At 71.3% G+C, this 111,455-nt stretch carries 105 protein-coding genes, 6 tRNA genes and 2 pseudogenes (2 of these 113 only partly in view); 39 read left to right on the plus strand and 74 right to left on the minus strand.

All coding sequences use genetic code 11. The features are described 5' to 3' along the window. The 7 genes from FHX80_RS01565 to FHX80_RS01595 all read right to left on the minus strand — a co-directional run. Positions 1 to 1,785 carry the 5' portion of an exo-rhamnogalacturonan lyase family protein gene (locus FHX80_RS01565; RefSeq protein ID WP_145762445.1) on the minus strand. It extends 957 nt beyond the left edge of the window, so 1,785 of the gene's 2,742 nt are visible here — the first part of the coding sequence; the start codon lies at positions 1,783 to 1,785; the stop codon falls past the left edge of the window. Positions 1,786 to 1,868: 83 nt separating this feature from the next. Then, positions 1,869 to 2,450 (minus strand): hypothetical protein, encoded by a 582-nt coding sequence (locus tag FHX80_RS01570; RefSeq protein WP_145762446.1) that lies wholly within the window; start codon positions 2,448 to 2,450, stop codon positions 1,869 to 1,871. A gap of 7 nt (positions 2,451 to 2,457) precedes the next feature. Further along, complete coding sequence (locus tag FHX80_RS01575) at positions 2,458 to 3,321, minus strand: carbohydrate ABC transporter permease (RefSeq protein WP_145762447.1); 864 nt, start codon at positions 3,319 to 3,321, stop codon at positions 2,458 to 2,460. Next, positions 3,318 to 4,307 (minus strand): carbohydrate ABC transporter permease, encoded by a 990-nt coding sequence (locus FHX80_RS01580; protein ID WP_411977554.1) that lies wholly within the window; start codon positions 4,305 to 4,307, stop codon positions 3,318 to 3,320. The genes FHX80_RS01575 and FHX80_RS01580 overlap by 4 nt, the downstream gene beginning before the upstream one ends. A gap of 11 nt (positions 4,308 to 4,318) precedes the next feature. Further along, positions 4,319 to 5,602, minus strand: a complete 1,284-nt coding sequence (locus tag FHX80_RS01585; RefSeq protein WP_145762448.1) for an ABC transporter substrate-binding protein — start codon at positions 5,600 to 5,602, stop codon at positions 4,319 to 4,321. A gap of 175 nt (positions 5,603 to 5,777) precedes the next feature. Next, a tRNA-Val gene (locus FHX80_RS01590) sits at positions 5,778 to 5,849 on the minus strand. A 54-nt stretch (positions 5,850 to 5,903) separates the two neighbouring features. Continuing rightward, positions 5,904 to 6,395 carry a TIGR02611 family protein gene (locus tag FHX80_RS01595; RefSeq protein ID WP_145762449.1) on the minus strand — a complete coding sequence of 164 codons (492 nt, stop codon included), beginning with the start codon at positions 6,393 to 6,395 and terminating at the stop codon, positions 5,904 to 5,906. A gap of 190 nt (positions 6,396 to 6,585) precedes the next feature. Here FHX80_RS01595 and FHX80_RS01600 point away from each other — a divergent pair, with 190 nt between their 5' ends. Continuing rightward, the gene (locus FHX80_RS01600) at positions 6,586 to 6,999 is read left to right on the plus strand and encodes an SsgA family sporulation/cell division regulator (RefSeq protein WP_003959770.1); all 414 of its coding nucleotides are present in this window, start codon (positions 6,586 to 6,588) and stop codon (positions 6,997 to 6,999) included. 333 nt (positions 7,000 to 7,332) lie between these two features. Continuing rightward, a complete protein-coding gene (locus tag FHX80_RS01605) occupies positions 7,333 to 7,908 on the plus strand; it encodes a CGNR zinc finger domain-containing protein (RefSeq protein WP_145762450.1) in 576 nt (191 codons plus the stop codon). Positions 7,909 to 7,912: 4 nt separating this feature from the next. Here the strand turns inward: FHX80_RS01605 and FHX80_RS34570 are convergent, their stop codons facing one another. The 4 genes from FHX80_RS34570 to FHX80_RS01620 form a co-directional block, all read right to left on the minus strand. Beyond that, positions 7,913 to 8,068, minus strand: a complete 156-nt coding sequence (locus FHX80_RS34570) for a hypothetical protein (RefSeq protein WP_167523345.1) — start codon at positions 8,066 to 8,068, stop codon at positions 7,913 to 7,915. 166 nt (positions 8,069 to 8,234) lie between these two features. Next, complete coding sequence (locus FHX80_RS01610) at positions 8,235 to 9,206, minus strand: acetylxylan esterase (protein WP_145762451.1); 972 nt, start codon at positions 9,204 to 9,206, stop codon at positions 8,235 to 8,237. Between the two features lie 63 nt (positions 9,207 to 9,269). Then, positions 9,270 to 10,289 (minus strand): LacI family DNA-binding transcriptional regulator, encoded by a 1,020-nt coding sequence (locus FHX80_RS01615; protein ID WP_145762452.1) that lies wholly within the window; start codon positions 10,287 to 10,289, stop codon positions 9,270 to 9,272. 214 nt (positions 10,290 to 10,503) lie between these two features. After that, positions 10,504 to 10,965 (minus strand): hypothetical protein, encoded by a 462-nt coding sequence (locus FHX80_RS01620; RefSeq protein WP_145762453.1) that lies wholly within the window; start codon positions 10,963 to 10,965, stop codon positions 10,504 to 10,506. Positions 10,966 to 11,135: 170 nt separating this feature from the next. Here FHX80_RS01620 and FHX80_RS01625 point away from each other — a divergent pair, with 170 nt between their 5' ends. Beyond that, the gene (locus tag FHX80_RS01625) at positions 11,136 to 11,651 is read left to right on the plus strand and encodes a DsbA family protein (RefSeq protein ID WP_145762454.1); all 516 of its coding nucleotides are present in this window, start codon (positions 11,136 to 11,138) and stop codon (positions 11,649 to 11,651) included. Positions 11,652 to 11,677: 26 nt separating this feature from the next. On the opposite strand, the gene FHX80_RS01630 is transcribed toward FHX80_RS01625, so the two are convergent. The 3 genes from FHX80_RS01630 to FHX80_RS01640 form a co-directional block, all read right to left on the minus strand. Further along, positions 11,678 to 12,514: a GNAT family N-acetyltransferase gene (locus FHX80_RS01630; protein WP_145762455.1), complete on the minus strand. Its 837-nt coding sequence runs from the start codon at positions 12,512 to 12,514 to the stop codon at positions 11,678 to 11,680. Between the two features lie 104 nt (positions 12,515 to 12,618). After that, positions 12,619 to 13,440, minus strand: a complete 822-nt coding sequence (locus tag FHX80_RS01635) for an aminotransferase class IV (RefSeq protein WP_145762456.1) — start codon at positions 13,438 to 13,440, stop codon at positions 12,619 to 12,621. After that, the gene (locus tag FHX80_RS01640) at positions 13,437 to 14,474 is read right to left on the minus strand and encodes a chorismate-binding protein (protein ID WP_145767021.1); all 1,038 of its coding nucleotides are present in this window, start codon (positions 14,472 to 14,474) and stop codon (positions 13,437 to 13,439) included. Before FHX80_RS01640 ends, FHX80_RS01635 begins: the two co-directional genes overlap by 4 nt. 163 nt (positions 14,475 to 14,637) lie before the next feature. Between FHX80_RS01640 and FHX80_RS01645 the strand changes: the two genes are divergently transcribed. The 5 genes from FHX80_RS01645 to FHX80_RS01665 all read left to right on the plus strand — a co-directional run bounded on the left by FHX80_RS01645 (position 14,638) and on the right by FHX80_RS01665 (position 15,080). Then, a tRNA-Gly gene (locus FHX80_RS01645) sits at positions 14,638 to 14,710 on the plus strand. Positions 14,711 to 14,747: 37 nt separating this feature from the next. Further along, positions 14,748 to 14,821, plus strand: a tRNA-Cys gene (locus tag FHX80_RS01650). A 1-nt stretch (position 14,822) separates the two neighbouring features. After that, positions 14,823 to 14,894 (plus strand) — tRNA-Val (locus tag FHX80_RS01655). Positions 14,895 to 14,913: 19 nt separating this feature from the next. Then, positions 14,914 to 14,985 (plus strand) — tRNA-Val (locus tag FHX80_RS01660). A gap of 23 nt (positions 14,986 to 15,008) precedes the next feature. After that, positions 15,009 to 15,080: transfer RNA gene (locus FHX80_RS01665), tRNA-Val, on the plus strand. 109 nt (positions 15,081 to 15,189) lie between these two features. On the opposite strand, the gene FHX80_RS01670 is transcribed toward FHX80_RS01665, so the two are convergent. The 4 genes from FHX80_RS01670 to FHX80_RS35370 all read right to left on the minus strand — a co-directional run bounded on the left by FHX80_RS01670 (position 15,190) and on the right by FHX80_RS35370 (position 17,584). Further along, positions 15,190 to 15,480, minus strand: a complete 291-nt coding sequence (locus FHX80_RS01670; protein WP_145762457.1) for a TFIIB-type zinc ribbon-containing protein — start codon at positions 15,478 to 15,480, stop codon at positions 15,190 to 15,192. Positions 15,481 to 15,548: 68 nt separating this feature from the next. Next, a complete protein-coding gene (locus FHX80_RS01675) occupies positions 15,549 to 16,679 on the minus strand; it encodes a phosphotransferase (protein ID WP_145762458.1) in 1,131 nt (376 codons plus the stop codon). Between the two features lie 224 nt (positions 16,680 to 16,903). Then, a complete protein-coding gene (locus FHX80_RS01680; RefSeq protein ID WP_145762459.1) occupies positions 16,904 to 17,113 on the minus strand; it encodes a hypothetical protein in 210 nt (69 codons plus the stop codon). Between the two features lie 186 nt (positions 17,114 to 17,299). Next, entirely contained in the window at positions 17,300 to 17,584 is a 285-nt protein-coding gene (locus tag FHX80_RS35370; RefSeq protein ID WP_145762460.1) for a hypothetical protein, read from the minus strand. Between the two features lie 232 nt (positions 17,585 to 17,816). On the opposite strand from FHX80_RS35370, the gene FHX80_RS01690 reads away from it, so the two are divergent. Next, a complete protein-coding gene (locus tag FHX80_RS01690; protein WP_145762461.1) occupies positions 17,817 to 19,109 on the plus strand; it encodes a serine/threonine-protein kinase in 1,293 nt (430 codons plus the stop codon). A 10-nt stretch (positions 19,110 to 19,119) separates the two neighbouring features. Here the strand turns inward: FHX80_RS01690 and FHX80_RS01695 are convergent, their stop codons facing one another. The 8 genes from FHX80_RS01695 to FHX80_RS01730 form a co-directional block, all read right to left on the minus strand. Further along, a complete protein-coding gene (locus FHX80_RS01695; protein ID WP_145762462.1) occupies positions 19,120 to 19,938 on the minus strand; it encodes a TrmH family RNA methyltransferase in 819 nt (272 codons plus the stop codon). A 64-nt stretch (positions 19,939 to 20,002) separates the two neighbouring features. Then, complete coding sequence (cobA, locus tag FHX80_RS01700) at positions 20,003 to 21,256, minus strand: uroporphyrinogen-III C-methyltransferase (protein ID WP_145762463.1); 1,254 nt, start codon at positions 21,254 to 21,256, stop codon at positions 20,003 to 20,005. Positions 21,257 to 21,559: 303 nt separating this feature from the next. After that, complete coding sequence (gene cobT, locus FHX80_RS01705) at positions 21,560 to 25,126, minus strand: nicotinate-nucleotide--dimethylbenzimidazole phosphoribosyltransferase (protein WP_145762464.1); 3,567 nt, start codon at positions 25,124 to 25,126, stop codon at positions 21,560 to 21,562. Positions 25,127 to 25,459: 333 nt separating this feature from the next. Beyond that, positions 25,460 to 26,698 (minus strand): precorrin-6y C5,15-methyltransferase (decarboxylating) subunit CbiE, encoded by a 1,239-nt coding sequence (cbiE, locus tag FHX80_RS01710; RefSeq protein ID WP_145762465.1) that lies wholly within the window; start codon positions 26,696 to 26,698, stop codon positions 25,460 to 25,462. A gap of 107 nt (positions 26,699 to 26,805) precedes the next feature. Continuing rightward, positions 26,806 to 27,483, minus strand: a complete 678-nt coding sequence (locus tag FHX80_RS01715) for a GNAT family N-acetyltransferase (protein WP_145762466.1) — start codon at positions 27,481 to 27,483, stop codon at positions 26,806 to 26,808. Positions 27,484 to 27,584: 101 nt separating this feature from the next. Beyond that, positions 27,585 to 28,451 carry a MetQ/NlpA family ABC transporter substrate-binding protein gene (locus FHX80_RS01720; RefSeq protein ID WP_145762467.1) on the minus strand — a complete coding sequence of 289 codons (867 nt, stop codon included), beginning with the start codon at positions 28,449 to 28,451 and terminating at the stop codon, positions 27,585 to 27,587. A 73-nt stretch (positions 28,452 to 28,524) separates the two neighbouring features. After that, positions 28,525 to 29,196: a methionine ABC transporter permease gene (locus FHX80_RS01725; RefSeq protein WP_145762468.1), complete on the minus strand. Its 672-nt coding sequence runs from the start codon at positions 29,194 to 29,196 to the stop codon at positions 28,525 to 28,527. After that, positions 29,193 to 30,254, minus strand: coding sequence for a methionine ABC transporter ATP-binding protein (locus FHX80_RS01730; protein ID WP_167523346.1), 1,062 nt, complete (start codon positions 30,252 to 30,254; stop codon positions 29,193 to 29,195). The genes FHX80_RS01725 and FHX80_RS01730 overlap by 4 nt, the downstream gene beginning before the upstream one ends. Positions 30,255 to 30,876: 622 nt before the next feature. On the opposite strand from FHX80_RS01730, the gene FHX80_RS01735 reads away from it, so the two are divergent. Both FHX80_RS01735 and FHX80_RS01740 read left to right on the plus strand, forming a co-directional pair. Beyond that, on the plus strand, positions 30,877 to 31,236 hold the full coding sequence (locus FHX80_RS01735; RefSeq protein ID WP_145762470.1) for a hypothetical protein: 360 nt from the start codon (positions 30,877 to 30,879) through the stop codon (positions 31,234 to 31,236). Between the two features lie 2 nt (positions 31,237 to 31,238). Then, on the plus strand, positions 31,239 to 31,676 hold the full coding sequence (locus FHX80_RS01740) for a hypothetical protein (protein WP_145762471.1): 438 nt from the start codon (positions 31,239 to 31,241) through the stop codon (positions 31,674 to 31,676). A gap of 29 nt (positions 31,677 to 31,705) precedes the next feature. On the opposite strand, the gene FHX80_RS01745 is transcribed toward FHX80_RS01740, so the two are convergent. From FHX80_RS01745 to FHX80_RS01755, 3 genes are all read right to left on the minus strand, one after another. Beyond that, positions 31,706 to 32,209: a GNAT family N-acetyltransferase gene (locus tag FHX80_RS01745; RefSeq protein ID WP_145762472.1), complete on the minus strand. Its 504-nt coding sequence runs from the start codon at positions 32,207 to 32,209 to the stop codon at positions 31,706 to 31,708. A 37-nt stretch (positions 32,210 to 32,246) separates the two neighbouring features. After that, entirely contained in the window at positions 32,247 to 32,813 is a 567-nt protein-coding gene (locus FHX80_RS01750) for a sigma-70 family RNA polymerase sigma factor (protein ID WP_145762473.1), read from the minus strand. Positions 32,814 to 32,933: 120 nt separating this feature from the next. Next, complete coding sequence (locus tag FHX80_RS01755) at positions 32,934 to 34,109, minus strand: glycerophosphodiester phosphodiesterase (RefSeq protein WP_145762474.1); 1,176 nt, start codon at positions 34,107 to 34,109, stop codon at positions 32,934 to 32,936. A 232-nt stretch (positions 34,110 to 34,341) separates the two neighbouring features. On the opposite strand from FHX80_RS01755, the gene FHX80_RS01760 reads away from it, so the two are divergent. Continuing rightward, entirely contained in the window at positions 34,342 to 35,013 is a 672-nt protein-coding gene (locus tag FHX80_RS01760; protein WP_145762475.1) for a lysophospholipid acyltransferase family protein, read from the plus strand. A 107-nt stretch (positions 35,014 to 35,120) separates the two neighbouring features. On the opposite strand, the gene FHX80_RS01765 is transcribed toward FHX80_RS01760, so the two are convergent. The 3 genes from FHX80_RS01765 to FHX80_RS01775 all read right to left on the minus strand — a co-directional run bounded on the left by FHX80_RS01765 (position 35,121) and on the right by FHX80_RS01775 (position 37,783). Beyond that, positions 35,121 to 35,588, minus strand: coding sequence for an SAM-dependent methyltransferase (locus tag FHX80_RS01765; protein ID WP_145762476.1), 468 nt, complete (start codon positions 35,586 to 35,588; stop codon positions 35,121 to 35,123). 102 nt (positions 35,589 to 35,690) lie between these two features. Then, a complete protein-coding gene (locus FHX80_RS01770; RefSeq protein ID WP_145762477.1) occupies positions 35,691 to 37,235 on the minus strand; it encodes an MFS transporter in 1,545 nt (514 codons plus the stop codon). Then, complete coding sequence (locus tag FHX80_RS01775) at positions 37,232 to 37,783, minus strand: TetR/AcrR family transcriptional regulator (protein ID WP_145762478.1); 552 nt, start codon at positions 37,781 to 37,783, stop codon at positions 37,232 to 37,234. Before FHX80_RS01775 ends, FHX80_RS01770 begins: the two co-directional genes overlap by 4 nt. 326 nt (positions 37,784 to 38,109) lie before the next feature. On the opposite strand from FHX80_RS01775, the gene FHX80_RS01780 reads away from it, so the two are divergent. Together FHX80_RS01780 and helR are read left to right on the plus strand one after the other, a co-directional pair. Next, the gene (locus FHX80_RS01780) at positions 38,110 to 38,328 is read left to right on the plus strand and encodes a hypothetical protein (protein WP_145762479.1); all 219 of its coding nucleotides are present in this window, start codon (positions 38,110 to 38,112) and stop codon (positions 38,326 to 38,328) included. 192 nt (positions 38,329 to 38,520) lie between these two features. Further along, positions 38,521 to 40,668, plus strand: a complete 2,148-nt coding sequence (gene helR / locus FHX80_RS01785; RefSeq protein ID WP_145762480.1) for an RNA polymerase recycling motor ATPase HelR — start codon at positions 38,521 to 38,523, stop codon at positions 40,666 to 40,668. Positions 40,669 to 40,797: 129 nt separating this feature from the next. On the opposite strand, the gene FHX80_RS01790 is transcribed toward helR, so the two are convergent. The 3 genes from FHX80_RS01790 to FHX80_RS01800 all read right to left on the minus strand — a co-directional run bounded on the left by FHX80_RS01790 (position 40,798) and on the right by FHX80_RS01800 (position 44,651). Next, positions 40,798 to 41,769 carry an aldo/keto reductase gene (locus tag FHX80_RS01790; RefSeq protein ID WP_145762481.1) on the minus strand — a complete coding sequence of 324 codons (972 nt, stop codon included), beginning with the start codon at positions 41,767 to 41,769 and terminating at the stop codon, positions 40,798 to 40,800. A 172-nt stretch (positions 41,770 to 41,941) separates the two neighbouring features. Then, a complete protein-coding gene (argH, locus tag FHX80_RS01795) occupies positions 41,942 to 43,369 on the minus strand; it encodes an argininosuccinate lyase (RefSeq protein WP_145762482.1) in 1,428 nt (475 codons plus the stop codon). A gap of 88 nt (positions 43,370 to 43,457) precedes the next feature. Continuing rightward, complete coding sequence (locus tag FHX80_RS01800; protein ID WP_145762483.1) at positions 43,458 to 44,651, minus strand: argininosuccinate synthase; 1,194 nt, start codon at positions 44,649 to 44,651, stop codon at positions 43,458 to 43,460. A gap of 234 nt (positions 44,652 to 44,885) precedes the next feature. Between FHX80_RS01800 and FHX80_RS01805 the strand changes: the two genes are divergently transcribed. Both FHX80_RS01805 and FHX80_RS01810 read left to right on the plus strand, forming a co-directional pair. Next, on the plus strand, positions 44,886 to 45,479 hold the full coding sequence (locus tag FHX80_RS01805; RefSeq protein ID WP_145762484.1) for a pyridoxamine 5'-phosphate oxidase family protein: 594 nt from the start codon (positions 44,886 to 44,888) through the stop codon (positions 45,477 to 45,479). A gap of 108 nt (positions 45,480 to 45,587) precedes the next feature. Next, positions 45,588 to 46,289 carry a L,D-transpeptidase family protein gene (locus FHX80_RS01810; protein ID WP_145762485.1) on the plus strand — a complete coding sequence of 234 codons (702 nt, stop codon included), beginning with the start codon at positions 45,588 to 45,590 and terminating at the stop codon, positions 46,287 to 46,289. Between the two features lie 3 nt (positions 46,290 to 46,292). Here the strand turns inward: FHX80_RS01810 and FHX80_RS01815 are convergent, their stop codons facing one another. Genes FHX80_RS01815 through argC form a run of 5 tightly spaced genes read right to left on the minus strand, consistent with a single transcriptional unit; the run spans position 46,293 to position 51,120 of the window. Continuing rightward, entirely contained in the window at positions 46,293 to 46,829 is a 537-nt protein-coding gene (locus FHX80_RS01815) for an arginine repressor (RefSeq protein WP_145762486.1), read from the minus strand. Between the two features lie 25 nt (positions 46,830 to 46,854). Beyond that, positions 46,855 to 48,045 (minus strand): acetylornithine transaminase, encoded by a 1,191-nt coding sequence (locus tag FHX80_RS01820; protein ID WP_145762487.1) that lies wholly within the window; start codon positions 48,043 to 48,045, stop codon positions 46,855 to 46,857. Beyond that, positions 48,042 to 48,944, minus strand: coding sequence for an acetylglutamate kinase (gene argB / locus FHX80_RS01825; RefSeq protein ID WP_145762488.1), 903 nt, complete (start codon positions 48,942 to 48,944; stop codon positions 48,042 to 48,044). The genes FHX80_RS01820 and argB overlap by 4 nt, the downstream gene beginning before the upstream one ends. After that, entirely contained in the window at positions 48,941 to 50,095 is a 1,155-nt protein-coding gene (argJ, locus tag FHX80_RS01830; protein ID WP_145762489.1) for a bifunctional glutamate N-acetyltransferase/amino-acid acetyltransferase ArgJ, read from the minus strand. The genes argB and argJ overlap by 4 nt, the downstream gene beginning before the upstream one ends. After that, positions 50,092 to 51,120 (minus strand): N-acetyl-gamma-glutamyl-phosphate reductase, encoded by a 1,029-nt coding sequence (gene argC / locus FHX80_RS01835; RefSeq protein ID WP_145762490.1) that lies wholly within the window; start codon positions 51,118 to 51,120, stop codon positions 50,092 to 50,094. Before argC ends, argJ begins: the two co-directional genes overlap by 4 nt. Before the next feature lie 215 nt (positions 51,121 to 51,335). Between argC and FHX80_RS01840 the strand changes: the two genes are divergently transcribed. Beyond that, positions 51,336 to 52,292 carry a GlxA family transcriptional regulator gene (locus FHX80_RS01840; RefSeq protein ID WP_145762491.1) on the plus strand — a complete coding sequence of 319 codons (957 nt, stop codon included), beginning with the start codon at positions 51,336 to 51,338 and terminating at the stop codon, positions 52,290 to 52,292. Positions 52,293 to 52,399: 107 nt separating this feature from the next. Further along, positions 52,400 to 53,398: a type I glyceraldehyde-3-phosphate dehydrogenase gene (gene gap / locus FHX80_RS01845; RefSeq protein ID WP_145762492.1), complete on the plus strand. Its 999-nt coding sequence runs from the start codon at positions 52,400 to 52,402 to the stop codon at positions 53,396 to 53,398. Between the two features lie 350 nt (positions 53,399 to 53,748). Here gap and FHX80_RS01850 read toward each other — a convergent pair whose 3' ends face one another. After that, entirely contained in the window at positions 53,749 to 54,153 is a 405-nt protein-coding gene (locus FHX80_RS01850; RefSeq protein WP_145762493.1) for a DUF5997 family protein, read from the minus strand. A gap of 58 nt (positions 54,154 to 54,211) precedes the next feature. Here FHX80_RS01850 and FHX80_RS01855 point away from each other — a divergent pair, with 58 nt between their 5' ends. The 4 genes from FHX80_RS01855 (at position 54,212) to FHX80_RS01870 (ending at position 57,109) form a co-directional block, all read left to right on the plus strand. Continuing rightward, complete coding sequence (locus FHX80_RS01855; RefSeq protein ID WP_145762494.1) at positions 54,212 to 55,012, plus strand: LysR family substrate-binding domain-containing protein; 801 nt, start codon at positions 54,212 to 54,214, stop codon at positions 55,010 to 55,012. Between the two features lie 39 nt (positions 55,013 to 55,051). Next, on the plus strand, positions 55,052 to 55,564 hold the full coding sequence (locus tag FHX80_RS01860; protein WP_145762495.1) for a DinB family protein: 513 nt from the start codon (positions 55,052 to 55,054) through the stop codon (positions 55,562 to 55,564). A 141-nt stretch (positions 55,565 to 55,705) separates the two neighbouring features. Next, on the plus strand, positions 55,706 to 56,203 hold the full coding sequence (locus FHX80_RS01865) for a peptidylprolyl isomerase (RefSeq protein WP_145762496.1): 498 nt from the start codon (positions 55,706 to 55,708) through the stop codon (positions 56,201 to 56,203). A gap of 162 nt (positions 56,204 to 56,365) precedes the next feature. Then, positions 56,366 to 57,109, plus strand: a complete 744-nt coding sequence (locus FHX80_RS01870) for a Clp protease N-terminal domain-containing protein (protein ID WP_145762497.1) — start codon at positions 56,366 to 56,368, stop codon at positions 57,107 to 57,109. Between the two features lie 168 nt (positions 57,110 to 57,277). Here FHX80_RS01870 and FHX80_RS01875 read toward each other — a convergent pair whose 3' ends face one another. The 3 genes and pseudogenes from FHX80_RS01875 to FHX80_RS01885 all read right to left on the minus strand — a co-directional run. Continuing rightward, a complete protein-coding gene (locus FHX80_RS01875) occupies positions 57,278 to 57,853 on the minus strand; it encodes a histidine phosphatase family protein (RefSeq protein WP_145762498.1) in 576 nt (191 codons plus the stop codon). A gap of 61 nt (positions 57,854 to 57,914) precedes the next feature. After that, the gene (locus tag FHX80_RS01880) at positions 57,915 to 58,346 is read right to left on the minus strand and encodes a GNAT family N-acetyltransferase (RefSeq protein ID WP_145762499.1); all 432 of its coding nucleotides are present in this window, start codon (positions 58,344 to 58,346) and stop codon (positions 57,915 to 57,917) included. After that, positions 58,343 to 59,122: pseudogene (locus tag FHX80_RS01885) on the minus strand (aminotransferase-like domain-containing protein); the annotation flags it as partial. The pseudogene FHX80_RS01885 and the gene FHX80_RS01880, both read right to left, overlap by 4 nt. A 194-nt stretch (positions 59,123 to 59,316) precedes the next feature. On the opposite strand from FHX80_RS01885, the gene FHX80_RS01895 reads away from it, so the two are divergent. Further along, a complete protein-coding gene (locus FHX80_RS01895) occupies positions 59,317 to 59,526 on the plus strand; it encodes a DUF1918 domain-containing protein (protein WP_145762500.1) in 210 nt (69 codons plus the stop codon). A gap of 39 nt (positions 59,527 to 59,565) precedes the next feature. Here the strand turns inward: FHX80_RS01895 and FHX80_RS01900 are convergent, their stop codons facing one another. Further along, complete coding sequence (locus FHX80_RS01900; RefSeq protein ID WP_145762501.1) at positions 59,566 to 60,876, minus strand: glycoside hydrolase family 10-like protein; 1,311 nt, start codon at positions 60,874 to 60,876, stop codon at positions 59,566 to 59,568. A gap of 187 nt (positions 60,877 to 61,063) precedes the next feature. Between FHX80_RS01900 and FHX80_RS01905 the strand changes: the two genes are divergently transcribed. Beyond that, positions 61,064 to 61,924 carry a 3-hydroxybutyryl-CoA dehydrogenase gene (locus FHX80_RS01905; protein ID WP_123468575.1) on the plus strand — a complete coding sequence of 287 codons (861 nt, stop codon included), beginning with the start codon at positions 61,064 to 61,066 and terminating at the stop codon, positions 61,922 to 61,924. Positions 61,925 to 61,984: 60 nt separating this feature from the next. Here the strand turns inward: FHX80_RS01905 and FHX80_RS01910 are convergent, their stop codons facing one another. From FHX80_RS01910 to infC, 9 genes are all read right to left on the minus strand, one after another. Next, a complete protein-coding gene (locus FHX80_RS01910; protein ID WP_145762502.1) occupies positions 61,985 to 62,515 on the minus strand; it encodes an NUDIX domain-containing protein in 531 nt (176 codons plus the stop codon). A 51-nt stretch (positions 62,516 to 62,566) separates the two neighbouring features. Continuing rightward, positions 62,567 to 63,907: an NsdA family TPR-like regulatory protein gene (locus FHX80_RS01915; RefSeq protein WP_145762503.1), complete on the minus strand. Its 1,341-nt coding sequence runs from the start codon at positions 63,905 to 63,907 to the stop codon at positions 62,567 to 62,569. 477 nt (positions 63,908 to 64,384) lie between these two features. Beyond that, entirely contained in the window at positions 64,385 to 66,895 is a 2,511-nt protein-coding gene (gene pheT / locus FHX80_RS01920) for a phenylalanine--tRNA ligase subunit beta (protein WP_145762504.1), read from the minus strand. Then, positions 66,895 to 68,022 (minus strand): phenylalanine--tRNA ligase subunit alpha, encoded by a 1,128-nt coding sequence (pheS, locus tag FHX80_RS01925; RefSeq protein ID WP_145762505.1) that lies wholly within the window; start codon positions 68,020 to 68,022, stop codon positions 66,895 to 66,897. Before pheS ends, pheT begins: the two co-directional genes overlap by 1 nt. A 147-nt stretch (positions 68,023 to 68,169) precedes the next feature. Next, the gene (locus tag FHX80_RS01930; RefSeq protein WP_145762506.1) at positions 68,170 to 69,321 is read right to left on the minus strand and encodes a sensor histidine kinase; all 1,152 of its coding nucleotides are present in this window, start codon (positions 69,319 to 69,321) and stop codon (positions 68,170 to 68,172) included. 122 nt (positions 69,322 to 69,443) lie between these two features. Next, positions 69,444 to 70,286, minus strand: coding sequence for a TrmH family RNA methyltransferase (locus tag FHX80_RS01935; RefSeq protein ID WP_145762507.1), 843 nt, complete (start codon positions 70,284 to 70,286; stop codon positions 69,444 to 69,446). Between the two features lie 141 nt (positions 70,287 to 70,427). Next, the gene (rplT, locus tag FHX80_RS01940; RefSeq protein ID WP_145762508.1) at positions 70,428 to 70,811 is read right to left on the minus strand and encodes a 50S ribosomal protein L20; all 384 of its coding nucleotides are present in this window, start codon (positions 70,809 to 70,811) and stop codon (positions 70,428 to 70,430) included. A gap of 107 nt (positions 70,812 to 70,918) precedes the next feature. Beyond that, the gene (gene rpmI, locus FHX80_RS01945) at positions 70,919 to 71,113 is read right to left on the minus strand and encodes a 50S ribosomal protein L35 (RefSeq protein WP_003970213.1); all 195 of its coding nucleotides are present in this window, start codon (positions 71,111 to 71,113) and stop codon (positions 70,919 to 70,921) included. A gap of 121 nt (positions 71,114 to 71,234) precedes the next feature. Further along, positions 71,235 to 71,945 carry a translation initiation factor IF-3 gene (infC, locus tag FHX80_RS01950; protein ID WP_244318110.1) on the minus strand — a complete coding sequence of 237 codons (711 nt, stop codon included), beginning with the start codon at positions 71,943 to 71,945 and terminating at the stop codon, positions 71,235 to 71,237. Positions 71,946 to 72,309: 364 nt separating this feature from the next. On the opposite strand from infC, the gene FHX80_RS01955 reads away from it, so the two are divergent. Beyond that, complete coding sequence (locus FHX80_RS01955; RefSeq protein ID WP_145762510.1) at positions 72,310 to 72,672, plus strand: DUF1844 domain-containing protein; 363 nt, start codon at positions 72,310 to 72,312, stop codon at positions 72,670 to 72,672. Positions 72,673 to 72,824: 152 nt separating this feature from the next. On the opposite strand, the gene FHX80_RS01960 is transcribed toward FHX80_RS01955, so the two are convergent. After that, positions 72,825 to 73,553 carry an SseB family protein gene (locus FHX80_RS01960; RefSeq protein WP_145762511.1) on the minus strand — a complete coding sequence of 243 codons (729 nt, stop codon included), beginning with the start codon at positions 73,551 to 73,553 and terminating at the stop codon, positions 72,825 to 72,827. 85 nt (positions 73,554 to 73,638) lie between these two features. On the opposite strand from FHX80_RS01960, the gene FHX80_RS01965 reads away from it, so the two are divergent. Continuing rightward, positions 73,639 to 74,550, plus strand: coding sequence for a serine hydrolase (locus FHX80_RS01965; RefSeq protein ID WP_145762512.1), 912 nt, complete (start codon positions 73,639 to 73,641; stop codon positions 74,548 to 74,550). A gap of 116 nt (positions 74,551 to 74,666) precedes the next feature. On the opposite strand, the gene mycP is transcribed toward FHX80_RS01965, so the two are convergent. Next, positions 74,667 to 75,890 (minus strand): type VII secretion-associated serine protease mycosin, encoded by a 1,224-nt coding sequence (gene mycP / locus FHX80_RS01970; RefSeq protein WP_145762513.1) that lies wholly within the window; start codon positions 75,888 to 75,890, stop codon positions 74,667 to 74,669. Positions 75,891 to 76,006: 116 nt separating this feature from the next. Then, positions 76,007 to 76,891, minus strand: coding sequence for a hypothetical protein (locus FHX80_RS01975; RefSeq protein ID WP_145767022.1), 885 nt, complete (start codon positions 76,889 to 76,891; stop codon positions 76,007 to 76,009). Positions 76,892 to 77,335: 444 nt separating this feature from the next. On the opposite strand from FHX80_RS01975, the gene FHX80_RS01980 reads away from it, so the two are divergent. Beyond that, positions 77,336 to 78,538, plus strand: a complete 1,203-nt coding sequence (locus FHX80_RS01980) for an amino acid deaminase/aldolase (RefSeq protein WP_145762514.1) — start codon at positions 77,336 to 77,338, stop codon at positions 78,536 to 78,538. 18 nt (positions 78,539 to 78,556) lie between these two features. Here FHX80_RS01980 and FHX80_RS01985 read toward each other — a convergent pair whose 3' ends face one another. From FHX80_RS01985 to FHX80_RS02000, 4 genes are read right to left on the minus strand one after another with little or no spacing between them, the layout of a single operon-like run. Further along, a complete protein-coding gene (locus FHX80_RS01985; RefSeq protein WP_145762515.1) occupies positions 78,557 to 79,492 on the minus strand; it encodes a DUF2510 domain-containing protein in 936 nt (311 codons plus the stop codon). A 41-nt stretch (positions 79,493 to 79,533) separates the two neighbouring features. Then, positions 79,534 to 80,322, minus strand: a complete 789-nt coding sequence (locus tag FHX80_RS01990) for a 3-oxoacyl-ACP reductase (RefSeq protein ID WP_145762516.1) — start codon at positions 80,320 to 80,322, stop codon at positions 79,534 to 79,536. Between the two features lie 6 nt (positions 80,323 to 80,328). Then, positions 80,329 to 81,693, minus strand: coding sequence for an aldehyde dehydrogenase family protein (locus FHX80_RS01995; protein ID WP_145762517.1), 1,365 nt, complete (start codon positions 81,691 to 81,693; stop codon positions 80,329 to 80,331). Positions 81,694 to 81,701: 8 nt separating this feature from the next. Further along, entirely contained in the window at positions 81,702 to 83,069 is a 1,368-nt protein-coding gene (locus FHX80_RS02000) for a glutamine synthetase family protein (RefSeq protein WP_145762518.1), read from the minus strand. 151 nt (positions 83,070 to 83,220) lie between these two features. Here FHX80_RS02000 and FHX80_RS02005 point away from each other — a divergent pair, with 151 nt between their 5' ends. Then, complete coding sequence (locus FHX80_RS02005) at positions 83,221 to 83,940, plus strand: gamma-glutamyl-gamma-aminobutyrate hydrolase family protein (RefSeq protein WP_145762519.1); 720 nt, start codon at positions 83,221 to 83,223, stop codon at positions 83,938 to 83,940. Here FHX80_RS02005 and FHX80_RS02010 read toward each other — a convergent pair. Together FHX80_RS02010 and FHX80_RS02015 are read right to left on the minus strand one after the other, a co-directional pair. Further along, the gene (locus tag FHX80_RS02010; RefSeq protein WP_145762520.1) at positions 83,908 to 84,864 is read right to left on the minus strand and encodes a phosphotransferase; all 957 of its coding nucleotides are present in this window, start codon (positions 84,862 to 84,864) and stop codon (positions 83,908 to 83,910) included. The genes FHX80_RS02005 and FHX80_RS02010 overlap by 33 nt on opposite strands. A 73-nt stretch (positions 84,865 to 84,937) precedes the next feature. Beyond that, positions 84,938 to 85,870, minus strand: a complete 933-nt coding sequence (locus FHX80_RS02015) for a LysR family transcriptional regulator (protein WP_145762521.1) — start codon at positions 85,868 to 85,870, stop codon at positions 84,938 to 84,940. Between the two features lie 70 nt (positions 85,871 to 85,940). Here FHX80_RS02015 and FHX80_RS02020 point away from each other — a divergent pair, with 70 nt between their 5' ends. Continuing rightward, positions 85,941 to 87,089 (plus strand): TDT family transporter, encoded by a 1,149-nt coding sequence (locus FHX80_RS02020; protein ID WP_145762522.1) that lies wholly within the window; start codon positions 85,941 to 85,943, stop codon positions 87,087 to 87,089. 90 nt (positions 87,090 to 87,179) lie between these two features. Here the strand turns inward: FHX80_RS02020 and FHX80_RS02025 are convergent, their stop codons facing one another. From FHX80_RS02025 to FHX80_RS02035, 3 genes are all read right to left on the minus strand, one after another. Continuing rightward, a complete protein-coding gene (locus FHX80_RS02025) occupies positions 87,180 to 87,728 on the minus strand; it encodes a helix-turn-helix transcriptional regulator (RefSeq protein WP_145762523.1) in 549 nt (182 codons plus the stop codon). 169 nt (positions 87,729 to 87,897) lie between these two features. Further along, complete coding sequence (locus tag FHX80_RS02030; RefSeq protein ID WP_145762524.1) at positions 87,898 to 90,534, minus strand: ABC transporter permease/substrate binding protein; 2,637 nt, start codon at positions 90,532 to 90,534, stop codon at positions 87,898 to 87,900. Then, on the minus strand, positions 90,527 to 91,591 hold the full coding sequence (locus FHX80_RS02035) for a quaternary amine ABC transporter ATP-binding protein (protein WP_145762525.1): 1,065 nt from the start codon (positions 91,589 to 91,591) through the stop codon (positions 90,527 to 90,529). Before FHX80_RS02035 ends, FHX80_RS02030 begins: the two co-directional genes overlap by 8 nt. 318 nt (positions 91,592 to 91,909) lie before the next feature. On the opposite strand from FHX80_RS02035, the gene FHX80_RS02040 reads away from it, so the two are divergent. From FHX80_RS02040 to FHX80_RS35375, 5 genes and pseudogenes are all read left to right on the plus strand, one after another. Next, positions 91,910 to 92,818 (plus strand): 5'-3' exonuclease, encoded by a 909-nt coding sequence (locus FHX80_RS02040; RefSeq protein WP_145767023.1) that lies wholly within the window; start codon positions 91,910 to 91,912, stop codon positions 92,816 to 92,818. 115 nt (positions 92,819 to 92,933) lie between these two features. Next, positions 92,934 to 93,776, plus strand: coding sequence for a siderophore-interacting protein (locus tag FHX80_RS02045; RefSeq protein WP_145762526.1), 843 nt, complete (start codon positions 92,934 to 92,936; stop codon positions 93,774 to 93,776). Between the two features lie 157 nt (positions 93,777 to 93,933). Next, on the plus strand, positions 93,934 to 94,518 hold the full coding sequence (locus tag FHX80_RS02050) for a sigma-70 family RNA polymerase sigma factor (RefSeq protein WP_145762527.1): 585 nt from the start codon (positions 93,934 to 93,936) through the stop codon (positions 94,516 to 94,518). Further along, a complete protein-coding gene (locus tag FHX80_RS02055) occupies positions 94,515 to 95,294 on the plus strand; it encodes an anti-sigma factor (RefSeq protein WP_145762528.1) in 780 nt (259 codons plus the stop codon). The genes FHX80_RS02050 and FHX80_RS02055 overlap by 4 nt, the downstream gene beginning before the upstream one ends. A 134-nt stretch (positions 95,295 to 95,428) precedes the next feature. Next, positions 95,429 to 95,578: pseudogene (locus tag FHX80_RS35375) on the plus strand (deoxyribodipyrimidine photo-lyase); the annotation flags it as partial. On the opposite strand, the gene FHX80_RS02065 reads toward FHX80_RS35375, so the two are convergent. The 5 genes from FHX80_RS02065 to FHX80_RS02085 are packed head-to-tail and all read right to left on the minus strand — an operon-like array spanning position 95,565 to position 101,008. Beyond that, positions 95,565 to 96,371 carry a DUF1295 domain-containing protein gene (locus FHX80_RS02065; protein ID WP_145762529.1) on the minus strand — a complete coding sequence of 269 codons (807 nt, stop codon included), beginning with the start codon at positions 96,369 to 96,371 and terminating at the stop codon, positions 95,565 to 95,567. The pseudogene FHX80_RS35375 and the gene FHX80_RS02065 sit on opposite strands and share 14 nt — an antisense overlap. After that, complete coding sequence (locus FHX80_RS02070; RefSeq protein WP_145762530.1) at positions 96,368 to 97,735, minus strand: SAM-dependent methyltransferase; 1,368 nt, start codon at positions 97,733 to 97,735, stop codon at positions 96,368 to 96,370. Before FHX80_RS02070 ends, FHX80_RS02065 begins: the two co-directional genes overlap by 4 nt. After that, positions 97,735 to 99,018 carry a class I SAM-dependent methyltransferase gene (locus tag FHX80_RS02075; protein ID WP_145762531.1) on the minus strand — a complete coding sequence of 428 codons (1,284 nt, stop codon included), beginning with the start codon at positions 99,016 to 99,018 and terminating at the stop codon, positions 97,735 to 97,737. The genes FHX80_RS02070 and FHX80_RS02075 overlap by 1 nt, the downstream gene beginning before the upstream one ends. Beyond that, complete coding sequence (locus tag FHX80_RS02080; protein ID WP_145767024.1) at positions 99,015 to 99,740, minus strand: DUF1365 domain-containing protein; 726 nt, start codon at positions 99,738 to 99,740, stop codon at positions 99,015 to 99,017. Before FHX80_RS02080 ends, FHX80_RS02075 begins: the two co-directional genes overlap by 4 nt. Next, complete coding sequence (locus FHX80_RS02085; RefSeq protein ID WP_145762532.1) at positions 99,734 to 101,008, minus strand: NAD(P)/FAD-dependent oxidoreductase; 1,275 nt, start codon at positions 101,006 to 101,008, stop codon at positions 99,734 to 99,736. Before FHX80_RS02085 ends, FHX80_RS02080 begins: the two co-directional genes overlap by 7 nt. 232 nt (positions 101,009 to 101,240) lie before the next feature. On the opposite strand from FHX80_RS02085, the gene FHX80_RS02090 reads away from it, so the two are divergent. The 5 genes from FHX80_RS02090 (at position 101,241) to FHX80_RS02110 (ending at position 107,064) form a co-directional block, all read left to right on the plus strand. Then, on the plus strand, positions 101,241 to 102,809 hold the full coding sequence (locus tag FHX80_RS02090) for a molybdopterin-dependent oxidoreductase (protein ID WP_145767025.1): 1,569 nt from the start codon (positions 101,241 to 101,243) through the stop codon (positions 102,807 to 102,809). 152 nt (positions 102,810 to 102,961) lie between these two features. Next, positions 102,962 to 103,600 carry a fasciclin domain-containing protein gene (locus FHX80_RS02095; protein WP_145762533.1) on the plus strand — a complete coding sequence of 213 codons (639 nt, stop codon included), beginning with the start codon at positions 102,962 to 102,964 and terminating at the stop codon, positions 103,598 to 103,600. A 190-nt stretch (positions 103,601 to 103,790) separates the two neighbouring features. Continuing rightward, positions 103,791 to 104,834: an ADP-ribosylglycohydrolase family protein gene (locus FHX80_RS02100; RefSeq protein WP_145762534.1), complete on the plus strand. Its 1,044-nt coding sequence runs from the start codon at positions 103,791 to 103,793 to the stop codon at positions 104,832 to 104,834. A 116-nt stretch (positions 104,835 to 104,950) separates the two neighbouring features. Beyond that, positions 104,951 to 105,394 (plus strand): SPW repeat protein, encoded by a 444-nt coding sequence (locus FHX80_RS02105; RefSeq protein WP_208764563.1) that lies wholly within the window; start codon positions 104,951 to 104,953, stop codon positions 105,392 to 105,394. A gap of 224 nt (positions 105,395 to 105,618) precedes the next feature. Beyond that, complete coding sequence (locus tag FHX80_RS02110; protein ID WP_145762535.1) at positions 105,619 to 107,064, plus strand: FG-GAP-like repeat-containing protein; 1,446 nt, start codon at positions 105,619 to 105,621, stop codon at positions 107,062 to 107,064. 204 nt (positions 107,065 to 107,268) lie between these two features. Here FHX80_RS02110 and FHX80_RS02115 read toward each other — a convergent pair whose 3' ends face one another. The 3 genes in view from FHX80_RS02115 to tatC are tightly spaced (at most 44 nt apart) and all read right to left on the minus strand, a layout consistent with a single transcriptional unit that may run on beyond the window. Beyond that, complete coding sequence (locus FHX80_RS02115) at positions 107,269 to 110,103, minus strand: DEAD/DEAH box helicase (RefSeq protein WP_145767027.1); 2,835 nt, start codon at positions 110,101 to 110,103, stop codon at positions 107,269 to 107,271. A gap of 44 nt (positions 110,104 to 110,147) precedes the next feature. Further along, positions 110,148 to 111,056: a diacylglycerol kinase gene (locus FHX80_RS02120; RefSeq protein WP_145762536.1), complete on the minus strand. Its 909-nt coding sequence runs from the start codon at positions 111,054 to 111,056 to the stop codon at positions 110,148 to 110,150. A gap of 18 nt (positions 111,057 to 111,074) precedes the next feature. Further along, positions 111,075 to 111,455 carry the 3' end of a twin-arginine translocase subunit TatC gene (gene tatC, locus FHX80_RS02125; protein WP_145762537.1) on the minus strand. Its footprint extends 585 nt past the window's final position, so the window shows 381 of its 966 coding nt (coding positions 586-966); the start codon falls outside the window, past its right edge — the gene reads right to left on this strand; it ends in the stop codon at positions 111,075 to 111,077.

Here is a 111,455-nt window from a genome sequence, read left to right on the forward strand (position 1 = left end):
GTACCAGAGCCAGAGGTCCGGTGAGAGTTCGGAGTTGTCCCAGGCGTAGCCGCCGATGTCGTAGCGCCACTGGTGGCGGGCGGGGTCGTAGGAGTGCATGACGTCGCCGTAGTCCCAGAAGCCGTACCAGCGGCGCATCTCGACCTGGTCCTTGTAGTACGTGAACAGGAAGTCCAGGTGGTCCTCGATCTTCGCCTTGGCGGGGGTGGAGCGGTCGACCGGGGAGAAGAGTCCGCCGAAGACGTTCGCGCCGATCAGCTGGGAGGGCGGCGCGACGAGCTGCGGGAGGGTCCGGACGGTGTGGGTCTGCTGGGCGAGGGCCTCGGCGCTGGGGGTGGACTCGTTGGCCCAGAAGACGAGTTCACTGGTGCGGGCGATGCCGTACGGGGTGCCGAAGCCGGGCTCGTAGTCCTCGTAGGTGATCTCGAGGCCGTCGAGCTGTTTGGTGTACGTGTCCTGGCCCATGCCGTCGTGGTAGAAGCGCAGGTCCATGGGTTCGGCCTCGGGCGACCAGAGCCAGAGGGTGACCTCGGCGGCCTTGGTGTCGGCGCCGCGGATGTCGAGCTGGGCGGGGAACTTCTCCCAGAAGTCGCGCAGTCCGAAGGAGAGTCCGCCGCTCGCGCCGCCCACGTAGCCGAAGCCGGAGGCGCGCCGGCCGCCGCCCGCGGCGATCCAGCCGTGGCCCTTCTTGGTCCGCTTGCGCAGCGCGAAGCCGTCGGCGGAGAGCTGGCTGAGGGTGTAGTCGCCCCAGGTGGGGATGAGCGGGAGCCGCGTGGTGACGCGCTGGTCCCAGGTCGCCGGATCGGGCAGCTTCGTCCCCTCGAACTGGGCGGCCTGGACGGCGGCGCCCGGGTCGCGGCGCAGCCCGGTGATGCCCTTGACGGCTTCGCGGAGCATTCCGGTGTCGTCGCCGCCGATACGGATGTGGCGGTCGTACATCTCGTCGCGCATCGGGACGGTGAAGCGGACGCCGAGACCGCGGATGAAGTCGCCGCTCGCGCGGCCGGGTTCCTGGGTGCCGTCGAAGGTGATGGTGTGCATCATGCGGAACGATTCGGCGCCCGCGTGGAAGTAGAGCCGCACCGAGAACGGGAGCCAGGAGCGGCTGCCGCGGCGGTGCTTGCCGTCGATGCGGACGACGGCGCGGACGGGTCCGCTCTGTTCGACCTCGGTCTTGCTGATGGCGCTCTCGAACCGTTCGTACTTCTGCTGTCCCTGGTCGCCGTCCTCGATCTCGCCCTGGCGGATCAGGACGAGCCGGCCGTCCTTCGCTATCTCGGTGGAGCCACGGGTGAGGGAGGTGATCAGCGAGGAGCCGGTCTTGCCGATCCTGGCGGTGATGGCTCCGGTGGAGACGGTGATCGAGCCGCCGCTGTTCCTGACGGTGACCTTGGCGGCGGGGGCGGCCGGTTCACCGGCGGTGAGGGCGAACTTCTTGGCCGCCCGGGCCTCGGGGCCCACCGCGTGGGCGGTCCACTTCAGGGAGCCGTCCGGCCATGTGGCGGTGGCCCAGGTCTGGACGGGGATGTCCTTGCCGTCGGCGGTGGCCAGGGCGAACTTCTGGTCCGCGGGGTGGCGGCCCCGCGCCCACGGGACGCCGAAGGTGGTGCCGGGTGCGGCGCCGAGCCCGGCGTCTTCCAGCCAGCTGATCTCCACGGGGCCCTCGGCGGCCTTCCCGGTGGCGGCGGCCTGCTGGGCGGTGTCGCTCAGCACCCAGGAGAAGGGGGTGGCCGCGCCCGCGACGGCGGCGGCCTTGAGAACGGTACGGCGGGGGATCGGGGACATCACGACTCCAGTTCGTTGCGAAACGGGCATGACTGATCGCACGCTGACGCGTGGTGGGGTGGGGTGCGGTAGGTGGGGGCGGGTCAGCGGCGGTCGGCGGCGACCGCCGCCGCGGCCAGGCAGCCCAGGGCGGGTGCGGCCAGCGGCGGCACCTGCCGGGCGGCGAGGGCCAGGGCCACGAATCCGCCGACGAGCAGCAGTGATCCGGCCGGGTCGGTCAGGGTCCTGCGGCCCGCGGCCCGTGCGGTCTGCGGCCAGGGTGTGCCGGGGCGCCAGGCGGCGGCCGTACGCAGTCCCCAGACGGCGACGGCCGGCAGCCCGAGCAGGCTCACGACGACGAGCGGGCGGCCGCCCGGCAGCAGGCCCGACCGGGCGACCTGCCAGTCGAAGGCAAGCAGCGCGAGCGCCGCCCACCACAGCAGGGAGACCCGCCAGCCACTGCGGAACGCCTCCCGTACGTCGGCGGTGAACTCCCGCACCCCGCCCGTCTCACCGGCCAGATAGCGGCGCAGATGGCGGGCCCCGGCGGCGAACGCCGCGGGGAAGGTGACCAGCGGCAGGGCGGCGACGGTGATCCACACGCCGGTGAGCAGGCACTCGGTGAACACGCTGAACCGCTCGCGGACGAAGGAGGTCCTGGGCGCGGTGCCGGATGTGTTGGCCACTGGCTGCTCAGCCCTTCAGGCCGGAGGTGGCCATGCCGTCGATGAGGTAGCGCTGGAAGGCCAGGAAGAAGGCCAGCACCGGAAGCAGGGCCACCAGTGACATCGCGATCATGCCGCCGTAGTCGGCGACGGCGTCCTGGTCGATGAACATCCTCAGCCCCATCGAGACCGTGTACTTGTCCGGTTCGTTGAGGTACAGCAGGGGGCCCATGAAGTCGTTCCAGGCCTGGATGAAGGTGAAGATGGCGCTGGTGATCAGTGCGGGCCGGCACAGCGGCATCACGATCGACCAGTAGATCCGCAGGTGCCCGCAGCCGTCGAGCCGGGCCGCCTCGTCGAGTTCCTTGGGCAGTCCGCGCATGAACTGCACCATCAGGAAGACGAAGAACGCGTCGGTGGCCAGGAACTTGCCGATCAGCAGCGGAGTGAAGGTGTTGATCAGCTCCAGCTTCTGGAAGATCACGTACTGCGGGATGATCAGTACGTGATACGGCAGCAGCAGCGTGCCGACCATGACGGTGAACATGATCTTGCGCCCGGCGAACCTGACCTTGGTGAAGGCGTACGCCGTGAGTGAGCAGGAGAACACCACCCCGATGACCGAACCGACCGATATGTAGGCCGAGTTCAGGAAGAACCTCCAGATCGGTATGTCGGCGATGCCGTCGGCGAGCCGTCGGTAGTTGGAGGTGATCGGGTCGGTCGGGAAGAGGTTCAGTGCGCCGACGATGTCCTCGCTCGGCTTGAAGGACGCGCCGATCGTCCAGACCACCGGGTAGAGGATCACCACGAGGATGGCGAGCGCCCCGAGGTGCCAGGCGAGTGAGCCGGGGAGCCGGCGTCGCGGGGCAGTGGCTTCCGTCCGGCTCATCGGCCGTCCTCCTCGTAGTGCACCCAGCGCTTCTGGGACCAGAACAGCACGGCGGTGACCAGGCCCACCGCGACGAGCAGCAGCCAGGCCATGGCGGAGGCGAAGCCCATCCGGCTGTTCGCGAAGCCCTGGTCGTACAGGTAACAGGTGTAGACGAGCGTCGCGTCGCCCGGACCGCAGGTGCCGTTGCTGACGATGTAGGCCGAGGCGAAGATCTGGAAGGAGTGGATGGTCTCCAGCAGTACGTTGAAGAACAGCACCGGCGAGATCATCGGCAGGGTGATGCTCCAGAATCTGCGCCAGGAGCCGGCCCCGTCCATCTCCGCCGCCTCGTACAGTTCCTTCGGGACCTGTTTGAGGCCGGCCAGGAAGATCACCATCGGGGCGCCGAACTGCCAGACCGTGAGGCCCACCAGCGCGTAGATGATCATCTCCGGGTCGCCGATCCAGCCGCCCGCGTCGATACCGAACAGCTGCTGCCCGCGGTCGACGACGGCGCCGTCCGAGAACAGCGCGCGCCAGACGATGGCCGCCGAGACGCTCGCGCCGATCAGCGACGGGGCGTAGAACGCGGCCCGGTAGAAGGACTGGCCCCACCGCTTCTGGGCGAGCAGCATGGCCACCGCGAGCGCGGCGGCCAGCTTGATCGGGGTACCGATCAGCACGTACCAGGAGGTCACCTTGACCGACTGGCGCCAGCGCGGGTCGGCGAACATGTCGGTGAAGTTCTGGAGTCCGACCCAGCGCGGCGCGTCGAACAGGTTGTAGTCGGTGAACGCGAGGTACAGCGAGAAGACCATGGGCCCGGCGATCAGGAACAGGAAGCCCGCGATCCAGGGCGACATGAAGAGATAGCCGGTCAGATTCTCGCGGTGGCCCCGCGGCTGCGGAGCGGCCCGGTTCTTGCGTCCCGGGCCGTTCCACTCCGCGGCGGCGGGGTCGCTCTTGAGGGCCGGGCCGCTCGCGGACGTCTGGATGTGAGTCACCGCGTTCCCTCTCAGTTCGAGGCGAGGGCGGTCTTCGCCTCGGAGAAGAACTGCTTCACCGAGTCCTGCGGCGAGGACTTGCCCAGGGACATGTCGCTGCCGATGCGCAGGAAGGCCGCCTCGACGACGTCGGCGCCGGCCGGGTGCGGCGTGATGGGCTCCAGCACTCCGGCGTCGGCGATCTCGGTCTCGTAGGCGCCGATGGCCTTGCTCGGGGCGTCGGCCGGCTGGAAGGCCTCGAACTGCGCGGTGGTCGCGGGCACTCCGCGGTCGTAGCCCATGATCCGGGCGACCGCGGGGTCGTGGGTCATGAAGCTGATGAAGGTGGCGACCTCGGCGGGATGCTTGGTGCGGGCCGTGCCGCTCAGCATCAGCGAGCCGAGGTACTGGCCGGTCTTCTTGCCGTCGGTGCTCGGGATGGGCGCGAGGCCGTAGCTGCTCTTGCCCTCCGCGCTGTAGCGGACGGAGAAGTTGTCCCAGGTGAACTCTCCGGCCGAGATGCCCTTGGCGAGCGCGGAGGCGGGCTTGATCTGCTCGACCTTCTTCTGGTCGGCGTAGATTCCCGCCTTGACCCGCGCGAGGGACTCCGTCCAGTACGGAAGCAGTTCGGCCTCGCCGAAGCCCATGCCGTCCTTGGTGAAGAACGCCTTGCCGTTCTGGCGGAGGATCAGGTCGTACAGGTACATGATGCCGTGCGGGCCGGAGTCGCCGGCCATGTGCGAGACCGACTTGATCTTCCGCAGCCCCGCGTACCAGTCGTCCCAGGTCCAGCCGAGGCTGTGGTCGATGCCCGCCTTCTCGTAGACCTTCTCGTCGATGACCAGGGCCATCGAGTTGCTGCCGACCGGTACGCCGAGCAGCTTGCCGTCTATCTCGGCGAACTTCTCCAGCCCCGAGCGGAAGCCGTCCAACTGGAGGTTGCCCTTCTTCGCCTGCGGATTGAGGTCCAGCAGGACGTTCTTCGCCTCGTACTTGCGCAGGAAGGTCACCGCGTTCTGGATCACGTCGGGCGGGTTGCCACCGGCCGCCTGGGTGTTGAACTTCTTCCAGAAGTCCGCGTACTGCTGGAAGTCCGTCTTCACCTTGATCTTCGGGTGCTTCTTCTCGAAGAGCCTGACGCACTCCTGGACCTTCTTCGCCCGGTCGTCGGCGCCCCACCAGGCATGCCGGATGGTGACCGCCCCGTTCGAGCCGCCGCCGGATCCGCAGCCCGCCGCCGTCAGCCCGACGCCGGCAGCCGAGAGGCCCGCGAGCCTCAGCAACTGCCGCCGGTCCATGCCTTCGTTCCGAGACATAGTTCGCCCCTACGCTTGATTGAATCGTTTTAGAAAGCGCTTGCCGGGTCAAGGTAAGGAGCGCCATCGACGGCGTCAACAGTTGGGACGAAAATCAGTCGAAGCGCTTGAATCGCGCACGCGAAAACGCCGATGGCCCGGAAGCTTGTTGAAGCTTCCGGGCCATCGGTCCGGGTGGGCGATACTGGGTTCGAACCAGTGACCTCTTCGGTGTGAACGAAGCGCTCTCCCACTGAGCTAATCGCCCGGGCGCAGGCCAAACATTACCCCATGTCAGTGGCGCCCCCCGACCAGCTCCGGATCACTCGTGGATCTTCCACGGCATGACGATTCCGAACTTCCACACATAGATCCCCACCAGCACCGCGACGATCACCAGACCGATCACCGTGAGCGCGATGTTGCGCCGCCGCACCTTGGGGTCGAGGGCGCGCCGGGCGGCCTCGGTGACCTTCCGCCGCGTCCAGCGCAGCACCAGCTGCGCCCAGACGAACTCGGTCGCCCAGATCGCCATGCCCCCGAAGATCACCAGCCAGCCGGGGCCGGGCAGCGGCAGCATGATGATGCCCGCCACCACCACGGCGAGGCCGACCATGAACACGCCGACCTGCCAGCTCAGGTGCAGCGCCCTGGACGCCTTGATGAACCCGGGCGCCCTGGAGCCGAGCTCGGGATCCACCTCCGCCACACCCGGCACGACGTCTTCCGTGGCGCCTTCCGTCACGCCCCCCGTCGCGGGCGCCGGATCCGCCGATGCGGCGGCCCCGTCCCGCTCGTCACTCTCCGCATTCATGGGGGTCAACCTACCGGAACGGCCTTCGTCACCGGAATGGCCGCATAACCCAAAGTTACACACCGCTATACGAGCTACCTCAAGAAGCACAAAACGGTCAGACGGGTTTACAACGCCACCGTAGGTGGCATGTCGATTTCGCCGACGTGCGAATCCCCGAGCGCACACTGAGCGAAAGGCCCTGGCGCTTATGAACACCACGGTCAGCTGCGAGCTGCACCTGCGCCTCGTTGTGTCGAGCGAGTCCTCACTGCCTGTACCCGCGGGCCTGCGGTATGACACGGCCGATCCGTATGCCGTGCACGCCACCTTCCACACCGGAGCGGAGGAAACGGTCGAGTGGGTTTTCGCCCGTGACCTCCTTGCCGAGGGGCTGCACAGGCCCACCGGCACCGGAGACGTCCGCGTCTGGCCATCCCGTAGTCACGGCCAGGGCGTCGTCTGTATCGCACTGAGCTCCCCGGAGGGCGAAGCCCTGCTCGAAGCCCCGGCAAGGGCCCTGGAGTCGTTCCTGAAGAGGACCGACGCCGCGGTTCCGCCCGGCACCGAGCATCGTCACTTCGATCTCGATACGGAGCTCTCACACATCCTGGCGGAAAGCTGAGCCAGGCCGAGAACTGCACGACGCCGTCCTACTCGGGGAGACGGCGTCGCGCGGACAACCTCATACGGATGCAGCCCGCGCCGTCACCACGGAATCCACCGTGGTGACGGCGCCGGTCCGCGTTCATCCGGTCCCCCGTCCCGCCCGGACGCCCCTGGCCGGCCCGCCGCAGCCCCGCCACGGACCCGCGCCCGTCGCCTCTCGGCCCGATGGCCGGTAAGTGCGCCCCAGGGGCCCCAGAGGCCGTCTCGGGCCCCTGGGCGCCGCGGCAGTACCAGTAGAGTCAGCCGGCATCGGCGGGCGCCCGCCCGCCGGAGGCCAGGGAGCGAAAGCGTGCTGATTCCCCACGACACCCGGATCGCCCTCGAAACGGTGGTCGAACTGGTGAACACCGCGCCCGAGAGCGCACAGCGGGAGGACGGGTCACCGGCCGACGCGCTCGCCGGAATCCCCGCGCTCTACGCGTTCGCCGAGCACCACCGCCTGAGCGGGGTGAGCGAGCTCGACGAGAAGGACCTACGGGCCGTGCACGACGTTCGGGCGCGGTTCGCGGCGGTCTTCGCGGCGTCCGACGCACAGGTCGCCGCCTCGCTCGTCAACTCCCTGGTGGCCGCCGCGGGCACCACGCCGCAGCTCAGCAATCACGACGGCTACGACTGGCACGTGCACTACTTCGCGCCGGACGCCTCCATCGCCGACCACCTGGCGGCCGACTGCGGCATGGCCCTCGCGTTCATCATCGTGGCGGGCGAGACGGAGCGGCTGAGGCGCTGCGAGGCGCCGGACTGCCGGCACGCCTTCGTCGACCTCTCCCGCAACCGCTCCCGCCGCTACTGTTCCAGCCGCACCTGCGGTAACCGCTTGCACGTCGCCGCGTACCGGGCGCGCCGCAGGGAAGCGGCCGGCTGACCGTTCACAGCACGAAGAGATCATGCAACGCGGCCATCAGCAGCAGGCTGCCGACCACCGCGAGGAAGATCATCAGAGGGGGCTGGGAAAGCGCGAAGAGGCAGCCACGCGGCTCTTCGGCGGGGGGTGCGGGGGCATCGCCCCGTGAGGTGTCCACCATCTCCGGACGATCATGACGCAGTCCGGACCCGTTGGCGATCAACGCTGCTCTTCACGAGGGGAGTTCACCCCTCACGTGGTGATCGAAATCGCCTGCGTGTCCGATCATCCGCCCCACGTTCGGGACCGTCGGGCGATCCCCCGCCGCTTTCCCGGCCCGTCGCCCGTCAGCCCAGGTCGCGCAGCATGCGCAACTGAACCCCGCGGTGGGTCGAGCCGCCGCCCTCGTGGTTGTTCCAGGGATAGACCACGATCTCCTTGGGGCCCGCCCAGTGGTTGTAGGCGGCGAAGACGGTGGACGGCGGGCAGACGGTGTCCATCAGGGCCACCGAGTAGAGCGCGGGCATCGTCGCCCGGGCGGCGAAGCTGAGGCCGTCGAAGTACGAGAGGGTCCGGAACACCTGGTCGGAGACACCATGTTGGGCGGACAGGAAGCGGACGATCTCCTGGTACGGGTCCTGGTCGGTGATCTCGACGGCGCGCCGGTAGTGCGTCAGGAACGGTACGTCGATGAGCGCGGCCTTGACGTGCGGGCTGAGCCCCGCCACCGCCTGCGCGATGCCGCCGCCCTGGCTGCCGCCGTGCACGACGATCCGGTCCGGGTCGACGGCCGGGTGGGTACGGGCCACCTCGACGGCGCGTACCGCGTCGGTGAACACCCGCCGGTAGTAGTACTCGTCGGGGTCGAGGATGCCGCGGGTCATGAAGCCGGGCGACTGCGGATTGCCGCCGCCGTGCGGGTCGGGCGTGGAGCCGGGCGAGTTGCTGTTGACGGCGCCCTGCCCCCGGGTGTCCACGAGCAGGGTGGCCCATCCGGCGGCGGCCCACACCAGGTGGTCGTGCGGCAGCCCGCGCCCACTGCCGTATCCCAGGTAGTGGACGACGGTGGGCAGCGGGCCCTCGGCACCGGCGGGCACGTTCAGCCAGGCGCGTATGCGGTGGCCGCCCCAGCCGGCGAACGACACGTCATGGGCAACGACATTGCTCAACGCGGCGTCGTGCACGGTGAATTCGGCGTCCAGCGGGTGTGCGGAGGCCTCTTCGAGGGTGCGCCCCCAGAAGGCGTCGAAGTCGTCCGGTTCAGCGGACTCGGGCCGGTAGGAGCGGAGTTGATCCAGGGGAAGGTCGAACAGGGACACGCGGTCTCCATTTCGGGCAGGCGGAAAGGAACGGCAGAAGGAACGAAGGGGCGGGCGACCGTCTCAGCGAGGCGTGGAGCTCGATGCGCGCACGACGAGTTCCGGCTGGAGCACCACACTGCGGTGCTCGTGGTGGCCCTCGTCGTCGTCCGCCTCCTCCAGCAGGAGTTCGGCGGCCAGCCGGCCCATCAGGACCGCCGGCTGGCGGACCGAGGTGAGCGGAACGGCAGCGGCGGCGGCGAATTCGATGTCGTCGTATCCGACGATGGCGATGTCCTGCGGCACCCGCACCCCGGCCGCGTACAGCGCCTGCAGGACGCCGAGGGCGAGCAGGTCGTTCGCGCAGAACACGGCGGTGGGGCGGGGCACGAGACCGAGCAGCCGGGCCCCGGCGTCGCGTCCGGCCGCCACGTCCAGCCGGTCGGAGGGGATCTCGACGAGTGCCTCGGGGGCCAGCCCCGCCTCGGCCAGGGCGGACAGCGCACCCGTGCGGCGGTCCCTGATCTGGTGCAGGTCGCCGGGTCCGCTGACGTACGCCACCGAGCGGTGCCCGGCCGAGACCAGGTGTCCGACGGCCAGAGCGCCGCCCCGCACGTCGTCGACGGAGACGGCGCAGGTCCCGGTGCCGGATGCGACGCGGTCCACCAGCACGTAGGGAATGCGGTGGCGGCTGAAGGACTCGAGGTTGCGGCCGGTCGCGTCGGCCGGTGTGACCAGCACTCCGCACACTCGCTGTTCCGCGAAGAGGCCGAGATACTCGGCCTCTTCCGCGGGGCTCTGGCCGCTGTTGCAGACCATGACACCGAGGCCCGCCTGGCGGGCGGCGCGCTCGGCGCCGCGGGCCACGTCGACGAAGAAGGGGTTTCCCATGTCCAGGACGAGCAGGGCCATGATCCGGCTGCGCCCGGCCCTGAGCTGACGGGCGGATTCACTGCGGACGTAGCCGAGCTCCTCGATGGCGGCCAGCACTCGCGCCCGGGTCTCGGGGAGTACGGCCTCCGGCCGGTTGATCACATTGGAGACCGTGCCCACGGAGACCCCGGCCTGCCGGGCCACATCCTTGATCCCTGCCACACGCGCCACTTGCCCTGCCCCACTGGTGCCCTCGGCCGCACTGGTCCAGCGGCGTCACCCCATCGTACGGACGGCGTGAGTGAATTGATTCAATCCGGTCGGGACGCTAGCCCCATCCCCGAACACCGTCAAGGATCATGCCTGAATCGATTCATTCCAGCTGTTGCCCTCACTCTCCCACTCCCCCGCAGCCGGGTACGTGATCGGGCGTACGGGCGGGCCGTCAGATGCCGTGCTTCTTCAAAATGGCCTCGATGTCGCTGAAGTCGTCGCCCGAGCCACGCGCGGCGGTCTGCTTCTCCGGCTTCTCCCGCTGCTGCGACCGGACTGCCGGAAGACCTGCCCCCAACGAGGGGGCCGAGGCGGCCGGAGCCACCGCGCCGTTCCTCGCGGCACGGGCGGCCTCCTTGCGTTCCTTGCGGGTGCCGCCCCCGCGCCGTTCGATCGCGCGGGTCATGATGAACAGCAGCCAGGCCACCCCCAGCAGGCCGAAGCCCAGCCAGACACTCGGCTTGAACGCGATGTCCGTCACCCACTGGACGACACCGGTCAGCACCAGGCCGATCGGGACCAGGGAGTAGGCCGCGATCCTCGTCGCGGCGAGGAAGCGCTTCCGGTACGCGGTGACGGCGGCGATGCCCAGGCCCGCCGCGGACGCCGCGGAACAAATGGTCTCGGCAAGCATCGGTGCCTCCAGGCGCAGGGGAAACGTCCCTTCCATCCTGCACCCGTCCACGGGCCCGCGGCCACGCCCGGAGCCCACATCAGGGACATATCAGGGCCGGGATCCTCCCCAGGTGCCGTGCGGGCCGGTGCCGGTCGGTACTCCCCGGTACACCCTGGGAGACTGGTCCCATGAGTGATTCCACCCCCGCAGCACCGGTCGTCCTCGACATCTGGTGCGAGCTCCAGTGCCCCGACTGCCACCACGCCCTCACCGATGTGCACGCCCTGCGGGCGCGGTACGGCGACCGGATCGAGGTGCGACTGCGGCACTTCCCGCTGGAGAAGCACAAGCACTCCTATGCCGCCGCTCAGGCCGTCGAGGAGGCCGCGGCGCAGGGCAAGGACTGGCCGTACATCGAGGCCGTACTCGCCCGCACCGATGACCTCGCCCGCGCCGGCGAGCCGATGCTGATCGAGGTGGCGGGGGAACTCGGTCTGGACGCCGAGGAGTTCGACACCGCCCTGATCGACGGCCGGCACATGCTGATCGTCGACGCCGACCAGGCCGAGGGCAAGGCGATCGGGGTCACAGGCACCCCGACCTATGTGATCGGCGGCGAGCGGCTGGACGGCGGCAAGAGCCAGGAAGGACTGCGCGAGCGCATCGAGGAGATCGCCGACCGGCTGCTCGCCGGACAGGGCTGAGAGGGCGGGCGAGAGGCCCTGGACGCCTACAGCGGCTTGGTCAGGTGGTACTGGCTCGGCTCGTAGCCCAGCGACTCGTACAGCCGGACCGCGGCCGTGTTGGCCGTGACCACGTGCAGGCCCAGCCGCTCGTCGCCCGCCGCGAGAGCGATCCGCTCCGCCTGGAGCATCAGTGCCCGCCCGTACCCCCGGCCACGGAACTCCTCATGCACCTCCACGTCGAACACGTAGCCGACGAGCAGACCGGGGTGGATCTCGAACCGGGCCACCCAGACGTGCCCCACGGCCTCGCCGTCGTGGATCAGGAGGTGCAGATGGGCGCCCTCGGTGGCCAGGCCGTCCGGCAGGTGCCGGGCGTGGGAGGTGCGGGCGGCCTCGAGGGCGGTCGCCTCCGAGGTGCCGCGGGTGACCAGGCTCTCCGCGTAGGCGGCGATGGCCCTCTCCTCCCATGCCGCGAACTCCCCGGGCGTCATCGGGCGTGCGGTCAGTCCTTCCGCCAGGGCCGGGGGGCCGGACGGCAGGGTCTTGATCATGTTCCGGCTGCGCTCGGTGTAGCCGAGTGCGGCGGCGAGCCGCCGCGCCGCGGTGTTGTCCGCGGCGACTTCCGTACGCACCTGGGTACAGCCCCAGCCGCGCAGCACCTCCTCGGCCGCCAGGGCCGCGATGGTCCCGCGGCCGCGCCTGCGGACGGGCTCGTCGATCCGCAGGGACCGCAGCAGGCCCGCGCCGCCGGCCGGCCCCGGCTCGGTGGCGATATCGACGGCGCCGACGGGCCGCCCGTTGTCACATACGTCGTAGGCGCGGTGCTGTGCGCCGTCGGCGCCTGACTGGATCGGCCCGGAAGGCCGGAGTGTCGTGGTCATCAGGGGATTTCTATCCCCCTTACGGGGAGCCGTCATCCGCTTTTCCGGCATCCCCCGTACTCGGCGGACGGCCCGGCGTACCGGCGTGACCCGGCGATCCGGCCCTACGGGTCCAGGTCGTCGCCGGCCCGCTCGTCGAAGACGCGCATGGCCTTGGCGGTCACCGGACCGGGGCCGCCGGGCAGTTCCCTGCCGTCGACCCGGTGGACGGCCTGGATGTCGCGGAGGGTGGAGGTCAGGAAGATCTCCTCGGCCCGCTCCAGGACGTCGAACGGCAAGTCGGTCTCCTGCGCCCCGGTCCACTCCACCGCCAGCGCGCGGGTGATCCCGGCCAGGCAGCCGGAGGCGACCGGCGGGGTGTGCAACTGCCCGTCGAGGACGACGAAGACATTGGACCCGGTGCCCTCGCAGAGCTGTCCGACGGTGTTCGCGAAGAGCGCCTCGGTGGCACCCCGCTCGTGGGCGCGGGCGAGCGCGACGACGTTCTCCGCGTACGAGGTCGTCTTGAGCCCCGCGAGCGCGCCGCGTTCGTTGCGCGTCCAGGGGACGGTGATGACCGCCGTGCTGTCCGGGCGGCGCTTCACCTCCCCGAGGGCGACGACCAGGCCGGGGCCGGCGTTGCCGCGGTCGGACCCGAGCGGTGAGATGCCTCCGGTGTAGGTGATCCGCAGCCGGCCGAGGGTGGCCGGGTTGGCCTCGATGACGGCGGCGCAGGCCCGGCGAACCTCGTCCCGGTCGGGCTCCGGCAGACCGAGGCCCCGGGCGGAGCGGGCAAGCCGGTCGAGATGCCGGGTGAGCGCGAAGGGCCTGCCGTCGGTGGTCCTGACCGTCTCGAAGATGCCGTCGCCGACGGTGAGCCCGTGGTCGAGCACGGACACCCGGGCGTCATCGGCGGCCCGCAGTTCGCCGTTGACCCAGATCCTCATGGTGCGGTCCTTCCGGTTGTTTCGTATGCGCCCGACGCTACCGCGAGCAGCCTGGACGCCTTGAGTTCGGTCTCGTCCCATTCGCGTTCCGGATCCGACCCCCAGGTGATGCCGGCGCCGGTGCCGAAGCGCAGGACGGGGGCGGGCCCGGCACGGTCGATCCAGAAGGTGCGGATACCCACGGCGAGCGAGGCGGTGGCCCGGTCGGCGTCCACCCAGCCGATGCCGCCGCAGTACGGGCCGCGCGGGGCGGTCTCCAGTTCCCCGATGATCCTCAGCGCGCTGGATTTCGGGGCGCCCGTGACCGAACCGGGCGGAAAGGCGGCGGCGAGGAGCTCCGGCCAGCCGGTCCCCTCGGCCAGCAGGCCGCGCACCGTGGAGACGAGGTGGACGAGGCCCGGGTGCTTCTCGACCACACAGAGATCGGGGACGCCGACCGATCCGGTGGCACAGACCCGTCCCAGGTCGTTGCGGACCAGGTCGACGATCATGACGTTCTCGGCGTGGTCCTTCTCCAGCAGATCGTCCTCGGTGCGGCCGGTGCCCTTGATCGGCCCGGACTCGATCGTGCGGCCGTCCCTGCGGAGGAACAGCTCGGGCGACGCGGTCGCGATCTCCACACCGTGCGCGGGCAGCCGAATCGTTCCTGCGTACGGGGCGGGATTGCCGCGCGCCAGCAGTGAGGTGAGGGCGTCCACGTCCGCGGCGGCCGGATCGGGCAGCCGGGCGGTCATCACCCGGCAGAGGTTGGCCTGGTAGACCTCGCCCGCCGCGATGTACTCACGGATGCGACGCACTCCCGCGGTGTAGGCGTCGCGGTCGAGGGACGAACTCCAGTCACCGGCGGCGGGCCCGCGCCAGGCACCCCGCACCGGGGCGGGCACGGCCGCGGTGCGCACGGTGGCGAAGCGGGCGCAGACGAGCCTGCCCTCGAAATCGGCACATACAGCCCAGAATCCGGACGAGTCGAGGGCCGCGGGATCACTGGTCACATCCTGCAGATCGGAGGCGACGAGGCCGCCGAAGCGGGCCATGGGAGCAAGGTCGTACACGCCGGTGAGTCTAGGACGGCCCACGGTGACCCGCGCCGGGGCGAGCGCACCTCAGCACGCTGCGCAAACGCGTTTTTGTACTGGCCCCGGAATCCGCTAGAGTTCATCACGTCGCCGGGACGCGCAAGTGAACCGGAACCGACAAGCGGACGTAGCTCAGTTGGTAGAGCGCAACCTTGCCAAGGTTGAGGTCGCCAGTTCGAACCTGGTCGTCCGCTCGCAGAAGGTGGGGGATCTTCCCGAACCCCCACCCCTGGTGGAGTGGCCGAGAGGCGAGGCAACGGCCTGCAAAGCCGTCTACACGGGTTCAAATCCCGTCTCCACCTCCAAGGACGATTAGCTCAGCGGGAGAGCACTTCCCTGACACGGAAGGGGTCACTGGTTCAATCCCAGTATCGTCCACCGGTCCGCAAGGACCCCCGCGCGATTAGCTCAGCGGGAGAGCGCTTCCCTGACACGGAAGAGGTCACTGGTTCAATCCCAGTATCGCGCACGCAGTACACGCAGGGTCACCCTGCGCGATTAGCTCAGCGGGAGAGCGCTTCCCTGACACGGAAGAGGTCACTGGTTCAATCCCAGTATCGCGCACAGTCCGAAGCCCCGGTCGTCTCGACGACCGGGGTTTCGTCGTTGCCGCACGCGTCCGTGCAGCGGACCGGGCATGTGCCGTCCGGTCCGCGGCGCGGGGCGAGCCGGGTCAGGACGAGAAGAGCATCCGGCCGAAGCTCTTCTGCCGGTAGTGGCCGTGGTGACCGCCGTGGTGCTGCTGCTGCGGGGCACCCCAGGCGGGTGCTTGGGCGGCCGGGTAGGCCTGCTGAGGGGCGGGCGGCGGAGGCGGGGCCTGCTGCGTCCACTGCGATTCGATGCGGGTCAGGGACTCCAGCTCGCCGTAGTCCAGGAATATCCCCCGGCAGCCGCTGCACTGCTCGATCTGAATGCCGTTGCGGTTGTACGTGTGCATCTGTGCGTGGCACTTGGGGCACTGCATGTTCGGGCTCACTCCTCGCCGTCGGTTGGCCGTCGCCGGAATGCGTGCCCGCCGACGGTCGGTTCACCCTACGACGCGTGCTCGGCGGCCAACTCGGTTGGGAGAGACGCGATTCGGGCGCAGGCCTCGATCATCATCTGTTCCACCTCATCCGGATTCCTCCCCTCCGCCGCGGACTTGGCGAGGGCCAGTGCCGCGGTCTGTACGGTCAGGGTGCGCGCGGCGACGTCCAACTCGGGCCAGGGGTCGCCCTCGGCGGGCAGCGCGGGGCCGCCGACGGCCCGGTAGGCGTCCACGAAGCGGAACCAGACGTCGGGGGGAAGCAGTCCGGCCGCGTACCAGGCCGCGGGCCGGGCCAGATCCCAGGCGGCGTCGCCGAGGCCCGCGTCGTCGATGTCGATCAGCAGCCAGCGGCCGTGCGGGGCGGGGTGCCGGACGAGCTGGCCCAGGTGCAGATCACCGTGGCAGAGGAAACGCGAGCGGTGCGCGGGTGCGGGGGCCGCGTCACGGGCCCAGGCGGGCAGCCGCTGCCAGGCCGCGAGGACGGGCTCGACGGACGGGTCCCCGGGGCGTGCCGTACACATCCGGTCCACGGCGATAGCCGCCTTCGCGGGCCCCCGCATCACCGGGAGCACGAGTGGTTGCCCGGCCGGGGACAGGAGCGGTTCCGCTGCCTGGGGCACGAGCGGTCGCCCGGCCGGGGACAGGAGCGGTTCCGCTGCCTGGGGCACGAGCGGTCCCGCGGCCGGGAGCGCGGCGGTCGGGAGTTCGGTGCGGTGGAGGCGCGCCAGGAGCACGGCGGCCTCCTCCCACGGGGCCGCGTCCGGGTCACCCGGATTCACGGGCTCCCCGTGGGGCCACAGCGTGACCGGGCGGCCATGGAGCTCGGTGAGGTACGGCGACGGGGCGACGAGGTGCGCGGGGGCCGTCACCGGGGCCGCCGGGGGCTGTACCGGCAACGGCTCGAGCAGGACGCCCGCCAGGTCGGGGCGGGCCGCCAGCCAGAGGCGTACGGCCAGGGCGTCGGTGTCCGTGCCGGGGGCGTGGGCCTTGGCGACGACGGAGCCGGAGCGGACCACGGTGCCGTCCGCCCGGTCCGCGAGCACGGCCGGCGGCGGGCAGTCGCAGCCGGCCGGGGCGGGCGCGTGGGCCGCTTCGTGGGCGAGGGCGCCCAGCGCGCGTACGACTGCGGTGGTCACGGTCTCCCCCGGTGGCGCAGGATCTGCGGGCCCGGCCGACGCCGCACCCGCCGAGGAGCGTACAAGGGCCGCCCGCCGGTCGCTCCGAGGACTCCGGAAAGCGCGATGTCCGGTCAGCTCCCCAGCTGACCGGACAAACGCTGCCGTCCGCCGCACCCCCGTCCCCACGGGGTTGTTGGCCGGATGTCCCGGTCCGAACCGCTCTTCCGGACCCGGGGCGCCGCTCAGCGCCCCAGCATCACGCCCACGGACGACGCCTGTGTGACCACTGCTTCCCAGCCGCCGAAGGCGACCACGAGCAGGGCCGCCAGAGGAAGAACCATGGCTGTCGCCACCAGCGGGTGGCGCTTGCCGGACGACGGGCGGCTGCCGAACGAGGCGTAGGCCTTGCGTCCCCGCGTGCGGATCATGGTCCGCGTTGCCGTGTCCGCCATGGTTCCTCTCCTGACCTGATGTGGAGCGGCGGGCGCTTGGCCTCGGGGGACGAGTGCGACGCCCGCCGCATGACTTCAACATTAGGGATGCGGGGGACGGGCGGCGTCATGCCCGCGTACCGAATGCCGGGCCTCCCGGAGGATGAGCCGTGGGTAGTCGGCGTACTCCCCTGGGTGGAGATGGGTCTACCGGACCTTGGGGTCATCCCCGAGTACACGCTCGGAGGCATCCTCCCTGGGTATTGGTTGTCCGACGAGCGCGAACACCCTGGTCGAGGCGATCACCCCGGCCGCCATGACCGGGTGGTGCTCACCCCTGATCCGAAGAGGGCACCTCCCCTGCCTTCGGGGCTGTGAGCGAAGGGTGACTTCACTCACTTCGGCCACCCCTCGGCGGACCGCTGTCTCCACCCGGCGGCCTGCTCCGGAGGCCACCACTTCGTAGACACGGGCCGCGTCCCCGACGACCATGACTTCCTCGGTTCGATCGCCCTTCGCTGATCCAATCCCCCTTCAGCGACGGACCATTGAGATCTCTCGCGGGCCGAGGAGTGCGGATGCGCGGCTCCCTGACCACTCCTCACGTTTCCCGCCCGGCACTGACAATCGATTCGCCGACGAGGGCGCGGCCTCTGAGCGCCCCGGGCGGCGGGTACGTAAGCTGTGCCTCGTAAGGCGGACCAGGCAGCGGGGATGGGCAGACATGGCGATGATGCGGCTCCGGCGCGAGGACCCGCGTGTCGTCGGTTCGTTCAGGCTGCACCGACGGCTCGGGGCGGGCGGCATGGGTGTCGTCTACCTGGGTTCGGACCGGCGTGGCCAGCGGGTGGCGCTGAAGGTGATCCGCCCGGACCTGGCGGAGGATCAGGAGTTCCGCTCGCGGTTCGCCCGTGAGGTGTCCGCCGCCCGGCGGATCCGCGGCGGCTGCACGGCCCGGCTGGTGGCCGCCGATCTGGACGCGGACCGCCCGTGGTTCGCCACGCAGTACGTACCGGGGCCCTCGCTGCACGACAAGGTGGCCGAGGAGGGTCCGCTGTCGGCCGCCGAGGTGGCCTCGATCGGGGCGGCGCTGTCCGAGGGTCTGGTGGCGGTGCACGAGGCGGGTGTCGTCCACCGTGATCTGAAGCCGTCGAACATCCTCCTCTCCCCCAAGGGCCCGCGGATCATCGACTTCGGGATCGCCTGGGCGACCGGCGCGTCCACCCTCACGCACGTCGGTACGGCGGTGGGTTCGCCGGGGTTCCTCGCACCCGAGCAGGTGCGGGGTGCGGCGGTGACGCCCGCGACGGACGTCTTCTCGCTCGGCGCCACGCTGGCGTACGCGGCGATGGCCGATTCGCCTTTCGGGCACGGCAGTTCCGAGGTGATGCTCTACCGCGTGGTGCACGAGGAGCCGCAGTTGCACGACGTGCACGACGCACTCGCTCCACTGGTGAGCGCCTGTCTGGCGAAGGACCCGGAGGAACGGCCGAGCACGCTGCAACTCTCCATGCGGCTCAAGGAGATCGCGGCGCGGGAGGCGCAGGGGCTGCACGAGAGCCGGCCGCCGGCCCAGCGCTCCGCGCACGAGGCGGACCGGCCGACCAGCCGTCTCGACGGCCCGTACACCGAGCAGCAGACCCGCCGTTCGGCCGGTCCCGCCCCGGTGTCACGTCCGCAGAACCGGCAGACCGCGCCGCCGCGTCCCGCTTCGCCCCGCACCGGGGGTTCGCGCCAGGAGAGGCAGCCGCGCAACACGACGCGTTCCGGGAGGCGGCCGCAGGGTACGAACGGGACGAACGGCAGGCCTCGTACCCGTCCCGGGCCGCGTACGACCTCGACCGGGCGGCGTCCCGCCAATCCCCGGCTGCTGCGGCAGCGGCTCGTCGTCTTCGTCGTGGTGACGCTGCTGGTGGCGCTGGGCATCGCGGCGGCCCAGGGCTGCCAGGGACCGGCACGCGGCCTCGGCGCGGGCCAGAGCCAAAGCCGGAGTCACAGCCCGAGCCAGCAGCAGTAGCCGCCGGGCCCTAGCTCTCCGGGCGGCCGGTGGCCACCGCGTAGAAGGCGACCGCCGCGGCCGCGCCCACGTTCAGCGAGTCGACGCCGTGGGCCATCGGGATGCGTACCCATTCGTCGGCGGCCACGAGCGCCTGGGTGGACAGTCCGTCGCCCTCGGCGCCGAGCATCAGGGCCACCTGGTCCATCCGGTGCGGCGCTGCCTCCTCGATGCTGCTGGCCTTCTCGTCGGGCGTCAGGGCGAGCAGCTTGAAGCCGGCTTCCCGTACGGTTTCGAGGGCCTTGGGCCAGGTGTCGAGGCGGGCGTAGGGGACGGAGAAGACCGCACCCATCGAGACCTTGACGGAGCGTCGGTAGAGCGGGTCGGCGCAGTCCGGGGAGAGCAGGACGGCGTCCATGCCGAGGGCGGCGGCGCTGCGGAAGATCGCCCCGATGTTCGTGTGGTCGTTGACGGCTTCCATGACGACCACGCGCCGTGTGGTGCGCAGCAGTTCGTCGGCGGTCGGCAGCGGTTTGCGCTGCATGGAGGCGAGGGCACCGCGGTGCACGTGGTAGCCGGTGACACGCTCGGCGAGCTCCGGGCTGACCGCGTACACGGGGGCCGGGACCTCGTCGATGACGTCGCGCATCAGGTCGACCCACTTCGCCGAGAGCAGCATGGACCGCATCTCGTACCCGGCCTGCCTGGCGCGTCTGATCACCTTCTCGCCCTCGGCGATGAAGAGGCCCTCGGCGGGCTCGCGTCTGCGTCGGAGCTCGACATCGGTCAGGCCGGTGTAGTCGCGCAGTCGGGGGTCGTCGGGGTCGTCGACGGTGATGAGATCAGCCACAGGTTGATACTGCCTTGTCCGGTGTGTGGTGCCAACGGTCTGGAGAAAGTTCCGTTACCGATGGTTACTCGGCGGAGTGTCCCTCGGTGGCCGGGCCGACCGCGACGACGTCACCGATGACGATGACCGCCGGCGGGCGCACCTCCTCGGCCACGGCGCGCTCGGCGACCGTCGCGAGCGTCGCGTCGACGCGGCGCTGGGCGGCCGTGGTCCCTTCCTGGACCAGCGCGACCGGGGTCTCGGGGGATCTGCCGTGGGCCATGAGCGTACGGGCGATGGCGCCGATCTTGTCGACGGCCATCAGGAGAACCAGGGTGCCGCGCAGCTGGGCGAGGGCCGCCCAGTCGACCAGCGAGCGCTCGTCATCGGGGGCGAGGTGGCCGCTGACCACGGTGAACTCGTGGGCGACTCCGCGGTGGGTGACCGGGATACCGGCCGCGCCCGGCACCGAGATGGAGCTGGAGATGCCGGGGACGACGGTGCAGGGGATGCCCTCGGCGGCGAGCGCCTGGGCCTCTTCCATGCCGCGCCCGAAGACGAACGGGTCGCCGCCCTTGAGTCGCACGACGGCCTTGCCGGCCTTCGCGTGCTCGATCAGCGCGTTGTTGATCGCTTCCTGGGCCATGTAGCGGCCGTACGGGATCTTGGCGGCGTCGATCACCTCGACGTGCGGCGGGAGTTCGTCCAGCAGGTCGCGCGGGCCGAGCCGGTCCGCGATGACGACGTCGGCCTCGGCGAGGAGGCGGCGGCCGCGGACGGTGATCAGGTCGGGGTCGCCGGGGCCGCCGCCGACCAGGGCGACACCGGGTGTCCGGGTGCGGTGGTGGGGCGCGGCGAGGGTGCCGTCGCGCAGGCCTTCGACGATGGCGTCGCGGACGGCGGCGGAGTGGCGCGGGTCGCGGCCGTGCGCGTCGGTGGTGAGCACGGCGACGGTGACGCCCTCGCTGCGGCCGGTGGCGGGGGTCCAGGCGGTGGCGGCGTCCGCGTTGTCGCTGCGGACGCACCAGGTGCGGGTGCGCTCGGCCTCGGCGGAGGCGGCGTCGTTGGCAGCGGTGTCGTCGGACGCGATGAGGGCGTACCAGGTGTCCGCCAGGTCCCCGTCGGCGTACGCCCGGCGCTCCCAGCGGATCTCGCCCGCGTTGGCCATCGCCTCGACGGAGGGGGTGGCGGACGGCGACACGAGAACGATGTCCGCACCGGCCGCGATGAGGGCGGGGAGGCGGCGCTGCGCGACCTGGCCGCCGCCGACGACGACTACGCGGCGCCCGCTCAGGCGCAGTCCGACGGGGTACGCGGGGTGAACGGCGTGCTCGGCCATGGCGGTGCGGGCTCCTCGTGCGGTGCGGGGTGCGGGCCGCTGCGGCGGTGGAGCGGCTGTGACGTGCGGGTATGCGGGGCGGGGCGGATGGGAGCCCACGATACGGGGTGCGGGGCGGGGTGGGCCCTGTGTGGAGGGGCGGGGTGTGGAGGGGCGGGGTGAGGCGCGACTGCGGCGGGCTTTGCCCCCTCCCCGCCTCTCCCTCGTAACCGGGGATCCGCCCCGGACCCCGCTCCTCGAATGCCGGTGAGGCGGGAGGAGGAGGGGTCCGGGGCGGAGCTCCCGGGCCCAGCGGCCCCTGTACTACTTCTCCGTGACGCCAGCCGAGTCGAACGTCGCCACCTCGTGCATCGCGCGGGCCGCGCTCTGCACGATCGGCAGGGCCAGCAGGGCGCCGGTGCCCTCGCCGAGGCGGAGGTCGAGGTCGACCAGCGGTCGCAGGCCCAGCTTGTTGAGCGCGGCGACGTGGCCGGGCTCGGCACTGCGGTGGCCCGCGATGCAGGCTGCCAGCGCTTCCGGTGCGATGGCGCGTGCGACCAGGGCCGCGGCGCCCGCGCTGACGCCGTCGAGGATGACCGGCGTACGGAGCGAGGCCCCGCCGAGGAGGAACCCGGCCATCGCGGCGTGCTCCAGGCCTCCGACGGCCGCGAGCACGCCGATCGGATCGGCCGGGTCCGGCTGGTGCAGGGCGAGCGCACGGCGGACCACGTCGACCTTGCGGGCGTGCATCTCGTCGTTGATGCCGGTACCACGGCCGGTCACCTCTGCCGCGTCCATCCCGGTGTACACACAGATCAGGGCGGCCGACGCGGTGGTGTTGGCGATGCCCATCTCACCGGTGAGCAGGCCCTTGTTGCCCGCCGCGACCAGATCGCGGGCCGTCTCGATGCCGACCTCGATCGCCGCGAGGACCTCCTCGCGGGTGAGGGCGGGGCCGGTCGTGAAGTCGGCCGTCCCGGCGCGCACCTTGCGGGGCAGCAGGCCGGCCGTCGCGGGCAGCTCCGAGGCCACACCGACGTCGACCACGCACACCTCGGCGCCGACCTGGGCCGCGAAGGCGTTGCAGACCGCGCCGCCGCCGAGGAAGTTGGCGACCATCTGGCCGGTCACCTCCTGGGGCCAGGCCGTGACGCCCTGGGCGTGCACCCCGTGGTCGCCCGCGAAGATCGCGACGGCCGCGGGCTCCGGGATCGGAGGCGGGCACATCCGGGAGAGCCCGGACAGCTGCGCCGAGATGATCTCCAGCATCCCGAGCGCACCGGCCGGCTTGGTCATCCTCTTCTGGCGTTCCCAGGCCTCGCCGAGCGCCTTGGCGTCCAGCGGCCGGATGCTGGAGATGGTCTCCTGCAGCAGGTCGTGCGGCTCCTCGCCGGGCAGGGCCCGGCGGCCGTACGTCTCCTCGTGGACGACCCACGACAGCGGCCGGCGCTTGGACCAGCCCGCCTGCATCAGCTCGGGCTCCTCCGGGAACTCGTCGACGTAACCGACGCAGAGGTACGCGACGACTTCGAGGTGCTCGGGCAGGCCGAGGGAACGGACCATCTCGCGCTCGTCGAAGAAGCTGACCCAGCCGACGCCGAGCCCCTCGGCCCGGGCGGCGAGCCACAGGTTCTCGACGGCGAGCGCCGAGGAGTACGGGGCCATCTGCGGCTGGGTGTGCCGGCCCAGGGTGTGGCGGCCGCCACGGGTGGGGTCGGCGGTGATGACGATGTTGACCGGGGTGTCGAGGATCGCCTCGATCTTCAGTTCCTTGAACTGCTTCGCCCGGGCCTTGGGGAGCGACTTGGCATACGCGTCGCGCTGGCGCTGCGCCAGTTCGTGCATGGAACGGCGGGTCTCCGCGGAACGGATGACGACGAAGTCCCAGGGCTGCGAGTGCCCGACACTGGGCGCGGTGTGGGCCGCTTCCAGAACGCGCAGCAGGACCTCGTGCGGGATCGGGTCGCTGCGGAAGCCGTTGCGGATGTCGCGGCGTTCCCGCATGACGCGCAGTACGGCTTCGCGCTCGACGTCGTCGTAACCGGGTGCGGGCGGCGAGGTGACGGGCGCCTCTTCGGACTCCGGCGCCTCGGCCGCGGGAGCTTCGGCCTCGGGAGCTTCGGCCTCGGCTTCGAGGCCTTCGAGGCCTTCGGAGGCTTCGGGGGCTTCGAGGCCTTCGAGGCCTTCGGAGGCTTCGAGCGTTTCAGGTGTTGCGACGGGGGTGTCCGCGGCCGGAGCGCCGTTCACGGCCTCCGGCTGTACGGGCGCCGGGGCGTCCTGCGGCACGACCGGCTCAGCCGGTTCGGCGGCCTGCTCGGCCTCCGGCGTCTGCGCCGGAGCGGTTTCGGTGCCGTGCGTGAGGTCCGGGGTCTCGATGACCTCAGGGCCCGTCTCCGGCTCCGGCTCAGCCACGGGCTCCGGAGCGGCCGCCGTGATGATCTCTGCCGCCTCTGCCGGCTCTGTCACCTCGACCGCCACGGGCTCCACGGGCTCCACGGGCTCCACGACGATCGCCTGGGCCACGGGCGCGGGCGCGGCCTCCACGACCGCCTCGGGCTGCACCGGCTGCTCGACGACGGGCGTCGGGGCCAGGTGCGGGGCGGTCGGCAGTGACCCCTGCACCGGCACGAACCGGCCCAGGGACGCGCCGTCCGGCACAGGCTCCACGGGCAGCGCGTCGACGGGGGCAGCGTCCACCGACGGCTCCGCGACGGGTGCCGCGTCCACCGGCGCCGCTTCAACGTCAACGGCGGCCTCAACCGGTGCCGATGTCTGTGCGGGTGCGGGCGCGGGCGCCGGTGCGGGCACCGAAGCCGTCTCCGACGGGGCGCCGGCCGGAAGCTCCGCCTGGACCTCGGTCGCCACCGGCACGGGAGCCGGCTCCTCGGCCACGACCGGTACGGGTTCGACGGGCTGCGCGACCACTGCGGGCTCTACGGGTTCTGCGGGCTCTACGGGTTCCGCGGGCTCTACGGGCTCTGCCGTTTGCGCCGCCGCCACGGGATCAGCGGCAGCCGCCTCAGGGACGACCGTTTCTGCTGACGGCACTTCCACCGCCGCCGGTTCCGGTTCCGGTTCCGCTTCCACGGCGACCGGCGCGGCGGCCTGCTGCGGCGCCTGGGCCGCCCACATGTTCACGTTCTGCGGCGGGATCCCACCGAGCTGCGGGCCCGGCAGCGCGGCCGATTCCTCGGCCGTCATCTCGAAGTACTCGGGTTCGGCGGTGACCGGTCCCGCGTGCCGTGCGGGGGCGGGCGCCGCGACAGGGGCCTGCACCCGGGTCTGGGCCTGCGGCACGCCCGCGGGCCCCCGGTCGGCGAGCGAGCGGACCACGCCACCGCCCGACGTACCGCCGTACGCCGGGCCCGAATCGGGCGAGGCGGGGCCGCGGTGCAGCGGCCTGCGCACGCTCGCCTGGGTCTGCGCCACCGGCACCTGGGCCTGCGCCGGGGCGGGGACGGGCGACGGGATGCGAACGCCGCTGAGGTCAACGGCGCCCGAGTCGCGGCCACCGGACTCATGGGTCCCCTGGCCGGTCCCCGGCAGCGGCTCCGAGGGGGCCTGCATGGCGTACTCCGGAACCTGGACCTGAACCTGGACCGGCTCCTGGAGCTGTACCGGGCCCTGAGTCTGCGGCCGGTTCTCGCCCTGCAGCCGGGCCTGGTGCTGCGCGGAGGGCCGTGGTTGGTACCCGCCCTGCTCGGGCAGGGCGACGTGCGGCTCGCTCCAGGCACCCTGGGGGCTGGGCATCAGCAGAAGGTCGTCGTCCTCGGACGCCTGCTCGGAGGGATCGAGGAAGGTGTAGGCATCCGGGGCGGGGATGCCCGGCTGCTCCACCATGCCTGCGTTCTCCGGCAGTCCCTCGCCCGGGACCTGGCCGGTGTCACTCATGCGTACCCCTCGCCCATCGTCAGTGCTCCTTCGGCCCTTCGCCCGGGACGCCCGAACACGGCACACAGGCGCTCGTCCAGTGGAACGAGCGGGCGCGCCGCGCGGCACGAAACGGTCGCGGACATACTGCATTCTCGCGGTCGTTCGCCGCCGCGGCAGCTCATTTCGCCACGGCTCGCTGTGGACTGCGCCACGTTGCGCGTCCCCCGGTCATGCCGTACCACAACGAGGACCAAAACGGTCCCCTTTTCCGGACATTGACGAACGAAGCGACGATGATCCGAGCGCGGTGCAACGATCGGCCAGCCTACCTCCCGCCGTATGCCGGCAGGGTCAGGGGGCGAGGTCCGAACGCAGTGCGGAAAGCAGAAAGACGACCGAGCGTTCGCGCTCCGACCATGCGGACGTGTCGAGTTCGACGGACTGCAGGAGCGAGCAGGCGACCGTGTATCCGTTCTCGGCGAGGGCGGCGCCCAGTGCCTCGGCCTCGTCGCGGGTCGAGGCATGGGTCACGATCCGCTCCGGCCTGCGGTCGGCGACGGCGGTGACGACGGGCACGCCACCGCCGCCGATCCGTACGACATCGGGCTCGGGCAGCCGTTCCAGTACATGCGGTGCGCGGCCCTCGACCACCTGGAGCTGGACCCCGAAGGCGCGGGCCGCCGCCGCGGTGCGGGCGCAGGCGTCCGGGTCGCTGTCCACGGCCAGGACCGCCGCGCCGAACCGGGCCGCCTCCACGGCCAGGGCGCCGCTGCCGGAGCCGATGTCCCAGACCAGGTCGCCGGTCCGGGGCCCGAGGTGGGCGAGTTGGGCGGCGCGCAGCCCCGGGGACTCGCCCTCGCCGCTCTCCGTCACGGGGTCCGGGCCGTCTCCCCGGTAGGCGGCGGCGGGCAGCGCCCAGCCGCGTACGCCCTGGGGGTAGGCGGGGTGGCGGCCCGCGATCCACGCTCCGGTGGCCTGTCGTTCGGGGCCGCCGCCGATGACGATGACGACGTTGGGGTCGCGCCAGACGTGGTCGGCGGCCCTCTCGGAGGTGACGACGGTGACCTGTTCGCGGGCGGTGCCCAGTTCCTCGCAGATGACGAACGTGCGGTGCACGCCCTCGAGCAGCAGGGCGAGTTCGGCGGGGCCGGCGCCCGGCGAGGTGAGGACGGCGACCTTGTGGTGGGCGCGGCAGACGTTCACCGCGCGGCGCAGGGTGCGGGGGTGGGCGACGACGGTCTGGGCGTCCTCCCACGGCATTCCGGCGCGGGCGAAGGCGGTGGCGACGGCGGAGACCGCGGGCACCACTTCGACTTCCAGGCCGTGTTCGGGGGCGCGCAGGCTGCGTACGACTCCGAAGAATCCCGGGTCGCCGTCGGCGAGGACCACGACGCTGCCGCGGTGGCCGGCGATCCGCCGGGCGGCCAGGTCGATGGAGCCGAGCCGGATGCGTTCCGCGTCGTGCGGTACTTCGGGCAGTGCGAGGTGGTGGGCGGCTCCGGCGACGAGCGTGGCGGCCGAGAGCGCGGCGGTGGCAGCTCTGGTCAGTGGTGAGCCGTCCCAGCCGATCACTGTGACCCGGTCGGCCATCTGTCGTCAGTCTCCTGGAGTCGTTGCAGGCGGGGCTGGTCGCCCGGGGGGGCGGGCAGGGCGGAATCACCTGGTCCGTGCCGGTGCGGCGGCGAGCCGGGAATGGGTCAGTTCCAGTCGTTGTACGTACCGTATCCACCGGCGTCGGCGAGCTGCTCGGCGACTCCCTCGAGGTCCTCGGGAAGCAGGCCCCAGACGATCAGATCGGTCCTGATGTCGGCCCAGCCTCCGTCCTCGGTCTGTGAGCGGGCTATGCGGGCGTTGCGCAGGATTCCCTCACTGATGCAGCCGAGTTTCTGGGCGACCTGCTGGGAGGAGGTGTTGTCTGCGGCGGTGCGCAGTTCTATCCGCTCGAAGCCCTGGTCGCGGAAGAGCCACTGGGCGAGGGCCAGCATGGACTCGGTGGCGTAACCCTCGCCGCGCGCCCAGGGCGCGGTGATGTAGGCGGCCTCGGTGGCCAGGGTGCGCCAGTCGGTGTTGTGCAGCCGGACCGAGCCGACGAGTCGCTGGGTGAGGAACTCGGTGACGGCGAAGACGATGCCGTCGCCCTTGGTGCGCTGTGCGGGAGCGATCCTGCGGACCCAGCGTTCCGCGTCGACCTGGGTGTAGGGGTGGGGTGCCTCGGTCCAGGCGGTGACGAGTTCGTCGTTCATCATCTCGATGTACGCGGGTACGTCCGCCATGTCGAAGGGGCGCAGCACCAACCGATCCGTGCTGATGGAGATGTCCGGAAAGGTGGAAGTCATGCGCAGCTCCATGCCGAAGACCGTGTAAAGGCACAGCATGCAGCATGGGGCGGGCCTTGTGCATGGGCGGGTCCGCACGACGGAGCCCCGCGCACCCGGGTGGGGTGTGCGGGGCTCGTCGGACAAGTGCCGCGCGGGGGTCAGGACTTGGCGGCGGAACCGAAGGCCGGAATGACCGAGCCCTGGTAGCTGTCCTCGATGAACTTCTTGACTTCGTCGGAGTGGAGGAGCTTCACGAGCTTCTGGACGCGGGCGTCCTGCTCGTTGCCCTTCTTCACGGCGAGGATGTTGGCGTACGGGTTGTCGTCGGCCTTTTCGAGCGCCAGGGCGTCCGTTGAGGGCTTGAGCTTGGCCTCGATGGCGTAGTTGCCGTTGATGACGGCGGCGTCGACGTCGTTCAGGGCGCGGGGGACGGTGGCCGCCTCCAGCTCCTTGAACTTCAGGCCCTTCTTGTCGGTGATGTCGCTCAGCTTGGCGCTGGTGCCGACGCCGTCCTTGAGGGTGATCAGGCCGTTCGCCGCGAGCAGCTGGAGTGCCCGGCCCTCGTTGGTGGTGTCGTTCGGTACGGCGATGGTCTGGCCGGACTTGATGTCGCCCAGGTCCTTGACCTTCTTGGAGTAGAGGCCGAGGGGCTCCAGGTGCACGGTGCCGACGGAGACCAGGTGGGTGTTTTTCTTCGTGTTGAAGTCGTCGAGGTAGGGCTGGTGCTGGAAGAAGTTGACGTCGACCTGGCCGGTCTCGGTGGCGGTGTTCGGCAGGACGTAGTCCGTGAACTCCTTGACCTCCAGCTTGAGGCCGGCCTTCTCCGCCAGGTTCTCCTTGACGAAGTTCAGGATGTCGGCGTGCGGCGTCGGGGACGCGGCGACGACGAGGGCCTTGGAGGTGTCGGCCTTGGCGCCGGTGTCGCTCTTGGACGCCGGGTCGGAGTCCGTACCGCAGGCGGTGAGGCCGAAGGCGAGAGCGGCGGTGGCGGCGGCAGCCGCGGTGATCTTGATGTTCTTGCGCACGAAGAGTGCCTCTTTCGGATGGTGATGGTGGTGCGCCCGGACAAGGAGTGCGGGCTCTTGGGGAGGAGAAGTCTCAGGAGGTGGTGCGGCCCCGGCGGGCCAGCAGGCGGACGGCTCCGTCGCCGATCAGCTGGATCACGGTCACGATGACGATCAGCAGCGCGACGGTGATGAGCATGAACTGGTTGTCGAAGCGCTGGAATCCGTAGGTGACGGCCTTGGAGCCGAGCCCTTCGCCGCCGACCGCGCCGGCCATCGCGGAGTAGCCGATGAGCACGATGACGGTGGTGGTGATGCCGGAGACGAGGGACGGCAGCGCCTGCGGCAACAGGACCTTGCGGACGATCGTCGGAACGGATCCGCCCATGGACTGGACGGCCTCGACGAGCCCGTGGTCGACCTCGCGGACAGCCGTCTCGACGAGCCGGGCGAAGAACGGGATGGCGCCTACGGCGAGCGGCACGATCATCGCGGTCGGGCCGATGAAGGTGCCGACGACCCAGGTGGTGAAGGGGATCAGGGCAATCAGCAGGATGATGAACGGCAGGGAGCGGCCGATGTTCACGATCACGCCGATGACCTTGTTCACCGGGGTGTTCTGCAGCAGCCCGCCCTTGTCGGTGAGGACGAGCAGGACACCGAGCGGCAGTCCGACCAGGACGGTGACGACCGCGGACCACAGCACCATGTAGAGGGTGTCGACGGTGCCCTGTGTCAGCAGCGGCTGCATTTCGGACCAGGTCACTTCGCCACCTCCTTGGTGAGCGGTGCGGCGACGGGGGCGGCGTCCGTGTCGTCCGCGTCCTCGACGAGTTCGGCCTGCAGGCCCTGCTCGCGCAGGAAGCCGATGGGCACGACGTTCTCCTCGAACCGGCCGGGCAGCTCGATGCGCATGCGGCCGATCTGTTTGCCGCCGACGGTGTCCATCGCGGCGCCGAGGATCGAGATGTCGATGTTGTACGTACGGGAGAGCTGCGAGATCACCGGCCGGCCGGCGGCCTCGCCGTGGAAGGTGACGTCGACGACCGTGCGGTCGGGGCCGGAGGCGGTGCCGCCGACCGGGAACAGTTCGTGGGCGAGTTCGGAGCCGGGGGTGGCGAGCAGTTCGCCCACGGTGCCGGACTCGACGATGCGGCCCTTGCGCATCAGCGCGGCGGAGTCGCAGACCGTTTTGACGACGTCCATCTCGTGCGTGATGAGCAGGACGGTGAGGCCGAGCTGCTGGTTGAGGTCGCGCAGCAGCTGGAGGATGGAGCGGGTGGTCTCGGGATCCAGCGCCGAGGTCGCCTCGTCGGAGAGCAGCACCTTGGGGTCGCCGGCGAGTGCGCGGGCGATTCCGACGCGCTGCTTCTGGCCGCCGGAGAGCTGGCCCGGGTACGCCTTGGCCTTGTCGGCGAGGCCGACCAGGTCGAGGAGTTCGAGGGCCTTGCGGGTCCGTTCGCGGCCGGCGACGCCGAGGATCTCCAGCGGGAGCTCGACGTTGTCCCGCACGGTGCGGGAGGCCAGCAGGTTGAAGTGCTGGAAGACCATGCCGATGCGGCTGCGCGCCTCGCGCAGTTCCCTGCCGGCCCGGCGGCCCCGGCCCGCGAGGGCCGTGAGGTCCTGGCCGGCCACGGTCACGGTGCCCGCGGTGGGGCGCTCCAGCAGGTTGACGCAGCGGATCAGGGACGACTTTCCGGCACCGCTCTGTCCGATGACGCCGTAAACCTCACCCTCGCGGACATGCAGGTCGACGCCGTCCAGAGCAGCGACATCACGGTCGCGCGACTGGTAGACCTTCGTGAGGCCCGTAGTGGTGATCACAGGGGTTTCCGTCACTGTCGAGTGCGCGGCGCGGTGTCCGCCGGGCACGGGGCATTCGTCCGGTGAGACTTTTCGGACGTCGATCGGACGTTTCGAGCGGGGTTCTGGGCACGGCCCGGCGCGGTGGTGACCGCGGGGCGGCGTGCCGGGGCAGGCTCGTTCCGCTGGGTGCGGACGGCTCGGGCTCGGTCTCGCTTCGGGGCGCGAGGCTCAGGCTGGGGCCCTCAGAAGGCGCGCATTCGACACATACAACGAGCACCGGGCGTCGTGATCGCCTCGGTCGCAAGGGTGCGGCTGCTCGTCGTGGTCATGGCCCAAGTAAAACAGACGTAACGTTCCGCTCGAACCGGTTGTCCGAATAGTGGACGGCCGTGGATGGTGTCCCGGCCTCGGCCCGCCAACCACGGAGATTTCCGGCCACACCGCTGTGACCTGCGGCGATATGGCGGGTTGGCGCTCGTCGGCGCCATCGGTCCCCGGCCCCGGCCGGTCCCGGGCTGTGGCCAAGGCCACGGTCACCGTGCGGCAGGGCGTCGGCGTGGGGCTTCCGGTTCACCGGTCGTCGGCACCTGGGTACGGGGGCGCACGCGGCGGGCCTCCCGGTCCGTAATACCCTCGGCTCATGCTTGACGCCCTGACGATCGCGGTCGGCGTGGCCGCCCTGGCCCTCGCCGCCTGGTGCGGATTCGCCGCCTACCGGGACCAGCCGACCAAGGACTGGCACTTCATCGGGATGGCCGTGGTCTCGGTGCTCGCGCTGGCCCAGCTGGTGGTGGGGATCGTGCAGATGGCCCGCGGCGAGCGGCCGGAGCAGGGCATGACCATCTTCATCGCGTATCTGATCGGGGCCTTCCTCGCCGTACCCGCGGCGGGCTTCCTGTCGCTGAGCGAGCGGACCCGGTGGGGTTCGGTGACGGTGGCGGCGGGCGCGGTGGTGCTGGCCGTACTCGAAGTGCGGCTCTACGACATCTGGGGAAACTGACCGTGACCGACACCGAGCGCACCCCTGCGGCGGCCACCGGCCGGAAGCAGCCGTTCGACCTCGGTACCGGTCCGGGCCGGGTACTGGTCTGGTTCTACGGCGTGTTCACCGTGGCGGCGGCCTCCCGTTCGATCGTGCAGATGATCCTGGACTTCGGCAAGGCCCCACTCGCCTATGTGCTGTCGGCCGTCGCCGCGCTCGTCTACGGCTTCATCACCTATTCGCTGGTGCGCGGCGGCGAGAGGGCGCGCAGGACCGCGCTGGTGTGCTGCGCCGCCGAGCTCGCCGGGGTGCTGATCGTGGGTACGTGGACGCTGGCCGACCCGTCGGCGTTCGCGGACGCCACCGTCTGGTCGGACTTCGGCAGGGACTACCTGTTCATCCCGGTGATCCTGCCGGTCACCGGGATGATCTGGCTGCGCCGCGCGAGGACCGCGTAGGCCCTGCGGACGTCTCCTCGTCACCTGCCCTACGCGCTCGTCACGTACGCGGCGGCGGAGGCCTCCTTCTCCAGCAGGATCATCCGGACGCCGTCCTGGCCGGTGGTGTTGCCCACGGGGGCGTAGCCCGCCCGGCGGTAGAGCCGCAGGTTGCTCTCACTGAGGTGTCCGGTGTGCAGCCGGAATCGGACGGCCGACCGCTGGTCGGCGAGTCCGGACTCCGCCGCCCGCAGCAGCCGGGCTCCGAGGCCGTGTCCCTGGAGCCTGGGGTGGACGCAGAGCCGCCCGATCTCCCCGGTGCCGTCCTGATCCGCCGATCCCCGTACCGAACCGACGACTTCCTCTCCGAGCCGCGCCACGAACACCAGGTTCGTGGCGATTTCGGCGCGCACGGAGTCGAGGGTCTGGACGAGCGGGTCGATCCGGTAGTTGCTGTACAGCTCCGCTTCGCTCTGAAAACAGAGGTACTGGAGTTTCAAGATCTGTTCGGCGTCCTGTGTGCCCGCCGCAGAGATGATCACGCTCATGCCCATCCGCGCATGCCTCCCGCTCACCTGATCCGCCGGTTGTCTACCGCTCCTTTCCCCGCAGTTCAGGAGCTACAACCTCCGCCGCCAGCATTCTGCGCAGACATCCAAGGCATCGGGAACGGATCGGACCCAAACTCCCCTGTGACATACCCAACTCCCCTGCGATCTCCCGGTAGGTGGGATCGCTCGGCGCGAGCATCGCGGTCAGCAGGCGTGCGCAGCGGGCGGGCAGCCGGTCCACCGCCGCGCGCAGCACCCGGCGTTCGTCGGCGCCGGCGAACGCCCGCTCCGGGCAGCCGGCCGGATCGGGGGCGGTCTCGTCGCGGTAGGGCCGTTCGTGCCGGGCGGTGCGGCGGGCCCGGCGGGCCTCGCCCCGTACGGTGTCGCGCACCCAGCGGGCGGCGTCCTTCGGCGGTCCGTGCTCCGGCAGCCGCTCCAGCAGACGTAGCCAGACGGCCTGTTCGAGATCGGCGGGGTCGACGGCGGCGCCGGTGGCCACGGCAGCCGCCTCGGCCCCGGCCTCGGCGCTGACCAGCGGATACAGGGCCCGGACGACGGCCGCGGGGGCCGGCAGGGGCAGTGCCGAGGAAAGATCGAGAAGCGTCATGGATCCACCCGACGCCCTTCGGTGGCAGCTGGTTGCCGAACCGGGCAAGCACCACCCGACCGGGGCACGCCCCGGCCGGGTGCTGACGGCCCGGCCCGCCCGTCGGCCGGGGCGGGCCCGCTACCTGCCCGTGAAGTCCGCCGCCGCGAGCAGCGCCGTGTCCGCGTTGTCGGAGAAGATCCCGTCGATGCCCGTCGCGAAGTACGCGGCGAAGGCGCCGAACGCGTCGCCGTACGCGTTGGGGTCGCTGCCGCGCCGGAAGTCGGCGGGCAGGAAGGTGTTCTCGTTGCGCATCGTGTACGGGTGCAGGATCAGCCCCTGGGCGTGCGCGTCGCGCACCAGGGTGGTGGGCGCGGTGAGCCTGCCGGAGCCGTCCTTGGGGATGATCAGGTCCAGGGTGGGGCCGATGCCCTGGGCGAAGGAGGCCATCCACTTCAGGCCCGCGGGCTTCACCAGATCGTCGGTGGTGCGGGTGTCTCCGGTCGCCGTGAAGTCCCAGGGCCGGGTGCCGGCGCCGGAGAGCAGGACGACGCGCGGGGTGGCGACGAGCTTCGACAGCCGCTGGATGCTGCTGGGTTCGAAGGACTGGAGGATGAGCGGCGACTGGGCGCGGTGGCGGTCGTAGCGGCGCAGCAGTGTGACGAGCCGCTCCTCCAGGCCGAGGCCGAGGCCGCGGAAGTAGGTGGGGTGCTTGGTCTCGACGTACAGCCAGACGGGCTTTCCGCGCCTGCGGCCCTCCCGGTCGGCCCAGCGCAGGACTTCCTCGAAGGTGGGGATCTCCCAGCGGCCGTCGTAGAGCGTGTTCCTCTGGCGGTTGCCCGGGATGCGCTCGGTGGCGCGCAGCGTCTTCAGTTCGGCGAGGGTGAAGTCCTCGGTGAACCAGCCGGTGAGGGGGACGCCGTCAACCGTCTTCGTGGTCCTGCGGCTTGCGAATTCGGGGTGGGCGGAGACATCGGTGGTGGCGGTGATGTCGTTCTCGTGACGGCAGACGAGGTGGCCGTCCCTGGTCGGCACCAGGTCCTGCTCGATGATGTGCGCGCCCATGTCGAGGGCCAGCTGGTACGAGCCGAGGGTGTGCTCGGGGCGGTAACCGCTGGTGCCCCGGTGTCCGATGACGGTCGGCACCGGCAGGTCGAGGCGGTGGCCGGGGCCGCCGCCTTGGCCACCGGACCGTTCCTCGGTGTTCCCGGCGGCCCGTGCCGTCCCGGAGAGGCCGATGGCCGCGGTACCGAGTACCGCGGCTCCCACGCCCATGACGGTCCGTCGTCCGGGAGTGGCCTGCGTGCGCTCTGTCATGAATGCTCCTCGCATGTGATGTCCGGCACCTGCCGAGCGAGGCCCGAGCGTAGGCAGCGCGGTGGTCCGGACGGCGGCACCTGGGGCAACATGACGCAAACACGTGTCAACACTGCGTATCCACCGGATGAACCCGATGTGCGATCATCCAGAACCCGCGAGTATCGTCCTCACCTGCATGTACCGCTCAATCCGTCGCTCGGCCGGCCCGGCCACTACACCGGAGGAACCGTTGTCCCGACTCGCACTCATCAAGGCAGTGCTCGGACCGATCCTGCGCCTGATGTTCCGGCCGCGGATGGAGGGCATCGAGAACATTCCGGGATCCGGGCCGGTGATCCTCGCGGGAAACCACCTCACGTTCATCGACTCGATGATCATGCCGATCTGCTGCGACCGTCCGGTGTTCTTCATCGGCAAGGACGAGTACGTCACGGGCAAGGGCCTCAAGGGCCGTCTGATGGCCTGGTTCTTCACGGGTGTCGGCATGATCCCGGTGGACCGGGACGGCGGCCGCGGTGGTGTCGCGGCGCTGATGACGGGCCGCCGGGTGCTGGAGCAGGGCAAGGCCTTCGCGATCTACCCGGAGGGCACCCGCTCCCCCGACGGCCGCCTCTACCGGGGCCGTACGGGCATCGCGCGGCTGACCCTGATGACCGGTGCGCCGGTCGTGCCGTTCGCGATGATCGGCACGGACAAGCTCCAGCCGGGCGGCTCGGGTGTGCCCCGGCCGGGGAAGGTCACGGTCCGCTTCGGTGAGCCGATGGAGTTCTCGCGCTACGAGGGCATGGACCGCGACCGCTATGTGCTGCGGGCGGTGACGGACTCCGTGATGGCCGAGGTGATGCGGCTGTCCGGTCAGGAGTATGTCGACATGTATGCGACGAAAGCCAAGGCCGCTTGAGCCGACGCGGGACTCCGCGTCGCGGACATGTGGAAGGGCCCGTACCCCGGTTGGGGGTACGGGCCCTTCCACATGTCAGTTCCACCCGTCCGGCTCAGAGGGACGGTTCACGGCCGGAAGTAATCCGACATCACGTCGCCGACCCATTCGGGCTGCTTGATGTCCACCGGGCGGAACTCCGCCATCGTCGGCTTCAGGTCAATGACCGGGGTGCCCGAGACCGCGTCGAGGCCCACCACCGTGAGTTCGCGTCCGTGGACGGACTCGATGGCGCAGCACGTCACCCCGATGCGGTTCGGCCTGCGGGGGCCACGGCCGGCGAAGACGCCGACGGGCGGGAGGTCGGAGCGGCCGCGGTAGGGGCGGGGCTCGCGGTGGTCGTCGTGTTCCGGGAACCGGTCGAAGACGAAGAGAACCTCCACGTGGGAGAAGCCCTCCAGGCCCTGCAGGCACATCTCGCCGAAACGCTCGTCGACGGTGATCGTGCTGCGGACGGCACCCCAGTTGTCCGTGTGCTGGACGTCGGTCCGGTCGTTGCGGACCGTGCCTATCGGTGTGATCTCGAAGCTCGGCATGGCAAGAGTTCTATCGCTTGGGTCGGTGTTGTGCCCAGACGCGAACGGCCGCGGGGTGCCGTTTCCGCGGCCGCGTGCCCGGCTCGGGTTACGGGACGGCCCTCATGCGTGCACGATGCCTTCCTCCAGTTCCTGGCCGCGCAGCAGGAACCAGGCAGCGACCGCGGTCGCCAGCAGGACGGCCGCGCCGACGCCCGCGGCGAGCCGCAGCCCCTCGAGGAACGCGTCCTGCGCCGCGGAGACCAGGGCGGTCCCCTGTTGCTCCGTGAGCGTCTTGGCCGCTTCGACGGCGCCGCCCAGTGATTCGTGGGCGGCCGACGAGGTGGGAGCCGGGACCCCCGGCGGGGTGGCGAAGTCCTGGTAGACCCCGGTGACGATGGAGCCGAGCAGGGCGATGCCGAGGGCGGCACCGAGCTCGTACGCCGTCTCGGAGACCGCGGACGCGGAGCCCGCGTGCTCCTTCGGGACGCTGGAGAGGATCACGTCGGAGGTCACCGTGAAGGCGAGACCCGCGCCCACGCCCACGACCAGGAGGAGCGCGCCGATCAGTGGATAGGCGGTGTCCTTGTGGATCGCGGCGACCGCGGCCAGCGCCAGGCCGATCGCCGCGAGGCCCCCGGTCACCACGGACCATACCGAGAAGCGGCGGGCGGCGGCTCCGGCCAGCAGACCCGCGGTGACCGCTCCGATGGCCGCGGGCAGTTCGGCGAGTCCCGCCTCCAGCGGTCCGCGTCCCTGGACCAGTTGCAGGAACTGGGAGAGGAAGAAGACCAGGCCGGACAGGCCGAGGATGGTCAGCAGATCGGCGAGCACGGCGCCGGAGAAACCCCGGTGGTGGAAGAGCCGCATGTCCAGCAGCGGCGCGGGGAGCCGGAACTGCCTGCGTACGAACCAGACGAGCGCGCCCACTCCCCCGACGCCCGCGAGGGCGACCGGCCAGCTGCCGCCGTTTGCCGCCAGCTCCTTGATGGCGTACACGACTCCGATCATGCCGACGAGCGAGAGCCCCACGCTGACCATGTCCCACGGTCCGGGCGCGGGGTTCTTCGACTCGGGGATCAGCTTGATGCCGACCACGACGAGCACGGCCATGACCGGCAGGTTGATCAGGAAGACCGAGCCCCACCAGAAGTGCTCCAGGAGGAATCCGCCGACGACGGGGCCGACCGCCGCACCGGCCGAGGCCATCGCCCCCCAGATGCCGATGGCGAGGCTCCGCTCGCGCGCGTCGTGGAAGAGGTTGCGGATCAGGGCGAGCGTGGACGGCATCAGAGTGGCGCCCGCGACACCGAGCAGGGCGCGCGCCAGGATCATCATCTCCGGCGACGACGCGTAGGCGTTGAGCACCGAGACCGCACCGAAGGCGGTGGCTCCGCAGAGCAGCAGCTTCTTGCGGCCGATGCGGTCACCGAGGCTGCCCATGGAGACGAGGAGTCCGGCGATGACGAAGGAGTAGACGTCACCGATCCAGAGCAGCTGGGTGCCGGTGGGCTCCAGGTCCTCGCTGAGGAACGGGGTCGCCAGGCCGAGCACGGTCGCGTCGACGGCGACCAGCAGCACCGCGAGTACGAGCACGGCCAGCGCGACCCACCGCCCGGGCCGGCGCAACTCGGTCGGAGGCTCCGGGTGCTGTTCCACGCTGCTCATTGCTCCACGCTCCGGCGTGCGCCGCCGAGCAGCAACTCGACGATCATGTACTGGAAGTCCTGTGCGGCCACCCGGCCCACCTGGACGGCCCACGCGCCGGAGCCGATGAGCCCGTAGAGGGCCTCGGTCAGCCAGGCCGGGGGCAGGTCGATGCGGAATTCGCCGCGCTCCTGGCCGCGCCGGAAGAAGGCGGCGACCCGGGCGTCCAGCCGGTCCCAGCCGTCGTTCAGGTCGTCGCCCTCGAAGAGTTGGTTCTCGGACACGAGGAAGGCGAGAAGCCCGGCGCTCGGTTCGACGGCGGCGACGAAGCGGCGCAACGCCTCCTGCGAGGTGCCCTGATCGAGCTCGGCGACGTCGAGCGCCGCTTCGAACTCCTGGATTCCCAGGTTCTCCAGCGCCCGGACCAGGGCGTCCCGCCCGGCGAAGTGCCGGTGCAGGGTGGCGCGGCCGATGCCCGCGGCCTTGGCGACCTCGTCCATGGTGGCGGTCGATTTACGGGTCAGCAGGGCGGCGGCGCTGCGCAGCACCTGCTCACGATCGAGAGTCATGAGACAAGATTAACCCATTTGAGACACCAACGTCTCACTCTCGCTGCCGATGAAGGTCTGATGCCAGGTTCTGGGTACACGGACGCCGTGCGGTGAGTGATCCGCTTGCCGGTCATCCGGCGGGCCATGAGGCCGGACGGGAGGGGGCCGACTGCAGGCCCCGTATCGTGGCGGTCAGCCCCGGTGCGCCGGGCTCCGGCCGGAGGGTCGGAACATCACGAACCCACTCCTTGCCACTTTTAACTTATAGCGCACGGGGGGGCTTGCGGCAAGACCCGGGTCATGGCGCAGAATCATCGGCCGAGGCCAGAATCTTGCGGAAATGGGTGAGTCACGAAGTGCGTGTGCTGTTGTCGGCCGATGGGCCGCGCGGAGACGGCGGACCGCTGCCGGCGCTCGCGGTGCGGTTGCGGGCCCTCGGCGCGGAGGTACGGGTGTGTGCGCCGCCGCCGTCCTCGCTGCCCCGGTACGCGGCCGCGCTGATCGCCGATCTGCTCGGGTGGCGTTCCTGGAGACCGCCGCGCCCCCGGCCCATGTCCGGGTGAACCGCACGGAACGACCGAGCCAGGACCCGGCGCAAGAGAACCTGTAAACCCTGGCGCCCAGGAACCGGCGACGGCCACGGAGTCCACCGCGACGGAGCGCTGCCCGTCCCACGGCCACCGAGTACGTCGCACCGGTTCAGGCGCCCTGCTGCGCGCATCGACTGCAAGCGGCCCCACATCGGAGCTGATGACGTGAACCCCCTGACCACCAGCGCGTTCGACCTTCCCGACCGCCTCTCCGCCAAGGCCGACCCAACACTGATCGCAGGCGACGAGCAGCACTTCGCCGCCATCGCGAAGTGCCTCGACGAGTCGATCGCCGAGCTGACCGCCCGCCTCGACGCCGAGCGCAGGACGCCGGGCGGCGCGGGCCGGCAGGCGATGGACCGGGACGTGGAGATCCACCGGCTGACCGCCCGGCTGCGCGCGCTGCGCCGCTTCGGCCTGGACCTGTGCCTCGGGCACATGGTCGCCGCCGACGACCCCGAACCCCTGTACATCGGGCGGCTCGGACTCACGGACAGCTCGGGCCGCCGGCTGCTCATCGACTGGCGCTCCCCCGCGGCCGAGCCGTTCTTCGGAGCCACCCACGCCAACCCGATGGGGCTGGCCAGCCGTCGCAGGTACCGCTGGACCCGCGGCAGGATCAGCGACTACTGGGACGAGGTGTTCACCTCGGAGGGGTTCGTCGGGCACGCCGCGCTCGACGACCAGTCCGCCTTCATCGCCAGTCTGGGCAGCAACCGGTCGGCACGGATGCGGGACGTGCTCGGCACCATCCAGGCCGACCAGGACGCCATCATCCGCGCGGGGTCCCGCGGCGCTCTCGTCGTCGACGGGGGCCCGGGCACCGGGAAGACCGTCGTCGCCCTGCACCGCTCCGCGTACCTCCTGTACTCCGACCCCCGTCTCGGTCACCGCCGGGGCGGCGTGCTGTTCGTCGGTCCGCACCAGCCCTACCTGGGCTACGTCGCCGACGTCCTCCCCAGCCTCGGGGAGGAGGGCGTGCAGACCTGTACCCTTCGGGACCTCGTCGCCGAGGGGGCCGCGGCAGGGGCCGAGGCCGACCCGGAGGTGGCCCGCCTGAAGTCCTCCAGGAACCTGGTCGCGGCGATCGACGCGGCCGCGAGGTTCTACGAGGAGCCGCCCACCAAGGGGATGACGGTCACGACCCACTGGTCCGACATCCAACTGACCGCCGATGACTGGGCCGTGGCGTTCGAGGCGGCGGAACCCGGCACTCCGCACAACGAGGCGCGCGACCAGGTCCGGGAGGAACTGCTCACGATCCTGGTGGACAAGCACGAGGGCGACGTCTCGGACGACATGCTCCGCAAGTCGCTGCTGAAGAACCGGGAGCTGCTCACGACCTTCGACCGCGCGTGGCCGCTGCTCGAAGCGGCCGACGTCGTGGGAGACCTGTGGTCGGTGCCCGCCTATCTGCGCAGGTGCGCTCCCTGGCTCAGCGCCGACGAGGTGTCGCGGCTGCAACGGGAGGACGCCCAGGCGTGGACGGTGTCCGACCTGCCGTTCCTGGACGCGGCACGACAGCGGCTGGGCGACCCGGAGGCGTCACGGCGCAGCCGTCGGCACCAGGCCGCCCTCGCCGCCGACCGCGAGCACATGGACAAGGTCATCGACACCCTGCTGCGGGCGGACGACGACGGTGAGGGTGCGGTGACGATGCTGCACGGAAAGGACCTTCAGGAGGCCTTGGTCGACAACAGCGCGGCGCCCGGCACCGAACCGGACCTGCTCGCCGGCCCGTTCGCGCACATCGTCGTGGACGAGGCCCAGGAACTGACCGACGCGGAGTGGCAGATGCTGCTGATCCGCTGCCCGTCCGGGAGCTTCACCATCGTCGGGGACCGCGCCCAGGCCAGGCACGGGTTCACCGAGTCGTGGCAGGAACGGCTCGAACGGATCGGGCTCGACCGGATCAACCTGGCCACCCTCAGCATCAACTACCGGACGCCGGAAGAGATCATGGCGGCGGCCGAGCCGGTCATCCGGGCCGCGCTCCCGGACGCCAACGTGCCGGCGTCCATCCGCAGCAGCGGCGTCCCCGTCGTCCATGGATCCGCCTCGGACCTGACGTCGGTCCTGGACACCTGGCTCGCCGCACATGCCGACGGGATCGCCTGCGTCATCGGCGATCCCACGTTCCGGCCGACGCCCCGCGTCCGGTCGCTGGCCCCGGAGCTGACCAAGGGGCTCGAATTCGACCTGGTCGTCCTCATCGACCCGGAGACGTTCGGCGAGGGCATCGAAGGAACGGTCGACCGCTATGTCGCGATGACCCGGGCGACCCAGCAACTCGTCGTCCTCACGAGCCCCTGATGCCGGCAGGACGTACCCCGGGCCGCGGTCGGGGGGCCGTCCGCGCCGCCTCGGTCGTTGAGGAGGCTCAGCCCGCGACCGGGTATCGCGGCCGGGTTATCGCGGCCGGGCCGTTGATGACGAACGGGCTCAGTTCCACGGCAGCGAAGCGCGGTGCCGCCAGTACGCCTCCGGCTCCTCCACCAGTTGGTCCAGCCGGGAACGCCGCTCCTCGTCGAGGCCGAGGACGGCCGCGTGGAGGTTGCCTCCGAGCTGGGTGACGGTCGCGGCGCCGGAGAGCACGACCCCGGCCCACGGCTGGTGCAGCACGAGCGCCAGCGCCACCGCGTCGCTCCCCAGCCCCTCCTCGATCGCGATCTCCCGCACCACGGCGGGAGCCTCCGTGCCCGCGAGCCGGCCGTTGGCCATGGCTTCCTTGACGATCACGGTGAGCCCGGCGGCGTGGGCCTCGGCCAGCGCCGGGCCGGCCGAGGTCTCCAGTGCGTTGTAGGTGGCCTGAACCGTACGGAAGAGCGGCTCGCCGTCGACCGTGACGGCGAGGGCGGCCCGGATGGCGTCGGCCTGCGCGGGCCCACTGGTGGAGAGGCCGACCGTGACCCCTTCGGCGGTGAGCGCGGCGAGGCGGGCGTGCAGCTCCTTGTCCGTCAGGGCCGGGCTGTCCGCGGTGACGGAGTGGATCTGGTAGAGGTCGAGCCGGTCGCCGAGCAGTGCGGCGGTCTCGGCGCGCTGGCGCTCGTACGTGGCGAGGCTGTGGTCCTTGACCTCGTGCGCCTCCGCTTCGACGTTCCAGTCGGCGGTGTAGGTGTAGCCCCACTTGCTCCCGATGACGACGTCACTCACCTCGGGCCGGGCCGTCAGCCAGTCGGCGAGGAACTCCTCGGAGCGGCCGTAGGAGCGGGCCGCGTCGAAGTAGCGGACGCCCTGTGCGTAGGCGGCGTCGAGCAGTTCGTGGGTGCGGGAGCGCAGGACGTCGGCGGTGCGCTCGTCGGGCAGGTCGCGGTCGCGGTGGAGATTGATGTAACCGGGCCTGCCGACCGCTGCCAGGCCGAGCCCGATGTGAGCGGTCGGGGTGGTGGTGCTGGCCAGTCGGGCGAAGGGCATCGCGGGCTCCTCGTGGTCGGTACGGAACGCAGCCGGGGTCCGTCCGGCCACGCTCCGCCGGACAGGCCGTGGTCCCTGTCCGGGCCCGACTCACCGGACAGGCAGTAGCGCCCGTCCGGATTCGGCCTGCCGGACAGGCCCTGCGACCAACGTAGCCCGCGATGCCGGTCGTCTACCTGCGGGCCGCGGCCCAGGCGTGCTGCGTCGCGAGGTCCGTCTTGACCTCGGCCAGCTGGATGGCGACCGCGGAGGGCGCGGTGCCGCCGCGGCCGTCGCGGGAGGCCAGCGCTCCGGCCACGTCGAGGACCGTGCGGACCTCGGGGGTGAGGTGCTCGGAGATCTTCGCGAACTGCTCGTCGGTGAGCTCGTCGAGCTCGATGCCGTGCCGCTCGCACTCCTTGACGCAACTGCCGGCGACCTCGTGGGCGACCCGGAACGGCACACCCTGCTTGACCAGCCACTCGGCGATGTCCGTGGCGAGCGAGAAACCGGCCGGGGCCAATTCCTCCATGCGCGCGCGGTTGACGGTGAGCGTGGCCATCATGCCGGTGAAGGCGGGCAGCAGGACTTCGAGCTGGTCACAGGAGTCGAAGACCGGCTCCTTGTCCTCCTGGAGGTCGCGGTTGTACGCGAGCGGCAGGGCCTTCAGCGTGGCCATCAGCCCGGTGAGGTTGCCGATGAGCCGTCCCGACTTGCCCCGTGCCAGTTCGGCGATGTCGGGGTTCTTCTTCTGCGGCATGATCGAGGAGCCGGTGGAGAACGCGTCGTGCAGGGTGACGAAGGAGAACTCCTTCGTGTTCCAGATGATGATCTCCTCGGCGATCCGGGAGAGGTTGACGCCGATCATCGCGGTGATGAACGCGAACTCCGCGGCGAAGTCCCGCGAGGCCGTGCCGTCGATGGAGTTGGCCACCGACCCGCGCTCGAAGCCGAGGTCGGCCGCGACCGCCTCCGGGTCGAGGCCGAGCGACGAACCCGCGAGCGCGCCCGAACCGTACGGCGAGACGGCCGTCCGCTCGTCCCACTGCCGCAGCCGCTCGGCGTCCCGGGACAGGGACTGCACATGGGCCAGGACGTGGTGGGCGAAGAGCACCGGCTGGGCGTGCTGGAGGTGCGTACGGCCGGGCATCGCCACGTCCGGGTGGGCCTCGGCGAGGCCGACCAGGGCGTCCTGCAGCTCGGCGACGAGGCCGCCGATGATCCGGGCGTGGTCGCGCAGGTACATCCGGAAGAGCGTGGCGATCTGGTCGTTGCGGGAGCGTCCGGCCCGCAGCTTGCCGCCGAGGTCGGGGCCGAGCCGCTCCAGCAGTCCGCGCTCAAGGGCGGTGTGGACGTCCTCGTCGGCGATGGTGCCGGTGAACGTACCGTCGGCGACATCCGCCGCCAGCTGGTCGAGGCCGGCGGTCATCCGCTTCAGCTCGTCCTCGGTGAGCAGACCCGCCTTGTTGAGGACACGCGCGTGGGCGCGGGATCCGGCGATGTCGTACGGCGCGAGGCGCCAGTCGAAGTGGACGGACGCGGACAGTCTGGCCAGCGCCTCGGCCGGACCGTCCGCGAACCGGGCGCCCCAGAGGCGTACGTCGCTGTTGTCGTTGCTCACTGCGTGCTCCTCGGAAGAACAAGGGGGTGGATGTGCGCCCGCCTCCCCGCGCGGGCGGCCGGGGAGGCGGTGACGTAACGGGGAGGGGTCAGCCCAGGTCACGCTTGGCGGCGATCTTCGACGAGAGGCCGAAGATCTCGATGAAGCCCTGCGCCTTGGACTGGTCGAAGGTGTCGCCGGAGTCGTAGGTGGCGAGGTTGAAGTCGTACAGCGACTCGCTGGACCGCCGGCCGGTGACGACGGCGCGGCCCGCGTGCAGGGTCATCCGGACGTCGCCGGTGACGTGCTGGTTGGCCTCGTTGATGAAGCCGTCCAGGGCGCGCTTGAGCGGGGAGAACCACAGGCCGTCGTAGACCATCTCGCCCCAGCGCTGCTCGACCTGCCGCTTGTAGCGGGCCAGTTCGCGCTCGACGGTGACGTTCTCCAGCTCCTGATGGGCGGTGATCAGCGCGATGGCGCCCGGCGCCTCGTACACCTCGCGGGACTTGATGCCCACGAGCCGGTCCTCGACCATGTCGATCCGGCCGATGCCCTGGCCGCCGGCCCGCTCGTTGAGCTGCTGGATGGCCTGGAGCACGGTGACGGGCTTGCCGTCGAGGGCGACCGGTACGCCTTCCTTGAAGGAGATGACGACCTCGTCGGCCTCGCGCGGGGTGGCGGGGTTCTGGGTGTACTCGTAGATGTCCTCGATCGGCGCGTTCCAGATGTCCTCCAGGAAGCCCGTCTCGACCGCGCGCCCGAAGACGTTCTGGTCGATGGAGTACGGGGACTTCTTGGTGGTCGCGATCGGAAGGTTCTCCGCCTCGCAGAAGGCGATCGCCTTGTCCCGGGTCATCGCATAGTCGCGGACCGGGGCGATGCACTTCAGGTCGGGGCCCAGCGCGGAGATACCGGCCTCGAAGCGGACCTGGTCGTTGCCCTTGCCGGTGCAGCCGTGGGCGACGACGCTCGCGCCGTGCTTGTCGGCGGCGGCGACCAGGTGCTTGACGATGGCCGGCCGGGAGAGTGCCGAGACGAGCGGGTAGCGGTCCATGTAGAGGGCGTTGGCCTTGATCGCCGGGAGGCAGTACTCCTCGGCGAACTCGTCCTTCGCGTCAGCGACTTCGGCCTCGACCGCACCGCAGGCGAGGGCGCGCTTGCGGATGACGTCCAGGTCCTCGCCGCCCTGGCCGACGTCCACCGCGACGGCGATGACCTCGGCACCCGTCTCCTCGGCGATCCAGCCGATGGCGACGGAGGTGTCCAGACCACCCGAGTATGCGAGTACGACGCGCTCGGTCACGGGTCTCTCCTTACGCTCCAACCACTGATAGGTATAACTATGCGTTCCACCGTATGGTTTGTCAAAAGTGCAGGTGGAGGCGCCTTGGAGATGCCCGTGCGCCGTTCCGGCCACACACCCCGCGGCCCACGCCGGGCCGGGCGGGTGCGCGGGTGCGCACGGACGCCGACACACCGCTTCCGCCGTTGGGCCAACCACTGCCCGCGGTCCGTCTCCACGCGGATAATCGAACTCATGGGAAAGACATACGAACGTATCGACGGGCGGCTGCGGACCTTCATCGAGGAACAGCACATCTTTTTCACGGCGACCGCGCCGCTGGCCGGCGACGGCACGATCAACCTCTCCCCCAAGGGCGTCAGTGGATCCTTCGTGGTGCTCGACGAGTTGCGGGTGGCGTACCTGGACTTCGCCGGGAGCACCGCGGAGACCGTGGCGCACCTCCGCGAGAACGGCCGCATCACCCTGATGTGGTGCGCTTTCCAGGGGCCGCCGAACATAGTCCGGGTGCACGGCCGCGGCGAGCCGGTCTTCCGTGACGACCCCCGCTTCGCCGATCTGCTCGGGCGGTTCGGCGGCGTCGATCACACCCGGCACGGGCTGCGCGCGGTCATCGTGGTGACGGCCGAACTGATCCGGGACTCCTGCGGATTCGCGGTCCCCTTCATGTCGTACGACGAGGACCGGCCGCTGCACGCCCAGCGCTTCGCCCGTGAGGACGACCACTCGCTCAGCGGCTACTTCGAGAAGAAGGAGCACATCGCCACCAGCATCGACGGGCTGCCGGGGCTGCCGCTCCCGCTGCCCGGCATGCCTCCCGTGCGGTAACGGCCTCGCCCACGACCGGCAGCGGCGTCGCGGGTGAGGCCGTGAGCGGTTGGGCCGTACGGAGCAGGTCCGCGGGTGGCGCCGTACGGACCGGTCTACGGTCCGGGCATGCGCAGATCTCTGGTGACCGGTTCGGTGCTGATCGCCCTCGCCGCCCTGACCGGGGCCCGGCCCCCGGCAGCCCCGCCGCTGCCGCAGCGGCTGGCCGACACGGGCGGCGGCTCCCAGCTGATCACGGCCGAGGCCGCCTCCACGGGGGCCACCACGGGGACGGTCACCTGGTGGAGCATGCGCTCCGGACGGTGGGTGGCGGCCGGGTCGGCGCCCGCCCGCTTCGGGGCGAACGGGCTGACCGAGGGTGCGTCGCGGGTACAGGGCACCGACACCACCCCCACCGGGCTGTACGACCTGCCGTACGCCTTCGGGGTGAAGGCGGCAGGGCCCGGCACCCGCTACCCCTACCGCCGGGTTCAGGAGGGGTCGTGGTGGTGCCAGGACAACGCGGCGCGGGCCTACAACCGATGGGTGGAGCCGCGCCCCGCCGACTGCCGGGCGTCCGAGGCCGAGCAGCTGATCACGTATCGGACGCAGTACGCCCGCGCGCTCGTCGTCGGCTTCAACTACCACCGTCCGGTGCGCGGGCGGGGCGCCGGAATCTTCCTGCACGTCAACGGGCCTGGCGCGACCGCCGGTTGCGTATCCGTACCGGCGGCCGCGATGGACCGGATCCTGGCCTGGGCCGATCCGGCCCGTCGTCCGCACCTCGCGATCGGGACCGGCACGGGCCCGACCGCGATCACGCGATACTGACCTTCAGCGGTCGTTCTGTGCGAGCCGCAGCAGGTGGTCTGCCAGCGCCTGGCCGCCCGCCGGGTCGCGGCTGATCAGCATCAGCGTGTCGTCACCGGCGATGGTGCCGAGGACGTCGTGCAGTTCGGCCTGGTCGATGGACGAGGCGAGGAACTGGGCGGCGCCCGGAGGCGTGCGCAGCACCACCAGGTTGGCCGAGGCCTCCGCCGAGATGAGCAGTTCGGCGGAGAGGCGCCGCATCCGCTCCTCCTTCGCGGAGCCGCCGAGCGGTGCGTGCGGGGTGCGGAAACCGCCCTCGCTCGGCACCGCGTAGATCAGCTCGCCACCGGTGTTGCGGATCTTCACCGCGCCCAGTTCGTCCAGGTCCCGGGAGAGCGTCGCCTGGGTGACGCTCAGCCCGTCGTCCGCGAGGAGCTTGGCCAGCTGGCTCTGCGAGCGCACCGGCAGCCGGTTCAGGATGTCCACGATCCGGCGGTGGCGGGCCGTGCGGGTCTGCGGCACGGACGGCCCGCCGTACTCGGATTCCTGCGCCTCGGTCATCGTCGTCGCCTCAATCTCCGGAACTTCATTCTCCGGATCGTCCGTGTGCCGCGTCGAGTGCGCCGGGCAGGGTCCGGAGGAACGCGTCCACCTCCGCGTCACCGATGATCAGCGGCGGCATCAGCCGTACGACATCGGGTGCGGGTGCGTTCACCAGGAGTCCGGCTCCCTGAGCGGCCTTCTGCACCTGGGGTGCGAGGGGCAGGGTGAGCACGATACCCAGCAGCAGGCCGGAGCCCCGGACGCGGGAGACCAGAGGGTGTCCCAGACCCTCCACGCCCTCCCGGATCCGCTCCCCGAGCCGCTTCACGTTGCCCAGCGCGCCGTCGGCGGCCAGGGTGTCCAGGACCGCGAGACCGGCGGCGCAGGCGATCGGGTTGCCGCCGAACGTCGTGCCGTGCTGGCCGGGTTCGAGCAGGTCGGCGGCCGCGCCGAACGCCACGGTGGCGCCGATCGGCAGTCCGCCGCCGAGTCCCTTGGCGAGGGTGACCAGGTCGGGCTCCACGCCCTGGTGCGCCTGGTGCTCGAACCAGGTGCCGCACCGGCCGATGCCGGTCTGCACCTCGTCGAGCACGAGGAGGGTGCCGGTGGCCCGGGTGATCTCCCGGGCCGCCTCCAGATAGCCCTTGGGCGGGACGACCACACCGTTCTCGCCCTGGATCGGCTCGATGACGAGCAGCGCGGTGTCGGTGGTCACCGCGGCCCGCAGCGCCTCCACGTCCCCGTACGGGACATGGGTGACGTCACCGGGCAGCGGGAGGAACGGCTCTCGCTTCTTCGGCTGGCCGGTGAGCGCGAGAGCGCCCATGGTGCGGCCGTGGAAGCCGCCGTCGGTGGCGACCATGTGGCCGCGCCCGGTCAGCCGGCCGATCTTGAACGCGGCCTCGTTGGCCTCGGCGCCCGAGTTGGAGAAGAAGACCTTGCCGGGGCGGCCGAAGAGCTGGAGCAGCCGTTCGGCGAGCGCGACGGGCGGTTCGGCGATGAAGAGGTTGGAGATGTGGCCGAGGGAGGCGATCTGGGTGGAGACCGCTTCGACGATCGCGGGGTGGGCGTGGCCCAGCGCGTTCACCGCGATGCCGCCGACGAAGTCGAGGTACCGGGTGCCGTCGGCGTCGTGGACGTACGCGCCCGATCCGCTGACGAGGGACAGCTCCGGGGTGCCGTAGTTGTCCATCAGCGCGGTCTTCCAGCGCTGCGAGAGCGCGGCGTTGGTCATGCTTCCCCCTGTGCGTCGGGCACGACCATCGTGCCGATTCCCTCATCGGTGAAGATCTCCAGCAGGATCGAGTGCTGGACCCGTCCGTCGATGACCCGGGCGGTCTCGACGCCGTTGCGCACGGCGTGCAGGCAGCCCTGCATCTTGGGCACCATTCCGCTGGAGAGGTCCGGCAGGAGCTTCTCCAGTTCGGTGGCGGTGAGGCGGCTGATCACGTCGTCGCTGTGGGGCCAGTCCTCGTACAGGCCCTCGACGTCGGTGAGGACCATCAGCGTCTCGGCGTTCAGCGCGGCGGCGAGCGCGGCGGCCGCGGTGTCCGCGTTGACGTTGTAGACGTGGTTGTCGTCGGCGGAGCGGGCGATGGAGGAGATGACCGGGATGCGGCCGTCGTCCAGCAGTGCCTGGATGGCTCCGGTGTCGATCGCGGTGATCTCGCCGACCCGGCCGATGTCGACGGCCTCACCGTCGATGACGGGCAGGTGCTGGGTGGCGGTGATGGTGTGGGCGTCCTCGCCGGTCATGCCGACGGCGAGCGGGCCGTGCTGGTTGAGCAGGCCGACGAGCTCGCGCTGGACCTGTCCGGCGAGCACCATCCGTACGACGTCCATCGCCTCGGGCGTGGTGACGCGCAGACCGGCCTTGAACTCGCTGACCAGGCCCTGCTTGTCGAGCTGGGCGCTGATCTGCGGGCCGCCGCCGTGCACGACGACGGGCTTGAGGCCCGCGTGGCGCAGGAAGACGACGTCCTGTGCGAAGGCCGCCTTCAGTTCCTCGTCGATCATGGCGTTGCCGCCGAACTTGATGACGACGGTCTTGCCGTTGTGCCGGGTCAGCCAGGGCAGCGCCTCGATGAGGATCTGCGCCTTCGGGAGTGCGGTGTGCTTCCGCGCGGGGGTCATGAGCTGTACGCGCTGTTCTCGTGGACGTAGTCCGCGGTGAGGTCGTTGGCCCAGATGACGGCGGACTCGGTGCCCGCGGCGAGGTCGGCGGTGATCTTGACCTCGCGGTAGCGCATGTCGACGAGGTCGCGGTCCTCGCCGACCCCGCCGTTCCTGCAGACCCAGACGCCGTTGATGGCGACGTTCAGCTCGTCCGGCTCGAAGGCCGCCTTCGTCGTGCCGATGGCGGACAGCACGCGGCCCCAGTTGGGGTCCTCGCCGTGGACGGCGCACTTGAGGAGGTTGTTACGGGCGATGGAGCGGCCCACCTCGACGGCGTCGTCCTCGGTCGCGGCGTTGATCACCTCGATCCGGATGTCCTTGGACGCGCCTTCCGCGTCACCGATCAGCTGCCGGGCCAGGTCGTCGCAGACGGCCCGTACGGCCTCGGCGAACTCCCCCTGCTCCGGGGTGATTCCGGAGGCCCCCGAGGCCAGCAGCAGCACGGTGTCGTTGGTGGACATGCAGCCGTCGGAGTCGACCCGGTCGAAGGTGGTGCGGGTCGCGTCACGCAGCGCGGTGTCGAGCCCGGCGGCGTCCACGTCGGCGTCGGTGGTGAGCACGACGAGCATGGTGGCCAGACCGGGAGCGAGCATGCCCGCGCCCTTGGCCATCCCGCCGACGGTCCAGCCCTCACCGCCGACGACGGCCGTCTTGTGCACGGTGTCGGTGGTCTTGATGGCGATGGCGGCCTTCTCGCCGCCGTGCTCGCTCAGGTTCGCCGCGGCCTTCTCGATGCCGGGCAGCAGCTTGTCCATGGGGAGCCGCAGACCGATGAGCCCGGTCGACGCGACGGCGATCTCACCGGCGCTGTGACCCGTGAGGACCTCGGCGGCCTTCTCGGCGGTGGCGTGCGTGTCCTGGAAGCCCTCCGGGCCCGTGCAGGCGTTGGCTCCACCGGAGTTGAGGACGACCGCGGTCACCTCGCCGCCCTTGAGGACCTGCTCCGACCAGCGGACGGGGGCGGCCTTGACACGGTTGGAGGTGAAGACGCCCGCGGCGGCGCGCCGCGGACCGTTGTTGACCACGAGGGCCAGGTCCGGGTTACCGCTCTCCTTGATTCCGGCGGCGATGCCCGCCGCCGAGAATCCCTGTGCTGCCGTGACGCTCACGGTGCGACTCCGATCGTGGAAAGACCTGTGTCCTCGGGAAGTCCGAGGGCGATGTTCATGCTCTGCAGGGCGCCGCCCGCGGTGCCCTTGGCGAGGTTGTCGATGGCGCTGATGACGACGATCCGGCCTGCCGCCTCGTCGTACGCGACCTGGATCTGGACGGCGTTGGAGCCGTACACGGCGGCGGTCGCGGGCCACTGCCCCTCGGGCAGCAGATCGACGAACGGCTCGTCCGCGAAGGCCTTCTCGTACGCGGTACGGAGCGCCTCGGCGTTCACGCCCGGCCTGGCCTTCGCGCTGCACGTGGCAAGGATGCCGCGGGGCATCGGCGCGAGGGTCGGCGTGAAGGACACCGTCACCGGCTCACCGGCCGCGGCGCTGAGGTTCTGGATCATCTCGGGCGTGTGCCGGTGGACACCGCCGACCCCGTACGGCGACATGCTGCCCATCACCTCGGAACCGAGCAGATGCGGCTTGGCCGCCTTGCCCGCGCCAGAGGTCCCGGAAGCGGCGACGATCACGGCCTCGGGCTCGGCGAGCTGAGCCGCGTACGCCGGGAAGAGCGCGAGCGACACGGCGGTGGGGTAGCAGCCGGGCACCGCGATACGCTTGCTCCCCGCCAGCGCGGCCCGCCCACCGGGCAGCTCGGGCAGGCCGTACGGCCAGGTTCCCGCGTGCGGCGAGGCGTAGAACTTCTCCCAGTCCGCGGCGTCCTTGAGCCGGAAGTCGGCCCCCATGTCCACCACGAGCACCTCGTCCCCGAGCTGCTCCGCAACGGCGGCGGACTGCCCGTGCGGCAGCGCGAGGAAGACCACGTCGTGCCCGGCGAGCACCTCGGGCGTGGTCGGCTGGAGCACCCGCCCGGCGAGCGGCCTCAGGTGCGGCTGCAACGCCCCGAGCGGCTGTCCCGCGTTGGAGTTCGCGGTGAGAGCCCCGATCTCGACCTCTCGGTGGACCAGCAGAAGGCGGAGCAGTTCCCCGCCGGCGTATCCGCTCGCCCCTGCCACTGCCGCACGTACCACCATCGAAAATCCTCCTCGTCGAAGGCATGACTATACGCAGTATCGCACTTTTATGCAAAGAATTGGATCGACGCGGCCGATCCCGAATGTGACCGAGCGACTGAGCCGAGTCGGCCCGTGAGCGGTTGAGCCGGCCCACAGGTGAACCGAGCCCCGGCGGACCCGCCCGGCCCCCGGAGCCAGCGATGCGCCCCGCACCCCCGCGTACTCTCTTCCCCGTGTCTGCCCCGTCGCCGCATCACGTCGCCGTCCTCGTGCTCGAGGGTGCGAAGCCTCTCGATGTCGGAATTCCCGCGCAGGTGTTCACGACGCGCGCGAGCATGCCGTACGAGGTGCGGGTGTGCGGAGCGGCCCCCGGCCTCGTGGCCGGCGGCGACGGCCTGTCGTACTACGTCGCCCACGGCCTGCACGCACTCGAGTGGGCCGACATCGTCTTCGTCCCCGGCTACCGGTTCCCGGACCGCGACGACCCGCCGCAGGCCGTCGTCGACGCGCTGATCGCCGCCCACGAGCGGGGCGCGCGGCTCGCCGCCATCTCGACGGGCGCCTTCGCGCTCGCCGCCACGGGCCTGCTCGACGGCAAGCGCGCCACGACGCACTGGCACTACACGCGGGCACTCGCGGCGAAGCGTCCGCTCGTCCAGGTCGACGAGAACGTTCTCTTCGTCGACGAGGGCAGCGTGCTGACGTCGGCCGGCGCCGCCTCGGGCATCGACCTGTGCCTGCACATCCTGCGCGGCGATCTCGGGGTGGCCGCGGCGAACCACGCGGCCAGGCGCCTGGTAGCGGCCCCCTACCGCAGCGGCGGTCAGGCGCAGTACGTGCCGCGCAGCGTGCCCGAGCCGCTCGGCGAGCGGTTCGCCGCCACCCGGGAGTGGGCGCTGCACCGGCTCGGTGAGGCACTCACCCTGGAAGTGCTCGCCCGGCAGGCGTCGGTGTCGCCGCGCACGTTCTCGCGACGCTTCGTCGAGGACACGGGATACACACCGATGCAGTGGGTCATGCGCGCCCGCATCGACGTGGCCCGCGAACTGCTCGAGCGTTCGCAGCGGAGCGTCGAGCAGATCGCCGCCGACGTCGGTCTGGGCACCGGTACGAATCTGCGGCTGCACTTCCATCGCATCCTCGGCACCACGCCGAGCGAGTACCGGCGCACCTTCGCCCAGGGCGAGTAGCCCGCCACCACCTCGTGGCACGATCCTTTCGGACCGTGGCGATCACGCCGCTGTCACCGGCGCACGCCACGCGCGAACCTGATGGTGAACCCGAAGGGACACCACTCATGACTCGCATCGCCATCAACGGATTCGGCCGCATCGGACGCAATGTGCTGCGCGCACTGCTCGAACGCGACAGCGACCTCGAGGTCGTCGCCGTCAACGACCTCACGGAGCCCGCCACCCTCGCGCGGCTGCTCGCCTTCGACACGACGGCGGGCCGGCTCGGCCGCCCGGTGAACGTCGACGGGGACACCCTCGTCGTCGACGGCCGTCGCATCACCGTGCTCGCCGAGCGTGAACCGGCGCGGCTGCCGTGGGCCGAGCTCGGAATCGACATCGTGCTTGAGGCGACCGGCCGCTTCACGTCGGCCACGGCCGCCCGCGCCCACATCGAAGCCGGTGCCAAGAGGGTGCTCGTCGGCGCGCCGTCGGACGGCGCGGACGTCACGCTCGCGTACGGCGTCAACAACGACGCGTACGACCCGGCCCTGCACACGGTCGTCTCGAACGCCTCGTGCACGACCAACGCGCTCGCGCCGCTGGCCGCGGTGCTCGACGAACTCGCGGGCATCGAGCACGCCTTCATGACGACGGTGCACGCCTACACCCAGGAGCAGAACCTCCAGGACGGCCCGCACCGTGATGCCCGCCGCGCCCGCGCCGCGGGGGTGAACATCGTGCCGACGACGACGGGCGCCGCCAAGGCGATCGGTCTCGTACTGCCGAATCTCGACGGCAAGCTGTCGGGCGACTCCATCCGCGTGCCGGTTCCGGTGGGCTCGATCGTCGAGCTCAACACCACGGTGGCCCGCGAGGTGACGCGCGAGGACGTGCTGGCGGCGTACCGGGCCGCGGCGGAGGGGCCGCTCGCCGGCGTCCTCGAGTACTCGGACGACCCGCTCGTGTCGTCCGACATCACGGGCAATCCGGCCTCGTCGATCTTCGACTCGGCCCTCACCCGCGTCGAAGGCCGCCACATCAAGGTGGTCGCCTGGTACGACAACGAGTGGGGCTTCTCGAACCGCGTGATCGATACGCTCGGGCTCCTCGCCAACGGCTGACCGGAAGCCGGGGCGGACCGGCGGGTTCGGGCGGGCCGGCTTGCCGGGGCCGGCGCCGCTCCCGCCGCTCCGCGACCGGCACCGGTCCTCGCCCCACGCCGAGCGTCGACCGGGCTTCCACGGCAAAGCCCTTTCCCCCGCAGCAGGGCGAGGCGCCTCAAGGCCGAGCACTCCAGGCGGCGAATGGGGCGAACTCGGGCGATCGGTCACACCCATGTGGCCGGCCCGACGTTCACGTGTCCGCGGCGTCGCGCGTTCCCGGTCCAGCGGAAACGACGTGTGGGTGACCTTCATCCCGTCGAACGGAACCGACGAGGAAGATCACCCACAACAGCGCTTTCGGGCCGGAGTCAGGAACGGGGCTCCTGCGACTGGCCGCTACGCTCCGCGTTCCGCTCCTTGATGCGCACCGTCTCCTTACGGACCTCGGCCTGCGTGGCGCGCTCCTTGCGCAGCCACTCGGGGTCGTCCTGCTTCAGCGCGTCGATCTGCTCCGTGGTGAGGGCGTCCGTGACGCCACCGCGCGCGAGGCCGGAGATGGAGACGCCGAGCTTGGCGGCGACCACCGGCCGGGGGTGCGGGCCGTTGCGTCGCAGTTCCTGCAGCCACTCGGGCGGATCGGACTGGAGTGCCGCCAGCTCGGTGCGCGAGACGACACCCTCCTGGAACTCGGTGGGGGTGGCCTCGAGGTACACACCCAATTTCTTCGCCGCGGTCGCGGGCTTCATGGTCTGGGTGGTCTGGTGCGACGTCATGGAGTCAAGAGTATCGAGCGTGTGCGCCACCGCTGACCACGACCGGTAACCTGGCGGGGTGACAGGCTCGGAAGCAACCCCTTCGTTCCGGCTCGCGTACGTCCCGGGGGTGACGCCCACCAAGTGGGTGCGGATCTGGAATGAGCGCCTGCCCGACGTCCCCCTCGCCCTCGTCGCGGTGCCCGCCGCCGAGGCGTCGGCCCTGCTGCTCGATGGCGGCGCCGACGCGGGCTTCGTACGGCTGCCGGTCGACCGGACGGATCTCAGCGCGATCCCCCTCTACACCGAGGCGACCGTGGTCGTGATCCCCAAGGACCACGTGGTCGCGGCCGTCGACGAGATCTCCGTCGAGGATCTGGCCGACGAGATCGTGCTGCATCCGCTGGACGACACCCTCGGCTGGGACGGCCTGCCCGGCCTGCCCGCGATCGAGCGCCCGGCCACCACGGCGGACGCCATCGAGCTGGTGGCGGCCGGGGTGGGCGTCCTCGCCGTCCCGCAGTCGCTCGCCCGTCTGCACCACCGCAAGGACCTGACGTACCGGCCGCTCACGGGCGCACCCGAGTCGCGCATCGCGTTGTCGTGGCCGCAGGACAAGACCACCGACCTGGTGGAGGACTTCATCGGGATCGTCCGGGGCCGGACGGTGAACAGCACCCGGGGCCGCAGTACGGCGCCCGCGGCCCAGCCGAAGCGCAAGGCCCCGGAGACCGGCGGTGCCCGGCGCAAGCCCGCGGCCGGCGCGGCCACGGGGAAGGGCGCCCGGAGCGGTTCCGGCGGCGCGAAGGGGACCAAGGGTTCCCGAGGTGCGAAGGGCGCTGCGGGCGCCAGGCGTGGAAAGCCCGGCCGTCGACCGTAACGGCGAGATTGTCAGACCCGGCAGGCAGGATCGGTGGTCATGACGCACATCGAACGCCCGATGCCGCCCCTGAACGCCGACGAGCGCACCAATCTGGAGAGCTGGCTCGACTTCTACCGGGCCACCGTGGCCGTGAAGTGTGACGGACTGGCCGACGAGCAGGTCCGCCGCGCTTCCGTGCCGCCGTCGTCGCTGACGCTGCTGGGCCTGGTCCAGCACCTGGCAGAGGTGGAGCGGAACTGGTTCCGCCGGGTGCTCGCCGCTGAGGACGCCCCGTCCATCCATGGCGCACCGGCCGGTCCGGGCGGCCAGGACGGGGGTTTCGAGATCTCCGCCGACGCCTCCTTCGCGCAAGCCCTCGCGACGTGGCAGGGCGAGATCACCGTGTCCCGTGCCAACTGTGCGGTGCGAACGCTGGAGGACACCGCCCCCTTCATGGGCGGCGAGGTGAGTCTGCGGTGGATCTACACGCACATGATCGGTGAGTACGCCCGCCACAGCGGCCACGCCGACCTGCTCCGCGAGCGGACCGACGGCAGCACCGGAGCATGACGGTACGGAGTGGGAGTGGGTGCGGGGCCGTTGTCGCGTTCGCCACACTCCTCCACCACATGCGCCCGGCCCGTCACCCGTGAGCGGTGTTTCGCCGCGCCCGGCCGTCGGAGCCGCGCGGCCGGATGTCAGGATGGTTCCATGACGAGCAAGGTTTACTTCGACATCACCATCAACGACGAGCCCGCCGGGCGGATCGTCTTCAATCTGTTCGACGACGTCGTTCCCAAGACCGCGGAGAACTTCCGCCAGCTGGCGACCGGCGAGCACGGCTACGGCTACAAGGGTTCGTCCTTCCACCGGGTCATCCCCGAGTTCATGCTCCAGGGCGGTGACTTCACCCGCGGTGACGGCACCGGCGGCAAGAGCATCTACGGTGCGAAGTTCGACGACGAGAACTTCAAGCTGGCGCACACCAAGCCCGGCCTGCTCTCCATGGCGAACAGCGGACCGAACTCCAACGGTTCGCAGTTCTTCATCACGACCATCGTGACCTCGTGGCTGGACGGCAAGCACGTGGTGTTCGGCGAGGTCGCCGACCAGGAGAGCCTTGACCTGGTCACGAAGATCGAGGGTCTCGGCTCGCAGAGCGGCCGGACCAAGGCGAAGGTCACCATCGCCGACTCCGGGGTGCTCTGATCCCGACCCGCTGACCGACCAGCTGACCGGACGCGCCGGCCGACGAACACCGTCGGCCGGCGCGTTCGTCGTCTGCCGCCGCTACCGCTACCGCCATCACCATCGCCACCGACTGTCAACGGAAGGTTGACAGCAGATCCACTGTCAACCTAAGGTTGACGCATGGTGAATCCAGTGAGTCCCACGAATCCGGTCCGTCTCGACGACCTCATCGCAGCCATCAAGAAGGTCCACCCCGACGCCCTCGACCAGCTCCAGGACGCCGTCATCGCCGCCGACAACCTCGGCGACGTGGCCGACCACCTGATCGGCCACTTCGTGGACCAGGCGCGGCGCTCCGGCGCCTCCTGGACCGAGATCGGGAAGAGCATGGGGGTGACCCGGCAGGCCGCGCAGAAGCGGTTCGTCGCCAAGGACCCCGGTGAGCCGTCCGACCTCGACCCCAGCCAGGGCTTCGGCCGCTTCACCCCGCGCGCGAAGAACGTCGTGATGGTCGCCCAGAACGAGGCACGCGCCGCGGGCAACAGCGAGACCGGCACCGAACACCTCGTGCTCGGGCTGCTCAGCGAGCCGGAAGGGCTCGCGGCGGCGTTCATCAAGGCACAGGGGGTGTCCTTGGACACCGTCCGCCAGGCCGCCACCGCGGCCCTGCCGGCGGCCTCCGACGAGGAACTGCCCGCACTGCTCCCCTACAACGCCGATGCCCGCAAAGTGCTGGAGCTCACCTTCCGCGAGGCGCTGCGGATGGGGCACAACTACGTCGGCACGGAGCACGTCCTGCTCGCCCTGCTGGAGCACGAGGACGGTTCGGGGCTGCTGACCGGTCTCGGCCTCGACAAGGCGACCGCGGAGGCGGCCATCACCGAGGCGCTCGCGCTCATCACCTCCGCACACGACGAGGACTGACCACACCCCGCACCCCGCGTCCGGGGCCCGAGGCGGAGTGCCCGGGGCGCGGCGCCGGACCCGCGGTACGGCTGGCACCTCGTACCGGCGGTGCGGATCCGGCGCCTGCCGGCGGTGCGGCGCAACGGCCGGACCGCCGCACGCGTCGCGGCCCCGGGTTCCGTACCTTCAGCGGGCCCCGGTTTCGAGGCGGAGGCTCCATCGGCGGGGCAGGCCGGTCAGCGTGACGGTGGAGAGCGGGCGGACGTCGACGTTCCAGTACGTCGACGGCGGGGCCCGCAGCGCGTAGACGAGGGCGGCCCGGACGACGGCCGGTTCGGCGACGGCGACGATCGACCCGTCGCAGGCGGGGCGGGTGTCCAGCCAGCCGCCTATCCGGGAGATGAACGCGAGCAGCGGTTCGCCGCCGTGCGGCGCGGAGCGCGGGTCCGAGAGCCAGACATCCACGGCCGCCGGTTCGCGTGCGGCGACATCGGCGAGGGTGCAGCCGCGCCACCGTCCCATGTCGCAGTCGCGCAGGGCGGGCTGGACCATCGGGGCGAAGCCGAGCGCGTCGCCGGTGGCGCGGCTGCGGGCGGTCGGTGAGCAGTAGCGCAGCTCGGCCGCGCCCAGCGGCACCAGGGCCGCGGCGGCGAACCGCACCTCGTGCCAGCCGGCCTCGTCGAGCGGCCGGTCGTCGTCGAAGCGCTCGCCGAGCAGGGAGGAGCTTCGCGCCGCGGCGACGAGTGAGACTCGAACACTCATGGCCGTGATCGTGGATCCGATCGTCCCGCAGGTCAAGAGTCCGGTCGGAAGCGCTTCCGGCTCAGTCGAACGTGAGGGACATCCACTTGGCCGGGCTGTCGAGCGGCTTGAAACCGACCTTCTCATACACACCGTGGGCGTCCTCCGTGGCGAGCACGAGCCTCCGGACGCCGGTCCGGGCGAGATGGTCGCGCGCCGCGGTGACGATCCTTCCGCCGAGGCCGTGGCCGCGGGCTGCGCGGTCGACGTACACATCGCAGAGCCAGGCGAAGGTGGCATGGTCGGTCACCACCCGGGCGTACGCGGCCTGTTCGCCCGACGCGAGGTCGTAGGCGCCGAAGTTGAGCGAGCCGGCGATGGCCAGATCCTGGTGCTCCCGGGTACGGCTGAGCGCCCAATAGGCGTCGGTAGAGAGCCAGTTGTGGATCCTGGACGCATCCAGCCGCGACGGGTCGGACGAGATCTCGTAACGCTGCTGGGGAGTTTCGGTCATGCCCGGAGATTAGCGGCCGGCTCACCCAGGGCGCCTCCCCAGGCCGTGTGCAGTCGTCGCACGCCCTCGGCGATCTCGGCCGTCCCGGCGACGGCGGCGTAGCTCAACCGGACGTGGGGCGCCGGGGGTTCGGCGCAGAAGTACGGCCGTCCCGGCGCGATGGCGACACCGGCGCGCAGGGCCGCGGAGACCATGGCGGACTCGTCCGTACCGGCTCCGGCATCGGGCAGGCCCACCCAGAGGCTGCCCCCGCCCGCCGGGATGTACGGGAGCGCGAGAGCGGGCAGGTCCCGGCGGAGCGCCACGGTCATCGCGGTGCGACGGGCCCGCAACTCGGCCGACAGGGAGCGCAGATGGCGGCCCCAGGCCGGTGTGCCGACGAGTTCGAGCGCGGCCCCCTGGAGCGGGCGGGGAACGAAGAAGCTGTCGACGACCTGGATGGCGCGCAGCCGTTCGAGTACCGGGCCACGCGCGGCGAGGGCGCCCACCCTGAGGCTGGGCGAGGTCACCTTGGTGAGGGAACAGACATGGACGACGACTCCGTCGGGGTCGTCGGCGGCCAGCGGTCGCGGCAGCGGGCCGGCGTCGTCGTGGACGAGCTGGCGGGCGAAGTCGTCCTCGATGACGAACGCCCCCGCCTCCCTGGCGATCCGGACGATCTCGGAGCGCCGGGCCGGGGCGAGGACCGCGCCGGTCGGGTTCTGGAACAGCGGCTGACAGACGAAGACCCGGGCGCCGGTGGCCCGGAAGGCCGCGGCGAGCAGCTCCGGCCGTACGCACCGGCGGCGCCGGGCGCGGCCGGTGACCGCACCGGGCGTACCGCCGGTCGCGGCCACTGCCACTGCCACTGCCCCTGCCACCGCCACCGCCACCGCCACCGCCACCGCCACCGCCACCGCCACCGGGCGAAACTGCCGGCCGGACATAGACTTGTCCATATGGACCGCGATGCGTGAGGAGGTCACTCCCGATGGAGGCACACGCGGGCGACCGGCTGGTGACGCACGGCAGGACCGTGGGGCAGCGGGACCGGGTCGCAGAGATCGTCGAGGTGCTCGGTGACGGGGGCACTCCCCCGTACCGCGTCCGCTTCGACGACGGACATGAACACCTTCTGGCACCCGGCCCCGACAGCGTCGTCCGGCACGACGCCGCGCAGGACCGGATTCCTGGACCGTAGGGCCCCGCCGCCGGACGGCGTCGCGCGGGACCCGGCCGCTCAGCCGGGCGGGCGCACGCGCGCCCGGTAGTGGTCGGCCACCACCCGCGACATCGCACCGATCCGGTCCGCGGTCACGCTCTTCCCCGAGAAGTAGACGTGGCCGCGGGCCTGGTCGTATCCGGCGGCGAAGTCGATGTGCCGGGAGAGTTCCGCCGGGTTCTGCCAGGCCTCGGGCTGGGCCGGATCGCCGGCTTTGTAGAGCGCCTCCCCGATGAAGAGATCGACGCCCGTGCCCCGTACGACGTCGTTCCACCAGGGCAGCAGCGCGGCGTAGTCGGCGGCGGCGAAGCCGATGTTCCAGTAGAGCTGCGGGCAGATGTAGTCGATCCAGCCCTTCTTGATCCAGCCTCGGGTGTCGGCGTACAGATCGTCGTAGGTCTGCACCCCGGCCGCGGTCCGTGAGCCGTCCGGGTCGGTGGAGGCGTTGCGCCACACTCCGAACGGGCTGATGCCGAACCGGACGGCGGGCTTGGCCGCCTTGATCCGATCGGCGGTCTCCTTCACCAGTTGGTCGATGTTGGCGCGCCGCCAGGCCGCCTTGTCGGCGAAGCCCGCACCGTACTTCTCGTAGGCGGCCCCGTCCGCGAAGGACTGCCCTGCGACCGGGTACGGATAGAAGTAGTCGTCCCAGTGGACGGCGTCGATGTCGTAGCGGCGGACCGCGTCGAGCATCGCGTCCTGGACGAAGCTCCGGACCTCGGGCAGGCCCGGGTTGTAGTAGAGCTTCCCGCCGTACGGCACGACCCAGTCGGGGTGCAGCCTGGCGGGGTGGGTGGCGGCCAGCCGGGAGGGGTCGGTGTGGTTCGCGACCCGGTACGGGTTGAACCAGGCGTGCAGCTCCAGACCGCGGCTGTGCGCCTCCTCCACGGCGGTGCCGAGCGGGTCCCAGCCGGGGTCCTTGCCCTGGACGCCGGTGAGGCACGCGGCCCACGGCTCGTGCGGCGAGGGCCACAGCGCGTCGGCGGCCGGGCGGACCTGGAGCATCACCGCGTTCAGCCGCCGGTCGACGGCCTCGTCGAGGTACGCGACCAGCTCGGCCCGCTGCGCGGAGGCGGACAGTCCCGGTTTCGAGGGCCAGTCGATGTTCTCGACGGTCGCCACCCACATGCCCCGGAGCTCGCGCCGCAGCGCGTCGCGGGATCTGCCCGCCGGGTCCGCGCGCCCGTCGTCGGGCAGGACCGCGGCGGTGGTCGTCTCACCGGCCACAACGCCCACGGCGGCCGACGCCGGTGAGGCCACCACCGCCGCCACCGTCCCGGCCGCACCCGCCGCACCGGCCACAAAGTTCCTTCTAGCGATTTGCCGCATTTCTCTGCACCTGCCGTTTCTATGCGTTCGTCCGAGCCCCGGATTTCGGGGCCGGGGCCGAGCATGCCCGCCCCGGCCCGCTATCTCCGGGAAGGCGCGGAGTAACGTCGTGGGGTCGAGGCGGAGCCCGGAACCGAACGGAAGCCGCCGCACGGAGAACAGTGAAAGGCACGAGGTGACGGACTCTATGGCGGACATTGCGCGCGTCGGAGTGGTGGGCTGCGGCCAGATGGGCGCAGGCATCGCGGAGGTGTGTGCCCGCAGCGGCCTCGATGTCAGAGTGGCCGAGACCACCGGCGAGGCGCTGGAGATCGGTCGCACCCGGCTCTACAACTCCCTCTCCAAGGCCGCCGAGCGCGGCAAGATCACTGAGGAGGAGCGCGACGAGACTCTTGGACGGCTCACCTTCACGACCGACCTGGGTGAGTTCGCCGACCGCGATCTCGTCATCGAGGCCGTCGTGGAGAACGAGCAGGTCAAGACCGAGATCTTCCAGGTGCTGGACCAGGTGGTGACCCGGCAGGACGCGATCCTCGCCTCCAACACCTCCTCGATCCCGCTGGTGAAGCTGGCCGTCGCGACCTCGCGCCCCGATCAGGTCATCGGCATCCACTTCTTCAACCCGGCCCCGGTGCAGAAGCTCGTCGAGCTGATCCCCGCGCTGACCACGTCGGACGAGACGGTCAAGCGTGCCGAGGCCGTGGTGCAGGACATACTCGGCAAGCACCCGATCCGCGCCCAGGACCGGTCGGGCTTCGTCGTCAACGCGCTGCTGATTCCGTATCTGCTCTCCGCGATCCGGATGTTCGAGTCGGGTATCGCCAGCCGCGAGGACATCGACAACGGCATGGAGATGGGCTGCGCCCACCCGATGGGTCCGCTCAAGCTCGCCGACCTGATCGGTCTGGACACCGTGGCCTCGGTCGCCGACTCGATGTACGCCGAGTACAAGGAGCCGCTGTACGCCGCTCCCCCGCTGCTCCAGCGCATGGTGGACGCGGGCCGGCTCGGCCGGAAGACGGGGTCGGGGTTCTACCCGTACGCCTGACACCGCTCACCCGAGCGGGTGCGAGCGGCCGGCCGACTGCTCGCACCCGCTCGGGCCGGTTCAGCCCAGCCGTAAGTGGTGCAGCATCATGAGCCCGGCCGCCATGCCCGCGGCCGGCACCTCACCGCGGGCGATCATGTCGGGCACCAGTTTGAGCGGTATCCACTCGCGGCGCGAGGACTCGAAGGCGTCGCAGGGGTGGCCGGTCCAGTCGGCCTCCTCGCCCCAGTAGAAGTGGTGCCGGGCGTCGGTGAGCCCGTTCGACGGTTCCACGGTGAGTAGCGGGCGCAGCGCCCCGGGCCGCCAGCCGGTCTCCTCCTCCATCTCCCGGGCGGCCGCCTCGGCGAGACCCTCACCGTCCTCGACCACGCCCGCGGCGAGTTCCCAGCCCCAGCTGTCGGTGATGAACCGGTGCCGCCAGAGCAGCAGGACCTCGTTCGCCTCGTTGACGACGGTGGCCGCGGCGACGGGGCGGAGCCGGATGACGTAGTGGTCGAGGTGGTCGCCGTCGGGAAGGACGACATCGGCCAGATTGACCCGGAACCAGCGATTCTCATACACAGTCTGTTCGTTCAGGTTCGTCCACTGCACAGTTCTGCCACCTTCTGACTAGTAGGTGGCCATATCGCAGCAGACCAGCACTCACAGCGGTACGCGCAGCGATCCGTCGATGAGCTCCGCGGCCCGTTCCGCCTCGGCGCTGCCGCTCGCGACCAGATGCTGGCGCACCGACCGCAGCCGGTCGCGCAGCCGCTGCGACTCCATGCCCCTGGCCCGTTCGGCCATCTCGACGGCCGTGACCGCCGCCCGGTCGGCCTCGCCCTGCCGCAGCTCGATCGTGGTCAGCATGGCCAGCCGGTGTACCCGGCCCCGGTCGTGCGCGGGGGTGCGCACCGCGGCCGCCGCGTGCTCCCTGGCCGAGGTCAGATCGCCGAGGCCGAGCAGCGCCTCCGCCACCTGGACGTTGACCAGGCCCGGCTGGACGTACCCCGTCTCGTCCGGCTCCTGGCCCGGCCGGATGCGCGCGGCCTCGGACTCGGCGCGACGGATGCACTTCAGGGCGCTGCCCCCGTCGCCGAGGTGGGCATACGCCTTGGCCTGCATCGCATGCAGATCGGCCGCCAGCGCCGGGGTGATGTCGCGTCCGGCGGCCCGCAGCGCCGCCTCGGCGAAGGCGACGGACTGCCGGTAGTCGGCCAGGAACAGCGACTGGTTGACCAGCAACGCGATCACATAGCCGCCGAGCCCCCGGTCCCCGCTCGCCTTGGCCAGCCGCAGCGCCTGGTGGAAGTAGCGCTGGGCGAGTCCGTGGGCGTCGGAGTCGTAGGCGCAGATTCCCGCGACGGCCACCAGCCCGCCCGTGGCCCGGTGCAGTTGACGCCCCATCGCATCGCTGTAGCCGCCGCGCAGCAGCGGCGCGGTCTCGGTGTTGAGGAAGCCGACGATGCGCGAACGCGTCGCCATGCCGCCCGCCCTGCGGTACATCAGTTCGTAGTGGGCACGGGCGGCGCGCAGTGTCGCTATGTCGGCCATGCTGACGCGGGTAGGGCCGGTACGGGACACATCGGTGTCCTCCGGCGGGTTCTCCCACTCCCACACCGGCATCACCGCGGTGGTTCCGGTGACGGCCGGGGCCGCGACGACGTGCGGGCGCTGCTGTTCGTCGGAGCGCCACAGCGCGGTGGCCCGTTCGACGAATCCGGTGAGCGAGCAGCCCTGCGCGGGCACGTGGCCGCCGTGACCGGCCATGCCGATGTCATCGAGCGAGACGGCCCTGCGCAGACGGTTGCCGAGCACTTCGCAGATCAGGTCGGGCACCTGGCCGCGCGGCCGCTGGCCCTTCAGCCAACGGGCCACGGCGGTGTGTTCGTACCGCAGGCACAGCCCCCTGCCGCGGCCGGCCTGGTTGACGTGCGCGGCGAGCCCGGCCCGGGAGAACCCGGCCTCGTCGATCAGAGCCTCTAGCAGAGTGTTGGGCTCCATTGCCCCCATTGCCCCCTCCGGTGGGTCGGCACGCCAGGACGTGTCGCCCCAGTGGAGCACGATTCACACGGGGTGTGAACGGAATGCCCGAACCGTCCCTCTGCGCACTCTGTCGCGCCGGTCGGCGGATCGCTTGACTGAGTCCCTCGCAAGAGGCGGCCGGGTCGTCTGCTCCCCCTCGTACAGCACGACGACCCGCACCCGCGCCGTTCGCTCTGCCGACCTGCCCGACGCTCCGCGGCAGCGCGGACGGCGCCGGACCGCGCAACCCACTGCCCACTGATCGGAGGGTGGCTGCGGGGTCGGCCGGGCACCGGGTTCCCCCGGACCCGGTCGGGGCCCGCGTGCGGTCCTCCGCCTCCGGCGAGCACACAGGAGGGGCGTATCCGGTGGCCGGATACGCCCCTCCTCTCTGTGCGTGGACCCGCGCGGACCCGTGTGGGGCCGTGTGGGGCCGTGTGGACCCGTGTGGCGCCGTCAAGCGCCGCGCAGCACCGCACCCGTGCGCTCGTTGGCCAGCGCCACCGCGGCGTCGCGGGCGGCGGTGGCCTCGTCGACGGTCAGCGTGCGGTCCGCGGCACGGAACCGCAGCGCGTACGCCAAGGACTTGCGGCCCCCGCCGATCTGCTCACCCGTGAAGACGTCGAACAGCCGCAGCGATTCGAGGAGTTCACCCGCGCCCTCGCGGAGCGCCTGCTCCACCTCGGCGGCGGGAACGTCCTCGGCGACGACCAGTGCGACGTCCTGGGTCGCCACCGGGAAGGTGGAGATCCGCGGTGCCTGCAGGGCGCCGTCGACGGCCTGCTCCAGTACGTCGAGCTCGACCTCCATCGCGCAGGTGCGCTCGGGCAGGTGGAGCTCCTTGATGACGCGCGGGTGCAGCTCACCGGCGTGTCCCAGGAGCGTCTCCTCGCCGTCGACCCTCACGTACAGCGCGGCGCAGCGGCCCGGGTGCCACGGTGCGTGCTGATCGGCGCGAACGGTGACGGCAACGCCCGCCTCACGGGCGATGGTACGGGCGGCCTCGACGGAGTCCGCCCAGTCGGCCGGGCGGCCCCCGCCCCACCAGCCGGCCTGCTCGCGGGCGCCCGCGAGGACGACGGCGGCTCGGCGCGGCTGACGCGGCAGCGCGGCGTCGAGCGAGGCGATCTCCTCGTCGGAGGGGCGCCGGTCCACGGGCAGCCGGACGGGCTTCGTCTCCTGGCCGGTCGGCCGGAAGACCAGACCGGTCTCGAAGAGCGCGAGGTCGTGGCTGCCGCGTCCGTCGTTGCGCCGCAGTGCGCCGAGGAGGCCCGGCAGCAGCGTGGTGCGCAGCGACGGCTCCTCGTCGGAGAGCGGGTTGACGAGGCGGACCGTACGGCGGCGGTCGTCGTCCGCGTCCAGGCCCAGCTGGTCGAGGACGGCCTCACCGGTGAACGGGTAGCTCAGCGCCTCGACGTAGCCGGCGCCGGCGAGCGCCCGGCCGATCCTGCGGTGCAGCCGCTGGCGGTCGGTGAGCCCGCGGCCGGACGGCGGGGTCGGGAGCGTGGACGGGAGGTTCTCGTAGCCCTCCAGCCGGATGACCTCTTCGGCCAGGTCGTTCGGCTCGTTGAGGTCGGGCCGCCAGGACGGTGCCGTGACGAGCAGTTCGTCCTGTCCGTAGACGGCGCAGCCGACCTCCTGGAGGCGGCGTACGACGGTCTCGCGTCCGTAGCCGACACCGGCCACCTTGTCGGGGTGGTCGGCCGGCATCGAGATGGTGCGCGGCCCGGACGGGGCCGTCACCTCGGTGACGCCCGCCTCGGCCGTGCCACCGGCGAGGAGCACCAGCAGGTCGACGGTGCGCTGTGCCGCCGCGGCCGCGGCCTGCGGGTCGACGCCGCGCTCGAAGCGCTTGGACGCCTCGGAGGACAGCTTGTGGCGGCGTGCGGTGCGGGCGATCGAGATCGCGTCGAAGTGCGCGGCCTCGATGACGACCTCGGTGGTACGGGCGCCTTCGGCGGCGTCCGCGATCTCCGTGTTGGCCCCGCCCATGACGCCGGCCAGACCGATCGGCCCGCGGTTGTCGGTGATGACGAGGTCGGCCGCGTCCAGGACGCGGACGGTGCCGTCGAGGGTGGTGAGCTTCTCGCCCTGCTCGGCGCGGCGCACCCCGATCGGACCGTCGATACGGGTCCGGTCGTAGGCGTGCAGCGGCTGGCCGAGTTCGAGCATCACGTAGTTGGTGACGTCGACCGCGAGCGAGATCGGCCGCATCCCGGCCTTCTGGAGCCGGCGCTGCATCCAGATCGGGGAGCGTGCCTCGGGCTGCAGACCGACCACGGTGCGCGCGGTGAAGCGGGAGCAGCCGATCGGGTCGGCGACCTGTACCGGGTAGCCGTACGCGTTCGGCGCGGGCACGTCCAGGAGCGCCGGGTCGCGCAGCGGCAGGCCGTAGGCGATGGCGGTCTCACGGGCGACACCGCGCATCGAGAGGCAGTAGCCGCGGTCGGGCGTGACGGCGATGTCGAGGACCTCGTCGACGAGCTGGAGCAGCTCGATCGCGTCGGTGGCGACCTCGTGCTCCGGCGGCAGCACGATGATGCCGTGGGTGCCGTCGTCGCCCATGCCGAGCTCGTCGGTGGAGCAGATCATGCCGTGCGAGGTCTTGCCGTACGTCTTGCGCGCGGCGATCGCGAAGTCACCGGGCAGCACGGCGCCGGGCAGGACCACGACGACCTTGTCGCCGACGGCGAAGTTACGGGCTCCGCAGACGATCTCCTGCGGCTCGCCGGTGCCGTTGGCCGTGCCGACGTCCACCGTGCAGAAGCGGATGGGCTTCTTGAAGCCCTCCAGCTCCTCGATGGTCAGCACCTGTCCGACGACCAGCGGGCCCTTGAGGCCGGCGCCGATCTGCTCGACCGTCTCGACCTCCAGGCCGACGGCGACGAGCTTGGCCTGTACGTCACGGCCGGTCTCGGTGGGCGGCAGGTCGACGTACTCCCGCAGCCAGGAAAGCGGGACGCGCATCAGATCTCCATCCCGAAGGGCCGGGTGAACCGGACGTCACCCTCGACCATGTCTCGCATGTCTTCAACGTTGTGGCGGAACATCAGCATTCGCTCGATACCGAAGCCGAAGGCGAATCCGCTGTACTTCTGGGGGTCTACGCCGCAGGCGATGAGCACCTTGGGGTTGACCATTCCGCAGCCGCCGAGCTCGATCCAGCCCTCGCTGCCGCAGGTGCGGCAGGGGCGGTCGGGGTTGCCGACGGACTCGCCGCGGCAGACGTAGCAGACCATGTCCATCTCGGCGGACGGCTCGGTGAACGGGAAGAAGTTCGGCCGCAGCCGGGTCTTCATGTCCGGGCCGAAGAGCGCCTGGACCATGTGGTCGAGGGTGCCCTTGAGGTCGGCCATGGTGAGGCCCTCGTCGACGGCGAGCAGCTCGATCTGATGGAAGACCGGGGTGTGCGTCGCGTCCAGCTCGTCGGTCCGGTAGACCCGGCCGGGGCAGACGACGTAGACGGGGGGCTCGCGGTCGAGCAGGGTGCGGGCCTGGACCGGCGAGGTGTGGGTGCGCAGGACGACACCGGACTCGTCGTTCTTCGCGCCGTCGGCGCCCTCGACGAAGAAGGTGTCCTGCATCTGCCGGGCCGGGTGGTCGGGCACGAAGTTCAGGGCGTCGAAGTTGAACCACTCGGCCTCGGCCTCGGGGCCCTCGGCGACCTCGTAGCCCATGGCCACGAAGACGTCGGCGACGCGCTCCATGATTGTCGTCAGCGGGTGGCGGGCGCCGGCCGGGGTGCGGTCGTACGGCAGCGTGACGTCCACCGCCTCCTCGACCAGGACCCGGGCGTCGCGCTCGGCCTCCAGCTCCGTCTGACGGGCGGCGAGCGCCCTGCCCACGGCGGCGCGGGCCTGGCCCACGCGCTTGCCCGCCTCGGCCTTGGCCTGCGGCGGCAGCGCGCCGATCTCGCGGTTGGCGAGCGACAGGGGCGAGGTACCTCCGGTGTGCGCGGTCTTCGCCTGGGCGAGCGCGTCGAGGTCGCCCGCGGCGGCGAAGGCGGCGAACGCCTCGTCCCGGATGCGCTCGATCTCTTCCGGTTTCAGTGCCTCGACCTCGACTGGGTCGTACGACTTGTTCGGTGCCGACATCTCTTCCCGTACTTCCGATTGGCTGATACTGCGCTTACCGGGGGGATGCCCCCGGATCCCCGTGGCCCCGCTCGACGACTGGAGGACGCAAAGGTGCCAATGGTCGAGTCTACGGGGCACGGGATGTGTGGGGCGCCCGTGGGCCGCTCACGCCAGGTAGGCGGGCGTGCTCACGGGCAGGATAAATCGGAACTCGGCGCCGCCGCCGGGGCCGCGGCCCACGGTGATCGTGCCGCCGTGCGCCTCGACGATGCCCTTGACGATGTAGAGGCCCAGGCCGGTGCCGCCGCGCTTGCTCCCCCGCCAGAAGCGGGTGAAGACACGGCCCATCGACTCCTCGGGGATGCCGGGACCTTCGTCGCTCACGGTGACGGCCGTTCCCTTCTCGTCGCTCTTCGCCGGTGCGGGTGCCACCTCGATGGTGACGGTTCCCTCGCCGTGGCGCACCGCGTTTTCCAGCAGGTTGCCGAGTACCTGGTCGACCTTGTCCGGGTCGGCCCACACCGCGGGCAGCGGCTGGCAGGTGCGGACGAGGAAGCGGTCGGGTTCCTGGCCGTTCGCGGTGAGCGCCTGGATGTGGCGCTCCACCGCGGCCGAGAGGTCGACGGGCTGGCGGCGCAGCTCCAGCCGTCCCGAGTCGATCCGGGAGATGTCGAGCAGTTCCGTGATGAGCCGGGTGACCCGGTTGGCATCGGCGTAGACGGTCTCCAGCATCAGCCGCTTCTGGTCGTCCGTGAACCGCTCCCACTTGGCCAGCAGCGTGGCCGTGAACCCCTTGACGGAGGTCAGCGGCGAGCGCAGTTCGTGGGCGACGGTGGCGATCAGCTCGGCGTGGCTGCGCTCGGTACGGCGGCGGGCCTCGGTGCCGCGCAGGCTGATCACCAGCCGGCGAACGGGCCCGGTCGGGCTCTCGCGTACGTAGCGTGCGGAGACGAGGACCTCGCGGCCGCCGGGCAGCAGCAGATTCCGTTCCGGCTGGCCGACCCGGGTGGCGAGGCCGCCGTAGGGGTCGGTCAGCTCCCACCAGCGGCGGCCCTTGAGGTCTTCCAGCGGCAGCGCGTGGGTGAGCGGGCGGCCGAGGGCGGCGGCCCTGGGCATGGCGGTGATCCGTGCGGCGGCGGCGTTGAAGCAGATGACCCGGCCGGTCTCGTCCGCGACGACGAGGCCGTCGGGAAGGTCGTCGGGATCCAGGGCCGGGCCACCGGGTCCGGTGTCCGGGACGGACCCGCCGTCCGGGTCCGCGGCGGCGCGCACGACGGCCGCGTGTGTCGCCTGCGGTCCGCTCATGCCGACAGCCATATTCCCGTACCCCACCTCTCGAACCGGTGCAGTGGGCCCCCGAGTTCGTCACCCTACTAGTCGTCGGTGACGGAGCGACACCCTGCGGTGCTCCCCGCCGGCGAGCGGCTGTCCGGGGCGGGTCAGCCGGTGCCGCGGCGCGGGCGCTGGGCGCGCGCGGAGGCGTACAGGCAGACAGCGGCGGCGGTGGCGAGGTTGAGGCTCTCCGCCTTGCCGTGGATCGGCACCCGTACGACGGCGTCGGCCAGGGCCCGGGTCTCCTCCGGCAGGCCCCAGGCCTCGTTGCCGAAGACCCAGGCGGTCGGGCCGCCCATGGTGCCGGCGTCGAGTTCGTCGTCGAGGTCGTCCTCGCCCGCGCCGTCGGCGGCGAGGATCCGCACACCCGCGTCCCGCAGTCCCTGCACGGCGTGCTCGACCGGTACGCCGACGGCGACCGGCAGGTGGAAGAGCGAACCGACGGACGCACGCACGGACTTGGGGTTGTAGAGGTCCACGGAGGCGTCGGTGAGGACGACCGCGTCGGCGCCCGCGGCATCGGCGCAACGCAGCACCGTGCCGGCGTTCCCGGGGTCGCGGACGTTCGCCAGGACGGCGACCAGTTTCGGCTGCGCGGCGAGGATCGACTCGAAGGGCGAATCGAGGAAGCGGCAGACGCCGATCAGCCCTTGCGGGGTGACGGTCTGCGACACGTCGGCGAGCACCTCGCTGTCGGCGAGGTGCACCCGGGCGCCCGCGGCGAGGGCGGCCTCGATGATGGACTCGTAGCGCTCGGCGGCCTCGACGGTGGCGAACAGCTCGACGAGGGTCGCCCCGCCGTCGCTGCCGCGGTGTCCCGCGGCCTCGCGCACGGCCTGCGGCCCCTCGGCGATGAACCTGCGCTCCTTGCCGCGGAAGTTGCGCCGGGCCAGCCGCCGGGCGGCGGCGACCCGTGGCGATCGCGGGGAGATCAGTTCGGGGGTGCCCATGGTCGGCGGCGAGCCTCTCTGCGTTACGAAGGTCCGGGTCGTGCGGCGCACCGGAGGAGGGTGCGGGTGGTGCAACGCACCGGACCCGCAGACGGCGAGCGCCTGCGGGTCCGGCTCAAAACCAGGAAGTGCGGCCCTGAATCAGGCGGCCTTCGGGGCGTTGACGTCGCTCGGGAGGGCCTTCTGGGCAACCTCGACGAGGGTCGCGAACGCGTTGGCGTCGTTGACCGCGAGCTCGGCCAGGATCTTGCGGTCCACCTCGATGTTGGCGGCCTTCAGACCCTGGATGAGGCGGTTGTACGTCATTCCGTTCTGGCGGGCAGCGGCGTTGATGCGCTGGATCCACAGCTGACGGAAGTCGCCCTTGCGCTTCTTGCGGTCGTTGTAGTTGTAGACCAGGGAGTGGGTGACCTGCTCCTTGGCCTTGCGGTACAGGCGCGAGCGCTGACCGCGGTAACCCTTGGCGGCCTCGAGAATTGCCCGGCGCTTCTTGTGGGCGTTGACTGCCCGCTTGACGCGTGCCACTTGTTAACTCCTTGTAGCGGGGCCGTGGTCGTACTCACACGGCCCGGAAACGAATTGGTCCCGGTCGGATCGAGGACGTGCCCCCGGGTTCACCGGGGACGACGGCCTCACTTGCCGAGAAGCTTCTTGATCTTCTTGGCGTCGGCCGGAGCCACGACGACCGTGCCGGTCAGCGAGCGGGTCTTCTTGGACGACTTGTGCTCGAGCAGGTGGCGCTTGCCGGCCCGCTCCCTGAGCACCTTGCCGGAGCCGGTGATCTTGAAGCGCTTGCTGGCACCGCTGTGCGTCTTGTTCTTCGGCATCGCGCCGTTCTCTCCTCGTCAGTGGCGCCCCTCTCGGTGCGGGGCACCGGACTGCAGGGGCGTCAGATCTTGGTGGGATTCCGGGGGGACCCGGGGGCGCCTGGATGGCTGCCCCCGGAGGTCACGCCTCGGAGGGTGTCTCGGCCGAAGCCTCGGAGGACGCTTCGGCCGGAGCCTCGGCAGCCTCGTCCGCATCCTCGGCGTCCGGGGTGTACCCCTGACGCTCCGCCTTGCGGGCGGCCTGGGCCTCGCGGGCCTCGGCCATGGCTTCGGTCTTCTTCTTGTGCGGGCCAAGAACCATGATCATGTTCCGGCCGTCCTGCTTCGGGTTGGACTCGATGAAGCCGAGTTCCTCCACGTCCGAAGCGAGACGCTGGAGCAGTCGGAAGCCCAGCTCGGGGCGGGACTGCTCACGACCACGGAACATGATCGTGATCTTGACCTTGTCGCCCTGCTTGAGGAACCGGACGACGTGACCCTTCTTGGTGTCATAGTCGTGCGGGTCGATCTTCGGCCGGAGCTTCATCTCCTTGATGACCGTGTGCGCCTGGTTCTTGCGCGCCTCACGGGCCTTCATGGCCGACTCGTACTTGAACTTCCCGTAGTCCATGAGCTTGCACACGGGCGGACGGGCGGTAGCCGCCACCTCGACCAGGTCGAGGTCGTACTCCTGTGCAAGTTCCAGGGCCTTGGCAAGCGGGACAATCCCGACCTGCTCGCCGCTGGGACCGACAAGTCGCACCTCGGGTACGCGAATCCGGTCGTTGATGCGGGGCTCGGCGCTGATGGATCCTCCTCGGTAGCACCACGCGGCCGCCTGGCGGACAGCCACGTAACGTCTGTTTCGACAGACCAACCGCGTGGAGGCAAGAAAAATGCCCCGGACGGGACACAGGCGGGGCTCCTGGAAAACCGGAACACCGCCGCGGTCAACCGCGGGGCGCATCGAGCGGCTCCATCGTCCGTACGGAACGATGGGCGCCACCTGACCGGTGACCCGCCGTCCAAGGGACAGTCGGGTGGGAGATCGGAGCCTCCACTTGTGGGCCGGGCACATAGATGCCCAGCCGGTCGTTACACAAGGTTAGCAGCTCCGCCGGGCTGGTGCGAACCTCGCGCGTGGAGCCGTGACTCCTGAGGTCAGGGGTGCGACTCCGGGGAAGGGGACACCGGGCCGTGGGCCTATCGTATGGGGCATGAGCGACACGACCCCCACCACTGATTCCCCCGGCTTCGACGAAATGGCCCGCGACATCGCGGAGGTGCCGGCGGTCGAGGTGATCGTGACGGTCGCGGTCAACCTGATGAGCGCCGCTGCCGTGAAGCTCGGGCTGACCGAGGACGGCGACGAGCACAAGGACCTCGACGAGGCCCGCAAGCTGGTCCATGCGCTGGCAGGCCTGCTGGACGCGAGCACCACCGAAATCAGTTCCTTCCACGCGGCTCCGCTGCGCGACGGCCTGAAGTCGCTGCAGCTGGCGTTCCGCGAGGCCTCGCTCGTACCGGACGAGCCGGGCCAGGGCCCGGGTGAGAAGTACACCGGCCCCGTCTTCGGCTGAGCCGCACCCCTTCCTCTCCCTACGGCTTCCTCTCTTACGACCGCTCTTACGACCGTGAGCCCCCGCCCTTCCGGGCGGGGGCTCACGGCATTCCGGGCGGGCACGACGGGTCGGTCTCGGTGCCGTCCTGGGGTGTCGGGCCGATGGAGTGGTCAGCGGGCGAACAGGGCGTCACCGGGTGCGTTCGCGTCGGCCGGGAGCAGTGCCAGGTCCAGGCCGCGGACCAGCCGGGCACGCAGCACGTCACTGGCCGCCAGGGATCGCGCGACCCGTCGAACCGCCTCGGCGGGGTCGGCGTCCGCCGTCAGCACCAGGGCGAGGGTGCCGTCGGCGCGGCCCGGACCGAGGTGGGCACGGAGCACCGCGGGTTCGGCGGCGACGGCGTCCCGTACCGCCGCGGTGACGGCGGGGTCGTCCAGCGGGTCGGCGCTCGTACGGCCCTCGGCGAGGGCCAGCAGGGTGGAGCCGGTCACCTCGAAGGCCACCGGCCCCGCGAGGTCGAGCACCACCGTGTCCGCCTTCTCGTGCACGGCGGCCTGCAGCGCCTGGTGCAGGGGTACGGCGACGGGGCGGGCCTGCGGGTCCCAGCGGGCCAGCGAGGCGGTGGACGTGAAGGCGGGCAGGGCCCGGCGGTCGCCGGCCTGGAGGGTGGGGACGGCCATGTCGCTCGTCTTCTCCCGGCGCAGCCCGTTCTCGTCCTCCTCCACCTCACCGAGCACGGCCACCACGGGAACCAGCAGACGGGCCCCCCGGAGCGCTTCGAGCACCGGGCCGACGGCCTTGCGGTTCTCGGCCCAGGCGGCCAGGGCCGCGGTCAGGGCGGGGTCGGCAGTGCCGTCGTCGTCGGAGTATCCGGGGTCCGGAATGTTCTTCTGCGCCACAGGGCGAGCGTAGTGCCTGGGCTTTCCCATCCGGCCGACAGGTCGGACTCAGCCAGTTCTCAGCTGCGGTTCCTAGGTTCGGAGCATGCCTCGACACAGAATCCGCAGGTCCGCCCTGTCCGCCTCCGTGACGGCAGCGGTCCTGCTCTCCGTGGGCGCGTACCCGCCCGGACGGTCGCCGGATCACGCGCCCGCCGCCACGGCTTCCGTATCGTCCGTGTCTCCGGCCGCGACCGCACCGGTCACGGCGCGAACGAGCGAGGAGCCGGTGGTGGATCTCGATGCGGAACTGGCCGGGGCCGTCGGGCCGCTGGTGGCCGCTGCGGGCGGGGCCGCCATGTCGGTGGCCGTGCTGGACAGCGGCAGCGGGGCCGGTGCTGTGTACGGGGGTGCGGACGCGACGTACGACACCGCGAGCATCGTCAAGGTCGACATCCTGGCGGCGCTGCTGCTCCGGGCCCAGGACGAGAAGCGTGAGCTGACCGCCGGTGAGCACGGCTACGCGGTGGCAATGATCGAGAAGAGCGACAACGACTCCGCCACCGCGCTGCTGGCGGCGGTCGGCGGGGCGGCGGGCCTCGACGCCGCCAATCAGCGGCTCGGCCTCACCGCGACGGCTGCCGCGCGGCCCTGGGGGCTGACCCGGACCACTGCGGCCGATCAACTGACGCTGCTGAAGGCCGTGTTCGGCACGGATGCCGGGGCGGTGCTGAGCGAGGCGTCCCGTACGTATCTGCGGGGTCTGATGGCGCGGGTCCAGGCCGACCAGCAGTGGGGGGTGTCGGCAGCGGGCAGCAGTTGGGCGCTCAAGAACGGCTGGATGCCGCGTACCGCCACCGGCCTGTGGAACATCAACAGCATCGGTCGGGTGACGGCCGGCGGGCACACGTATCTGGTGGCGGTGCTCTCCGGTGGCCAGCGGACCAAGGAGTCGGGGATCGCGCTCGTCGAGTCGGCGGCGAAGGCGGCGGTCGGGGTACTGAGGGCCGCGGGCTGAGCGCTGCGGGCCGAGGCGGGGCGCGCACCTCCTCCGACGACCGGCGATGGGGTCCACCCGTCTGGCGCGTACGCCCGTCCCGTACGGCTGTTCCGTACGCCCTTCCCGTACGGCTGTCAGCGGCGCGGGAACACCGGCCGGCCGTTCCGGCCGCGCCACAGCACCACTGCCAGGGCGAGCAGTACCGCGCCGAGGCCGCCCGCCGCCGGGGCGAGCCAGCCCGCGGGGCCGTCGTCCTTGCGGGGCGGGGTGGGGCCGGGTCCGAAGTACTGCTTGCGGTAGCCGGCCGGGGCGGAGTCCGAGCGCAGGCCTGCGGGGCTGAGCGCGCCGCCCGCCTTGATGGCCGCGGCCGGGTCGACGATGCCGTGGCCCCGGGCGTCGTCCCGGCCGCCGGACGGGGAGCTGCGCGCGGTGTCCGTGAGGAGCTTCTTGATCTGCGCGGGCCCGAGACCGGGGTGCGCGGCACGGACCAGCGCGACCGCGCCGGAGACGAACGCGGAGGCTGCCGAGGTGCCCCACTCCACGTAGTACTGCCGGTCGGGGGCGGGAACGACGATGTCGACTCCGGGGGCGCTCACGGCGGCGTACCAGCGGCGGGTGGAGAACGAGGCGTGCGTGCCGTAACGGTCGACGGCGGCGACCGCGATCACTCCGGGATAGGCGGCGGGGTAGGAGATGTGGTCGCCCTTCTCGCCCCCGTTGCCGGACGACGCGACGACGACCGCGCCCTTCTTCAGCGCGTACTGGACGGCGGCGTCCTCACCGGGCTCCGGATGCGCGGACTCGCTGTCGTCGCCCAGGGAGAGGTTGATGACGTCGGCGCCGTGGTCGGCGGCCCAGCGGATGCCGTCGGCGAGGGCCGTGCCCCGGGACTTGCGGGCCTTGGCCCGGGACGGGTCGGTCGCCTCCAGGATGACCCGGACCGGGAGGATCTTCGCCTCCGGTGCGATGCCGAGCACCCCGTCTGCGTCTCCGTCCCCGTGGCCCCGGCCGGCGATGATCCCGGCCATCGCGGTGCCGTGCCGTGCCCACGACCGGTCGCCGCGTCCGGCGCCGAAGCCGATCATGTCCTTGCCGCGCAGTACCTGGCCCGCCAGGTCGGGCAGGCTGCCGTCTACCCCGGTGTCGACGACCGCGACGACGATGCCCTTGCCCCGGGTGGTCTGCCAGGCCCGATCGGTGTGGAGCGCGTCCAGGCCCCACTGCTGGGCCCGGATGGTGTCCGCCCGCGCCGGTGACGCGGGCAGCAGTGCGAACGCGGTGGCGGCGCAGACCGCGCCGATGGTGCGGCGGTGACGGGCGTGGCGGGTTCGGCGCGTGGGGCGGGTCGCTCCGGCCATTCGGCGTACTCCGGTCACTCCAGTCGCTCCAGTCACCTCAGCCGCTCCAGCCACTCTCGTCACCCCAGCCGCTCTAGCCACCCCGGTCACTCCACCAGTCACCCCGGTCACTCCGGTCACTCCGGCTTCCCCGTGTGGTCGGTGACGGTCCTGCGCAGGCCGCGCTCGACCCGGTCGGCCAGTCCCTTGGCCTCGTGGCCGAGCCCGGCCTGGGCGGCGGCCGTGGTGGCGTTCGCGGCCATGGCCTTGGCGGCGGGCTGCGGCGCGGTGACCGTCCGCCCGTCGGCGAAGCCGGAGACCGCGAACACCACGACGGGCACCTCGGCCAGGACGTGCACGGTCCAGCTGGCGCGCTGCCTGTCGCCGAATCCGGCGGCCGGGGTGTTCTCGACGGGATACGCGCGGGGCATCAGGTCGGCGCGTCCGTCGAGGTGCTGATCGGTGAACCGGGTGCTCAGGGCCCGCATGGCGTCGGTGTCGCCCTCGGTGAAGAGCAGTCCGACCGTGGTGACGCTGCTGGACGTCGCGTCCGTGTAGGTGGCGCGCAGCAGGCGTGCGCAGCCGGCCGGGCGGAGCGCCTTGAGGAGCAGCGGGTCGAGGGCGGTGGTGCAGCCGCTGTCCGGGGCGACGGCGAGCCTGGTCCAGACCCGGTCGGAGCCGCCGGGTCCCGCGCCGTCCCCCTTGATGGTGCGCGGGAAGAGGGTGTCCACGGGCACGCTGTGCCACGCGGCACGGCCCACGGTGTAGGCGCTGTGGGCCGCCGGGTCGGCCGAGGAGTCGCTGATGAGCCAGCTGCCGGTGGCCGCCCCGCCGATCAGCCCGAGCCCGAGCACCACGCACACGGCGGCGGCCGCGGTCCTGAAGGGGTGACGGGGCCGCACGGGGCGGAGCCTGGTGGTGGTCTCGGCCGGCGTCTCGGCCGGGGGGTGGAGGTACGGGGGCCGGTGGGCGTACGGATCGGCGGGGCCGCCGGGCCACGAGGGCGGTGCGCCGAGGTCCACGGCGCCCACCGGGCGACGCCGGGTGGCCGCGGGCGGCGGCGTCCCCGGGTGCGGCGGGAAGGCCGGGGCGGCGGGGGTCGGTGCCGGGTGCGACGGGGCCGGTGGCACGGGGCGGAGCCGGGCGGCGGCCTCCGCGTCGGTCGGCGCGACCGGCGGCTCGGGGGAACGGGGCGGGGCGGCGGCCGGAGGCGGGGATGCCTGGCCGTCCGGCGGCTGGGTGGGGCGTGGCGGGACAGGAGCGCGCTGCGCCTCGGTACTCATCCGCCCCCCTGGTCCGTTCCGTACCGCACACGGATCGCCGCCGCACGCAGGCCCGTTGCTCGCCGCGTGACCGTCACTCTACGGGCTGGGGTGCCTCTGATGGGAGCGGGCCGCCGGGCCCTGGACCGATCTGCGCAGATCATCCCCCTACCCAGCGGTAGAGGTGTCTGGCAAGCTGCGGCCATGACTGCCCGTGCCGCTGACCGGACCCGCTACAACCGGGCCACCGCCCATCTCGATGCCCCGATCGCCGTCGTCGATCTGGAGGCGTTCGACGCCAACGCCGATGACCTGGTACGCCGTGCGGCCGGGAAGCCGATCCGGGTGGCGAGCAAATCGGTGCGCTGCCGTGCCCTGCTGGAGCGGGTGCTCGCACGGCCCGGTTTCGCCGGGATCATGTCGTTCACGCTGGCGGAGTCGCTGTGGCTGGCGCGGGCCGGGTTCGAGGACGTGCTGCTGGCCTATCCGTCGGCCGACCGGTCGGCCTTCGCTGAACTCGCCGCGGACCCGAAGCTGGCCGGCGCCGTGACGGTGATGGTGGACGACCACGCGCAGCTGGAGCTGATCGACGCGGCGCGCGCCGGGGGCACCGAGGAGATCCGGGTCTGTCTGGAGCTGGACACCTCGCTGCGGATGCTCGGCGGCCGGGTGCGGATCGGGGCCCTGCGTTCGCCGCTGCACTCCCCCTCCCAACTGGCCGATCTGGCACGGTCGGTGGCCCGCAGGCCCGGTTTCCGGCTGGTGGGACTGATGGCGTACGAGGGCCACATCGCCGGGGTCGGCGACTCGGTCGCGGGGCGGCCGCTGCGCTCCCGGGCGATCCGGCTGATGCAGGCCGCGGGCCGCAGGGAACTGGCGGCCCGGCGGGCCGAGGTGGTGCGGGCGGTACGGGCCGTGGCGCCGGACCTGGAGTTCGTGAACGGCGGCGGCACCGGCAGTGTGCAGCACACCGCCGCGGAGCACGCGGTGACGGAGATCGCGGCCGGTTCGGGGCTCTACGTGCCGCGGCTGTTCGACAACTACACCTCGTTCACGGCCCGTCCGGCCGCCCTGTTCGCCCAGCCGGTGGTGCGCCGGCCCGGGGTGGGCGTGGTGACGGTGCTCGGTGGCGGCTACCCGGCGTCCGGTGCGGCCGGTCCGGACCGGCTGCCGGTCCCGTACCTGCCGGAGGGGCTGCGCTACGACCCGCAGGAGGGACCCGGAGAGGTGCAGACGCCGTTGCTCGGCGCCCCGGCCGACGATCTGCTGATCGGCGACAAGGTGTGGTTCCGGCACGCGAAGGCCGGCGAACTGTGCGAGAGGTTCGACGAGTTGCAGCTGATCGAGGGGGACCGGGTGACGGCGACCGTACCGACGTACCGGGGCGAGGGCCGCACCTTCCTCTGACCTCTGGGCGCCCCGGCGTCAGGGAGCGACGGAGCTTCCGACGCCGCCGCTCGTCACGCTGTCGCCGATCGGCCTGATGCCTTGGGTGAGGGTGTCCATGAGGGTGAGCCGGGGCCCGCCGGGTCCGGCGTCGAAGGCGTAGCGCACCACGACGAGCGACTCGCTGCCGACGGTCGAGGGGAAGACGAGCGACTGCACATAGCCGCCCGGGCCCTTCCCGGTGACGACCCGCCAGCGCACCTGGTATCCGGTGCGTCCGTCCACGCTCACCGAGGCGGCGGCGATCTGCTTGTGGGACGTGATGCCGCCGTGGATGCGGGTACCGACGCCGTTCTGCTCGTACGCGGCCTTCGCGGCGGCGGCTATGTCGTCCTTGGCGAGTCTCTCGGCGGAGGTGGCTTCGGCGGCGTTCGGGGTCCGGGTGGTCACCGTGCCGTGGTAGCAGAAGTCGGTGGTGCTGCCGGGACAGTCGTAGGAGTCGACGGTGCGCATCGTGAGCACCGAATCCCACGCGTGGTCGGACTTCATCCAGCCGTTCGGGATCGGCAGGGTGATGCCGTTGAGCTGGTCCACGAGCACCTTGGAGTCGCCGCCGTCGGGTGAGGGGCTGTCACCGGGGGCCCCGTCGGTGCCGGTGTCCACGGGCGCCGTCGCGGTACTGCTCGGCCGGGCCTCCGGGCGCGTTCCGCTGTCGTCCCTGCCGAGCAGTACGGCTCCGGTCACCGCGGCACCGACGACCAGCGCACCGGCCACCACCAGAGCGATGGTCCTGCCGCTTCCGCCGCCGCTCCCCCGGCCGGGACCGGCGGGGGGAGCGGACCGCGCGGGGCCGAACTGCTGCGCCACTGCCGCGTTCGGGCGGGTGTGGGCGGTCCATGCCGTACCGTCCCACCACCGCTCGTTGCCTGCTGCGGTCGTGTCCGGATACCAGCCGGGCGGTGTCGCGTTGCTCATCGCCCCACTCTAAAGCGCGCCCAGGAAGTCCCGCCCGCCGTCTACGCGGGGGTGACGTAGGCGCCGGAGATACCGCCGTCGACGAGGAAGTCGGTGGCGTTGACGAAGGAGGAGTCGTCGCTCGCGAGGAAGGCGACGGCGGCCGCGATCTCGGTCGCCTCGGCGAACCGGCCGAGCGGAATGTGCACCAGCCGGCGGGCCGCCCGCTCCGGGTCCTTGGCGAACAGCTCCTGAAGAAGCGGGGTGTTGACCGGCCCCGGGCACAGCGCGTTGACCCGGACCCCCTCGCGGGCGAACTGGACACCCAGTTCGCGGGACATCGCGAGCACCCCGCCCTTGGACGCGGTGTACGAGATCTGCGAGGTCGCGGCGCCCATCCTGGCGACGAACGAGGCGGTGTTGATGATCGAGCCCCGCCGCTGGCGCCGCATATAGGGCAGGGCCGCCTTGCAACACAGGTAGACGGAGGTGAGGTTGACGTCCTGAACGCGTTTCCAGGCCTCCAGACCCGTGGTGAGGATGGAGTCGTCGTCGGGCGGCGAGATGCCCGCGTTGTTGAAGGCGATGTCGACGGAGCCGTAGGTGTCGTGGGCCGCCTTGAACAGGGCCTCGACCTGTTCGGGATCGGTCACGTCGACGCGTACGAAGGTGCCGCCGACCGCTTCGGCGGCCGCCTTGCCCGCGGTCTCGTCGATGTCGCCGCAGACCACGTGCGCGCCCTCGGAGGCGAGCCGGTGGGCGGTGGCGAGGCCGATGCCGCTGCCGGCGCCGGTGATGACGGCGGTGCGGCCGACGAGGCGACGGCAGATGTTCTCGGTGTCCGTGGTCATACCGGTTCAGGCCTCCGTACTGAGGAAGACGTTCTTGGTTTCGGTGAAGGCGGTGAGCGCGTCGGGCCCGAGTTCCCGGCCGAGGCCGGACTGTTTGAACCCGCCGAACGGGGTCCAGTAGCGGACCGCGGAGTGGGAGTTGACGGAGAGGTTCCCCGCCCGGACGGCCTGCGAGACCCGCAGCGCGCGCCCCACGTCGCGGGTCCAGAGGGAGCCCGCGAGGCCGTAGCGCGTCGCGTTGGCGAGCCGGACGGCGTCCGCCTCGTCCTCGAAGGGCAGCACGACCGCGACCGGCCCGAACACCTCCTCGGTGGCGACGGGCGCCTCCGGCCGGGTGTCGGTGAGGACGGTCGGCGGGAACCAGAATCCGGGGCCCTGGGGCGCGGTGCCCCGGATCGCGGCCGCGCCCTCGGGGACGTAACCGCGTACCCGGTCGAGCTGAGTGCGCGAGATGAGCGGGCCCATCTGCGTCTTCTCGTCGGACGGGTCGCCCACGACGACGGCGGCGACGGCCGGGGCGAACAGTTCCAGGAAGCGGTCGTACACGGATCGCTGGACGAGGATCCGGGTACGGGCGCAGCAGTCCTGGCCCGCGTTGTCCAGGAAGGACATGGGGGCGGCTGCCGCGGCGGCCTCGATGTCGGCGTCGGCGAACACGATGTTGGGGCTCTTGCCGCCGAGTTCGAGGGTGATCCGCTTCATGTGCTCGGCACACTTGGCCATGATCTGCTTGCCGACCCGGGTGGAGCCGGTGAAGACGATCTTGGCGACGTCCGGGTGCTCGACCAAGGCGTCGCCCGCCTCGTCGCCCGCGCCCGGCAGCACCTGGAAGAGGTGTTCGGGCAGGCCGGCCTCCAGGGCCAGTCCGGCGAGCCGGAGCGCGGTCAGCGGGGTGGTTTCGGCGGGCTTGAGGATGACGGCGTTGCCCGCCGCGAGGGCGGGGGCGAGGCCCCAGGCGGCGATCGGCATGGGGAAGTTCCACGGTGCGATCACGCCGATGACGCCGAGGGGTTCGAGCAGTGTGATGTCGATGCCGCCGGGGACGGGGATCTGCCGGCCGCTCAGCCGCTCCACTCCCCCGGCGGCGAAGTCGAGCAGATCACGGACGTTGCCCGCCTCCCAGCGGGCGTTGCCGATGGTGTGGCCCGCCTCGCGGACCTCCAGCCGGGCCAGTTCCTCGGTCCGGCCGTCAACGGCGACGGCGAACCGGCGCAGCAGCCGGGCCCGGTCGGCGGGGGCGAGCGCCGCCCAGGTCCGCTGGGCGGCCGCTCCCCGGGTGACGGCGGCGTCCACTTCGGCCGCGGTGGTGGCGGGCACGGTGGCGAGGAGCTCCTCCGTCGCCGGGTTCAGTACGTGGTGCTCACGGGTCAAGGAAGTCCTCACAGGCGCTCGAAGGCGCGTTTGATTTCCCAGTCGGTCACCGCCGCGTCGAAGGCGTCGAGTTCGACGCGCGCCATGTTGGCGTAGTGCGCGACGACTTCGTCGCCGAAGGCCGCCGCCGCGATCTCGCTGCGCTCCCAGAGCCCGGCGGCCTCGCGCAGGGTGGTGGGGACGTGGTCGTACGTGGCGCTGTACGCGTTCCCCTCGCAGGGCTCGGGCAGTTCGAGGCCGTGCTCGATGCCGTACAGGCCGGCGGCGACGAGTCCGGCGACGGCGAGGTACGGGTTGACGTCACCGCCGGGGAGGCGGTTCTCGAAGCGCAGGGACTGGCCATGCCCCACGACACGGAGTGCGCAGGTGCGGTTGTCGTCGCCCCAGGCGACCGCGGTCGGCGCGAAGGAACCGGGCTGGAAGCGCTTGTAGGAGTTGATGTTCGGCGCGTAGAGGAGCGAGAAGTCGCGCAGAGCGGCGAGCTGGCCGGCGAGGAAGTGCCTCATCACCGGGGACATGGCGCCGTCCCCGTCCGCCATGACGCTGCGCCCGGGGTCGTCGGTGGACCGGAGCGAGAGGTGGATGTGACAGGAGTTGCCCTCACGCTCGTTGAACTTGGCCATGAAGGTGAGCGCGACACCTTCCTGTGCGGCGATCTCCTTGGCGCCCGTCTTGTACACGGCGTGCTGGTCACAGGTGACCAGGGCCTCGTCGTAGCGGAACACGATCTCGTGCTGGCCGGGGTTGCACTCGCCCTTGGCGGACTCGACGGTGAGGCCCGCGCCCGCCATCGCGTTTCGGATACGGCGCAGCAGGGGTTCGATGCGGCCGGTGCCGAGGACGGAGTAGTCGACGTTGTACTGATTGACCGGGGTGAGGCCGCGGTAGTCGCGGTCCCAGGCCTGTTCGTAGGTGTCCTTGAAGACGATGAACTCGAGTTCGGTGCCGGCATGGGCCGTGTATCCGTGCCCGGCGAGGCGTTCGAGCTGGCGGCGCAGGATCTGGCGGGGCGCGGCGAGGACAGGTGAGCCGTCGCTCCACGCGAGGTCGGCGGTGACCATCGCGGTGCCCTCGTTCCACGGCACTCGCCGCAGGGTGGCGAGGTCGGGGTGCATGGCGAAGTCACCGTAGCCGCGGTCCCAGGAGGACATGGCGTAGCCGTCGACGGTGTTCATGTCGGTGTCGACGGCGAGGAGGTAGTTGCAGCCCTCGGTGCCGTGCGGCACGACCTCGTCGAGGAAGAAGGCGGCGGCGAAGCGTTTGCCCTGGAGCCGCCCCTGCATGTCGGGGAAGGCCAGGACCACGGTGTCGATCTCACCGCTGTCGACGAGGAGGCGGAGTTCCTCGACGGCGAGCGGGGCTGTTCGGTCGGACACGGACGGGTCCTCTCCTCGCGGGCCGACAGTTGATCCCGACCGTTGGGCAGCTGATCCGGATCTTTGGGCAGCTGATCCAAATCTATGGGCAGCGCACGGGATTTGGATACGGTGCCGATGCGTTCCGCGTGCCGTGCGAGAGGGAGATCCGATGAACCGCCCGCTGATCGGGATCAGTACCTACCTGGAGGCCTCGGCGCGCTGGGGCGTCTGGGACCTGCCCGCGACACTGCTGCCCGCCGGCTACAGCCGGCTGGTCCGTGAGGCGGGCGGCCTCGCCGCGCTGCTTCCGCCGGACTCCCCGGATCTGGCGGCGTCGGTGGTGGCGCGGCTCGACGCGGTGGTGGTGGCGGGCGGGCCGGATGTGGAGCCCGAGCGGTACGGGGCGGTGCGTGACCCGCGGACCGGGCCGCCGGCGCCGGAGCGCGACGCCTGGGAGGTGGCACTGATCGAGGCGGCGCTGAAGTCCGGCACCCCGTTGCTCGGGATCTGCCGGGGGATGCAGCTGCTGAACGTGGCCCTCGGCGGCACGCTGACGCAGCACCTGGACGGGCACGCGGGCCCCGGCGGCGTGACAGGGGTGATCGGCACGCACACGGTGGCGCCGGTGCCGGGGACGCGGTACGCCTCCGTGGTGCCCGCCGCCTGCACTGTGCCCGCCTACCACCACCAGGCCGTGGACCGGCTCGGCGCGGGCCTGGTGGCCTCCGCGCACGCGGCGGACGGCACGGTGGAGGCGGTCGAGCTGCCGGGCCCCGGGTGGGTGCTCGGGGTGCAGTGGCATCCGGAGATGGGCGACGACGTACGGGTCATGGGGGCGCTGGTGGCAACCGCGCGGCTAGCTGAGCCGGTGATCGAGCCTGCCCCGTAGCCAGTCAAGGGCGGCCGCGCCCTGGGCCGCCTGGAAGGCCCGCAGCGTGGGCAGACCCGGCGGGGCGGGGCGCAGTGAGTGCGCCACGAAGTAGCCGGTCAGGGCGGCGAGTACGGCGGTGACTCCCTCGGGGTCGGCGCCGCGGCCGAGCGGGTGGGCCGTGAAGGCGGTCTCCGGGTCGGGACCGCCCTGGGCCGCGACGCACGGCAGCATCGCCAGCAGGTCGAACCAGGGCGCGGCACGCATCGCGTGCGGCCAGTCGACGAACACGACCCGGTCCTCGGTCAGCAGGATGTTGTCGGCACGCAGATCGCTGTGGACGAGGCTGTCCCCGACGGCGGGTTCCGCCCAGCCGGACTCCAGTTCCGCGAGCGCGGCGAGACGGCGTGCCGCCCAGGGATCGAGGCGCGTGGTGTCCCCCGCCGCGTGCAGGGTCCGCCAGCCGGTGAACATCGCGGCCTTGCGCTCGGCGACAGGGGGCGCGTCGATCGGGGCCGGGGTGAGGAGCCGGGTGAGTTCACCGACAGCCCTCAGGACGCGGTCCAGTTCGGCCGGGTCCCAGGGGATGCGGGGCTGACGGCCGTCGATGTCCTCCAGTACGAGTGCGACGCGGGTGCCGTCGTCGTACGAGCCGAGCAGCCGGGGCGCGGGGGCGCGCGGCGGGAGGGCGGCGGTGTGGCGGGCCTCGGCGCGGTGCAGGTCCGGGGCGCCGGGATTCACCTCGGCGCTCACCGCCTTGACGAAGGCGCGGCCGCCGTTCGCGAGCCGGACCCGTGCGGCGACGCCGGGTGAGAAGCCGCCGCTCTGGCTGCGGGCCTCGACGACGGGTGAGCCGAGGACGGACTCGACGGCGCCACGCACGGTGGCAGGCAGGTCGGCCCACGCGTGGCGGACACCGGAGGCGGGTGGTGCGGTTACGGTCATCCGCGCATCCTTCCCGCTCGCCCGGCGTGCGGGCGAGCCGTTTTGTGACGGCGGGCGGGGCCGCCCCGGGCCCTCAGTCGCCGGACCGGCCGGACTGCGTCAGGGAGAGCAGGTCGCGGGCCGGGCCCGTGGGGCGGTGGCCCGACGGCCAGACCGCGCGCAGCTGGCGGCGCAGCCGGACCCCGGCGATCGGGATCTTGACCAGGCGCCGGGACGACAGTTCCTCGCCGAGAGCCAGTTCGCTCAGCACACACGGTCCGGCGCCGCTCTCGGCCGCCCCCTTCACCGCGGTGGTCGAGGAGAGTTCCAGGAGCGGCTGGGCCAGTCCGCCGTGGACGGCGAGGGCGGCGTCCAGGACCTGGCGGGTGCCGGAGCCGTGCTCGCGCAGGATCAGCGGGGTCCCGGCGAGTTCCTGCGGGGTCAGCGGGGTGCGGCGGCGGGCCCAGGCGTGGGAGGGGGCGACCACGACGACCAGCCGGTCGTGGGCGATGACGGTGCCGTCGAGGCCCTCGGGCACCGACAGGCCCTCGACGAATCCCAGGTCCGCCTCGCCGGTCAGCAGCCGCCGGGCGACCGCCGCCGAGTTACCGGCGAGCAGGGAGACGGCGGTGTCCGGCCGTTCGGCGCGCAGGGCGATCAGCCAGCCCGGGAGCAGGTACTCGGCGATGGTCATCGAGGCGGCGACCCGCAGCCGGGAGTCGCGCCGGTCGCGCAGCGCCTGGGCCCCCGCGTCGAACGCCTCGGCGGCCTCGACGACCCGGCGCGCCCAGTCGGTGACGAGCGCGCCCGCGTCCGTGAGGCGGGAGCCGCGGGGCGAGCGGTCGAGCAGGGCGAGACCGAGCTGCCGCTCCATCGACCGGATGCGGCTGCTGGCGGCGGGCTGGGAGATGCCGACGTCGCGCGCGGCCCGCCCGAGGCTGCCGTGCCGGGCGACGGCTATGAGCAGCTCCAGTGCGCCCAGATCGGGAACCCGGTGAGACAGAAGTGCAGGTACGTCGCTGGCCATAAGTCCACCTTATGACCTCATAGGGAGGGACTCCCTGGTGGGGGACGACCCCGGAACCGAGAATCATGGCATGGCCATCTTTCCGCGGTCCAGCACCGCGTTCCCGTACTCCGGCACCGCCCGGCGCCCCGCGCTGCGGTACGTCGGCCCCAACTGGTACGCGACCGTCATGGGCACCTCGATCGTCGCGAGTGCGGGCGTCGCCCTGCCGGTGCACGTCCCCGGGCTGCGGGCGGTCTGCGCAGTGGTGTGGGTGCTCGCCGCGCTCATGCTCGCCGCCGTGCTCACCGCTCGCGCCGGGCACTGGGCCTCGCACCGGGACCAGGCCCGCAGCCATCTCCTCGACCCGGGTGTCGCCCCGTTCTACGGCTGCCTCTCGATGGCGCTGCTGGCCGTCGGCGGCTCCGGGATGGTGGTGGGCAAGGATGTGATCGGCCATCAGGCGGCCCTCGTACTGGATGTGGTGCTGTACACCGCGGGCACCCTGACCGGGCTGTTCATCGCGGTGGCGATCCCGTATCTGATGATGGTGCGCCACCGTCCGGCACCCGGGACCGCGTCCCCGGTGTGGCTGCTGCCCGTGGTGGCCCCCATGGTCTCCGCGGCCCTCGGTCCGCTGCTGGTACCGGAGCTCCCAACCGGCCAGTGGCGGGAGGCGCTGCTGCTGGCCTGCTACGCGATGTTCGGCCTGAGTCTGCTGGCGACACTGGTGATGCTGCCGCTGATCTTCTCCCGGCTCGTCCATCAGGGTCCGCTGCCGCTCGTGCTGACGCCCACGCTGTTCCTGGTGCTCGGCCCGCTGGGCCAGTCGACGACCGCGGTCAACGCCCTCGCCGATGTGGCACCGGGTGCGATCCAGGCCCCGTACGCCTCCGCGCTCAGCGCCTTCGCCGTGCTGTACGGGGTGCCGGTGATGGGGTTCGCGCTGATGTGGCTGGCCCTGGCGGGCGCCATGGTGGTGCGGGCGGTACAGGGCGGGATGACGTTCGGCATGACGTGGTGGGGCTTCACCTTCCCCGTCGGTACGTGCGTCACGGGCGCCGCGGGCCTGGCCCGGCACACCGGCCTGACGGCGTACACCTGGCTGGCCGTCGTGCTCTACGTCCTGCTGGTGACGGCCTGGGCGGTGGCCGGCGTCCGCACGGTGCGCGGGCTGCTCAGCGGAGCGCTGCTCGCGGCGCCGCAGGGACACGCACCGGTGACGGCCCGTACCGCGTGAGGAACCGCCCGTCGACGAGTGCGGCGGGGTGAGTGGGAGACGGCGCGCACGGAACAGCCGCCGGGTCCCATGACGGTCCGGGCCGGACTCTCAGCGGCGCGGGTCGAACGTCGCGTCGATGTGCTCGGCCACCGCGACGAACAGCAGCCGGGTGCCGGGGACCGTGGCCCGCCAGCGGTGGCGCACCCCGCCCGAGAGGAACAGCGTGTCCCCGCGCTCCAGCCGGTACGCCTGGCCCTCGGCCTCCACCTCGGCGGCGCCCTCCGCCACGTACATCACCTCGTCGTTGCGGTGCTGGAACTCGCGCCCCAGGTCGAGCTCGCCGGTGAACTCGAGGGCGCTGAGCTGGTGGCGTCCGCGTACCACCCGGCGCACGCCTTCCACCTCCTGCCCGCCGCGCACCACGTCGACCGCGCGCGCCGAGTCGGCGGCGGCCCGCAGGCGTGCGGGGGTGGTCTCCAGGGCGTCCGCGACCCGGTCCAGGGAACGGGCGCTGGGTCTGGCCCGCTCGTTCTCGATCTGGCTGAGGAACGGTACGGACAGGCCACTGCGCGACGCGACCGCGGCCAGCGTGAGTCCCAGGGATCTGCGCTGTCGTCGGACCGCCGCGCCCACCCGAAGTGTTTCCTTGTCGTCCATGTCCCGCTCCCTCCCGACTCACCATCCTTCCGGCTGCCAGCACCTTACGCACTCCGTTACGCGAGGACGGCCGGTAATGAGACGTCCGGACAGCCCGGAAGGGGTGGGTACCGCCACCGGCGGTACCCACCCCTTCCTGTGTCACGGCCCCTGCCGGGCCGCTACGGGGTTACTGCTGCGGAGCCATGGTGTCCGCGATGCCCGGGTTCTTCCCCATCCAGACCTTCACGGCTTCTTCCTCATGACCCGTGCCGAGCTTCTGGATCTCGTTCTCCAGGCCGGCGAGCTGGTCCTCGCTCAGCTTGAAGTTCTTGAACCACTCGGTGAGCTGCGGATAGTTCTTCGGGAAGTCCTTGGAAGCGATGGTGTGCAACCGGTCGCCCTCTCCGAAGGCCTTCCGGGGGTCCTTGAGCTTCGTCATCCCGAACTCGCTGTAGGCCCAGTGCGGGGTCCACAGGAGTACCGCGACGGGCTCCTTCTTGGCGTACGCGCGCTTCAGCTCGGCGAGCATGCCGGGCGTCGAGGAGTCGACGACCTTGTACTCCTTGTCCAGGCCGTACTTCGGCAGCACGTTCTTCTTGAGGTTCTCCATCGTGGCCGTGCCCGGCTCGATGCCGACGATCCGGCCCTTGAAGTCGGACGCCTTGCCCTTGAGGTCGGCCAGGGACTTCACGTCCTTGACGTAGCTCGGCACCGCGACCTCGATCGAGGTGGGGCCGTACCACGAGCCGATGTCCGTCAGCTTCGAGCCGTACTTGTCCCAGTAGTTCTTCTGGGTGTACGGCAGCCAGCCGTCGAACTGCACATCGATCTGGCCGCGGGACATCGCGGTGTACATCGGGCCGACCTCGAACTGCTTGAGGTTGATCTTGTAACCGCGGTCCTCCAGGACGGCCTTCCACAGGTACGTGGCGGCGATGTCCTCCTCCCACGGGAACCAGGCCATCTCGACGGCGCGCTCGCGCTCGTCCTTGCCGTCGGCGCCCTTGGAGGTGGCGGGCTTGGCAACCGGGGTCACCTTGTCGGCGAAGCCCGGGTTGGCCTTGAGCCAGGTCCGGACGGCCTCCTGCTCCTTGCCGGACCCGCTCTTCTGCATCTGCGCCTCAAGACCGGTGAGCTGGTCCTCGGTCATCTTGAAGTTCTTCAGCCACTTGCCGACCTGGGGGTTCTCTTCGGAGAAACCCTTGCGGGCCAGCGTGTGGATGCCGTCGCCCTTGCCCCAGAGGTTCTTGGGGTCCTTGAGCTTGGTCAGCTCGTACTGGTTGTACGCCCAGTGCGGCGACCAGAGCGGGACGACGATCGGTTCCTTCTTGGCGTACGAGCGCTTCAGCTCGGCCAGCATCGACGGCGTGGAGCCGTCGACGACCTTGTACTCCTTGTCCAGGCCGTAGCCCGGCAGGATCTTGTCCTTGAGCAGGCCCGTCTCACCGGCGCTCGGCTCGATGCCGACGATGCGGCCCTTGAAGTCGGACGCCTTGCCCTTGAGGTCGTCGAGCGAGTCGACGCCCTTCACGTACGAGGGGACGGCCAGCTCCAGGGAGGTGGGTCCGAACCAGGAGCCCATGTCCTCCAGGCGGTCCTTGTACTTCTTCCAGTACGCGGCGTGGGTGACCGGCAGCCAGGAGTCGGTCTCGAAGTCGATCTGGCCGTTGGCCATACCGGTGTACAGCGCGCCGGCCTCGTACTGCTTGACGTCGACCTCGAAGCCGCGCTGTTCCAGCAGTTCCTTCCAGAGGAACGTGGAGGCGATGCCCTCGTCCCACGGGATGTAGCCCATGCTGATCTTCTTGCCGGCGCCGATGTTCTTCGGGTCGGAGCCCGCGGTGTCGTCCGACTTCGAGGAGCCGAACAGGCCCATGCCGCCTGCGACGAGCGCGAGGACAACGATGCCGGCCACGGCGACGACGGGCTGCGGGCGGTGGTTCCACACCTTCAGTCCGCCGGCCACCGCCTGCGCCTTGGCGAGCGCGCGGCGGGCCAGCGGGGAGACCTCGCGGCCCAGGGCGCTGGTCATCCGGTCCAGGTACATCGCCAGGATGACGATGGAGACGCCCGCCTCGAAGCCGAGGCCGACGTCGACGTTGCCGATCGCGCGGTAGACGGAGCCGCCGAGGCCGCCGCCGCCGACCATGCCGGCGATGACCACCATGGACAGGCCCAGCATGATGACCTGGTTGATGCCCGCCATGATCGTGGGCAGCGCGAGCGGCAGCTGCACCCGCAGCAGGGTGTTGCGCGAGGTGGTGCCGAAGGCCTCTGCCGCCTCGACGAGTTCACCGTCGACCTGGCGGATGCCGAGTTCGGTCATCCGGACGCCCGGGGGCAGCGCGAAGATGATGGTGGCGATGATGCCGGGGACCACGCCCACGCCGAAGAAGATGACGCCGGGGATCAGATAGACCATGGCGGGCATGGTCTGCATGAAGTCGAGGACCGGCCGGGTCACCGCGCTGACGGTCGTGGAGCGGGACGCCCAGATACCGAGCGGCACGGCCAGCACCAGCGTCACGATGGTGGCGACGAGTACCAGGGTGAGCGTGTCCATCGCTTCGCCCCACAGCTCGACCGAGTCGATGAGGGCGAAGCCGACGAACGCGAGCACACCGGCGAGCAGGCCGCGCAGCCACCAGGCGATGACGGCGACGATGCCCGCGAAGATCAGGGGCGCTGGGGCGGACAGGACGGCGGCTATGCCGTCGAACATGCCGCCGACGATGGAGCTGATGGCGTCGAAGAGCCAGGTCAGATGCGCCTGGAGCCAGTCGACGGCGGAGTCGACCCAGTCGCCGAGGTGGAGCCTAAACACTGGCCACCTTCTTCAGCGTCGCCGCGGCGTCCTGGGGAGCCTGAGCGGGAGTCATCGGCTCGCCGAGTACGGCGAGCAGCCGGGCCCGGGGCACGACGCCCACCAGCCTGCCCCTGTCGTCGGTCACGGCGACCGCGACACCGCTCTGCGAGCAGGGCGTGAACAGCTCGATGATGGGGGTTCCCTCGGTGACGGTGGCCGGGGCCTCCCGCAGGACGTCCTGCGGGGTACGGAGTTCCTCGCCGTCGTCGGTCCTGGTGCCCATGACGGTGTGCGGCTCGGCCATGATCGCGCCGGCGGTCAGCACCCTGGAGCGGTCCACATCCTGGGTGAAGGAGGCGACGTAGTCATTGGCCGGGGTGACGAGGATGTCCTCGGCGGTGCCGAGTTGGACGATCTCCCCGTCGCGCATCACGGCGATGCGGTCGCCGAGGCGCATGGCCTCGTTGAGGTCGTGGGTGATGAAGACGATGGTCTTCTTCAGCCGCTTCTGCAGTTCGAGGAGCTGGTCCTGCATGTCGCGGCGGATCAGCGGGTCGAGTGCGCTGAAGGACTCGTCCATCAGGAGCAGGTCGGCGTCGGTGGCCAGCGCGCGGGCCAGGCCGACACGCTGCTGCATGCCGCCGGACAGCTCGTCGGGCCAGGAGTTCTCCCAGCCCGCCAGGCCGGTCATCTCCAGGGCCTCCGCCGCGCGCCGGTCGCGCTCGTCGCGCGGCACACCCTGCACCTCGAGGCCGTAGCCGGCGTTCTCCAGCACGCTCCGGTGAGGGAAGAGAGCGAAGTGCTGGAACACCATGCTGATCTTGGTGGACCGCACATGGCGGAGTTCGGCGGGGGTCAGGGCGGTCAGGTCCTGGCCGTCGAACAGCACTTTCCCGGCGGTGGGCTCCAGCAGTCCGTTGAGCATCCGAAGCAACGTGGACTTGCCGGACCCGGACAGGCCCATCACGACGAAGATCTGGCCCGGTTCCACGGTGAACGATGCGTCGATCACCGCTGCGGTCGTTCCGTCGGCGCGCAGCTCGTCGCGGTCGGAGCCGCTCTCGAGTTTCCGCACGGCTTGATCGGGTCGTCTGCCGAAGACCTTGTACAAGTGTTCGGCTTGCAGCCTTGACACATACACCTCACGCGTTGAACCGAAACGGTCTGCCACCCCCTCCGGCAGACCGTGGAGCGTGCGGATTCGGTCCGCATGGCACGTGCACTAGTTGAAAATGCGACGTGATCCGCTCCGATGGCGCGCCTGCCCGCACTTACACCGGCCAAACACAAGAGTGATCCAGCTCACACAGAAGTCGCCCGAGCTCGGGAACCGCGCCCTCGGGGGCCACTGTCAGTGGGGTGCGGCATCATCAGGGGTGTGACGCGACGCCTGATGCTCCTCGACACCGCCTCCCTCTACTACCGCGCCTACTTCGGGGTCCCCGACTCGGTGCGCGCGCCGGACGGGACGCCGGTCAACGCCGTGCGCGGACTGCTCGATTTCATCGGCCGGCTCGTGCAGGATCACCGGCCGGACGACCTGGTCGCCTGCATGGACGCGGACTGGCGGCCGCACTGGCGGGTCGAGCTGATCCCCTCGTACAAGGCGCACCGGGTCGCGGTGGAAACCGCCGGGGGACTGCCGGACGAGGAGGAGACGCCGGACACGCTGGCCCCGCAGGTGCCGATCATCGAGGACGTCCTCGACGCCCTGGGGATCGCGCGGGTCGGCGTCGCCGCGTACGAGGCGGACGACGTGATCGGCACGCTGGCCGGTCTGGCGACCGGTCCGGTGGACATCGTCACGGGCGACCGGGACCTCTACCAGCTGGTGGACGACGCGCGCGGGGTGCGGGTGCTCTACCCGCTGAAGGGTGTCGGTTCGCTCCAGGTGACGGACGAGGCCTGGCTGCGCGAGAAGTACGGGGTGGACGGCTCCGGCTACGTCGACCTGGCGCTGCTGCGCGGCGACCCGAGCGACGGGCTGCCCGGCGTGCCCGGTATCGGCGAGAAGACGGCGGCGAAGCTGCTGGACGCCTTCGGCGATCTGGCCGGAATCATGGCGGCGGTGGACGACCCTGCCGCGAAGCTGACACCCTCGCAGCGCAAACGGCTCGACGAGGCACGCGACTACGTGGCCGTCGCGCCGACCGTGGTCCGGGTCGCCGGTGACGTACCGCTTCCGGAGTTCGAGCCCGCGCTTCCCGCCGAGCCCCGCGACCCGGCGGCGCTCGAAGCGCTCGCGGACCAGTGGGGGCTGGGCGGCGCCCTGCAGCGCCTGCTCACCACTCTTCGGAACTGAGACGCAAGCCGGCGGCGCCCGCTCTCCACACTTCGGAACCGAGGTGTTAAGTTAGGTAACCCTAAGGTTGACCTAAGATCAATGGTCCGGTTATCCGGGGCAGGGAGAGAACCTCGTGGCAGAACGACCGGCGCGGCAGGCACCCAAGGCGCAGGGCGCGCACGTCCTGCGCACCGAGCAGATCACCCCGCACATGATCCGGGTGGTGCTCGGCGGTGACGGTCTCGCGGACTTCGCGCTCTCCGGGTTCACCGATCACTACGTCAAGCTCTGCTTCGCCCCCGAGGGCGCGCAGTACGAGCACCCCTTCGACATAGCACGCATCCGCGAGGAGTTCCCTCGTGAGCTGTGGCCCACCACCCGTACGTACACGGTGCGCTCCTGGGACCCGGCCACCCGGGAACTGGCCATCGACTTCGTGGTGCACGGCGACGAGGGCCTCGCGGGCCCCTGGGCGGCCCGCGCCGCGGCCGGCGACCCGGTGACCTTCCTGGGGCCCGGCGGCGGATACCGGCCCGAGGCCTCGGCCGGCTGGCACCTCCTGGTGGGCGACGAGAGCGCGCTGCCGGCCATCGCCGCGACGGTCGAGCAGATGCCGGAGAGTGCGGTGACGCATGTCTTCATCGAGGTCGCGGACGCCACGGAGGAGCAGAAGATCGCGGCGCCCGACGGCGTCGAGGTCAACTGGCTGCACCGGGGCGACCGCCCGGTCGGCGAGGCGCTCACCGCCGCCGTGAAGGCGCTGGAGTTCCCGGCGGGCGAGGTGCAGGCGTTCGTCCACGGCGAGGCCGGCTTCGTCAAGGACATCCGCCGCCATCTGCGGCTGGACCGCGGTATCCCGCTGCCCCAGCTGTCGATCTCCGGCTACTGGCGCCTGGGCCAGAACGACGACGCCTGGCGCTCGGTCAAGCGCGAGTGGAACGCGCAGGTGGAGCGCGAGCAGGAGACCACCGCGTAGGGCTCGTCCGCGAAGTCGGGCTCAGCTGTGCCCCGGTCCGCGGACCGGGGCACAGTCGTGTGCGGGCGTGGAAGGATTTCGCCCACTGACCAATCCGCGCTGCCACCGGCTCCGAATCACCCCTGGAGACCGATGACCGCCCCGGAAGGATGCCCGCGTGAAAGAAGCCGTGCACATCAGCGGACTGGCCTCGTCCGGGCCCGACCTCCAGGAGCTCCTGGGGATGGTCGCCCGGGGCGATCAGGATGCCTTCGCTCGGGTGTACGAAGTGGTCTGTGGCCCGGTGCTCGGGCTGGTGCGAAGTGTGCTGCGCGACCCCGCCCAGTCGGAGGAGGTCACCCAGGAGGTGCTGGTGGAGGTGTGGCGCACGGCGCCGCGCTTCCAGGCGGCCCGCGGCAGCGCCATGAACTGGGTGCTGACCCTGGCCCACCGCCGGGCCGTGGACCGGGTGCGCTCGGTGGAGGCGACGACGGCCCGCGAGCACAAGGCCGCACTGCTCGACCGCACCCCCGCCTTCGACGACGTCACCGAACAGGTCGAGAGCCGGCTGGAGCGGGAGCAGGTCCGCCGCTGCATGCGGACCCTCTCCGAACTGCAACGGGAGTCCGTCACGCTGGCCTACTACCGCGGACTGACCTATCGCGAGGTGGGGGAGCTGCTCGCGGTGCCGCTCGGAACGATCAAGACTCGACTGCGCGACGGACTGATCCGGCTGCGCGACTGCCTCGGGGTGAGCGTATGAGCAACGCCGGACTGCACACACTGACCGGGGCCTACGCCCTGCACGCGCTGCCGGAGACCGAGCGCCGGGAGTTCGAAAGCCATCTGGGCGACTGCGAGGCCTGTTCCGTGGAGGTGGGGGAGCTGTCGGAGACGGCGACCCGGCTCGGCCTCGCCGTGTCGGCCACGCCCTCGCGGGAGCTGCGCGAGCGGGTGCTGCGGGAGATCGCGACCGTACGCCAGGATTCGCCGTCCGGCGGCCGGCGGGCCCGCTCCGGCGGGGCTGCGGGCCGGGACGGCACGGGCAGGGCCGGGCGGTGGTCAAAGTTCGCGCTGGCCGCGTGCCTGGCCGCGGCGGCCGGCTTCGGCGGCATCGCCGTCTGGCAGAACCAGGAGGCGCGGGACGCCCGGGAGGACGCCCGCGCCGCCCAGCAGTGGAGCGAGCAGGTGGCCGAGGTCATCTCGTCGCCCGACGCGCGGTCCGGCTCGGGCACCCTGAGCGACGGCGCGAAGGGCACCGTGGTGGTCTCCAGGGGCCAGGACCGGGCCGTGTTCCTGGCCTCGGGGCTGGCGAAGGCACCCGGCGGCAAGGTCTACCAGCTGTGGTTCGACGACAACGGCACGATGCGTTCCGCGGGCCTGATGCGGGCGACCGGCCCCTCGTCGACGACCTACGCGAGCCTGCTCGACGGGCCGGTGGACGGCGCCACGGGCATGGGCATCACGGTCGAACCGGCGGGCGGGTCCGAGCAGCCGACCTCCGCTCCCCTGGCGCTGATGAAGCTCCCGTCGGCCTGAGGCGGTGGCCCGCGGCCGGTTGTCCGGAACGAACCGTTCCGGACAACCGGCCGCGGACAGCATGAGCCACGCCACGACGGGCACACGTCGTGGGCGGGACCACCGGCCGCCACGCGGTGAAGGTCCCGCCCCCGGACGCGGTGGTCACGGTGCTCGCCCCGGGTCGGGTCGTCCCGGCGGGCCGAGACCACTTCGCGGTGCTCGCCCCGTACTTCCGCCGTTGGGAGGCGACGGAGGTAGGGGGCCCACTGCCGTCACCGCGCGTGCGGCTCAGCTCCGGCGTGGCGGCCGGGGGAAGAAGCCGCTGGTCCTGGCGGTGTACGCGGCGAAGCCGGGGCGTTCGGCCATATGCCGTTCCAGCAGGGCCTTTCCGCTGCCGCCGATGAGCAGGAAACTCATCAACGCGGGTGCCGCGACCGTGGCCGCGGCGGCCTCCGGCGCCTCGCAGACGATCAGGAACAGGCCCCACCAGACGCAGAAGTCACCGAAGTAGTTCGGATGCCGGGTCCAGGACCACAGCCCCCGGTCCATGATCCGCCCGCGGTTGGCCGGATCCGCCTTGAACCGGGCCAACTGGTGGTCCCCCACCGCCTCGAAGCCGAGTCCTACCGCCCAGAGCGCGGCGCCGGCCCAGGCCCAGGCACCGATCGGCCCCGTGACGTACCCGGCCGCCTGTACCGGCAGCGAGATCAGCCAGACCAGGGCGCCCTGGAGCAGGTACACCTTCCGCAGGGCGTACAGCGCGGGGCTGCCCGGCGCCCTGGCCAGCATCGCCTCGTAGCGCGGGTCCTCCCCATGTCCTCTTCCCCGGCGGGCGATGTGCCAGGCGAGCCGCAGCCCCCACACCGCCGTCAGCACCGTGACCAGAAGCCGTCGGGTGCCGTCTCCCCCGCCGCCGGCCGACACGGCGTACGAGACGAGTGCGACGGCGGTGAACCCCAGGCCCCACGCGACGTCGACGACACGGTGCATGCCCTTGCGCACACCGATGGCGAAGGTGACGAGCATGACGGCGAGGGCGGCGCCCGCGCAGGGCACGAAGCCGTGCGCGAACGCCGCCCATCCGAAGTCGTTCATCCGGTGGCCCCGCTCTTCGCACCGTCGCGGGCGGACAGGACCGCCGCGTGATCCGCGTGCCAGCCGTACCGGGTGGCGGGCATCCCGGCCGCGCCGGTCGCCTCCGGCCGTACGGAGAGGATCTGGTCCACGCCCATCCGCCGTTCCTCGAAGGTGAGGGCGCTACCGGCCAGGTAGAGCCGCCACACCCGTACGGTCTCCTCGCCGACGAGGTCCACGAACTCCGGCTGGTTCAGCTCCAGGGTGCGCCGCCACGCGTCGACGGTCCGCACGTAGTGCTCGCGCAGCCCCTCGACGTCGCGTACTTCGAGTCCGGCGCCCTCCAGCAGGGCGACCGTCTCGCCGAGCGGGCGCATGTGCATGTCGGGCGCGATGTACGACTCGATGAACGCGCCGCCGCCCGGAGCGTCACGGCCCCGGGACATCTGCTGGACCAGTACCCGTCCGCGCGGCCGGACCATCGCGTGCAGCGTGGCGGTGAAGGCGGGGTACTCCGCGTCCCCGACGTGCTCGCCCATCTCGACGGTGGACACCGCGTCGTAACCGCCCTCGTGCCCCGGCGCACGGTCGATGTCCCGGTAGTCGCAGCAGCGGACCTCGACCAGGTCGCCCAGGTTCCGTTCGGCCACCTGCTCACGGACGTGGGCGGCCTGTTCCCGGGCGAGGGTGACGGCGGTGACGCGGACCCCGTGCCGCTGTGCGGCGTACAGGGACAGTGATCCCCAGCCGCAGCCGATGTCGAGGAGGCGTGCTCCGGGGCGCAGGTCCAGCTTGCGGCAGATCAGTTCCAGTTTGTCGCGCTGGGCGTCGGCGGAGCCGTAACCGGGGGCGTCGCTGGTCCAGTAGCCGCAGGAGTAGGCCATCGTCTCGTCGAGGAGCAGCGCGTAGAAGGTGTTGGAGAGGTCGTAGTGGTGGCTGATGGCGGCCCGGTCGCGGGACTTGCTGTGCAGGACGCCGTGGAGTCCCGCGCGGGCGGCGGGGACCGGGGGCCGGGGGCCCACCGCACCCAGGCGCAGTGCGGTGCCGGTGGCCCGCAGCCGGTCGCCGATACCGGGACGCGGCGGGCGCAGTCCGCGCTCGCGTACGGCCTGACGCATCGCCCGCAGCCCCTGCGAGAGGTCGCCCTCGACCTCGACGTCACCGGTGATGTACGCCTCGGCCAGGCCGAGTTCGCCCGGTGACCAGAGCAGCCGGCGCAGCGCCCGCCGGGACCGGACGTGGACCAGGGGGCCGTCGGCGGCGCCGGTCTCGCTGCCGTCCCACATCCGCACCCTGACCGGGAGGGCGCCGCCGAGCAGTTGCTCGACGAGGGGTTCCAGTCGCTGCGCCGCGCCGGTCGTGGGCTGCTTGCCGGTAAGTGTCATCACACCGTTTCCTGACGGGTCAGCAGCAGCTGCCGCACATGGAGGTAGCCGGAGCGGAATCCCGCTTCGGAGTAGGCGAGATAGAAGGTCCACATGCGGCGGAAGGTCGCGTCGAAGCCGAGTGCGTCGACTTCCGCGGTCCGCTCGGCGAACCGTTCCCGCCACAGCCGCAGGGTCTCGGCGTAGTGCGTGCCGAAGTCGTCGCACCGGTCGATGCGCAGGCCGGTGTGCTCGGCCGTGACCTGCTCGATCGCCTCGACGGAGGGCAGGAGCCCGCCGGGGAAGATGTACTTGTGGATCCAGGTGAACGTGGTGCGGGAGGCGCGCATCCGGTCGTCGGGCATGGTGATGGCCTGGAGGGCGATGCGGCCGCCGGGGGCCAGCCGTTCCTCCAGGGTGCGGAAGTAGACCGGCCAGTACTCCGCGCCGACCGCCTCGATCATCTCGACGCTGACCACCGCGTCGTACTTCCCGTCGATCCTTCGGTAGTCGCAGAGCCGGACCTCGGCCCGGTCCTCGTACCCGGCCTCCCTGATCCTTCGGCGGGCCAGTTCCCGCTGTTCGGCGGAGAGCGTGACGGAGACGACGCGGGCGCCGCGGGCGGCGGCCCGGATCGCGAGTTCTCCCCAGCCGGTGCCGATTTCGAGGAGTTCGGTGCCGGGTCCGACACCGGCCAGGTCGAGCAGTCGGTCGATCTTGCGGTGCTGGGCGGCGGGCAGCGTTTCGGGGTCCGCGGGGAAGCTGCGGAAGACGGCGGAGGAGTAGCTGAGGGTCTCGTCGAGGAAGAGTGCGAAGAGCTCGTTGGACAGGTCGTAGTGGTGGCTGATGTTGTCGCGGGCGCCTTCGGGGGTGCCCAGTTGCTCCGCGGGACGGCGCCCCGCCCATAGTCCGCGCAGCCGTTGGAGAGGCTGCGGGATCAGGGTGGCGACGTGGTCGGCGAGGACGGTCAGGACGCCCACCGGGTCGGGTGAGTCCCACTCGCCCGCCATGTACGACTCGCCGAAGCCGATCAGGCCGTTCACCCCGATTCTGCGGAAGAACGTGGCGGGGTCGCGGATGTCCATCAGGGGGCCGCCGAGGCCGATGTCCTCCTGCCCGGCGAGGCGGGCGCGGAGCGGGAGCCCGGCCAGTGCGCGGCGGACGACCCGTTCGGCGACGGCGGTCCGCAGCCGGGACGCGCGGGGCAGCCGGGCGACGTCGGGCCAGCGATCAGGGTCGGTGGCCTGGGAGGGCACCCGGGGCGAGATGGCGGGGGACGGGGAGTGGGTCGTGGACACGCTCACTGCATTCCTTCCTGAGTGGTGTGGCGGGGACGGGGCCGCACGGGAAGTCCGCGCAGCAGGAGGCGGATTCCGTGCAGTCGGATGGCGAGGGAGACGACCGCCGTCGACCAGGGGTGCCGCAGCGCCAGCCGGAGCAGCGCGCGAGGGGTCACCGGGCGTCGACTGCCGCGGACCGTGGCGGTGAACGACCTTGTGCCGGAACGTTCCAGATGCACCGTCAGGTCGAGCCGGGGGCCGGGTTCGGGGAGCCGCATCCGGTAGGCGCCGTCGACGCCGAAGAACGGCGACACATAGAACTCCTTGGCGGTGGACGCCCGGCCGGCGGCGTCCGGGTGCAGCAGGTAGCAGTGGCGTTCGCCGTAGGTGTTGTGCACCTCGGCGACCGTGCAGAGCAGGGTGCCGTCGGTGCGGCGGCACCAGTAGACGGTCAGCGGGTTGAAGACGTGGCCGAACACCCGGGCCTGGGTGAGCATCGTGATGGCCGCGTCGGCGAGGTCGATGCCGTTCGCGGCCAGGAACCTGCTCAGACCGGCCCGGATGGTCGGGGCCGTGCCGCCGAAGTGGTCGCGCGGATCGAAGCCGGCCAGGAAACGCAGGGCCGCGGGCAGCGGCGGCGGCCCGTCCGGGTCGATCAGCCACAGGTAGGTGCGGTGCCGGAAGGCGTACCTGACGGGCGCGGAACGCACGTGGGCGATGGTGCAGGGGTAGAGGGCGTTCACCAGTCCACCCCCAGGACTCTGGCCGCGTCCGCCCCCGAGCGGCAGCCGTCCTCGTGGAATCCCCAGCCGTGGTACGCCCCCGCGTAGGCGGTGCGTGGGCCGGACAGGGCGGGCAGCCGGGCCTGGGCGGCCACCGACTCCGGTGTGTAGACGGGGTGTTCGTACACCATGCGGGCGCGGACCAGGCCGGGGGCGACGCGGTCGGCGCCGTTCAGCGTGACGACGAAGGTCTCCGGGGCGTCGAGCCGCTGGAGCCGGTTCATGTCGTAGCTGACGGTGACGTGTTCGGGGCTCGCGGTACAGGACGGCATCAGGTAGTTCCAGGAGGCACGGGCGCCGCGGGCGCGTGGGAGCAGCCGGGTGTCGGTGTGCAGGAGCGTGGGGTTGCGGGAGTAGCGGAACGCGCCGAGGGTGTGGCGTTCCTCGTCCGTGGGGTCGGCGAGCAGCCGCAGCGCCTGGTCGGGGTGGGTGGCGATGACGACGGAGTCGAACCGCTCGGTGGCGTCGTCCGCGGTGACCATGTCCACACCGTCCGGGTGGCGGCGCACGGCACGGACCGGGGTCGCGGTACGGACGGCGCCGAGTTGTTCGGTTACCCGTTCGACGTAGGCGCCCGATCCGCCGGTGACGGTCCGCCACACCGGGGAGCCGCCGACCGAGAGCAGCCCGTGGTGGTCGAGGAAGCGGAAGAGGTAGCGGGCGGGGTAGCGCATCGCGGTCACCGGGTCGCAGGACCAGACGGCGGAGACGACGGGGGTCAGGAAGTGGGCGGTGAAGTACGGGGAGAAGCGGCCGCGGGCGGCGAACTCGCCGAGCGTCATGGTGTCCGCGCCGGGTCCGCCGTCCGCCAGGAGGCGCCGGGCGGACCGGTGGAAGCGGGGCACCGCCGCCAGCATCCGGAGATAGGCCGGATGCCGGGCGGCCGCCGGGCGGGCGAGCAGGCCTGCCGGGCCGCGGGCACCCGCGTACTCCAGTGCGCAGCCCTCGCATCGCACGGACATGCTCATCTCCGACTCCTGTGTGGCGACACCGAGTTCGGCGAAGAGCCGCAGCAGATGCGGGTAGGTGCGCTGGTTGTGCACGATGAACCCGGAGTCCACGTGGTGGATGCGGCCGTCCGACGCGGGGAGTTCGTGGGTGTGCGCATGGCCGCCCACCCGGTCGTCCGCCTCGAACAGCGTCACGTCGTGGGCCGTCCGCAGGATGTGGGCGGCGGTCAGACCCGCCACCCCGCTCCCCACCACGGCTGTCCGCCGCCGCTTGCCTGTCATACCGCTCCTTCCGAGCACCGGCTCCGTTCGCTCCTCCCGGCGTTTCCGCCGAGCGGCGAATGCCTCTCAGAATCTGATTCGTTACAGGTCCCGCCGTGGATTGGCCGTGATCGACTCTCATCCGTTCGGGTGACAGACCAATCCGTCGGGCGTCCGGCGCCGAATACCCGTCGTGAGCGAAGATCAGAACGATGCGCAGGACGGGGCCCATGGGTCCCGGCGGTCCCGCTGGGTGCGTGCTGCTTTCGCCGCGCTCAGCGGTCTGATCGCCGGTCTCTGTGCCCTGGCGGTCGCCGAGCTGGTGGCGGCGGCCGTACGTCCCGAGGCGGGTCCGATCACGGCGGTGGGCGGTGCGGTCATCGACCGCACGCCTCCGGCGCTCAAGGACTTCGCCATCAGGAATTTCGGCACCCACGACAAGCTGGTCCTGGAGCTGGGCATCCTGGTTCTCCTGGCGGGCTTCGCCGTGGTGGTCGGGGTGCTGGCGCTGCGGCACCGGGTGATCGGCTCGGCTGCCGTACTGGTCTTCGGTGTGGTCGGGGCAGTCGCGGCGGTAGGACGGCCGGAGGGCCGATTCCCCGACGCGCTGCCCTCGGTGGTGGGTGCCGTGCTGGCCGCAGGGGTGCTGTATCTCCTGGTCGGCCGGCTGGCACCGGCTTCCGGTCCCTCCCCCGCGGCTGGCGGGAGGGGCGGGGAGGCGGTGTCCGGCACCTTCGACCGACGGGGCTTCGTCATCGCGGCGACCGCCGCGGCGGCGGCCTCGGCCGGCGCCGGCCTGCTGGGGCGGCGGCTCACCTCCGCCGTGCAGGCCGGGGCCACCGCCTCACGCCACGATCTGGTGCTGCCCGTGCCCGCATCGGCGGCGCCGGCCGTACCGGCCGGGGCCGATCTGCGGATCCGGGGACTGAGCTCGTTCGTCACACCGAACAAGAGCTTCTACCGGGTGGACACGGCCCTCGTGGTGCCGCGCATCGACGCGAACGACTGGAAGCTGAGGATCCACGGAAAGGGTGTGCAACGCCCTTTGACGCTGAGCTTCCAGGATCTGCTGCACCGCGAGATCATCGAGCGCGACATCACGCTGACCTGTGTGTCCAACGAGGTGGGCGGACCGTATGTCGGCAACGCCCGGTGGATCGGCGTGCGGTTGGCCGATCTGCTGCGCGAGGCGGGGGTGAAGCCGCCGTCCCGCGGCGGCCCGGCCGACCAGATCATCACGCGGTCGGTGGACGGCATGACCATCGGCACGCCGGTCGAGACGGTCATGGACGGACGCGACGCGCTGCTCGCCCTCGGCATGAACGGTGAGCCGCTGCCCTTCGAGCACGGCTTCCCGGTCCGGATGGTCGTTCCCGGCCTGTACGGATATGTGTCGGCCTGCAAGTGGATCAAGGAACTCGAGCTCACCACGTTCGCGGACTACGACGCCTACTGGGTCAAGCGGTCCTGGTCCCAGCAGGCCCCCATCAAGACCGAGTCCCGGATCGACACCCCGCGTCCGTTCGCCTCCCCGAAGGCCGGCACGATCCCGGTCGCCGGGGTCGCCTGGGCCCAGCACCGCGGAGTCTCGCGGGTCGAGGTCCGGGTGGACGGCGGCCCGTGGCACACCGCGAAGCTGGCGGCCGAGGACAGCCCGGACACCTGGCGCCAGTGGGTGTGGGAGTGGCCGGCCACCTCCGGCAACCACACCCTTGAGGTCCGTGCGACGGATCGCACCGGCGCCACCCAGACCGACCGGCGAGTCGGCACCGTCCCCAACGGTGCGACCGGCTGGCATTCGGTGGTGGTCGGCGTGTCCTGAGCGGACACGCCGCCCCTCACGCCCCTTTTCCCTACGGAACACGGCAAGCGAGCTCCGCTTTCCCTACGGAACACGGCAAGCGAGCTCCGCACACGCACCGCTTGTAACCAAAAGTAATCAATCCGTCACTCATCTGAACCCAGGAGAACCTCATGAACGTCCTCTACGTCCGTCGCGCCGCCGTTGCCGTGTCCGCGGCAGTGGTACTCCCGCTCGCCCTCTCGGCCTGCTCCAGCGATTCCAAGGACAGCGCGTCCGGCTCCACCGCCAGCTCGGCCAAGGCATCGGCCCCCGCCAGCGAATCGATGAGCATGGACAAGCCCTTCGGTTCGGGTTGTGCGTCCGTGCCGAAGAACGGCTCGGGCTCCTTCGACGGCATGGCGAAGGACCCGGTCGCCACGGCCGCCTCGCACAACCCGGCGCTCTCCACCCTCGTCACCGCGGTGAAGAAGGCCGGCCTGGTCGACACCCTGAACAGCGCCCAGAACATCACCGTGTTCGCCCCGACCAACGAAGCCTTCGCCAAGATCCCGAAGGCCGACCTGGACAAGCTGCTGGCCAACAAGGCCGAGCTGACCAAGGTGCTCACCTACCACGTGGTGGGCAAGAAGCTGACGCCGAAGCAGTTGGAGAACGGCTCCTTCGAGACCCTGGAGAAGGGCAAGCTGACGACGTCCGGTTCCGACATGACGTACACCGTGAACGACTCGTCCCAGGTCGTCTGCGGCAACGTCCAGACCGCCAACGCCACGGTCTACATCATCGACACGGTCCTGACGCCCCCGAAGTAGCGGGCCACCGCGCGACCATGCGCGTTCCTCCGGCAACTCGCCCGGGGACGTGTGGACTTCGGCCCTGCGGGGACACGATCACCAGCACAGCAAACGCACGCACAACGGGTACCACCGGAACCGGTCAGGGCGCACATGCCTCCCTGGCCGGTTTCGGCTATCGCCCGGAACCGCACCGTACGGTGAACGGATGAACGTCCTGAGCAGACAGAACCGGGCGGCGGGGGCGGTGGTCGGGTCGGCGGTCGGTGACGCGCTGGGGGCGCCGTTCGAGTTCGGCGCGGCGGGCGTGTACACGGCGCGGTTCCCGGACGGCGCCGGAACGATGTGCGGCGGAGGAGGCTGGGACCCGGGCGAGGCCACGGACGACACGCAGATGGCGGTTCTGGTCGCGGAGTCCCTGCTGGAGCGCGGCGGCCCTGATCTGCCCGACCTGTTCGACAGGTTCCGCCGCTGGGCGGCCGGCGAGCCGAAGGACATCGGCCTCCAGACGGAGGACGTGCTGACGAGCGGTGAGCCATGGGATGTCGCGGCGGCACGGCACTTCCAGATCAACGGCCGGGCGGCGGGCAACGGTTCACTGATGCGCGCCGCCACCTCAGCCGTGTACTTCGCCCGGCCGGAGCCGGCGAAGCGCACGGCGGACGCAGCGCGGACAGAGGACACAGCGCGGGCACAGGACATAACGCGAGCACAGGACACAGCGCGGGTGGTGTCCATGGACGCGGCGCGCCGGATCGCCGCCCTGACCCATGGCGACCGGGCGGCATGGGAAGGCACCGCCGTGCTGCACGAACTGATCCGGACGGCCCTGGACGGCACCGATCCGCTCACCGCCGTCCAGGACGCCCTGGCCGCCGTGCACGCGGACCACCGCGAACGCTGGGCCACCGTTCTCGCCCCCGACTGGCACCCGGACGCGGCGACGGAGTTCAACGGCGCGGTGTGGCCTTGTCTGGGCACCGCGCTGTGGGCGCTGCGCACGACGCGGTCGTACGAGAGCGCCCTCGCGACGGCGATCGACGTGGGCGGGGACACCGACACCGTGGCGGCGGTGACCGGGGCGCTGGCGGGCGCAGCTTACGGGTTCGACGCGATCCCGTCGCGGTGGACGGGAGCGCTGCACGTCCCGCTGCCGGGCTACGGCGGCCGGGTGCTGCGCACACCGGATCTGGTGACCCTGGCCCGGCGGCTGGACGACCACCGGACCGATGCGATTCGTACCGATTCCTGACGAAACCCAGCCACCTCTAAACTACACATAAAGCATAAATAAGAGCAGAATGGCAGAGCAGGCCGCTCATCGCACAAGGCGTGTCCTGGCCTGCGGGAGCGAAGGAGACGAACCTCATGTCAAACCTCTCGCATGCCGGCCATGACTTGGCCGGACACCCCGATATCTCCGAAATGCGCGACCGTTACGCCCGGGTGATGGGTGGCCGCGATGTGGCGCTCGTGGATGCACCGGTGTTCCTGGTCGGCCTGTACTGCGCCATTTCGCCCTGGGTCCTGCACTTCACGACGAGCCAGGCAGGTCTGGTGAGCCACAACCTGATCATGGGCATCGCGATCGCCGTGCTGGGTCTCGGGTTCACCGTGATGCCGCAACGGATGTATGGCCTGAGCTGGGCCATCTGCGCCATGGGCGCCTGGATGATCGTCTCGCCCTGGGTGGTGGGCAGCAGCCCGGGCATGGGTGTCGTACTCAACAACGTCATCATCGGCGGCCTGACCCTCCTGCTGGGGCTGATCTGTACAGGCGCGTCGCTGCGGAGCAGTCGCGGCCGGTCGTAGAACTCGCCCGACGGGCTGGGACGGCCTGCACCGTGGAGTCCTGACGGTGCGGGCTTCCGCGTGCCCGGGCAGTGCCCCGACCCGCACCCGGCAACGCCCGGGAGGCCGACGGAACGACCGCAACTATTCATTCCCCTCAAGGGTCTTGTGGGTTGACGGCAGTGGCCGACGCCCCTCGGGCAGCCGGCGGCCGCACTCGGGAAGCACAAGACGGGAGTGCGCATATGGCGCGGCATGTGATGGCGTGTACGGCTCTGGCGACTGTGGTGGCGGCGGGGGCCCTGGTGGCTCCCGCCGCCTTTGCCGCACCGGGTGGCGGGACGACGGGAGCGGTGCATACTCCGCGCAAGGCAGCCGCCCCCAAGCCGGGCGACGTGGACCGGGACGGTTTCGGCGACCTCGCCGTGGGCGCTCCGGAAGGCACCGTCAAGGGGCACGCGAAGGCGGGCTACGTCTCACTCGTCTACGGCACCGCCCAGGGCGTACGGGTCAGCCGGCACAAGGGCATCACTCAGGACACGGCCGGGATACCGGGCGTACCGGAGGCCGGGGACCGGTTCGGCTCGTCGGTGGCCATGGGCGACGTGGACGGCGACGGGTACACCGACCTGGTGATCGGTTCGGGCGGCGAGTCCATCGGGACCGTGGCGGGCGCCGGCGCGGTGACGATCGTCTTCGGGGCCAAGGGCGGACCGGGGACCGACGCCATCGCGTTCCACAATCCGAAGCCGATCGCGCGCGAGGGGTTCGGCGACAGGCTGACGGTCGGCGACTTCGATCACGACGGACGGGACGACATCGCCATCTCCGCCAGAACGAAGGTGCACGTCGTACGCGGTGCGAGCAATCTGCGTGACATCGACGAACCGAAGATGACCTCGTTCACCCCGCCCGGCGGCGGCGCCGGAACGGGACCGATCGCCGCGGGCGACATCAACGGCGACGGGTACGCGGACCTGGTCACGGAGGCGTCCTTCGACGATCCGGCCGACGAGGGCACCCTGGGCGTGCTGCCGGGTTCGGCGACGGGGCTCAAGACGAAGCCGATCAGCCAAATCGGGCTGCCTTTCGCCGGCTACAGCATCGTGACCGGTGACGTCACGGGCGACGGCCGGGACGACGTGGTCGTGGACACCACGTACTCGGACGGCCCCGACGAATTCCTGCTGCGCATGTTCCCGGGCACCGCCTCCGGGCTGGGCAAGGGTGTGCCCTACGGCGGGGCGGTGGAACCGGGCCGGGCGGGCGTGCTGGCCGACACCGACGGCGACGGGCACGCCGATCTGGTGGTCCCTGTGGTCGGCGAGGCGGACTCCGACGGCATCCAGAACGCGGGCGCGCTGACGGTCATACCGGGGAAGTCCACGGGTCTGGACGCGGCCCGCGCCCGGAAACTGACCCTGGACTCGCCCGGGGTGATGGGAGTGATGGAGGGCAACGACCTGTTCGGACTGTCGCTGGCGGCCGGGGACTTCAACGCGGACGGCCGTGCGGATCTGGCGGTCGGCGCGCCCGGCAAGTATCTGGCGACGGGTGCGGTGAGCGTCATCCTGGGCTCGGCGTCGGGACCGACCGGGGTGGGCTCGATCCTCTTCACCCCGGAGTCCCTGGGACACCCGACGATGAAGGCACGCTTCGGCTCGGCCGTCGGGGCGACCACCACCCGCTGACAGCGACGCTCGCGGGCGGCTGAGACGTAGTCGTACAAGCATCCCCCTCAGGGGAGGCTCCATCATCCCCGGCGTTCGAGGAGCGGGGTCCGCGGCAGAATCCCGGGAACGGGAGGGGCGGGCAGAGGGCAAGGCCCCCTGCTCGTCCCGGCGCACACCACCCGCACCCGACAGCGCACCGCACCACTCGTCACTCGCCCCGCCTCACCCCACGGAGCTGTACGCCACCACTCCCCGCAGCACCTCATCGACGGCCTTTCGCGCGTTCCGACCCACCGAGCTGCCCTCACGCGGCGCCGCGGCCGCCACCTGCCCCAGCACATCGATGACCTGCTTGCACCACCGCACGAAGTCCCCCGCCGGCATCTCCGCCTCGCGCAGCACCTCGTCCAGCGTCCGGCCGGACGCCCACATGTAGACCGCCCAGGCGAATCCGAGGTCGGGTTCGCGCTGTCCGACCCCCTCCGCCTGGTTGATCTTGAAGTCCTCCTCCAGGCCATCGAGCCGCCCCCAGATCCGGACCATCTCGCCCATCGCGGTCCTGGCCGGCCCCGACGGCAGCTTGGGCGCCACCGCGTCGTCGGACTGGCGTGCCTCGTACACCAACGCCGAAACGCACGCCGCGAGTTCGGCAGGGTTCAGGCCCTCCCACACGCCCGCCCGCAGGCACTCGCTCGCCAGCAGGTCCAGTTCGCCGTACAGCCGGGCCAGCCGCCGCCCGTGCTCGGTGACCTCGCTGCCCCGCAGATAGTCGAGCTCGGTCAGCAGCGCCACGATCCGGTCGAAGGTCCGGGCGATCGTGTTGGTGCGCCCCTCGATGCGGCGCTCCAGTTGCTGGGTGTCCCGCTGAAGCCTGTGGTACCGCTCGGCCCACCGCGCATGGTCCTCGCGCTCGTCGCACCCGTGGCAGGGGTGCGCACGCAACTCGGCCCGGTAGCGCGCGATCTCGCGGTCGTCGGCGGCGACGGAGCGCTCCTTGCGGTGCCGGTCCGGCACGATGTGCCCGGCCTTGGTGCGCAGCGCGGACGCCAGATCGCGGCGGGACTGCGGTGAGCGCGGGTTGAACGACTTCGGGACGCGCATCCGCTCCAGCGCCTGCACCGGCACCGGGAAGTCGATCGCGGCCAGCCGCTTGACCTGCCGCTCGGCGGTCAGCACCAACGGCCTTGGCCCGTCGTGGTATTCGAGCCCGCGATGCCCGTGCCCGTTGGTCCGACCGGCGGGCAGCCCTGGATCCAGGACGAGCGCCAGTCCGGCGAACTTGCCGGTCGGGACATGGATGACATCGCCGGGCTTGAGCTTCTCCAGGGACGCCGCAGCCGCGGCCCGCCGCTGCGATGCGCCGTGCTTGGCGAGCTCCGTCTCCCGGTCCTTGAGGTCGCGGCGCAGCCGCGCGTACTCCTCGAAGTCACCGAGGTGGCAGGTCATTCCCTCCCGGTAGCCCTCCAGGCCCTCTTCGTTCCTCTGGACCTGGCGGGAGATCCCCACCACCGACCGGTCCGCCTGGAACTGTGCGAACGAGGTCTCCAGCAGTTCCCGCGAGCGGTGCCGTCCGAACTGCTGCACCAGGTTCACGGCCATGTTGTAGGAGGGCCGGAAGCTGGAGCGCAGCGGATACGTACGCGTACCCGCGAGGCCGGCCAGTGCTCCCGGGTCCATGCCCCGCTGCCAGAGCACCACCGCGTGACCCTCGACGTCGATCCCGCGCCGCCCGGCGCGGCCGGTCAGCTGGGTGTACTCGCCGGGGGTGATGTCCGCGTGCTGCTCGCCGTTCCATTTGACGAGCTTCTCCAGGACGACGGAGCGGGCGGGCATGTTGATGCCGAGAGCCAGCGTCTCCGTGGCGAAGACCGCCTTCACGAGACCGCGTACGAAGAGCTCCTCGACGACCTCCTTGAACGTCGGCAGCATGCCTGCGTGGTGCGCGGCGATGCCCCGCTCCAGGCCTTCGAGCCATTCGTAGTAGCCGAGGACATGGAGGTCCTCGGCGGGGATGGACGCCGTGCGCGACTCGACGATCTCCCGTACCAGCCGGCGCTTGTCCTCGTCGTTGAGCCGGAGTCCGGCCTGCAGGCACTGCTGCACGGAGGCCTCGCAGCCGGCCCTGCTGAAGATGAACGTGATGGCCGGCAGCAGTCCCTCGGCGTCCAGCCGGTCGATGACCTCGGGCCTCGACGGCGTCCAGATCCGGCTCCGCTGGCGCCGCTCGCGCTCGCGGTCCGCCTCGCGCACCATCTTTCCGCGCCGGCGCTCGCGCGGGTTGTATCCGCGCTGGTTCTCCATGCGGGCGAGCCGGACGAGGTCGGGGTTGACCTCACGCCGTCCGACGCCGCGGCCGCCGTGGTCGCTCTCCTCCTCGAAGAGGTCGTACATCCGGCGGCCGGCCAGCACATGCTGCCAGAGCGGCACCGGCCGGTGCTCGGAGACGATCACGGCGGTGTCGCCGCGGACGGTGTCCAGCCAGTCGCCGAACTCCTCGGCGTTGGACACGGTCGCCGACAGTGACACGAGCGTCACGGATTCGGGCAGGTGGATGATCACTTCCTCCCACACCGCGCCCCGGAAGCGGTCGGAGAGGTAGTGCACCTCGTCCATCACCACATAGCCGAGGCCGACCAGCGCCTGGGAGCCCGCGTACAGCATGTTCCGCAGCACCTCGGTGGTCATGACGACCACCGGGGCATCGGCGTTGACACTGTTGTCGCCGGTGAGCAGGCCCACCTTGTCCGCGCCGTAGCGCTTGACCAGGTCGGCGAACTTCTGGTTGGACAGGGCCTTGATCGGCGTGGTGTAGAAGCACTTGCGGCCCTGCTCCAGGGCGAGGTGCACGGCGAATTCGCCGACGATCGTCTTGCCCGAACCGGTCGGGGCAGCGACGAGCACCCCCTTGCCGGCCTCCAGCGCCCCGCAGGCCTCGATCTGGTAGGGGTCCAGATCGAACTCGTACATCTCGCGGAACGGCCCGAGCGCGGTCGCCTGCTCGGCGGCTCGGATCCGGGAAGCCTGGTATCGCTCAGCTGGTGAGAGGTCCTCTGTCATCTTGTCCACGAGCCTACCCGCCGCCTCCGACAGTGAGGCGATCTTTAATTTCCCGTGGAAGAGCCCGCCCCGAGGACCCTGACGGCGCCCCGTACGCAGGTGGCGGTCAGCGGCAGCGCGCCGAGCGGTTCCCCGTCCGCGTACGCGGTGACACCGACGGCTTCGAGCTCGATCGAGGAGACGCGGTGCACGGTGACGACGGGGTGGCCGAGGTGGGTTCCCTTGTAGACCCTGGGGAAGACCTTGAGCAGGGTGGTGCGGCTGCAGTCGCCGACGACGGTCACGTCGAACAGTCCGTCGTCCATGACGGCGTCCGCGCAGATCCGCATGCCGCCGCCGTACGTGGATCCGTTGCCGACGGCGACGAGCGTCGCCGCGATCTCGTGGACCGGGCCGCCGTCGAGGCGTATGCGGTAGGCGATGGGCTTGAACGCGGCGAGTTCGGCGAGGATCGCCAGGTCGTACTTGAACCGGCCGCCGACCCAGCGCATCCGGTTGCCGCGGTCGTTGACCCGGGAGTCGAAGCCGGAGGCGAGCACGGACCCGAACCACCGGTCACCGACCAGGCCGAGGTCGATCTCGCGGACGGCGCTCCCCTTGAGCGCCTCGGCGGCCAGCCGGCCCGCGGCCGCCGGATCCCGTATCGGCAGCCCGAGCGCGCGGGCGAAGTCGTTTCCGGTGCCGGCGGCCACGACGCCGAGCGGTGTCCGCGTCCCGGCGACGGCCTGCAGGGCGAGGGACATCATGCCGTCCCCGCCGACGGCTATCAGTGCGCCGGTTCCCCCGGCCACGGCCTCGCGCGCCCGCCGCAACGCGTCGTCGGCATCCTCACCGAGGACGGTACGGACGGCGAATCCGGCGTCCCGCAACGCGGAAGCGGCCGGCTGCGCGGCGTGCGCGCCCCGGCCGCGTCCTGCGGTGGGATTGACGAAAAGAGTGATCTCGCTGGTCACCCGGGGGACCCTACAAGGTCAGGTGATGTCGTCGTAACCGTTGGGGGGCGTCGATCGTCCGCCGTCCCGTTCTCCGTCGGCCTGCTCGGGCAGGGAGGCCCGCGACGACGAGACGTTCTCCATGTCGCCGATGCTCTCAGGGGTGAGGTCGAGCTCCGACGCCTCGTCGTCGTCCAGCTCGGCGTCGGGGTTGTTGCGGCGCCTGCGCCGGTCGTTGACGATGCAGATGCCGAGCGCGAGGAAGTAGAGCAGCACGATCGGCGCTGCCAGCGTGATCATCGTCAGCGGGTCCCCGGTGGGCGTGGCGACCGCGGAGAAGATCGTGATGCCCATGACCATGCCGCGCCACCAGCCCGCGAGCCGCTTGGCCGTGAGCACCCCGGTGAAGTTCAGCAGGAC

The sequence above is a fragment of the Streptomyces brevispora genome (assembly GCF_007829885.1).
Lineage (GTDB): Bacteria > Actinomycetota > Actinomycetes > Streptomycetales > Streptomycetaceae > Streptomyces > Streptomyces brevispora.

Coding starts and splice junctions, on each gene's coding strand:
- FHX80_RS01575 (WP_145762447.1), bottom strand. CDS start 3,321: ATGAGCCGGACGGAAGCCACTGCCCCGCGACGCCGGCTCCCCGGCTCA.
- FHX80_RS01585 (WP_145762448.1), bottom strand. CDS start 5,602: ATGTCTCGGAACGAAGGCATGGACCGGCGGCAGTTGCTGAGGCTCGCG.
- FHX80_RS01595 (WP_145762449.1), bottom strand. CDS start 6,395: ATGAATGCGGAGAGTGACGAGCGGGACGGGGCCGCCGCATCGGCGGAT.
- FHX80_RS01600 (WP_003959770.1), top strand. CDS start 6,586: ATGAACACCACGGTCAGCTGCGAGCTGCACCTGCGCCTCGTTGTGTCG.
- FHX80_RS34570 (WP_167523345.1), bottom strand. CDS start 8,068: ATGGTGGACACCTCACGGGGCGATGCCCCCGCACCCCCCGCCGAAGAG.
- FHX80_RS01620 (WP_145762453.1), bottom strand. CDS start 10,965: ATGCTTGCCGAGACCATTTGTTCCGCGGCGTCCGCGGCGGGCCTGGGC.
- FHX80_RS01625 (WP_145762454.1), top strand. CDS start 11,136: ATGAGTGATTCCACCCCCGCAGCACCGGTCGTCCTCGACATCTGGTGC.
- FHX80_RS01630 (WP_145762455.1), bottom strand. CDS start 12,514: ATGACCACGACACTCCGGCCTTCCGGGCCGATCCAGTCAGGCGCCGAC.
- FHX80_RS01635 (WP_145762456.1), bottom strand. CDS start 13,440: ATGAGGATCTGGGTCAACGGCGAACTGCGGGCCGCCGATGACGCCCGG.
- FHX80_RS01640 (WP_145767021.1), bottom strand. CDS start 14,474: ATGGCCCGCTTCGGCGGCCTCGTCGCCTCCGATCTGCAGGATGTGACC.
- FHX80_RS01670 (WP_145762457.1), bottom strand. CDS start 15,480: ATGCAGTGCCCCAAGTGCCACGCACAGATGCACACGTACAACCGCAAC.
- FHX80_RS01680 (WP_145762459.1), bottom strand. CDS start 17,113: ATGGCGGACACGGCAACGCGGACCATGATCCGCACGCGGGGACGCAAG.
- FHX80_RS35370 (WP_145762460.1), bottom strand. CDS start 17,584: ATGGTCGTCGGGGACGCGGCCCGTGTCTACGAAGTGGTGGCCTCCGGA.
- FHX80_RS01690 (WP_145762461.1), top strand. CDS start 17,817: ATGGCGATGATGCGGCTCCGGCGCGAGGACCCGCGTGTCGTCGGTTCG.
- cobA (WP_145762463.1), bottom strand. CDS start 21,256: ATGGCCGAGCACGCCGTTCACCCCGCGTACCCCGTCGGACTGCGCCTG.
- cobT (WP_145762464.1), bottom strand. CDS start 25,126: ATGAGTGACACCGGCCAGGTCCCGGGCGAGGGACTGCCGGAGAACGCA.
- cbiE (WP_145762465.1), bottom strand. CDS start 26,698: ATGGCCGACCGGGTCACAGTGATCGGCTGGGACGGCTCACCACTGACC.
- FHX80_RS01715 (WP_145762466.1), bottom strand. CDS start 27,483: ATGCTGTGCCTTTACACGGTCTTCGGCATGGAGCTGCGCATGACTTCC.
- FHX80_RS01735 (WP_145762470.1), top strand. CDS start 30,877: ATGCTTGACGCCCTGACGATCGCGGTCGGCGTGGCCGCCCTGGCCCTC.
- FHX80_RS01745 (WP_145762472.1), bottom strand. CDS start 32,209: ATGGGCATGAGCGTGATCATCTCTGCGGCGGGCACACAGGACGCCGAA.
- FHX80_RS01750 (WP_145762473.1), bottom strand. CDS start 32,813: ATGACGCTTCTCGATCTTTCCTCGGCACTGCCCCTGCCGGCCCCCGCG.
- FHX80_RS01755 (WP_145762474.1), bottom strand. CDS start 34,109: ATGACAGAGCGCACGCAGGCCACTCCCGGACGACGGACCGTCATGGGC.
- FHX80_RS01765 (WP_145762476.1), bottom strand. CDS start 35,588: ATGCCGAGCTTCGAGATCACACCGATAGGCACGGTCCGCAACGACCGG.
- FHX80_RS01770 (WP_145762477.1), bottom strand. CDS start 37,235: ATGAGCAGCGTGGAACAGCACCCGGAGCCTCCGACCGAGTTGCGCCGG.
- FHX80_RS01775 (WP_145762478.1), bottom strand. CDS start 37,783: ATGACTCTCGATCGTGAGCAGGTGCTGCGCAGCGCCGCCGCCCTGCTG.
- FHX80_RS01790 (WP_145762481.1), bottom strand. CDS start 41,769: ATGCCCTTCGCCCGACTGGCCAGCACCACCACCCCGACCGCTCACATC.
- FHX80_RS01805 (WP_145762484.1), top strand. CDS start 44,886: ATGGGAAAGACATACGAACGTATCGACGGGCGGCTGCGGACCTTCATC.
- FHX80_RS01810 (WP_145762485.1), top strand. CDS start 45,588: ATGCGCAGATCTCTGGTGACCGGTTCGGTGCTGATCGCCCTCGCCGCC.
- FHX80_RS01815 (WP_145762486.1), bottom strand. CDS start 46,829: ATGACCGAGGCGCAGGAATCCGAGTACGGCGGGCCGTCCGTGCCGCAG.
- FHX80_RS01820 (WP_145762487.1), bottom strand. CDS start 48,045: ATGACCAACGCCGCGCTCTCGCAGCGCTGGAAGACCGCGCTGATGGAC.
- argB (WP_145762488.1), bottom strand. CDS start 48,944: ATGACCCCCGCGCGGAAGCACACCGCACTCCCGAAGGCGCAGATCCTC.
- argC (WP_145762490.1), bottom strand. CDS start 51,120: ATGGTGGTACGTGCGGCAGTGGCAGGGGCGAGCGGATACGCCGGCGGG.
- gap (WP_145762492.1), top strand. CDS start 52,400: ATGACTCGCATCGCCATCAACGGATTCGGCCGCATCGGACGCAATGTG.
- FHX80_RS01850 (WP_145762493.1), bottom strand. CDS start 54,153: ATGACGTCGCACCAGACCACCCAGACCATGAAGCCCGCGACCGCGGCG.
- FHX80_RS01860 (WP_145762495.1), top strand. CDS start 55,052: ATGACGCACATCGAACGCCCGATGCCGCCCCTGAACGCCGACGAGCGC.
- FHX80_RS01865 (WP_145762496.1), top strand. CDS start 55,706: ATGACGAGCAAGGTTTACTTCGACATCACCATCAACGACGAGCCCGCC.
- FHX80_RS01870 (WP_145762497.1), top strand. CDS start 56,366: ATGGTGAATCCAGTGAGTCCCACGAATCCGGTCCGTCTCGACGACCTC.
- FHX80_RS01875 (WP_145762498.1), bottom strand. CDS start 57,853: ATGAGTGTTCGAGTCTCACTCGTCGCCGCGGCGCGAAGCTCCTCCCTG.
- FHX80_RS01880 (WP_145762499.1), bottom strand. CDS start 58,346: ATGACCGAAACTCCCCAGCAGCGTTACGAGATCTCGTCCGACCCGTCG.
- FHX80_RS01895 (WP_145762500.1), top strand. CDS start 59,317: ATGGAGGCACACGCGGGCGACCGGCTGGTGACGCACGGCAGGACCGTG.
- FHX80_RS01900 (WP_145762501.1), bottom strand. CDS start 60,876: ATGCGGCAAATCGCTAGAAGGAACTTTGTGGCCGGTGCGGCGGGTGCG.
- FHX80_RS01905 (WP_123468575.1), top strand. CDS start 61,064: ATGGCGGACATTGCGCGCGTCGGAGTGGTGGGCTGCGGCCAGATGGGC.
- FHX80_RS01915 (WP_145762503.1), bottom strand. CDS start 63,907: ATGGAGCCCAACACTCTGCTAGAGGCTCTGATCGACGAGGCCGGGTTC.
- pheT (WP_145762504.1), bottom strand. CDS start 66,895: ATGCGCGTCCCGCTTTCCTGGCTGCGGGAGTACGTCGACCTGCCGCCC.
- pheS (WP_145762505.1), bottom strand. CDS start 68,022: ATGTCGGCACCGAACAAGTCGTACGACCCAGTCGAGGTCGAGGCACTG.
- FHX80_RS01930 (WP_145762506.1), bottom strand. CDS start 69,321: ATGGCTGTCGGCATGAGCGGACCGCAGGCGACACACGCGGCCGTCGTG.
- FHX80_RS01935 (WP_145762507.1), bottom strand. CDS start 70,286: ATGGGCACCCCCGAACTGATCTCCCCGCGATCGCCACGGGTCGCCGCC.
- rpmI (WP_003970213.1), bottom strand. CDS start 71,113: ATGCCGAAGAACAAGACGCACAGCGGTGCCAGCAAGCGCTTCAAGATC.
- FHX80_RS01955 (WP_145762510.1), top strand. CDS start 72,310: ATGAGCGACACGACCCCCACCACTGATTCCCCCGGCTTCGACGAAATG.
- FHX80_RS01965 (WP_145762512.1), top strand. CDS start 73,639: ATGCCTCGACACAGAATCCGCAGGTCCGCCCTGTCCGCCTCCGTGACG.
- mycP (WP_145762513.1), bottom strand. CDS start 75,890: ATGGCCGGAGCGACCCGCCCCACGCGCCGAACCCGCCACGCCCGTCAC.
- FHX80_RS01980 (WP_145762514.1), top strand. CDS start 77,336: ATGACTGCCCGTGCCGCTGACCGGACCCGCTACAACCGGGCCACCGCC.
- FHX80_RS01985 (WP_145762515.1), bottom strand. CDS start 79,492: ATGAGCAACGCGACACCGCCCGGCTGGTATCCGGACACGACCGCAGCA.
- FHX80_RS01990 (WP_145762516.1), bottom strand. CDS start 80,322: ATGACCACGGACACCGAGAACATCTGCCGTCGCCTCGTCGGCCGCACC.
- FHX80_RS02005 (WP_145762519.1), top strand. CDS start 83,221: ATGAACCGCCCGCTGATCGGGATCAGTACCTACCTGGAGGCCTCGGCG.
- FHX80_RS02010 (WP_145762520.1), bottom strand. CDS start 84,864: ATGACCGTAACCGCACCACCCGCCTCCGGTGTCCGCCACGCGTGGGCC.
- FHX80_RS02015 (WP_145762521.1), bottom strand. CDS start 85,870: ATGGCCAGCGACGTACCTGCACTTCTGTCTCACCGGGTTCCCGATCTG.
- FHX80_RS02020 (WP_145762522.1), top strand. CDS start 85,941: ATGGCCATCTTTCCGCGGTCCAGCACCGCGTTCCCGTACTCCGGCACC.
- FHX80_RS02025 (WP_145762523.1), bottom strand. CDS start 87,728: ATGGACGACAAGGAAACACTTCGGGTGGGCGCGGCGGTCCGACGACAG.
- FHX80_RS02040 (WP_145767023.1), top strand. CDS start 91,910: ATGCTCCTCGACACCGCCTCCCTCTACTACCGCGCCTACTTCGGGGTC.
- FHX80_RS02055 (WP_145762528.1), top strand. CDS start 94,515: ATGAGCAACGCCGGACTGCACACACTGACCGGGGCCTACGCCCTGCAC.
- FHX80_RS02065 (WP_145762529.1), bottom strand. CDS start 96,371: ATGAACGACTTCGGATGGGCGGCGTTCGCGCACGGCTTCGTGCCCTGC.
- FHX80_RS02070 (WP_145762530.1), bottom strand. CDS start 97,735: ATGACACTTACCGGCAAGCAGCCCACGACCGGCGCGGCGCAGCGACTG.
- FHX80_RS02085 (WP_145762532.1), bottom strand. CDS start 101,008: ATGACAGGCAAGCGGCGGCGGACAGCCGTGGTGGGGAGCGGGGTGGCG.
- FHX80_RS02095 (WP_145762533.1), top strand. CDS start 102,962: ATGAACGTCCTCTACGTCCGTCGCGCCGCCGTTGCCGTGTCCGCGGCA.
- FHX80_RS02100 (WP_145762534.1), top strand. CDS start 103,791: ATGAACGTCCTGAGCAGACAGAACCGGGCGGCGGGGGCGGTGGTCGGG.
- FHX80_RS02105 (WP_208764563.1), top strand. CDS start 104,951: ATGTCAAACCTCTCGCATGCCGGCCATGACTTGGCCGGACACCCCGAT.
- FHX80_RS02110 (WP_145762535.1), top strand. CDS start 105,619: ATGGCGCGGCATGTGATGGCGTGTACGGCTCTGGCGACTGTGGTGGCG.
- FHX80_RS02115 (WP_145767027.1), bottom strand. CDS start 110,103: ATGACAGAGGACCTCTCACCAGCTGAGCGATACCAGGCTTCCCGGATC.